This is a genomic window from Bacillus yunxiaonensis (genome assembly GCF_037104695.1).
Taxonomy (GTDB): Bacteria; Bacillota; Bacilli; order Bacillales; family Bacillaceae_G; genus Bacillus_A; species Bacillus_A yunxiaonensis.
Genome location: NZ_JBAWSV010000005.1, coordinates 403,701 through 514,788, shown reverse-complemented (window position 1 = coordinate 514,788; position 111,088 = coordinate 403,701). Strand labels below are relative to the sequence as shown.

The 111,088-nt window shown below is 36.6% G+C and carries 108 protein-coding genes, 1 pseudogene and 3 other annotated features (1 of these 112 running past the window's edge); of the genes and pseudogenes, 87 read left to right on the top strand and 22 right to left on the bottom strand.

The features are described from left to right. Window positions 1–48: 48 nt before the first annotated feature. The 3 genes from WAX78_RS17260 to WAX78_RS17250 form a co-directional block, all read right to left on the bottom strand. Window positions 49–1,443 carry an MBOAT family O-acyltransferase gene (locus WAX78_RS17260; protein ID WP_336483244.1) on the bottom strand — a complete coding sequence of 465 codons (1,395 nt, stop codon included), beginning with the start codon at window positions 1,441–1,443 and terminating at the stop codon, window positions 49–51. Between the two features lie 322 nt (window positions 1,444–1,765). Then, window positions 1,766–2,983, bottom strand: coding sequence for a DHHW family protein (locus tag WAX78_RS17255; protein WP_336483243.1), 1,218 nt, complete (start codon window positions 2,981–2,983; stop codon window positions 1,766–1,768). Between the two features lie 13 nt (window positions 2,984–2,996). After that, window positions 2,997–4,391 (bottom strand): MBOAT family O-acyltransferase, encoded by a 1,395-nt coding sequence (locus tag WAX78_RS17250; RefSeq protein ID WP_336483242.1) that lies wholly within the window; start codon window positions 4,389–4,391, stop codon window positions 2,997–2,999. Window positions 4,392–4,766: 375 nt separating this feature from the next. On the opposite strand from WAX78_RS17250, the gene WAX78_RS17245 reads away from it, so the two are divergent. Further along, complete coding sequence (locus WAX78_RS17245) at window positions 4,767–5,003, top strand: hypothetical protein (RefSeq protein ID WP_336483241.1); 237 nt, start codon at window positions 4,767–4,769, stop codon at window positions 5,001–5,003. On the opposite strand, the gene WAX78_RS17240 is transcribed toward WAX78_RS17245, so the two are convergent. Beyond that, entirely contained in the window at window positions 5,000–5,392 is a 393-nt protein-coding gene (locus tag WAX78_RS17240; protein ID WP_336483240.1) for a DUF1885 family protein, read from the bottom strand. The genes WAX78_RS17245 and WAX78_RS17240 overlap by 4 nt on opposite strands. 136 nt (window positions 5,393–5,528) lie before the next feature. Here WAX78_RS17240 and WAX78_RS17235 point away from each other — a divergent pair, with 136 nt between their 5' ends. Both WAX78_RS17235 and WAX78_RS17230 read left to right on the top strand, forming a co-directional pair. Beyond that, a complete protein-coding gene (locus WAX78_RS17235) occupies window positions 5,529–5,825 on the top strand; it encodes a DUF3055 domain-containing protein (RefSeq protein ID WP_336483239.1) in 297 nt (98 codons plus the stop codon). A gap of 200 nt (window positions 5,826–6,025) precedes the next feature. Next, the gene (locus WAX78_RS17230; RefSeq protein ID WP_336483238.1) at window positions 6,026–6,157 is read left to right on the top strand and encodes a GapA-binding peptide SR1P; all 132 of its coding nucleotides are present in this window, start codon (window positions 6,026–6,028) and stop codon (window positions 6,155–6,157) included. Between the two features lie 31 nt (window positions 6,158–6,188). Here the strand turns inward: WAX78_RS17230 and WAX78_RS17225 are convergent, their stop codons facing one another. Together WAX78_RS17225 and WAX78_RS17220 are read right to left on the bottom strand one after the other, a co-directional pair. Beyond that, window positions 6,189–7,019 carry a protein-glutamine gamma-glutamyltransferase gene (locus tag WAX78_RS17225; RefSeq protein WP_336483237.1) on the bottom strand — a complete coding sequence of 277 codons (831 nt, stop codon included), beginning with the start codon at window positions 7,017–7,019 and terminating at the stop codon, window positions 6,189–6,191. 286 nt (window positions 7,020–7,305) lie between these two features. Beyond that, on the bottom strand, window positions 7,306–8,781 hold the full coding sequence (locus WAX78_RS17220; RefSeq protein ID WP_413789203.1) for an aminotransferase class I/II-fold pyridoxal phosphate-dependent enzyme: 1,476 nt from the start codon (window positions 8,779–8,781) through the stop codon (window positions 7,306–7,308). Between the two features lie 576 nt (window positions 8,782–9,357). On the opposite strand from WAX78_RS17220, the gene WAX78_RS17215 reads away from it, so the two are divergent. Next, on the top strand, window positions 9,358–9,627 hold the full coding sequence (locus WAX78_RS17215) for a UPF0223 family protein (RefSeq protein WP_336483235.1): 270 nt from the start codon (window positions 9,358–9,360) through the stop codon (window positions 9,625–9,627). 82 nt (window positions 9,628–9,709) lie between these two features. Here the strand turns inward: WAX78_RS17215 and WAX78_RS17210 are convergent, their stop codons facing one another. Beyond that, a complete protein-coding gene (locus WAX78_RS17210; RefSeq protein ID WP_336483234.1) occupies window positions 9,710–10,336 on the bottom strand; it encodes a YktB family protein in 627 nt (208 codons plus the stop codon). A gap of 206 nt (window positions 10,337–10,542) precedes the next feature. On the opposite strand from WAX78_RS17210, the gene WAX78_RS17205 reads away from it, so the two are divergent. Beyond that, window positions 10,543–10,731: a hypothetical protein gene (locus WAX78_RS17205; RefSeq protein ID WP_035429204.1), complete on the top strand. Its 189-nt coding sequence runs from the start codon at window positions 10,543–10,545 to the stop codon at window positions 10,729–10,731. 88 nt (window positions 10,732–10,819) lie between these two features. Continuing rightward, window positions 10,820–11,608 carry an inositol monophosphatase family protein gene (locus WAX78_RS17200; RefSeq protein ID WP_336483233.1) on the top strand — a complete coding sequence of 263 codons (789 nt, stop codon included), beginning with the start codon at window positions 10,820–10,822 and terminating at the stop codon, window positions 11,606–11,608. Window positions 11,609–11,675: 67 nt separating this feature from the next. Here WAX78_RS17200 and WAX78_RS17195 read toward each other — a convergent pair whose 3' ends face one another. Beyond that, the gene (locus WAX78_RS17195; protein ID WP_336483232.1) at window positions 11,676–11,855 is read right to left on the bottom strand and encodes a DUF5325 family protein; all 180 of its coding nucleotides are present in this window, start codon (window positions 11,853–11,855) and stop codon (window positions 11,676–11,678) included. A gap of 141 nt (window positions 11,856–11,996) precedes the next feature. On the opposite strand from WAX78_RS17195, the gene typA reads away from it, so the two are divergent. From typA to WAX78_RS17180, 3 genes are all read left to right on the top strand, one after another. Then, window positions 11,997–13,841, top strand: coding sequence for a translational GTPase TypA (gene typA / locus WAX78_RS17190; protein WP_336483231.1), 1,845 nt, complete (start codon window positions 11,997–11,999; stop codon window positions 13,839–13,841). A gap of 184 nt (window positions 13,842–14,025) precedes the next feature. Then, window positions 14,026–14,328 carry a YlaH-like family protein gene (locus tag WAX78_RS17185; protein ID WP_336483251.1) on the top strand — a complete coding sequence of 101 codons (303 nt, stop codon included), beginning with the start codon at window positions 14,026–14,028 and terminating at the stop codon, window positions 14,326–14,328. A 13-nt stretch (window positions 14,329–14,341) separates the two neighbouring features. Beyond that, window positions 14,342–14,617 carry a hypothetical protein gene (locus WAX78_RS17180; RefSeq protein WP_336483230.1) on the top strand — a complete coding sequence of 92 codons (276 nt, stop codon included), beginning with the start codon at window positions 14,342–14,344 and terminating at the stop codon, window positions 14,615–14,617. Window positions 14,618–14,995: 378 nt separating this feature from the next. Here WAX78_RS17180 and WAX78_RS17175 read toward each other — a convergent pair whose 3' ends face one another. Then, window positions 14,996–15,196: a YlaI family protein gene (locus WAX78_RS17175; RefSeq protein ID WP_336483229.1), complete on the bottom strand. Its 201-nt coding sequence runs from the start codon at window positions 15,194–15,196 to the stop codon at window positions 14,996–14,998. Window positions 15,197–15,453: 257 nt separating this feature from the next. On the opposite strand from WAX78_RS17175, the gene WAX78_RS17170 reads away from it, so the two are divergent. Next, on the top strand, window positions 15,454–15,909 hold the full coding sequence (locus tag WAX78_RS17170) for a pyridoxamine 5'-phosphate oxidase family protein (protein ID WP_336483228.1): 456 nt from the start codon (window positions 15,454–15,456) through the stop codon (window positions 15,907–15,909). A 313-nt stretch (window positions 15,910–16,222) separates the two neighbouring features. After that, window positions 16,223–17,551 carry a PhoH family protein gene (locus WAX78_RS17165; RefSeq protein ID WP_336483227.1) on the top strand — a complete coding sequence of 443 codons (1,329 nt, stop codon included), beginning with the start codon at window positions 16,223–16,225 and terminating at the stop codon, window positions 17,549–17,551. 115 nt (window positions 17,552–17,666) lie between these two features. Here WAX78_RS17165 and WAX78_RS17160 read toward each other — a convergent pair whose 3' ends face one another. Further along, window positions 17,667–18,164, bottom strand: coding sequence for a molybdopterin-binding protein (locus WAX78_RS17160; RefSeq protein ID WP_336483226.1), 498 nt, complete (start codon window positions 18,162–18,164; stop codon window positions 17,667–17,669). Between the two features lie 153 nt (window positions 18,165–18,317). Here WAX78_RS17160 and WAX78_RS17155 point away from each other — a divergent pair, with 153 nt between their 5' ends. From WAX78_RS17155 to pyc, 3 genes are all read left to right on the top strand, one after another. Continuing rightward, window positions 18,318–18,602 carry an Fpa/YlaN family protein gene (locus WAX78_RS17155; protein ID WP_336483225.1) on the top strand — a complete coding sequence of 95 codons (285 nt, stop codon included), beginning with the start codon at window positions 18,318–18,320 and terminating at the stop codon, window positions 18,600–18,602. Between the two features lie 139 nt (window positions 18,603–18,741). Continuing rightward, window positions 18,742–19,935, top strand: coding sequence for an FtsW/RodA/SpoVE family cell cycle protein (locus tag WAX78_RS17150; protein WP_336483224.1), 1,194 nt, complete (start codon window positions 18,742–18,744; stop codon window positions 19,933–19,935). Between the two features lie 332 nt (window positions 19,936–20,267). Continuing rightward, window positions 20,268–23,714: a pyruvate carboxylase gene (pyc, locus tag WAX78_RS17145; RefSeq protein WP_336483223.1), complete on the top strand. Its 3,447-nt coding sequence runs from the start codon at window positions 20,268–20,270 to the stop codon at window positions 23,712–23,714. Between the two features lie 181 nt (window positions 23,715–23,895). Here the strand turns inward: pyc and WAX78_RS17140 are convergent, their stop codons facing one another. Next, window positions 23,896–24,843: a COX15/CtaA family protein gene (locus tag WAX78_RS17140; protein ID WP_336483222.1), complete on the bottom strand. Its 948-nt coding sequence runs from the start codon at window positions 24,841–24,843 to the stop codon at window positions 23,896–23,898. A gap of 515 nt (window positions 24,844–25,358) precedes the next feature. On the opposite strand from WAX78_RS17140, the gene cyoE reads away from it, so the two are divergent. The 6 genes from cyoE to ctaG all read left to right on the top strand — a co-directional run bounded on the left by cyoE (window position 25,359) and on the right by ctaG (window position 31,256). Continuing rightward, window positions 25,359–26,282, top strand: coding sequence for a heme o synthase (gene cyoE / locus WAX78_RS17135; RefSeq protein WP_336483221.1), 924 nt, complete (start codon window positions 25,359–25,361; stop codon window positions 26,280–26,282). A 92-nt stretch (window positions 26,283–26,374) separates the two neighbouring features. Beyond that, a complete protein-coding gene (coxB, locus tag WAX78_RS17130; RefSeq protein ID WP_336483220.1) occupies window positions 26,375–27,424 on the top strand; it encodes a cytochrome c oxidase subunit II in 1,050 nt (349 codons plus the stop codon). Window positions 27,425–27,457: 33 nt separating this feature from the next. Further along, entirely contained in the window at window positions 27,458–29,320 is a 1,863-nt protein-coding gene (gene ctaD, locus WAX78_RS17125; protein ID WP_336483219.1) for a cytochrome c oxidase subunit I, read from the top strand. Next, window positions 29,320–29,943: a cytochrome (ubi)quinol oxidase subunit III gene (locus WAX78_RS17120; RefSeq protein ID WP_336483218.1), complete on the top strand. Its 624-nt coding sequence runs from the start codon at window positions 29,320–29,322 to the stop codon at window positions 29,941–29,943. Before ctaD ends, WAX78_RS17120 begins: the two co-directional genes overlap by 1 nt. Before the next feature lie 3 nt (window positions 29,944–29,946). After that, complete coding sequence (gene ctaF / locus WAX78_RS17115; protein WP_336483217.1) at window positions 29,947–30,285, top strand: cytochrome c oxidase subunit IVB; 339 nt, start codon at window positions 29,947–29,949, stop codon at window positions 30,283–30,285. 65 nt (window positions 30,286–30,350) lie between these two features. Next, entirely contained in the window at window positions 30,351–31,256 is a 906-nt protein-coding gene (gene ctaG, locus WAX78_RS17110) for a cytochrome c oxidase assembly factor CtaG (protein WP_336483216.1), read from the top strand. 203 nt (window positions 31,257–31,459) lie between these two features. On the opposite strand, the gene WAX78_RS17105 is transcribed toward ctaG, so the two are convergent. After that, window positions 31,460–31,825: a YugN family protein gene (locus WAX78_RS17105; RefSeq protein ID WP_336483215.1), complete on the bottom strand. Its 366-nt coding sequence runs from the start codon at window positions 31,823–31,825 to the stop codon at window positions 31,460–31,462. Window positions 31,826–32,039: 214 nt separating this feature from the next. On the opposite strand from WAX78_RS17105, the gene WAX78_RS17100 reads away from it, so the two are divergent. The 6 genes from WAX78_RS17100 to WAX78_RS17075 all read left to right on the top strand — a co-directional run bounded on the left by WAX78_RS17100 (window position 32,040) and on the right by WAX78_RS17075 (window position 35,443). Then, complete coding sequence (locus WAX78_RS17100) at window positions 32,040–33,071, top strand: CAP domain-containing protein (RefSeq protein ID WP_336483214.1); 1,032 nt, start codon at window positions 32,040–32,042, stop codon at window positions 33,069–33,071. An 87-nt stretch (window positions 33,072–33,158) separates the two neighbouring features. Next, window positions 33,159–33,572, top strand: a complete 414-nt coding sequence (locus WAX78_RS17095) for a YlbD family protein (RefSeq protein ID WP_336483213.1) — start codon at window positions 33,159–33,161, stop codon at window positions 33,570–33,572. Window positions 33,573–33,583: 11 nt separating this feature from the next. Beyond that, window positions 33,584–33,829, top strand: coding sequence for a YlbE-like family protein (locus tag WAX78_RS17090; protein ID WP_336483212.1), 246 nt, complete (start codon window positions 33,584–33,586; stop codon window positions 33,827–33,829). Between the two features lie 76 nt (window positions 33,830–33,905). After that, complete coding sequence (locus WAX78_RS17085; RefSeq protein ID WP_336483211.1) at window positions 33,906–34,478, top strand: histidine phosphatase family protein; 573 nt, start codon at window positions 33,906–33,908, stop codon at window positions 34,476–34,478. A gap of 76 nt (window positions 34,479–34,554) precedes the next feature. After that, window positions 34,555–35,007, top strand: coding sequence for a YlbF/YmcA family competence regulator (locus tag WAX78_RS17080; RefSeq protein ID WP_336483210.1), 453 nt, complete (start codon window positions 34,555–34,557; stop codon window positions 35,005–35,007). Window positions 35,008–35,167: 160 nt separating this feature from the next. Further along, window positions 35,168–35,443 (top strand): YlbG family protein, encoded by a 276-nt coding sequence (locus tag WAX78_RS17075; RefSeq protein WP_154710709.1) that lies wholly within the window; start codon window positions 35,168–35,170, stop codon window positions 35,441–35,443. Between the two features lie 205 nt (window positions 35,444–35,648). On the opposite strand, the gene WAX78_RS17070 is transcribed toward WAX78_RS17075, so the two are convergent. Then, window positions 35,649–36,038 (bottom strand): DUF7147 family protein, encoded by a 390-nt coding sequence (locus tag WAX78_RS17070; RefSeq protein ID WP_336483209.1) that lies wholly within the window; start codon window positions 36,036–36,038, stop codon window positions 35,649–35,651. A 438-nt stretch (window positions 36,039–36,476) separates the two neighbouring features. On the opposite strand from WAX78_RS17070, the gene rsmD reads away from it, so the two are divergent. Both rsmD and coaD read left to right on the top strand, forming a co-directional pair. Further along, the gene (rsmD, locus tag WAX78_RS17065; RefSeq protein WP_336483208.1) at window positions 36,477–37,052 is read left to right on the top strand and encodes a 16S rRNA (guanine(966)-N(2))-methyltransferase RsmD; all 576 of its coding nucleotides are present in this window, start codon (window positions 36,477–36,479) and stop codon (window positions 37,050–37,052) included. After that, window positions 37,040–37,528 carry a pantetheine-phosphate adenylyltransferase gene (gene coaD, locus WAX78_RS17060; protein WP_336483207.1) on the top strand — a complete coding sequence of 163 codons (489 nt, stop codon included), beginning with the start codon at window positions 37,040–37,042 and terminating at the stop codon, window positions 37,526–37,528. The genes rsmD and coaD overlap by 13 nt, the downstream gene beginning before the upstream one ends. Here the strand turns inward: coaD and ylbJ are convergent. Beyond that, window positions 37,523–38,755, bottom strand: coding sequence for a sporulation integral membrane protein YlbJ (gene ylbJ, locus WAX78_RS17055; protein ID WP_336483206.1), 1,233 nt, complete (start codon window positions 38,753–38,755; stop codon window positions 37,523–37,525). The genes coaD and ylbJ overlap by 6 nt on opposite strands. A gap of 107 nt (window positions 38,756–38,862) precedes the next feature. On the opposite strand from ylbJ, the gene WAX78_RS17050 reads away from it, so the two are divergent. Next, window positions 38,863–39,654: a patatin-like phospholipase family protein gene (locus WAX78_RS17050; protein WP_336483205.1), complete on the top strand. Its 792-nt coding sequence runs from the start codon at window positions 38,863–38,865 to the stop codon at window positions 39,652–39,654. Beyond that, a complete protein-coding gene (locus tag WAX78_RS17045; RefSeq protein ID WP_336483204.1) occupies window positions 39,647–40,672 on the top strand; it encodes a SepM family pheromone-processing serine protease in 1,026 nt (341 codons plus the stop codon). Before WAX78_RS17050 ends, WAX78_RS17045 begins: the two co-directional genes overlap by 8 nt. Before the next feature lie 75 nt (window positions 40,673–40,747). Here WAX78_RS17045 and WAX78_RS17040 read toward each other — a convergent pair whose 3' ends face one another. Next, window positions 40,748–41,989, bottom strand: coding sequence for a nucleotidyltransferase (locus WAX78_RS17040; RefSeq protein ID WP_336483250.1), 1,242 nt, complete (start codon window positions 41,987–41,989; stop codon window positions 40,748–40,750). 153 nt (window positions 41,990–42,142) lie between these two features. On the opposite strand from WAX78_RS17040, the gene WAX78_RS17035 reads away from it, so the two are divergent. The 3 genes from WAX78_RS17035 to WAX78_RS17025 all read left to right on the top strand — a co-directional run bounded on the left by WAX78_RS17035 (window position 42,143) and on the right by WAX78_RS17025 (window position 43,529). Then, window positions 42,143–42,643 carry a YceD family protein gene (locus WAX78_RS17035; RefSeq protein ID WP_336483203.1) on the top strand — a complete coding sequence of 167 codons (501 nt, stop codon included), beginning with the start codon at window positions 42,143–42,145 and terminating at the stop codon, window positions 42,641–42,643. A 61-nt stretch (window positions 42,644–42,704) separates the two neighbouring features. Next, the gene (gene rpmF, locus WAX78_RS17030; protein WP_001984764.1) at window positions 42,705–42,878 is read left to right on the top strand and encodes a 50S ribosomal protein L32; all 174 of its coding nucleotides are present in this window, start codon (window positions 42,705–42,707) and stop codon (window positions 42,876–42,878) included. 129 nt (window positions 42,879–43,007) lie between these two features. Then, on the top strand, window positions 43,008–43,529 hold the full coding sequence (locus WAX78_RS17025) for an RsfA family transcriptional regulator (protein ID WP_336483202.1): 522 nt from the start codon (window positions 43,008–43,010) through the stop codon (window positions 43,527–43,529). Between the two features lie 29 nt (window positions 43,530–43,558). Here WAX78_RS17025 and WAX78_RS17020 read toward each other — a convergent pair whose 3' ends face one another. Further along, complete coding sequence (locus tag WAX78_RS17020) at window positions 43,559–44,029, bottom strand: N-acetyltransferase (protein ID WP_336483201.1); 471 nt, start codon at window positions 44,027–44,029, stop codon at window positions 43,559–43,561. A gap of 319 nt (window positions 44,030–44,348) precedes the next feature. Here WAX78_RS17020 and WAX78_RS17015 point away from each other — a divergent pair, with 319 nt between their 5' ends. The 40 genes and pseudogenes from WAX78_RS17015 (at window position 44,349) to pyrE (ending at window position 88,170) form a co-directional block, all read left to right on the top strand. Continuing rightward, entirely contained in the window at window positions 44,349–45,230 is an 882-nt protein-coding gene (locus WAX78_RS17015; RefSeq protein ID WP_336483200.1) for a 2-dehydropantoate 2-reductase, read from the top strand. Window positions 45,231–45,308: 78 nt separating this feature from the next. Beyond that, on the top strand, window positions 45,309–46,925 hold the full coding sequence (bshC, locus tag WAX78_RS17010; protein ID WP_336483199.1) for a bacillithiol biosynthesis cysteine-adding enzyme BshC: 1,617 nt from the start codon (window positions 45,309–45,311) through the stop codon (window positions 46,923–46,925). Window positions 46,926–47,316: 391 nt separating this feature from the next. Beyond that, window positions 47,317–48,249, top strand: a complete 933-nt coding sequence (gene rsmH, locus WAX78_RS17005) for a 16S rRNA (cytosine(1402)-N(4))-methyltransferase RsmH (RefSeq protein ID WP_336483249.1) — start codon at window positions 47,317–47,319, stop codon at window positions 48,247–48,249. 15 nt (window positions 48,250–48,264) lie between these two features. Next, window positions 48,265–48,621, top strand: coding sequence for a cell division protein FtsL (gene ftsL / locus WAX78_RS17000; protein ID WP_336483198.1), 357 nt, complete (start codon window positions 48,265–48,267; stop codon window positions 48,619–48,621). 21 nt (window positions 48,622–48,642) lie between these two features. Then, a complete protein-coding gene (locus tag WAX78_RS16995; RefSeq protein ID WP_336483197.1) occupies window positions 48,643–50,805 on the top strand; it encodes a penicillin-binding protein in 2,163 nt (720 codons plus the stop codon). A gap of 90 nt (window positions 50,806–50,895) precedes the next feature. Further along, a complete protein-coding gene (locus WAX78_RS16990; protein ID WP_336483196.1) occupies window positions 50,896–52,809 on the top strand; it encodes a stage V sporulation protein D in 1,914 nt (637 codons plus the stop codon). A gap of 162 nt (window positions 52,810–52,971) precedes the next feature. Beyond that, on the top strand, window positions 52,972–54,447 hold the full coding sequence (locus tag WAX78_RS16985; protein WP_336483195.1) for a UDP-N-acetylmuramoyl-L-alanyl-D-glutamate--2,6-diaminopimelate ligase: 1,476 nt from the start codon (window positions 52,972–52,974) through the stop codon (window positions 54,445–54,447). A gap of 22 nt (window positions 54,448–54,469) precedes the next feature. Then, window positions 54,470–55,441 (top strand): phospho-N-acetylmuramoyl-pentapeptide-transferase, encoded by a 972-nt coding sequence (gene mraY, locus WAX78_RS16980; RefSeq protein WP_336483194.1) that lies wholly within the window; start codon window positions 54,470–54,472, stop codon window positions 55,439–55,441. Beyond that, window positions 55,442–56,794 carry a UDP-N-acetylmuramoyl-L-alanine--D-glutamate ligase gene (gene murD, locus WAX78_RS16975; RefSeq protein ID WP_336483193.1) on the top strand — a complete coding sequence of 451 codons (1,353 nt, stop codon included), beginning with the start codon at window positions 55,442–55,444 and terminating at the stop codon, window positions 56,792–56,794. Between the two features lie 271 nt (window positions 56,795–57,065). Continuing rightward, a complete protein-coding gene (gene spoVE, locus WAX78_RS16970) occupies window positions 57,066–58,163 on the top strand; it encodes a stage V sporulation protein E (RefSeq protein WP_336483192.1) in 1,098 nt (365 codons plus the stop codon). 171 nt (window positions 58,164–58,334) lie between these two features. After that, on the top strand, window positions 58,335–59,438 hold the full coding sequence (gene murG / locus WAX78_RS16965; protein WP_336483191.1) for an undecaprenyldiphospho-muramoylpentapeptide beta-N-acetylglucosaminyltransferase: 1,104 nt from the start codon (window positions 58,335–58,337) through the stop codon (window positions 59,436–59,438). A gap of 50 nt (window positions 59,439–59,488) precedes the next feature. Beyond that, a complete protein-coding gene (gene murB, locus WAX78_RS16960) occupies window positions 59,489–60,394 on the top strand; it encodes a UDP-N-acetylmuramate dehydrogenase (RefSeq protein ID WP_336483190.1) in 906 nt (301 codons plus the stop codon). A 98-nt stretch (window positions 60,395–60,492) separates the two neighbouring features. After that, window positions 60,493–61,239, top strand: a complete 747-nt coding sequence (locus WAX78_RS16955; protein ID WP_336483189.1) for a cell division protein FtsQ/DivIB — start codon at window positions 60,493–60,495, stop codon at window positions 61,237–61,239. Window positions 61,240–61,333: 94 nt separating this feature from the next. Next, window positions 61,334–61,494, top strand: a pseudogene (locus WAX78_RS16950) (DUF1290 domain-containing protein); the annotation flags it as partial. 150 nt (window positions 61,495–61,644) lie between these two features. Continuing rightward, window positions 61,645–62,961 (top strand): cell division protein FtsA, encoded by a 1,317-nt coding sequence (ftsA, locus tag WAX78_RS16945; RefSeq protein ID WP_336483188.1) that lies wholly within the window; start codon window positions 61,645–61,647, stop codon window positions 62,959–62,961. A gap of 39 nt (window positions 62,962–63,000) precedes the next feature. After that, window positions 63,001–64,149, top strand: coding sequence for a cell division protein FtsZ (gene ftsZ, locus WAX78_RS16940; RefSeq protein WP_336483187.1), 1,149 nt, complete (start codon window positions 63,001–63,003; stop codon window positions 64,147–64,149). A gap of 261 nt (window positions 64,150–64,410) precedes the next feature. Next, window positions 64,411–65,328: a sigma-E processing peptidase SpoIIGA gene (spoIIGA, locus tag WAX78_RS16935; protein WP_336483186.1), complete on the top strand. Its 918-nt coding sequence runs from the start codon at window positions 64,411–64,413 to the stop codon at window positions 65,326–65,328. A 19-nt stretch (window positions 65,329–65,347) separates the two neighbouring features. Continuing rightward, on the top strand, window positions 65,348–66,067 hold the full coding sequence (gene sigE, locus WAX78_RS16930; RefSeq protein ID WP_098305552.1) for an RNA polymerase sporulation sigma factor SigE: 720 nt from the start codon (window positions 65,348–65,350) through the stop codon (window positions 66,065–66,067). A gap of 196 nt (window positions 66,068–66,263) precedes the next feature. Further along, a complete protein-coding gene (gene sigG, locus WAX78_RS16925) occupies window positions 66,264–67,043 on the top strand; it encodes an RNA polymerase sporulation sigma factor SigG (protein WP_090914402.1) in 780 nt (259 codons plus the stop codon). 191 nt (window positions 67,044–67,234) lie between these two features. Further along, window positions 67,235–67,513 carry a YlmC/YmxH family sporulation protein gene (locus WAX78_RS16920; protein ID WP_336483185.1) on the top strand — a complete coding sequence of 93 codons (279 nt, stop codon included), beginning with the start codon at window positions 67,235–67,237 and terminating at the stop codon, window positions 67,511–67,513. 116 nt (window positions 67,514–67,629) lie between these two features. Beyond that, window positions 67,630–68,439 (top strand): peptidoglycan editing factor PgeF, encoded by an 810-nt coding sequence (gene pgeF / locus WAX78_RS16915; protein WP_336483184.1) that lies wholly within the window; start codon window positions 67,630–67,632, stop codon window positions 68,437–68,439. Window positions 68,440–68,444: 5 nt separating this feature from the next. Further along, on the top strand, window positions 68,445–69,119 hold the full coding sequence (locus tag WAX78_RS16910; RefSeq protein WP_336483183.1) for a YggS family pyridoxal phosphate-dependent enzyme: 675 nt from the start codon (window positions 68,445–68,447) through the stop codon (window positions 69,117–69,119). Between the two features lie 19 nt (window positions 69,120–69,138). After that, window positions 69,139–69,600, top strand: a complete 462-nt coding sequence (locus tag WAX78_RS16905; RefSeq protein ID WP_336483182.1) for a cell division protein SepF — start codon at window positions 69,139–69,141, stop codon at window positions 69,598–69,600. 6 nt (window positions 69,601–69,606) lie between these two features. After that, window positions 69,607–69,873, top strand: a complete 267-nt coding sequence (locus tag WAX78_RS16900; RefSeq protein WP_336483181.1) for a YggT family protein — start codon at window positions 69,607–69,609, stop codon at window positions 69,871–69,873. A gap of 12 nt (window positions 69,874–69,885) precedes the next feature. Beyond that, window positions 69,886–70,659 carry a YlmH family RNA-binding protein gene (locus WAX78_RS16895; protein ID WP_336483180.1) on the top strand — a complete coding sequence of 258 codons (774 nt, stop codon included), beginning with the start codon at window positions 69,886–69,888 and terminating at the stop codon, window positions 70,657–70,659. 91 nt (window positions 70,660–70,750) lie between these two features. Beyond that, the gene (gene divIVA / locus WAX78_RS16890; RefSeq protein WP_336483179.1) at window positions 70,751–71,257 is read left to right on the top strand and encodes a septum site-determining protein DivIVA; all 507 of its coding nucleotides are present in this window, start codon (window positions 70,751–70,753) and stop codon (window positions 71,255–71,257) included. Window positions 71,258–71,308: 51 nt separating this feature from the next. Then, window positions 71,309–71,528: a binding site (T-box leader), on the top strand. 80 nt (window positions 71,529–71,608) lie between these two features. Beyond that, window positions 71,609–74,374, top strand: a complete 2,766-nt coding sequence (gene ileS / locus WAX78_RS16885) for an isoleucine--tRNA ligase (RefSeq protein WP_336483178.1) — start codon at window positions 71,609–71,611, stop codon at window positions 74,372–74,374. Window positions 74,375–74,503: 129 nt separating this feature from the next. Continuing rightward, window positions 74,504–74,836 carry a TraR/DksA C4-type zinc finger protein gene (locus tag WAX78_RS16880; RefSeq protein ID WP_336483177.1) on the top strand — a complete coding sequence of 111 codons (333 nt, stop codon included), beginning with the start codon at window positions 74,504–74,506 and terminating at the stop codon, window positions 74,834–74,836. 121 nt (window positions 74,837–74,957) lie between these two features. After that, entirely contained in the window at window positions 74,958–75,416 is a 459-nt protein-coding gene (lspA, locus tag WAX78_RS16875; protein ID WP_336483176.1) for a signal peptidase II, read from the top strand. 3 nt (window positions 75,417–75,419) lie between these two features. Continuing rightward, the gene (locus tag WAX78_RS16870; protein WP_336483175.1) at window positions 75,420–76,328 is read left to right on the top strand and encodes an RluA family pseudouridine synthase; all 909 of its coding nucleotides are present in this window, start codon (window positions 75,420–75,422) and stop codon (window positions 76,326–76,328) included. A 199-nt stretch (window positions 76,329–76,527) separates the two neighbouring features. Beyond that, on the top strand, window positions 76,528–77,070 hold the full coding sequence (pyrR, locus tag WAX78_RS16865; RefSeq protein WP_336483174.1) for a bifunctional pyrimidine operon transcriptional regulator/uracil phosphoribosyltransferase: 543 nt from the start codon (window positions 76,528–76,530) through the stop codon (window positions 77,068–77,070). A 148-nt stretch (window positions 77,071–77,218) separates the two neighbouring features. Further along, complete coding sequence (locus WAX78_RS16860) at window positions 77,219–78,508, top strand: solute carrier family 23 protein (protein ID WP_336483173.1); 1,290 nt, start codon at window positions 77,219–77,221, stop codon at window positions 78,506–78,508. Window positions 78,509–78,656: 148 nt separating this feature from the next. Further along, window positions 78,657–79,571 carry an aspartate carbamoyltransferase gene (pyrB, locus tag WAX78_RS16855; RefSeq protein WP_336483172.1) on the top strand — a complete coding sequence of 305 codons (915 nt, stop codon included), beginning with the start codon at window positions 78,657–78,659 and terminating at the stop codon, window positions 79,569–79,571. Beyond that, window positions 79,555–80,841, top strand: coding sequence for a dihydroorotase (gene pyrC, locus WAX78_RS16850; RefSeq protein ID WP_336483171.1), 1,287 nt, complete (start codon window positions 79,555–79,557; stop codon window positions 80,839–80,841). Before pyrB ends, pyrC begins: the two co-directional genes overlap by 17 nt. Then, the gene (locus WAX78_RS16845) at window positions 80,838–81,935 is read left to right on the top strand and encodes a carbamoyl phosphate synthase small subunit (RefSeq protein ID WP_098305518.1); all 1,098 of its coding nucleotides are present in this window, start codon (window positions 80,838–80,840) and stop codon (window positions 81,933–81,935) included. Before pyrC ends, WAX78_RS16845 begins: the two co-directional genes overlap by 4 nt. Then, on the top strand, window positions 81,920–85,138 hold the full coding sequence (gene carB / locus WAX78_RS16840; RefSeq protein ID WP_336483170.1) for a carbamoyl-phosphate synthase large subunit: 3,219 nt from the start codon (window positions 81,920–81,922) through the stop codon (window positions 85,136–85,138). The genes WAX78_RS16845 and carB overlap by 16 nt, the downstream gene beginning before the upstream one ends. Next, complete coding sequence (gene pyrK, locus WAX78_RS16835; RefSeq protein ID WP_336483169.1) at window positions 85,135–85,914, top strand: dihydroorotate oxidase B electron transfer subunit; 780 nt, start codon at window positions 85,135–85,137, stop codon at window positions 85,912–85,914. The genes carB and pyrK overlap by 4 nt, the downstream gene beginning before the upstream one ends. Continuing rightward, on the top strand, window positions 85,911–86,822 hold the full coding sequence (gene pyrD / locus WAX78_RS16830; protein WP_154710753.1) for a dihydroorotate oxidase B catalytic subunit: 912 nt from the start codon (window positions 85,911–85,913) through the stop codon (window positions 86,820–86,822). The genes pyrK and pyrD overlap by 4 nt, the downstream gene beginning before the upstream one ends. Window positions 86,823–86,824: 2 nt before the next feature. Next, window positions 86,825–87,541 carry an orotidine-5'-phosphate decarboxylase gene (pyrF, locus tag WAX78_RS16825; protein ID WP_336483168.1) on the top strand — a complete coding sequence of 239 codons (717 nt, stop codon included), beginning with the start codon at window positions 86,825–86,827 and terminating at the stop codon, window positions 87,539–87,541. Next, window positions 87,538–88,170, top strand: coding sequence for an orotate phosphoribosyltransferase (gene pyrE / locus WAX78_RS16820; protein WP_336483167.1), 633 nt, complete (start codon window positions 87,538–87,540; stop codon window positions 88,168–88,170). Before pyrF ends, pyrE begins: the two co-directional genes overlap by 4 nt. Before the next feature lie 60 nt (window positions 88,171–88,230). Here pyrE and WAX78_RS16815 read toward each other — a convergent pair whose 3' ends face one another. Beyond that, entirely contained in the window at window positions 88,231–88,485 is a 255-nt protein-coding gene (locus WAX78_RS16815) for a YbeF family protein (RefSeq protein ID WP_336483166.1), read from the bottom strand. 27 nt (window positions 88,486–88,512) lie between these two features. Next, window positions 88,513–89,187 carry an MOSC domain-containing protein gene (locus WAX78_RS16810; RefSeq protein WP_336483165.1) on the bottom strand — a complete coding sequence of 225 codons (675 nt, stop codon included), beginning with the start codon at window positions 89,185–89,187 and terminating at the stop codon, window positions 88,513–88,515. A gap of 261 nt (window positions 89,188–89,448) precedes the next feature. Further along, window positions 89,449–89,673 (top strand) — a binding site (T-box leader). Between the two features lie 47 nt (window positions 89,674–89,720). Next, window positions 89,721–89,945: a binding site (T-box leader), on the top strand. 249 nt (window positions 89,946–90,194) lie between these two features. Here WAX78_RS16810 and WAX78_RS16805 point away from each other — a divergent pair. Next, window positions 90,195–91,559: an amino acid permease gene (locus WAX78_RS16805; RefSeq protein WP_336483164.1), complete on the top strand. Its 1,365-nt coding sequence runs from the start codon at window positions 90,195–90,197 to the stop codon at window positions 91,557–91,559. Between the two features lie 345 nt (window positions 91,560–91,904). Here the strand turns inward: WAX78_RS16805 and WAX78_RS16800 are convergent, their stop codons facing one another. Continuing rightward, entirely contained in the window at window positions 91,905–92,435 is a 531-nt protein-coding gene (locus WAX78_RS16800; protein ID WP_336483163.1) for a DinB family protein, read from the bottom strand. Between the two features lie 289 nt (window positions 92,436–92,724). Then, window positions 92,725–93,390: a TetR/AcrR family transcriptional regulator gene (locus tag WAX78_RS16795; protein WP_336483162.1), complete on the bottom strand. Its 666-nt coding sequence runs from the start codon at window positions 93,388–93,390 to the stop codon at window positions 92,725–92,727. 150 nt (window positions 93,391–93,540) lie between these two features. On the opposite strand from WAX78_RS16795, the gene WAX78_RS16790 reads away from it, so the two are divergent. Next, window positions 93,541–94,509, top strand: a complete 969-nt coding sequence (locus tag WAX78_RS16790) for an aldo/keto reductase (protein WP_336483161.1) — start codon at window positions 93,541–93,543, stop codon at window positions 94,507–94,509. A 50-nt stretch (window positions 94,510–94,559) separates the two neighbouring features. Then, entirely contained in the window at window positions 94,560–95,072 is a 513-nt protein-coding gene (locus WAX78_RS16785) for a DinB family protein (RefSeq protein WP_336483160.1), read from the top strand. Between the two features lie 250 nt (window positions 95,073–95,322). Here the strand turns inward: WAX78_RS16785 and WAX78_RS16780 are convergent, their stop codons facing one another. Then, window positions 95,323–96,390, bottom strand: a complete 1,068-nt coding sequence (locus tag WAX78_RS16780; protein WP_336483159.1) for a M24 family metallopeptidase — start codon at window positions 96,388–96,390, stop codon at window positions 95,323–95,325. Window positions 96,391–96,640: 250 nt separating this feature from the next. Further along, window positions 96,641–98,350, bottom strand: a complete 1,710-nt coding sequence (locus WAX78_RS16775; protein ID WP_336483158.1) for an Rqc2 family fibronectin-binding protein — start codon at window positions 98,348–98,350, stop codon at window positions 96,641–96,643. A gap of 104 nt (window positions 98,351–98,454) precedes the next feature. Here WAX78_RS16775 and WAX78_RS16770 point away from each other — a divergent pair, with 104 nt between their 5' ends. The 11 genes from WAX78_RS16770 to rlmN form a co-directional block, all read left to right on the top strand. Beyond that, the gene (locus WAX78_RS16770; protein ID WP_336483157.1) at window positions 98,455–101,175 is read left to right on the top strand and encodes a calcium-translocating P-type ATPase, SERCA-type; all 2,721 of its coding nucleotides are present in this window, start codon (window positions 98,455–98,457) and stop codon (window positions 101,173–101,175) included. Window positions 101,176–101,272: 97 nt separating this feature from the next. Beyond that, window positions 101,273–102,148, top strand: coding sequence for a YicC/YloC family endoribonuclease (locus WAX78_RS16765; RefSeq protein WP_336483156.1), 876 nt, complete (start codon window positions 101,273–101,275; stop codon window positions 102,146–102,148). Between the two features lie 66 nt (window positions 102,149–102,214). Continuing rightward, on the top strand, window positions 102,215–102,478 hold the full coding sequence (gene remA / locus WAX78_RS16760) for an extracellular matrix/biofilm regulator RemA (RefSeq protein ID WP_336483155.1): 264 nt from the start codon (window positions 102,215–102,217) through the stop codon (window positions 102,476–102,478). Window positions 102,479–102,491: 13 nt separating this feature from the next. Beyond that, complete coding sequence (gene gmk / locus WAX78_RS16755) at window positions 102,492–103,109, top strand: guanylate kinase (protein ID WP_336483154.1); 618 nt, start codon at window positions 102,492–102,494, stop codon at window positions 103,107–103,109. Between the two features lies 1 nt (window position 103,110). After that, a complete protein-coding gene (rpoZ, locus tag WAX78_RS16750) occupies window positions 103,111–103,323 on the top strand; it encodes a DNA-directed RNA polymerase subunit omega (RefSeq protein WP_336483153.1) in 213 nt (70 codons plus the stop codon). 426 nt (window positions 103,324–103,749) lie between these two features. Continuing rightward, on the top strand, window positions 103,750–104,955 hold the full coding sequence (gene coaBC / locus WAX78_RS16745; protein WP_336483152.1) for a bifunctional phosphopantothenoylcysteine decarboxylase/phosphopantothenate--cysteine ligase CoaBC: 1,206 nt from the start codon (window positions 103,750–103,752) through the stop codon (window positions 104,953–104,955). Beyond that, a complete protein-coding gene (gene priA, locus WAX78_RS16740) occupies window positions 104,952–107,357 on the top strand; it encodes a primosomal protein N' (RefSeq protein ID WP_336483151.1) in 2,406 nt (801 codons plus the stop codon). The genes coaBC and priA overlap by 4 nt, the downstream gene beginning before the upstream one ends. Window positions 107,358–107,530: 173 nt before the next feature. Next, window positions 107,531–108,007, top strand: a complete 477-nt coding sequence (def, locus tag WAX78_RS16735) for a peptide deformylase (protein WP_336483150.1) — start codon at window positions 107,531–107,533, stop codon at window positions 108,005–108,007. 16 nt (window positions 108,008–108,023) lie between these two features. Then, window positions 108,024–108,968, top strand: a complete 945-nt coding sequence (gene fmt, locus WAX78_RS16730; RefSeq protein ID WP_336483149.1) for a methionyl-tRNA formyltransferase — start codon at window positions 108,024–108,026, stop codon at window positions 108,966–108,968. Beyond that, on the top strand, window positions 108,965–110,299 hold the full coding sequence (gene rsmB, locus WAX78_RS16725) for a 16S rRNA (cytosine(967)-C(5))-methyltransferase RsmB (RefSeq protein WP_336483148.1): 1,335 nt from the start codon (window positions 108,965–108,967) through the stop codon (window positions 110,297–110,299). The genes fmt and rsmB overlap by 4 nt, the downstream gene beginning before the upstream one ends. A gap of 4 nt (window positions 110,300–110,303) precedes the next feature. Next, window positions 110,304–111,088, top strand: the 5' portion of a protein-coding gene (gene rlmN, locus WAX78_RS16720) for a dual-specificity RNA methyltransferase RlmN (protein WP_336483147.1). The gene runs 304 nt beyond the window's last position; only the first 785 of its 1,089 coding nucleotides appear in the window; its start codon is at window positions 110,304–110,306; its stop codon lies off the right edge, out of view.

The following is a 111,088-nucleotide window of genomic DNA, read 5'->3' as shown; positions in this document are numbered from 1 at the left end:
CCGGTAATTAACATATAATTGTTGCATTTTTTCATAGCTATCCCTCCTTTAAAAACGGAAGTAAATAAATGGATTATAAGTTGCGTTTGTTAAATACATCATGACAATAATTAGTACACTAACATAATAAAGTGGGGATAGAATAGCCACTTTTTTTGTTGCAAGCATATTCTTCAGTACAAGGAAGATTGGGGCAGATGTAACAATTGCCAGTAAAAAGACTCCCCAGTAGTTCATGACATAGAAATAACTATCAATATCGGTAAGCGGTCCGTTTAGTCCAAACATAGTCTGTAAAAATTCGAAGCAATAGCTAAAATTATCAGCTCGGAAGAAGACCCATCCGATAATGACTAAAAACATGACATATAGGTGTTGAACAGGACGCCAAGTGTTTTGTAATATTTTTTCAAAACCAGCTTTTTCTAAAGCGATGAGACACCCATAATAAATTCCCCATATCATAAAGGTCCAGCTAGCACCGTGCCAAAAACCTGTTAAGGCCCAGACGATGAAGAGATTACGATACACTTTCCAAGTAGATACACGGTTTCCTCCAAGTGGAATGTAAACATAGTCACGGAACCAAGATCCAAGTGAAATGTGCCAACGACGCCAAAACTCAGAAATAGATTTTGAGATATATGGATAATTGAAGTTCTCTAAGAAATCAAATCCAAACATCTTTCCTAATCCAATTGCCATATCACTATACCCGGAAAAATCAAAATAAATTTGCAGTGTATAAGCAATAGCGCCGATCCATGCGGTAGAAACACTCATTGTTGTTGGATCCATCGCAAAGATTTCATCAGCAATAACTCCTAATTGATTGGCGATTAATACTTTTTTTCCTAATCCGATAATAAAACGACGAATTCCTTCGGAGAATTTATCGGCATCAACAGTTCGTGCATGTAATTGATGAGAAATTGTATTATAACGAACAATCGGCCCAGCAACTAATTGTGGAAAGACAGTAAAATATAATGCAAGATCAAATATATTACGCTGAGCAGCTACTTTCTTCTTATATATGTCGATAATATAACTCATTGCATGGAAAGTGAAAAAAGAAATACCAATTGGCAATGGAATTTTTTCTAATACAATATTTGTGTGAAAGATTGTATTTATATTATCAACTAAAAAATTAGCATACTTAAAATATCCTAAAATAGCTGTATTCATAATAATAGCTAGCGTTAGGATTGTTTTTCTGTTTACGATAGTTGTTTGTTCTTTTCCAAGCCAAATTCCAAACCAATAATTCATGAAAATAGAAAAGAGCATAAGAAACACATATATAGGTTCTCCCCAAGCATAAAATAATAAGCTGAAGAGTAGGAGAACAATATTTTGTAGTTCTTTCCGTACTATATGGTAGGCCAAAAGAACCGCAGGTAAAAATAAGCATAAAAAAAACAAATTGCTAAAAACCATTTGAGAGATTCCTTTCTATATTTTTTCATAAACAACTTGTAAATTGTAACATTACTTTATTTTTTACTCAATAAATTATATTAAAAAAACTAGATAAATTGGATAAGGATATAGAAGTAAAAAATTATAATATAAAAAATAAGAGGTGACTTAGAGTCCCTCTTATTTTTTATATTATATCTTTTATTAATGGTAGTAAGTTCCCATCTCAAGATTCAGAGAGAAGCGAGGAAGATAGGTCGAAGATAACGGCTGGTATGCGGCCGATTGGTTTAACTAACCGTCAGTGGGGATTGAATCCCCCACTGATGAAAATTTTATTTTATTGCCCATTGTTGAATTGGTACATTTCTGCACCTGTACTAGAGTCGTTATACAGGAATAGGACAATATCAGCATCTAGTTCTTCTAAGCGCTTGGTGATATTTCCACTAGCTGCAAATCGCGGATCAATAAATGTTGTTTGTTCAAAATTCTGAGCAAATAAAGGATAGGTTGCATCGGCATAAGAATCTTTAATAATTACAGCATGTAATTTGTTTTTTGCTTTAGGATTTAAGATGTTTACCTGAGAATAATCTGTTTGATAGGCAGATGCATAAGTTGGTGAAGGCTGATGCTTATCTTTAGCAAAGAATTCCTTCATCGTGATTTTAGTTGATTGTTCAGATACAGGCCCAATGTAAACCGTATAATCATCCCAAACATTCGCATTTTGCTTGGATTGTACATACGGGATTTGTTCAGGAGTTTTTATTAGACCGTATAGTTGTTTATTCCAACTTCCAATAAAATCCCCATTAGGTTTTTCAATCGTGATTTTATAATCATTTCGATTTACCGTATCATTTTTATATATTTTTGAGTGATCCGATATATAATTCATTGTATATTCATATGCATAAAATGCACCTTTCATATTCCAATGATGATCTGTTTTAAAATATAAACTTTCTAGTTCTTCATGATTAAATTCTTTCTGGAAAAATGGAAGAATATCAATAATAGGAAAGTTGATATTCTTTAAAGATTGAACAAAGTAATCATGATTTTTTTGTTCATACCCACGATTTACATACGGTGGATATTTATATGAGAATGTTGTTAATTTACTTGGTGCTAACATAAAGTAAAATTCAGTTTTTGGAAAATGATTTCGTAGTTCATCGAGTTCTTTTACAGATTGATCAAGTTGTTTTTGATTATTCGTTTTTGTTGGTTCAGCCAAAATAAATTTATCATCTGCAATATATTTTTGATTTACAAATGTTCGGTTAGATAACATTTGAAATTCTGTATATGTTTTAATAAACCAGTCTCTAGCTGCGATATGATCTGTAAAGTGTAATTCAGTTTCTTTAAAATATTTACCTGATTTTAAACCATCCAAAGTCATAACAGGATCGATTGCTAAATTTCTATTTTCGAAACTAGAAAAGGTTTTTTTATCTAAATACATAACTTTTCCAGTCCATAGGCACATTCCGAAAATAACAAGTAAAAACCCGGTAATTAACATATAATTGTTGCATTTTTTCATAGCTATCCCTCCTTTAAAAACGGAAGTAAATAAATGGATTATAAGTTGCGTTTGTTAAATACATCATGACAATAATTAGTACACTAACATAATAAAGTGGGGATAGAATAGCCACTTTTTTTGTTGCAAGCATATTCTTCAGTACAAGGAAGATTGGGGCAGATGTAACAATTGCCAGTAAAAAGACTCCCCAGTAGTTCATGACATAGAAATAACTATCAATATCGGTAAGCGGTCCGTTTAGTCCAAACATAGTCTGTAAAAATTCGAAGCAATAGCTAAAATTATCAGCTCGGAAGAAGACCCATCCGATAATGACTAAAAACATGACATATAGGTGTTGAACAGGACGCCAAGTGTTTTGTAATATTTTTTCAAAACCAGCTTTTTCTAAAGCGATGAGACACCCATAATAAATTCCCCATATCATAAAGGTCCAGCTAGCACCGTGCCAAAAACCTGTTAAGGCCCAGACGATGAAGAGATTACGATACACTTTCCAAGTAGATACACGGTTTCCTCCAAGTGGAATGTAAACATAGTCACGGAACCAAGATCCAAGTGAAATGTGCCAACGACGCCAAAACTCAGAAATAGATTTTGAGATATATGGATAATTGAAGTTCTCTAAGAAATCAAATCCAAACATCTTTCCTAATCCAATTGCCATATCACTATACCCGGAAAAATCAAAATAAATTTGCAGTGTATAAGCAATAGCGCCGATCCATGCGGTAGAAACACTCATTGTTGTTGGATCCATCGCAAAGATTTCATCAGCAATAACTCCTAATTGATTGGCGATTAATACTTTTTTTCCTAATCCGATAATAAAACGACGAATTCCTTCGGAGAATTTATCGGCATCAACAGTTCGTGCATGTAATTGATGAGAAATTGTATTATAACGAACAATCGGCCCAGCAACTAATTGTGGAAAGACAGTAAAATATAATGCAAGATCAAATATATTACGCTGAGCAGCTACTTTCTTCTTATATATGTCGATAATATAACTCATTGCATGGAAAGTGAAAAAAGAAATACCAATTGGCAATGGAATTTTTTCTAATACAATATTTGTGTGAAAGATTGTATTTATATTATCAACTAAAAAATTAGCATACTTAAAATATCCTAAAATAGCTGTATTCATAATAATAGCTAGCGTTAGGATTGTTTTTCTGTTTACGATAGTTGTTTGTTCTTTTCCAAGCCAAATTCCAAACCAATAATTCATGAAAATAGAAAAGAGCATAAGAAACACATATATAGGTTCTCCCCAAGCATAAAATAATAAGCTGAAGAGTAGCAGAACAATATTTTGTAGTTCTTTCCGTACTACATGGTAGGCCAAAAGAACCGCAGGTAAAAATAAGCATAAGAATAGGAGATTACTAAATACCATTAATATTATTTCCTTTCTGTAAGTTTATAGACATTCAATAAAATATTATATCACAATTAAAAGGAGGGAGAAATTTTTGTTATACTTATTTCTCTCGTATGAATGAATAGTAGTACAGTTGGATGTTGGCATGTATCCAATTTGCAGAGTTATTCATCAGCGGGGGATGGGGTATCACCACTGATGGAAGTTTCACCTTATTTCAATTCTGTATATACTGTTAGTTACATATGATAGTTAGATTAAAAAAGTAAAAAACACCTTACTTGTCCTTATTTTTAGGATAGTTAAGGTGTGTTTCTTTATATTATGTAATGATTTCTTATGGTGCCCATATATTGTAATACAATAGGACGTGCAAAAGGAGGCAATACCATGAGAATAACAGTGGTTTCATTCCTCCATTTCATTATATGGAGCGGATTTTCAATTGTGTTATTATTATCGGACCGTGATAAGCTGCATTACAAAGTGTTGCTCTTTTTTGTATTTTTTTATTTAGCCTATGTTATTGCTCATATTATATTGCACTCTAGAAAAAAGGCGTTTTTTTTCACTATTGCAAATAGCATGCTTTTTTTTATAAGTAAGCTATTCTTTTTTACTAGTTAACGTTTATAAAAGTACATTGTTCTTCCATTAAAAAGTTGTAATTCCCCTTCTAATTTTTTTGCTAGAAATCTAGAAAATTCATTAGCTTTTCCTTTATCCCCAAATGTTGCAGAAGGCGGCAATGTAATTTGCACAAAAGATTGTTCGTTTTCTATACCTATTCCTACATAAATAGAATGATAGCGTTCATGATTAGCCTTTAAATAGAGAGTTGTCTCAGATGTATCAACTATTTCGTATGGAAAGGCAGTACTTGAGTATGTAAAACCTATTTGTTGGCCTGTTTGAGCTGTAATCGTTTTATAATAATGAAAGAGTTGTTTTACATCCTCTAATGAGATAGATTGTTGTTTTGACTTTGGGACAAGTTTAATGAATGCGTCTTGCATAATAAGCCTCCTAATGACATAATATATCACTATTTTAACATTGTTATGAATTTTTTTACAATTGAAAAGGGATATCCCCTTTTTTGTTTAATATATACAATATGGAAAGACCAAGAAGAAAGGAGAGCGAGAGACGGTGTTTGAGAAATTATATGATGAACATGAAAAAGCAAAAGTCCGCTTTCTTGGTTTCATGACAAATGAGACTCGGTATGATTTTGGTGTAGTGTATACAACTATGTTTTTTGGTAAACCACTTGTTGTTTGTATGCAAACTGGTCGGGCAACTCTCCTTGGGCAGGATGATATTGAGGATGTGCAACATTTACAATCCGTCTTTAAATTAAAGACGAGTCAAGAAGCAACGGATCTTGCGGAGTTTTTTAAGTTTCTGCTGCCACCTACATCCGTGCATGCTGAATATGAGGAATAATTGTTAAAAAGCAGTCGTAATTATAAAATATACGGCTGCTTTTTAATTGTAAATGTTTCATACTAATAAAATTAAAAAATAATTAATGTGTCATACTTAAAAACTATTGACGAAAAAAGTATAACATATTAAAATAAAGACAGAAAGTTAAGCGGTTACAAAAAGGTCTTGGGGATTACAATAATAGGGGGAAATTTAAAATGGGAACTATCGTATGTCAAGTTTGTGAGAGCACAATTGCACATTTTGAGGATGAAAAAGTAACGGTATTATACGGAAAATGTAGCCCTAAATGCGATTGTGAGCATAAAGAGCATACTAAAGCCCAATAAATAAGAAAGCGCCTGCATATGCAGGCGTTTTTTAGTGAATTGAAGTTGTATGACCAACTGTTGCAATAATGGCATCATCTCGAATTGGAATGAGTTCAAGTTGTGTTTGTATTTTCTTCGCAGAAGCAAATTGACTCATCATACGGCTATCTATACGTGTTAGAAAGTCTGTTAAGTATGCTGATAAAAAAGCGAAAGGCATACGTCGTTGATTAAGCAAATCAATAATTTGATTTTCTGTTTTTACACCGACACCATGCCCATAAAAAAAGAAATTTCCTAAGTAAATTGCATTCTCTCCTTGCCATTCAATTGTTGCCGGGTTTACTTGTGGGTTTTTAAAATAAACAAGGTCACCGGGAACGATTTCTCCTCCGGTTTTTGTAATTAGTTTCAAATCCTTATCATAGTCCCACGTATATAAAAGCAAATTTGCAAATAAGCGATTAAACGTTTCTTCATCGTATAGTGCTAATAGTGACTTATAGAAGATAATAATCATCGCAGTTGCACATTCTGTTCCGTATTTTTTACCATTTACAAAAATATCACGAATTGCGAAAGAGGGTAACACATTAGGGCGAAGTTGAAATCCTCCTAAATGAGTGCGTTCCCAAAATTCAGGATTACAGTAAGATTGCCCAAATGTACGGAATTGGAGCCCGCTTTGAAATAACTCTAGAGCAGAAGTGATGATATAAACACGAATGTTTATATCAAAATTTAACTCGTCTAATGTTTGAAAGTTATATACTTCTTGATTTCCTGTCATTATCTCTAAAATTTTTTGTTTTTCCGAAAAGAATGGTTCGGTTTCATTTTTTATATATGGATGTACAATGGAACGCCCAATTACAATCATAAGATCCCACCTATACGTTTACGTTCTTTTTCTTTTGTACTCACATACAGTAAAGACTCCCACCTCAAAATTTTAATGTGATAAAGAAGTTAGGTGGGAGAGACATTGCATGTAAGAGTCCCATTGGTAGGGCTAACCATCATAAAAAAAGAAAACTGATGGAAGTTTCACCTTATATCGTATGAATAGGCGGGTAAAGGGTGCATAAGAAAAATACTGTGAAAACAAAGAGGTATATGATTGTAAAGAAAAAATCCCACTTCAAAAATATGAAGTGGGATGGGTGTTATTCGCTAATTGGCTTATATTCTTTAATAACACGTAATGTTTGTAATGTCATATCTTCAGGGCCTTGTACTGGTAATCCTGCTTCTAAATTTTTTTGAATATAGTCTAAGTTTTCTTGTGTAATAATTTCACCAGGAGTAAAAATTGGGATGCCTGGTGGATAGACCATAACGAAATCTGCTATAATGCGGCCAGCAGCTTCTGCAAAAGGAACAACTTCTGTTTCAGAATAAAAGGCATCACGCGGAGATAACGCAAGAACAGGAATTGCTGGAATTTCGACTTGTACTTGTACGCCTTTTTCTGCACTATCTTTAAATGTAGTTGACAAATCACGCAGAGCGTGAACCAATAGATTTGTTTCTTCTGCTGTATCTCCAAGTGTAACAAGGCACAAGATATTATATAAATCAGAAAGCTCTACCTCTATATTATAGTGCTCTCTTAACCATAGCTCGACATCGTGACCTGTAATTCCTAATTCTTTTACAGAGATGATGAGTTTTGTTGGATCATAATTAAAAGTGGCATCTGTTCCTAGTAGTTCTTTACCAGGACAATATAGATGTTCAATCTCATTTACTTGTTTTCGAACTTGTTCTGCTAATTGAATTGTTTTCGTAATAATCTCTCGTCCTTCTGTTGCAAGACGCTTTCTTGCAACATCCAGCGAAGCTAGTAAAATGTAAGACGTTGAAGTTGTTGTAAGCATACTAATAATAGATTGAACATGCTTTACATTTACAAGCCCTTCTTTTACATTCAAAATAGAGCTTTGTGTTAATGAACCGCCTAATTTATGAACACTTGTTGCTGCCATATCGGCACCAGCTTGCATTGCTGACATCGGTAGTTCATCATGAAAATGAATATGAACACCATGAGCTTCGTCCACTAAAACAGGTATATTATAGGAATGAGTTAACTCGACAATTTGTTGCAAGTCGGCTGCAAAACCAAAATATGTTGGATTAATGACAAGTAATCCTTTTGCATCAGGATGTTCTTCAAGAGCTTTTTTTACAGAAGGAATTGTAATTCCATGTGAAATTCCTAATGTTGGATCAATTTCTGGATGAATAAAAATCGGTTTTGCACCTGAAAAAATAATCGCTGACATAACAGATTTATGAACGTTACGTGGTACAAGAATTTTATCGCCAGGACCACAAACACTCATAACCATTGTCATAATTGCTCCGCTTGTTCCTTGTACGGAAAAAAATGTATGATCAGCGCCAAATGCCTTTGCTGCTAAATCTTGCGCTTGTTTAATCATACCTTTTGGGTGATGTAAATCATCGAGCGGTGCAATATTAATTAAATCAATTGATAATGCATTATGCCCAATAAATTCGCGGAATTCAGGATCCATTCCTTGTCCTTTTTTATGGCCTGGGATATGGAATTGGATTGGATTGCGCTTGCTGTGCTCTATTAAAGCAGTAAACAATGGTGTTTCGTATTGGGACAACTTATACACCCCTTCTTCTTAATTATTATTAATATTTATTAGTTTTGTTTTATGTTTATCCTGTTTCGCTAAACAATAGTAGAGAGAAGATCTACGCTACTAATTGAAGGATCACTTTATGTTCTACAAAACAAAAGCATTATATCACCTATATTGGAAGATGTATAGAAAAATAATAATGGTAATTATCCTTTTTTACATAGGAAGATCAATGCGTGGCAAAACAGGAAATAGTGTATAATGCAAAGAGGAGTTGCTATGAAAAGGAATTTAGGTGTATCAACTTGGATGATGCAGAAGAGTTGAATGGCTTGGAGTACTAAAGAATAGAACGTGATGATCTTGTATGGGCTAGATCAGTGATGGGGAGAATGAAAGATATCCCAACTGGGCAAGAATTTATCCTGCTATTCGCCAATAGTAATACCAAAAATCAAAAGGTTTTGAGAAAATAAAGAGGGGCTGTGTGAGCTATTGCCCGTAAAAGCTCGAACCAAAGTTTCACTTTATATCACCTATGATTATGAAGAGGAACAAATACAAATTAAGGCGAAATGGAATAAATGAGGTGTTATCATGGAATATCAATATCCAATTGATTATGATTGGTCAACGGAAGAAATGGTTGCAGTAATTAAATTTTATGAAGCAATTGAACAAGCTTATGAGAAAGGATTGAAGAGAGAAAATCTTATGAGCTTGTATCGCAATTTTAAAGAGATTGTACCAGGGAAAGCAGAAGAAAAGAAAATCGACAAAGAATTTCAAGAAGTGAGTGGTTATTCCATCTATCGAACAATTCAAAAGGCGAAAAATTTAGAAGAAGAAGATATTGTGAAAATGTAAAAAAATTTTGAAAAATAAATTATGAAGTGTTATAATGTGATAACAACTAAAAACGGACAATACATGTATTGTCCGTTTTGCTTTATCGATTACAAATTTTATATAAAGGAAGGAGTGAGTGCAGCGTCGTTTCGATTTTTTTAATAAATTGTTCATCAGTAAGACTTGTAAACTCTTCTGGAGACATATGAATTCCTACTAATAACTCTGCTTTTTTTACGGTAGATAACCGCTCGATCATTTCCTGTAACTCTTCTAATTGAAGGGTATCATGCAATTTTACATCAGGCTTAGTATGGTCAATGGACCAAACGAAATCATTTGGTATATTCGCTTTTAAATCATTTAAATGTTTTAAAAAGGCATGAGCCGCTTCCATTTTTTGTGGGCACTCATAAATTAATCCAAAGTATATAAAAACATGTGTACCCCATAATCCAATTTGAAAATGTGGCAACATTTTATATCCGCGTTTATTTGTTGAAAATGCAACCCAAGTATCGTTTGGTGGATTGACTTTACGACGTGCGTGTTTTGCTACATGATAGAAAAAGGATTCACCAGTTTTTTTCGTTAAGAAATGAGCAAATTGTTCGCCGAGCGCTTCTAACTTCGGATGAATGTTCATTTTAATTGCAGCCATTCTTTCTTCTAGACCATCCACAGAGAACACTGTAAAATCTTTTTCTTTGAAAGTTTTTGATGTCATGGTTGTTCCTCCAACTCCTAGTTTGTTTCTATTCTAGCATAGCTTGTACAATTCATAAAAAAGAAGCTTATAAAAAATTTTCAGATAAAAATATAAATTAGTTGCATAGATGATTTATCCCACATAATATAGTATAAAACAAAAAATCAGAAAATTAAGTAAATTTTGATTGAGGGCAAACGAATATTGGGAGGGGGCAAACGAATATGAGACAGGTAATTAATGCATTAAAAAGAACAGATGCGGAGAAGAGAATCCCGGTGCTGCGTTTAGAACTAGATTATGAATTAGCAACTCTATATGATGCAATGATGGAAAATGATGATATGAAAAAAGAAGAATGTATGAAAAAATTAGAAGTGTTAAGACTTGAAATGATTCGGTTAGAGGCGTAATAATAGTGTATGTATAAAAATTTAGTTGGTGCGAACCTTATAAAGGGTTCGTTTTTTCTGTGAACTGTACAGATCGGAGTGTTTAAATATGCAAGAGGTGTGGAAAGAAATTGATGTATACGCAAAACAATGGATAAAAGAAGCTGGACAGCACCTTGTTTCATCGTTGAAGCAATCTCTTATTATCGAAACGAAGTCAAATGCCTCAGACTTAGTAACGAATATGGATCGGGAAATTGAACAGTTCTTTATCGAGAAAATTAAAGATACCTTTCCAGAACATTATATTCTTGGAGAAGAAGGATATGGAGATGAGTTAGCTTCATCAGATGGGGTTGTGTGGTTAATTGATCCTATTGATGGCACGATGAATTTTGTTCATCAAAAGCGAAATTTTGCAATTTCAATCGGCGTATATGAGAACGGTATCGGAAAAATTGGTCTCGTATATGATCCAGTTCATGATGAGTTATATCATGCGCAGCAAGGTGCAGGAGCATTTTGTAATGATATAGAAATTCCATTGTTGCAGCCAAGTCAAGTGTCTTTAGGGGTTGTTGCTGTAAATGCAACGTGGCTTACTGATAATCCTCGTCTTGATATGAGAAAGATGGCACAGCTTGTAAAAAGGGCAAGAGGAACACGTTCGTATGGTTGTGCAGCACTTGAAATGGTATATGTAGCGACAGGGAGATTGGATGCGTATGTGACGCCTCGGTTATCTCCATGGGATTTCGGCGGAGGAATGATTATTGTAGAAGAGGTTGGAGGCAAAGTAACGACCTTTAATGGCGATCCACTTCGAATTATTGAGAAGAGCAGCGTTCTCGTTGCAAGACCAGGTGTATATGAAGAGGTATTGCAATATGTACAATAAGAGTATAAAATCCATAGAAAAAACAAAAAAGTAAGAGGCATAGAAAATCGCTTCTTACTTTTTGTTGTTATCGTAGCTTACGCATTTTTCGTTTTGTTATAAATCCGTATCCGATTGTAAAAATCGTACCAATAATGCAAATAATAGCACCGATTGGGCTGTTCTCAGCAATCATAATTCCTATACCAATCATAAAAATAACGCCAATGATAGCTGTGAATAAAAAGCGATATTGAATCTGTTCCATATATTTCACCCTCCAATTTCATTGTACTTTCACAAAAGTGAGAATACAACTATATTTTCATTCTTGATTTTATTTTGATTGCCATTGTATCCCCTTCGCTCTTATAATAGAGAAGGATTAAAAAGACACTAGGAGTTGGACATGTTGAAAAAACGAGAAGATTTACGAAATATAGCAATCATCGCCCACGTTGACCATGGTAAAACAACACTTGTTGACCAATTATTACGTCAAGCGGGGACGTTCCGTGCAAATGAGCACGTTGAAGAACGTGCAATGGATTCAAATGATCTAGAAAGAGAACGCGGTATTACTATTTTAGCGAAAAATACAGCGATTCATTATGAAGATAAAAAAATTAACATTTTAGATACACCTGGACACGCTGACTTCGGTGGTGAAGTAGAACGTATCATGAAAATGGTAGACGGTGTTTTACTTGTTGTTGATGCATATGAAGGTTGTATGCCACAAACACGATTTGTTTTAAAGAAAGCTCTTGAGCAAAACTTAACGCCAATCGTTGTTGTAAACAAAATTGACCGTGACTTCGCTCGCCCTGATGAAGTAGTTGATGAAGTAGTCGACTTATTCATCGAACTTGGTGCAAACGAAGATCAATTAGAATTCCCTGTTGTATTTGCATCAGCAATGAACGGAACAGCAAGCTTAGATTCAAATCCAGCAAATCAAGAAGAGAATATGAAATCATTGTTTGACACAATCATTGAACATATTCCAGCACCAGTTGATAACAGCGAAGAGCCACTTCAATTCCAAGTAGCACTTCTTGATTACAATGACTATGTTGGTCGTATCGGGGTTGGACGCGTATTCCGCGGTACAATGAAAGTAGGACAACAAGTTGCATTAATGAAGGTTGACGGAAGTGTAAAACAATTCCGTGTAACTAAATTATTTGGTTACATTGGATTAAAACGTCAAGAAATTGAAGAAGCAAAAGCTGGGGATTTAGTAGCTGTTTCAGGTATGGAAGACATTAACGTAGGTGAAACGGTATGTCCGGTTGAGCATCAAGAGGCATTGCCGTTACTACGTATTGATGAGCCGACACTACAAATGACATTCCTTGTAAATAACAGCCCATTTGCAGGTCGTGAAGGTAAATATATTACATCTCGTAAAATTGAAGAGCGTCTTCGTTCACAATTAGAAACAGATGTAAGTTTACGTGTAGATAATACAGATTCTCCTGATGCATGGATCGTATCTGGACGTGGGGAATTACATTTATCTATCTTAATTGAAAATATGCGTCGTGAAGGTTATGAACTACAAGTATCTAAGCCTGAAGTAATTATTAAAGATGTTGATGGCGTAAGATGTGAGCCTGTAGAGCGCGTACAAATCGATGTCCCTGAAGAATACACTGGTTCTATTATGGAATCAATGGGTGCACGTAAAGGTGAGATGTTAGATATGGTGAATAACGGAAACGGTCAAGTTCGCCTTACTTTCATGGTTCCAGCACGTGGTTTAATTGGTTACACAACAGAATTCCTAACATTAACTCGTGGTTACGGTATTTTAAACCACACATTTGATTCCTACCAACCAGTACATGCTGGACAAGTTGGTGGACGTCGTCAAGGTGTTCTAGTTTCACTTGAAACAGGAAAAGCATCACAATACGGTATTATGCAAGTTGAAGATCGCGGTGTAATCTTCGTTGAACCAGGTACAGAAGTATATGCTGGTATGATCGTTGGAGAACATACACGTGAGAATGATTTAACAGTTAACGTTGTAAAAATGAAACAACAAACTAACATTCGTTCTGCGACGAAAGATCAAACTTCAACAATGAAAAAACCACGCTTAATGACTTTAGAAGAGTCATTAGAGTACTTAAACGATGATGAGTTCTGTGAAGTAACTCCAGAATCAATTCGTCTTCGTAAAAAGATTCTTGATAAGAGTGAGCGCGAAAGAGCTGCTAAGAAAAAGAAATCTGTAGAAGCTTAAGTAATGTAGAGCTGCCTTTTGATAAAAGGCAGCTCTTTTATTGTGATTATTTTTTGAAAATTCGATTTTTGTTGTGGACAGTACTTTTTTTGCAGGGTACTCTTATAGTAGGAAATGATAAAAAATACCACTTTAATGAGAGCGAATAAAGGAGAGAAGTGAAGTGTCAGAAAAAGTGTCAGAAGTGCTAGAAAGAATGTCATTTTTTGCGAAATTATATAATGTAGATAAAAATCCTGAAGTAGGAATGTGGCTTCTTTACGGTACCGTTATTATATTCAGCATTATTGTTTATAATTTAGGGTTTGCTAGAAAATTATCACTATTAAAGAATGTAGTAATTTATACCGTATTAATACTTGGTTGCACTGTTTTAACGTTTTTTGCTATCTTTCTACCAGTAGGAGAAGGACTTGTTGTAGCGATTATTATACTTGGTATATATAAATTGCGTTTACGTCAAGCGAAACATCAAAAAGCAAGCTAAAGGGGTAATGAAGATGAGTTCTGTGCAAGATGCATTATATAATTGGTTAACGATTAAAATTGTTGCAGAAGCTCGTCCGTATGATGAGGCTGCGCAAGAAACATATATGTTTTTTCATAATATGTTACTTGAAGATTATCAGTTGAAACATGTTACGGTAGAAAAAAAAGAAGATATGTATTTTGTTACATATGAAAAAGAAGGTGAAAAGAAATCAACTCGGTTTCCGCTTGAACTAATCGATTGTTTTTTAGATCAGATGAACCGTGAGCCAGAAAAATATAAATAAGCTCTTATCATATTTGATAAGAGCTTATTTATATGGTGCACATAGTTATCGCATCATATAGTAAATGGCCATCAGTCTACTATAGAGTGATGTTTGTTTTATATCGCTATTTTCGGATAGCGAGGGCCTGAGTGGTCCAACTAACCATTAGTGGGGGATGAAAAAACTACTGATGGAAGTTTCATTTTATTATTACCATTGTTCAAGAGGAATAGAGAAAGATGGTAAAGAGGAAAGCTATCTAGGAAAACGAATGGCCCTAACGATAGGAAGAAAGTCTACAATAAAGACATGTATTATATGATATGCACAATTATTTTTAGAAAAATTTCTATAGTTATTCTACTTGTAATTTCAGCATATACTCCTTTTAGTAGATTACCATTCATCTTCTATTGTTTTATCGCGATACAATCTAAAGTGTCCTGTTGCTTTTCGTTCTAAAGTACGTTCTGTAATACGATCTGTACATTGTTTGCACATATATGTATGAATAGGACGGTTACGAAGCCGTTTCGCTACTGGATTTTCGTCATTTAAATCTTCTTTTTTATCGCAAAGAATACATTTGACTCTCATTTCGTCACCTCAGCACAAGTTCTATCGTACTTTAGTATATCATGGGTGTTAGATATTTTTGAACTATAGAAGAAAAAATAAATATTTTCGCAATTCGAAAAATAGGTTATTATATAAAGTGAAACAACTATTAGCAAGGAGCTTGAATTCTTGCTGATGGTTAGTTGAACCGTATAGGTATAGTCCCACCTTCTTGTAGTGGGAGTCTTATTGCCTGTTAGAGTGGAATCAGTATAGATGATTATGGAGGTGGAAATATGGCAAACATAGTAGAACCAACATTAACAGCTATCTTAATGCAAGCGTTGCGTGAAGAACGTATTGTAACAATTGCAACGACTGATTTTGAAAAAGGTGTTCCAAATGTAAATGCAATTTCATGGGTATATGCAATGGATGAAAAATCTATCCGTTTTGCAGTGGATCAACGCTCGCGTATTGTAGAGAATTTACGTCATCATGCAGGACTTGTTCTTACCGTTATGGCGAATGAATCTGTATATTCTATTAGTGGTGAAGCGATTATAAAAGTAGAGCGGATGGAGGGCGTTCCGCTTAAATTAACATTAATTGAAGTTTCTGTGCAAGAGGTGCGTGATGTAATGTTTTACGGTGCGAAACTTGCTATTGAACCAAAATATGAAAAAACATACGATCTTCGCGCTGCAGCAAAATTAGATAACCAAGTTTTATCAGCGATGAAAGATGTGTGAAAAAAGGGTGGGCAGCAAAGAAAGTTGTTCATCCTTTTTCTTTATCCCATTATTCGCGGACAGTAAGTCTCTTGCTTTAAGGTTTTGAGAAAACGAAGAAGGTAGGTGAGGTACCTGCTAGCATACATCCGATTTGTTCAACTCACTATAAGTGGAGGGTGGAAAATCCATTTATGGAAGTTTCGCTTTATATTTCAAGTGATTTCTATTCTATCTCGTTTGTACCGTACATATAATTATAACAATGGTTCGTCCATAATATGGATGAAACCCTTGTTCTACAAATTTTATGGTGGAGTCAGGGGGGGAAAGGTTGAATAAAATTTATGTGTTAGATACAAATGTGCTTTTGCAGGATCCGTTATCTATTTTTTCTTTTGAAAATAATGATGTAGTCATCCCAGCGGTTGTGCTAGAAGAAGTAGATTCAAAGAAACGTTATATGGATGAAGTGGGAAGAAATGCACGCTACGTATCAAAACTAATAGATAAATTTCGCGAACTTGGAAAACTGCATGAAAGTATTCCTCTCGAAAACGGGGGGACGTTTCGGATTGAGCTGAATCATCGTTCATTTGTTCAATTACAAGATATTTTCGTAGAGAAAACAAATGATAATCGTATTTTAGCTGTTGCCAAAAATTTATCATTAGAAGAGCAAGAAAAAGAAGATGGAAAATCTGTCATCCTTGTAAGTAAAGATGTACTTGTAAGAGTGAAAGCTGATGCGCTAGGTTTACAAGCTGAAGATTACTTGAGTGATCGCGTTACTGAAGTAGAAAATATATATACGGGTTTCTTAGAGTATTACATACAAAAAGAGATTTTAAATCGTTTTTATGAAAAAGGAGAACTGCCTCTTTCTGAAATTGCAAATCACCCTTTTTATCCAAATCAATTCATTGTGATGAAGGATGCTTTAGGGGGATCTAGTTCAGCTCTTGGCATTGTTGATCATTCGGGGAAAAAAATGAAAAAGCTTATTTTTCCGAATGAGCAAATTTGGGGGATTCGTCCTCGAAATGTACAGCAAATTATGGGGATGGAGTTATTACTACGTGAAGATATTCCCCTTGTTACATTGACTGGAAAAGCAGGAACTGGGAAGACATTATTAGCATTAGCTGCGGGGCTTATGCAAACAGAAGATTTGGGGATGTATAAAAAGCTACTTGTAGCAAGACCAATTGTTCCAGTTGGAAAGGATATTGGATATTTACCAGGAGAGAAAGAAGAGAAGTTAAGGCCTTGGATGCAACCTATTCATGATAATTTAGAGTATTTATTTAATACGAAAAAACCTGGAGAATTAGATGCAATTTTAGCGGGGATGGGTTCTATTGAAGTGGAAGCTTTAACATATATTCGCGGACGGAGTATTCCAGAGCAGTTTATTATTATAGATGAAGCTCAAAATTTAACAAAACATGAAGTAAAGACAATCCTAACGCGTGTCGGAGAGAAAAGTAAAATTGTTTTAATGGGAGATCCGCAACAAATTGACCATCCATACTTAGACGAATATAATAACGGCTTAACATATGTGGTAGAAAAGTTTAAAGAACAAAAAATTAGTGGACATGTGAAATTTGTGAAAGGTGAGCGTTCTAACTTAGCACAACTAGCAGCGGATTTATTGTAGGGGAGAGTGGTGAAAAGCCACTCTTTTTTGTTTATCTTACTGCCCATAAAAGCCCGATTGGTTCAACTAACCATCAGTGGGAAATAAAAAAACCTCCACTGGTGGAAGTTTTACTTTACACAATGGTAAACTTTCGGATATATCGAATTGGATCATTGACATTAGAGTTATCTCCAAAATAAAGATGAACAGGACCATCTTCTTTTAGCGGTTTTCCGTTTTTAGAAAAGCCGAGAATAGCATCCTTTGCTTTTTGTAATGGAATAGTTGTAATGCCGGTTTCTGTATGAATTTCTACATGAGTTGCATCGCTGGAAATTTCAGCATTTTGTAAAAAAGGTAAGAATGGTATACCGAATGTCCCTGTAATAATTTTTTCTTTTTCAAATCTTGCAATGCTTTTATTAACAGGTGGGAAAATAGCTCCTTCTCTAATTTCACGATCCCAATGTTTAGATGCTTGCTCAGTATAATGTGCTAATTCATTTGTAGTTTCTTTTGGATTTGTAAAGTATGTTGTTAAGTCAACTTTTCGATCATCAAAAATCCAGACACTTGGATCAATTGTAATTGGAAAGCGTACATTTCCGTTAATAAATAAAATTTCACTCATTATTGTTCCCCCATTTGTCTTATACTCCCACTTTTCAGTATAATAGGACTAAGGACAATTGTCACAGGAAATGTTTCTATTGCAATTTATGAAAACTATCGCTAATATTAGTAGATAGGATAGGAGAGTAGGACGGAAACGGAGGGAATCAATTTGACGTCTGAGACAGTAACAAATCATCAGGAAAAGGCACTTGCCCTTCTACAAGCTGATGCAGAGAAAATTCTAAGACTTATTAAGGTGCAAATGGATCACCTTACGATGCCGCAGTGTCCATTATACGAAGAAGTGCTCGATACACAAATGTTTGGCTTATCCCGTGAAGTTGATTTTGCGGTTCGTCTTGGTCTCATTGTGGAAGAGCAAGGTAAAGAAATATTAGGAGAATTAGAACGAGAGCTATCGGCACTGCATGAAGCTTTTACAAACAAACAATAATAGCTGGTTCAAATAAGGAGCTCAAACTGAATCAGTTTGAGCTTTTTTGTGCAAAAAAATGATTTTTCTGAAAAGAAGGAAGAATACAAATACATATGGAATACAACTGTTAAAAAAGAAAAGAGAAAGAGGATTTTGAATGAAAAGAGTCTGGAAGTCCATAGATTATTCTTTAGTGCTTCCTCTTGTTATCGTATGCGTGCTCGGAGTCATTATGGTGTATAGTGCCAGTTCTATCGTTGCGATTACAAAATATTATCCGAAATATGGATGGACGAGCGATCACTTTTTTCGATCGCAATTAAAAGCAATGTTAGTTGGGACAATTGGGTTGCTTATTATCATGTTTATTCCTTTTCAAGTATGGAGAAAGCGCATGGTTACTGTTTTAATCGTTCTTGGTAGCATCGGGATGCTGCTAATAGTATTAAAATGGGGAACGGTTGTGAACAATGCAAAATCATGGGTATTTGGGATGCAGCCTACAGAGTTTATTAAAGTAGGAATTATCGTTGTATTAGCACGTTTTTATGCAAAAAAGCAAATGACAGATGGACCGATTTGGCACGGTGCTGGTCGAGTAGTTGCTTTTTTATTAATTACAATTTATTTAATTTTGAAGCAGCCTGACTTAGGAACAACATTATTAATTCTTTCAACGATTGGAATCATGACATTCTGTTCGGGCATACCATTTCAAGTTTGGATAAAACGAATTGCCCTTACGTCTATTATATGGATTCCCCTGGGGTATTTTATAGGAAAAAGTGTTTTATCAGATGTTCAAATCGCACGTTTTACTACATTCTGGAATCCGTTTGGGGATCCACAGGGAAAAGGATTTCAATTAATTAATTCGTTTGTTGGAATTGCTTCTGGTGGTATAAGTGGTAGAGGGCTAGGAAATAGTATCCAAAAGTACGGGTATTTACCAGAGCCGCATACAGACTTTATTATGGCAATTGTATCTGAGGAATTAGGTTTTGTTGGAGTAGCGATTATTTTAATGTGTTTATTAGTCATCGTTGTCCGTGCTTTTCGAGTTGCGCAAAAATGTCAAGATCCTTTTGGAAGTCTACTTGCAATAGGAATAGGTAGTATGATTGGTGTGCAAGCAATTGTAAACTTAGGTGGAGTTACCGGATTTATGCCGCTTACTGGCGTACCTTTACCATTTGTTAGTTACGGTGGTACTTCTTTAGTAGCAAACTTACTAGCTATGGGGATTTTATTAAATGTAGCTAGCTCTGTAAAACAGAGAGAAAAAAGAGAACAGCAAGGGCGGGAGCAACAACAGCCTAAACAAGAGAGACATCTCGTTGTTGTAAAATAAAGAAGCTTTGTATAAGTGTACAAAGCTTCTTTTTTTGCATAATCCCAGAAAAAGATGAACCTATTTAGATAGTTTTAGATAAAAAAGTATGTCACATTTAATGAAATGTGCTTACAAAAAGCTTGGTTGCTTATTGGAATTTATGCTATACTAATTTTGTGAGACAAATTGAACAGAAAGCTTATCATTTGTCAAAAAATAAGGTATGATGAATAAAAATAAGGTGAAGCTTTTGGATGGTGAATATCACTGCTAGAAGTGAAGTACTTATTTCTGCTAAGCAGGGCAAATCTATGCTGCTATGAATGGTAGGAAAATAGAGGGGGAAAATCATGAAAAAGCTGCAACGTATTCAGAAAGTATTAGTAGCTAACCGCGGTGAAATTGCGATTCGTGTGTTTCGTGCTTGTACAGAATTAGGACTACGCACAGTTGCGATTTACTCGAAAGAAGATAGCGGTTCATATCATCGATATAAAGCAGATGAAGCGTATTTGGTAGGGGAAGGTAAAAAACCAATCGATGCATATCTTGATATTGAAGGTATTATTGAAATCGCAAAACGCAATCATGTTGATGCGATTCACCCAGGATATGGTTTTTTGTCAGAAAATATTGAATTTGCAAAACGTTGTGAAGAAGAAGGCATTATCTTTATTGGTCCAAAGAGTAAGCATTTAGATATGTTTGGGGATAAAGTAAAGGCGAGAACACAAGCGCAACTAGCAAATATTCCTGTCATTCCTGGTAGCGATGGTCCAATAAGTGCAATTGAAGAAGTAGAAAGCTTTGCTAAAACATATGATTACCCGATTATTATTAAAGCAGCTCTTGGTGGCGGCGGTCGTGGAATGCGTGTCGTACGCAGCGAAGATGAATTAAAAGAAGCATATAACCGTGCGAAATCCGAGGCGAAAGCAGCGTTTGGTAATGATGAAGTATATGTTGAAAAGTTTGTTGAAAATCCAAAGCATATTGAAGTGCAAATATTGGCAGATGAACAAGGTAATGTCGTTCATTTATATGAGAGAGATTGCTCGGTGCAGCGCCGTCATCAAAAAGTTGTAGAAGTAGCACCAAGTGTGTCTCTTTCAGAAGAACTTCGCAATCGTATTTGTGAAGCTGCAGTTCAATTAACGAAAAATGTTGATTATGTGAACGCAGGGACAGTTGAGTTTCTTGTAAAAGAAAACAATTTCTATTTTATTGAAGTAAATCCACGTGTCCAAGTTGAACATACGATTACAGAAATGATTACAGGCATTGATATCGTTCAATCACAAATTTTGATTGCTGATGGCTATGCTTTACATAGCGAAAAAGTAAGTATTCCAAAACAAGAAGCTATAATTACACACGGATTTGCGATTCAATCTCGTGTGACAACAGAAGATCCGCTTAATAACTTCATGCCAGATACAGGGAAAATTATGGCATATCGTTCCGGTGGTGGTTTTGGTGTACGTTTAGATACAGGGAACAGCTTCCAAGGTGCAGTTATTACGCCGTATTATGACTCATTACTTGTAAAAGTAACAACTTGGGCGTTAACGTTTGAACAAGCAGCAGCTAAAATGGAACGTAATTTAAAGGAATTCCGTATTCGTGGTATTAAAACAAATATTCCGTTTCTAGAAAACGTTGTAAAACATAAGAACTTTTTAACAGGAGAATATGATACATCGTTTATCGATTCTTCACCGGAATTATTTGTATTTCCGAAACGAAAAGACCGCGGTACAAAAATGCTATCATACATTGGCACAGTAACAGTCAACGGATTTCCTGGAGTAGGAAAACAAGAAAAACCGATTTTTGCAGAAGCGCGCGTTCCAAATGTGAAATATACTGAACCGATTCCAACTGGTACGAAGCAAATTTTAGATGAGCGCGGAGCTGATGGATTAGTAAAATGGGTTCAAGAACAAAAGCAAGTTTTATTAACGGATACTACATTCCGTGATGCGCATCAGTCATTATTAGCAACACGTATCCGTACACAAGAGTTAGAAAAAATTGCTGAACCAACAGCGAGAATGCTACCGAATTTATTTTCTGCAGAAATGTGGGGCGGAGCAACATTTGATGTCGCGTATCGTTTCTTAAAAGAAGATCCATGGGAACGTTTATTAGAATTACGTGAGAGCATGCCAAATGTATTATTCCAAATGCTTCTTCGTGCATCAAATGCAGTAGGATATAAAAACTATCCAGATAACTTAATTCAAAAGTTTGTAGAGTGTTCTGCGCAGGCTGGCATTGATGTATTCCGTATTTTTGATAGTCTAAACTGGGTAGAAGGTATGCGCGTTGCGATTGATGCTGTGCGTCAAAGTGGTAAGATTGCAGAGGCAACAATGTGTTATACAGGTGATATCCATGATCCGATGCGCAGTAAATATGATTTGAATTATTATAAAAACTTAGCAAAAGAGCTAGAGGCATCAGGTGCGCATATTTTAGGGATTAAAGATATGGCAGGATTATTAAAACCAAATGCAGCATATGATTTAGTTTCTGCATTAAAAGAGACGGTATCGATTCCGGTTCATCTTCATACGCATGATACGAGCGGAAACGGTGTATTAACATATGCGAAAGCAATTGAAGCTGGAGTTGATATTGTAGACGTTGCGGTAAGCTCTATGGCAGGATTAACATCTCAGCCGAGCGCTAATACGTTGTACTATGCATTAGAAGGAAATGAAAGACAACCGAATGTAGATGTGAAATCTTTAGAGAAGCTCTCTCATTATTGGGAAGATGTTCGTAAATATTATTCTTCATTTGAAAGTGGAATGAATGCACCGCATACAGAGGTGTATATGCATGAAATGCCAGGTGGTCAATATAGTAATCTACAGCAACAAGCAAAAGCTGTCGGTTTAGGAGATCGTTTTGATGAAGTGAAAGTGATGTATCGCCGCGTCAATGATATGTTTGGTGATATTGTTAAAGTAACTCCATCGTCAAAAGTAGTGGGTGATATGGCTCTATTTATGGTACAAAATCATTTAACGGAGAAAGATATTTATGAGCGTGGTCACGCATTAGACTTCCCAGGATCAGTTGTAGAAATGTTCTCTGGTGATCTTGGACAACCGTACGGTGGTTTCCCGAAAGAGTTACAAGAAATTATTTTAAAAGGAAAAGAACCTTTAACAGTAAGACCAGGTGAACTGTTAGAACCAATTGACTTTGAAGGGGTAAAAGAAGAGTTATTCCATAAGCTTGGTCGTGAAGTAACGATGTTTGATATTGTAGCGTATGCGTTATATCCGAAAGTATTTATGGATTATCAAAAAGTTGCAGAGCAATATGGAAATATCTCTGTTCTTGATACACCAACATTCTTCTATGGTATGAGGCTTGGTGAGGAGATTGGTGTGGAAATTGAACGTGGTAAAACATTAATTGTGAAATTAGTTTCGATTGGAGAACCACAATTAGATGGTACACGTGTTGTCTATTTTGAATTTAACGGACAGCCTCGTGAAATTGTTATAAAAGATGAAAGTGTCAAAGCGACAGTTTCCCAACGAGTGAAAGGGAATCGCGAAAATCCAAATCATATTAATGCAACAATGCCGGGAACTGTAATTAAAGTAGTAGTAAATGAAGGAGATACAGTGAAAAAAGGTGATTCCATGGCAATTACAGAAGCGATGAAAATGGAAACAACTGTACAAGCTCCATTTACTGGTACGGTGAAAAAAGTGTATGTGAAAGATGGAGAGGCAATTCAAACAGGTGATTTGCTAATTGAATTGGAACAATAATATAAAGTGAAACTTCCGTCAGTTGGATTCTTGCTGTCCGCGAATAGCGGGATAGAACAGCTGTTAGTAAGATTCTTTACACATCTTCCCCATTCGGAATTATTTCAAAAAACAAAAAGAGCTGCATGAAAGCAGCTCTTTTTGTTTTTTGAAATAATAGCTTGTCGTAATAAGAAAGTTATTACAATAGTTTCTTTTGCTGTGTAGTATGATTCATTTCTGTTTTTTGTATGTTTGTGTTACTACGTGTTACTAGCATAACTAAATAGCATAATACAGCAAATAAGCATGATATAAAGAGTGAATGCAGAAGTGACATTACTAAGCTTGCCCCTGTGAATACAACTAACATACCAGAGATTGCTTGACACATCACAAGGATAAATGCAGTGATCCACCCATAATATAGAACAGCTTGTTGTTTATATTGCCGGATAGCTATAATCATTGCGTATAAAATCCAAACAAAAATTAATGTAGCGGCAAATCGATGTCCCATTTGTATCCATTCATGAAATTGTGTTGGAAATGGACTGTTTTTGCTGCATAATGGAAAAGTTGGACATGCTAAGCTTGCATGTTCATGACGTACCAATGCCCCTGTATAGACAACAATGTAACTGTAAATTGTTACACCGTAAATATGAAATTTCATCTTCTTATCAATATTAAGTGAGTGGACATCAAACTTTTTATTAATTTCAAAGATGAGGAGTGTCAATAAAATAACAGCAGCAAACGAAATAAGAGAGATACCGAAATGAATTGCTAATACAGCTGGAACTTGTCCCCATACAACTGCAGCTGCTCCCATGAGTGCTTGGGCTACTAAAAATACGAAAGACAGAATGGCAAGGGTTTTTGTTTCACGAACGTGTCCGTAGTATTTCCAAGCTAAGACACATAGTAGTGTAACAAGAATCCCTGCAGAGCCTGAAGTAAGGCGATGACTCAGCTCAATAATTGTGTGCATTGATAGATGCGAGGAAATCAATTCCCCGTTACATAACGGCCAAGATTTACCACAGCCTTGTCCTGAACCAGTCTTAGTAACCAATGCTCCGCCAAGGAGAACACATAATAAATCAAAACTCGTAATGACTGCTAACCACTTTATAAAACGTTGCAATCCTGTTCACCAGCTTTCTATTCCAAAGTTATTGTGCAATATTTTAATGAAATACATATTATAGAAACAGAAATGCACTACAGTCCTATGATATATAAAATCTTATAAAATAGCAAAGGGAGACAGGAAAGGGGAAGATAAGATAAAAAAACACTAACATTCAGAAAATAAATTACTAATTTTAACAAAAACAGGGGATTTTATAAATAAATAAACGGAAATACATGCGGAATTTGACAAAATGGTTTATTATAAAAGGTAATTACGTGCTATTATGGAGAGAGTAGGGAAAAACTTTTTTAATGACAGACACAAAAAGTTCATGTTTTCTTCACAAATTTTTCATGAAATATGTTTTAATATATTCGAGTGAGAAGTGTATATTAATAGCAGAACCAAAAAACAACATTTCTACTGTAATAATATTGCTATATAGAAGCTAAAGAGCGTTTTATTTCAAAGAGAATGCTCATTGCAGAGTAATTATGATGAAAGTTTTAGAGGGGGTTGAAACGATGAGCCATGCAACAAGTCAATTGCATGAGGAATCAACCGTAACGGATGTGCCGGAAACAAGTCGTGTACAAGATTTATTAGCACTTGTAAAAATGGGAATTGTAAATTCAAATACATTAACGGTATTTACTGGTTTTTGGTTGGCTCTACATTTTAATGGATTAAACTTTGTGGATCAGCTGGATAAAATGTTTTTCACAATTGTTGGTTCTGCACTTATTATGGCAGGATCATGTAGTTTGAATAACTACATTGATCGTGATATTGATCATTTAATGGAACGAACAAAAAATCGTCCGACAGTAACTGGGAAAATGAAACCGAGTTTTGTATTAACATTTGGTATTGTATTATTACTATTAGGTTTCGTATTCTTGCTTCTTACAACGCCGATGGCTGCATTTATTGGTTTTATTGGAGCATTCACATATGTTGTTCTTTATTCATTATGGACAAAGAGAGCATATACGCTTAATACAGTAGTAGGTAGTGTATCAGGAGCGGTTCCACCTTTAATTGGTTGGGCAGCTATTGATCCAAGTTTGGATCATCCTATTGCTTGGATGTTATTCTTAATTATGTTTATATGGCAAATTCCACACTTTCTCGCTCTTGCGATGAAACGTGTTGAAGAATATCGCAATGCAGGTATTCCAATGCTTCCTGTTGTATATGGATTTGATATTACAAAACGTCAAATTATGATTTGGACAGTCTGCTTATTGCCACTTCCATTTTATATGAGTGCACTTGGAGTAACATTTATGGTAATTGCAACAGTGCTTAACATCGGTTGGATCGCGTTAGGGTTTTATGGCTTCCGTAAGAAAGACGACATCAAATGGTCCGTGCAAATGTTTGTATACTCCTTAAATTACTTAACAATCTTATTTATTTCAATGATTGTTGTAACATTCTTCTAAGACAACGACATCAGGGGATTTCTTTACGTTGAGATTTACTTTACTTACTATAAAGTACAATCTAATTAACAAAGAAAGTGGGGGTTGTTTGCATGAAGAAACAGTGGCGATTGCTTTCGCTCGTTTCACTAGTGGCTTTACTGTTAGGGGGATGCGGTAAAGCCTTTCAATCTACTTTGATTCCACAAGGCGAAGTAGCAAAAATGCAATATGATTTATTGTTGTTAGCCAGTGCAATCATGATTGGTGTCGTTCTTGTTGTTACGATTATTTTCTTGTATGTAATTGTGCGTTTCCGTCAAAGAAAGGGACAGGAAAACTATATTCCGAAGCAAGTAGAAGGAAATCACAAGCTAGAAATTATATGGACAGTCATTCCAATTTTACTTCTATTGGTATTGGCTGTCCCTACTGTTACATATACGTTTAAACTTGCTGACGTTAGTGCAATTGAGAAAAAGAATATTGATAAAGATACAATCGTTGTTGATGTAACAGCGAATCTTTATTGGTGGGAATTTTCTTACAATAATGAAAAATTAGTAACTTCGCAAGATTTAGTCATCCCTACAGGTAAAAAGGTATATTTAAATTTAAAGGGTTCTGATATTAAACATTCATTTTGGGTTCCGTCTTTAGCTGGAAAAATGGATACAAATCCAGATAATACAAACAAAATGTGGATTAAAGCGGACAAATCGGGCACATATAATGGTTTTTGTGCAGAATTTTGTGGACCCTCTCACGCTTTAATGCAGTTTAAAGTTAAAGCTGTTGATGAAAGCGAGTACAAAAAATGGGTTGCTAGTATGAAAGACTTAGATGGTAAGAAAGCTGTTGCTTCTACGCAAGAGCAGGAAGGTAAACAAATTTTTGAAAAGAGTTGTATCGGTTGTCATGCTACTGGATCAAACGATAACAGACCGCCTTCTGCACGTATTGCACCAAATTTAGCCAACTTCGCAGATCGTGATATGGTTGCAGGTATTGCTGAAAATAATGAAGAAAATGTGAAGAAATGGTTAAAAGACCCTGAAAGCATGAAACCAGGCAACAAAATGACTGGAAAATACGGTAATCTTACTGACGATCAAGTAGATGCATTAAATGCATATTTACAAACATTAAAAGTTGAAAAGTAAAGAGAAACTATTTGCGAAGGGGAGGTTGAAAACGTGAGTTCTGTAGCAAAAAAACAGGGAGTGGGCTCTGTAATTTGGGATTATTTAACGACAGTGGACCATAAGAAAATTGCCATTCTCTATTTAATTGCAGGTGGGTTATTTTTTATCATCGGAGGAATAGAAGCATTATTTATTCGATTGCAGTTAGCGATTCCAAACAATGATTTTCTCGTTGGAGATATGTACAACCAAGTGTTAACAATGCACGGAACAACAATGATTTTCTTAGCGGCAATGCCACTTGTATTTGCAATGATGAATGCAGCGGTACCACTTCAAATTGGTGCACGAGACGTTGCGTTTCCATTTATTAATGCTCTTGGATTTTGGTTGTTTTTCTTTGGAGGCGTATTTTTAAACTTAAGTTGGTTTTTAGGCGGGGCGCCTGATGCAGGTTGGACATCATATGCATCGTTATCACTCGCATCCAAAGGACACGGTATCGATTTCTATGTTCTCGGTCTGCAAATTGCAGGTATTGGAACATTAATAGGTGGAATTAACTTCCTTGTTACCATTATTAATATGCGGGCACCTGGAATGACATATATGAGGATGCCGATGTTTACATGGACTACTTTTGTAACATCTTCACTTATTTTATTTGCATTCCCACCGCTTACAGTAGGTCTAGCTTTGTTAATGTTGGATCGTTTATTTGGCACAAGCTTCTTTAACCCAGCTCTAGGAGGAAATACGATTATATGGGAGCATTTATTCTGGATCTTCGGTCATCCAGAGGTATACATTCTTATACTCCCTGTTTTCGGAATATTCTCAGAAATCTTCGCTACATTCTCTAAAAAACGTTTATTCGGATATTCATCTATGGTCTTTGCAACGGTATTAATTGGATTTTTAGGATTCATGGTTTGGGCACATCATATGTTCACAGTAGGTCTTGGACCAGTAGCGAATGCAATTTTTTCTGTAGCTACAATGGCAATTGCTGTTCCAACAGGTATTAAAATTTTTAACTGGCTCTTTACGATGTGGGGTGGAAGTATTCGCTTTACAACACCGATGATGTGGGCTGTTGGTTTTATTCCATCATTTGTTATGGGTGGTGTAACAGGCGTTATGCTTGCATCAGCTCCTGCTGATTATCAATTTCATGATAATTATTTCGTTGTAGCTCACTTCCATTACGTTATTGTTGGCGGTGTTGTGTTTGGGTTATTTGCAGGTGCTCATTATTATTGGCCGCTTATGTTTAATAAAGTTTTAAATGAGACACTTGGTAAAATTACATTTTGGTTGTTCTTTATTGGTTTCCATTTAACGTTCTTTATTCAGCACTTCCTTGGCTTAATGGGTATGCCGCGTCGCTATTTTACGTATTTACCAGGGCAAGGATTAGAAGTTGGTAACTTAATTAGTTCAGTAGGGGCAGTATTTATGGCTCTCGGAACAATCGTACTGTTAGTTAATGTTGTAAAAACATCTTTTTCTAAAAAACAAGCTGGTCGTGATCCTTGGGATGGCCGTACGTTAGAATGGGCAATTCCAGCGCCGACACCTGAATATAATTTTAAGCAATTACCGTTTGTACGTGGATTAGATCCATTATGGATTGAAAAACGTGAAGGGAAAAATGAAATGACGCCAGCAGAACCGGTTGGTGATATTCACATGCCAAACTCATCTTTCCTGCCATTTGTCATCTCTTTAGGGCTATTTATTGCAGCATTTGGAGCGATGTATATGCACGCGGGGAAAGAGAAAATGTGGCTAGTAGTAGCGATTATTGGTCTTATTATTACCTTTGGATCATTGTTCTTACGATCTGTAATTGATGATCATGGATACCATATTCATAAAGAAGATTTAGAAGATAAAGGGGGCAAGGCGTAATGCATGCAGAGGAAAAATTAACAAATGAAACCTTTCCAGCAGAGCCTGAAAAAGCAACCCTTGAAGGAAAGAATAAATTTATTGGATTTTGGTTGTTTCTAGGAGGCGAGACAGTGCTATTTGCGTCCTTGTTTGGAACATATTTAGCACTGAAGAACTCAACAAATGGTGGAGCCTCATCACAAGAAATGTTTCAAATGCCGCTTGTGTTCATTATGACAATGCTTCTGTTAACAAGTAGTTTAACTAGTGTATATGCAATGTATCATATGAAGAATTTTAATTTTAAGCAAATGCAGCTTTGGCTTATTATCACTGTATTGCTTGGGATTGGATTTTTAAGTTTTGAGATTTATGAATTTAATCATTACGTTCATGAGTTTAAACATACGATGAGAAGTAGTGCATTCGGTTCTGCATTTTATGCGTTAGTTGGTACGCATGGGTTGCACGTACTATTTGGATTACTTTGGATTCTAACTTTAGTAACCCGTAATGCGAAGCGTGGTTTAAATTTATACAATGCTCCAAAGTTTTACGTCGCATCAATTTACTGGCACTTTATCGATGTAGTTTGGGTGTTTATTTTCACTGTAGTATATTTAATGGGAATGGTGGGATAAACAATGGCAATAAAACAAACAAATATAAATAATCCTAAAGTTGATCTTGTTTATCGTAGAAAAAAAAGTACGGAAGAAATGAAGCATCAAGTCGTTACTTTCGGATTAATGATTTTTTTAACAGTTATTGCATTTGCAGCAGTCGCATATCCTAAAACATTTAGTCCGCTTTTTTCCGTACCATTTATTTTATTGTTAGCTGCTGTACAAGTTATTTTTCAATTGTATTATTTTATGCATATGAGTCATAAAGGGCATGAAGCCCCATCGATGTTTTTGTATGCAGGTTTACTAGTTGGATTAATAACGATTTTAACTTTTATGACAATTGTTTGGCTTTAAAAAGAATGGGGGATTGAATGTTTTATCAATCCCCCTTTTACTTATGAAAGGGAGGGTGTAATAAAGTGAGCAACTTATGGATATTTGGTTTTGAAGCACTGTGGAGCCCATTCTTTTTTCTTTTTATGTTAGCTGTTGTGATTGGTTATCTTTTAATTATTGGAAAGTATCGACATCGCTTTCCAAATGGAGAAAAAGTAAGTAAACGAAAAATTTTTTATTTTATAAGTGGTATGTTCCTTTTGTATTTTGTTAAGGGCGGGCCAATTGATTTACTTGGACATATTACGTTTAGCGCACATATGTTAGAAATGGCAGTCATGTGTATCGTTGTACCTCCACTATTATTACTTGGGTTACCGGATTGGTTGTTTCAATACATAATATCATTTCGATTTATTCGTATGATGTTACATATATGGGCAAATCCTATTGTAGCTTTATTTGTTTTTAATGGGCTATTTTCTATGTATCATTTGCCTGTTGTATTTGATGCAGTAAAGCAAAGCCAAATTGGGCATCCAGTTGTTCTTGGCATATTGTTTTTTATGGCTATGATGCTATGGTGGCCCATATTTAATCCATTACCAGAATATCAAACATTAAGTGATATTCAAAAAATTGGTTATATGTTTGCTAATGGTATGTTATTAACGCCATCTTGTGCACTTATTATTTTTGCCACTGAGCCATTGTTTGCTACCTATACAGATCCAAGTGCATGGATGAAGGCAATGGAACTTTGTGTACCAGCTGGAACGTTATCTAACTTAAATATTACAGGTCCTGATTTCTTACATTGGCTTCCTGCTTTAGAGGATCAAGAAACAGGAGGTATTGTAATGAAGATTATACAAGAAATTGTGAACGGCACAGTGATTGGATATGTTTTTTTCTCGTGGGCACGTAAAGAACGAAAAAAGGATGCAGAACAGCTTCATGCGTTACCCCCGTATTTGCAGACAAAATAAAATGAAGTTTCCATCAGTGGGAGGTTTTCATCCTCCGCAGATAGAAACTTCTCACCTATTGAGCTCATGTCAGGGGTTACCTCTGACATATTTTCTGTGTTTTTCCTAAGTGTTGAGTTGGGAGCTTATTGTCTACGGATAGTGAGGTAATTTTACAAAGCAAAAAGAAGGTATACCATTGTGTACACCTTCTTTTTACTTTATTATTCTATAATCGCTAAATCTTGCAACTCTTTTTCAATGTTTTGAAGTAACTGCTCACTTTTTTGAAGAACATTTTTCGGGAAATTTTCGTCCTCCCCGTACTCTACACCATGTGGATAATAATGTTTACCGAGAAGTGGTGTCAATAATTTAATATGGGCATGTCTGCCTCCGATGTCTCCTTCTATGGCAAAACCTTGTATACGTAAATAATACACATCTTTTAGCATTTCAAATTTATAGTCGTATGTAACTCTCTCGTAATCCCATTGCCCAGCTAGTACAAAATGATGCTTGTCCATTACCTCAGTTAGAAGTGTGAAGTCAACAACTGTACCTTCAAGTTTCGTATTTGTAAATCGCATGAAATATCCTCCTTATTTTAAACGTAAGATCCCCTCGATTTTATAATAGTACGAATAGTAAGAAAATACAATTCGTATAGAGAGAAAAGGGATAATATCTACTTTTATGCAAGAAATATGATATAGTGAACATAGTGTGGTACACACAAAATAGAGAAAAAACAGTTTTGTTTGTGTATACCTCAATTTCATGGGTATTCAGGAGGTATATAATTTGAAAAAATTGTTCCGTATCATAGTAATTACTATTCTTATTTTAGCAATTGATTTATACGGGAATTTACTCGTTTCTCAATATATATTACAATCTCCGCATTCAAAATCAGAGCATAAAATCGTAAAAATGAAAAAAGAAAATAAAGGTGTGCCAGAAGCAATTCCGCAGCTACTTGGTAGTGACCCTGAAAATTTGTTAGTGAAGTGGGGCGAACCGGCGCGAATTGAACCATCTGCATATGGTTATGAATGGTGGATATATAATCAAGATTTATCACAATATGTGCAATTTGGAATTTTGGATCATAAAATTGTTACGATTTATGTTGGTGGAGAGAAAGTGAATATTTCTCCATTTCATATTGGTGAAAGATATGAAGATGTTTATAAAAGGAATCCGTTTTCATATGAAATTTCACTTAAAATGGGGAAAAACAGTTATCAATTTGAATTGTCTGATGTTGAAGTAGCAGAACAACCACTTGTTTCTATGGAAGAAGGGTGGGCGCAATTATATTTTGATCATTTTACACATAAGCTTGTCGGTGTTCGTTATATGGATGATGAAACGTTAATAAAGCAAAGGCCATATCAACTTGTATCTTCTGGGGAATTAACGAATCCACAACCATTATCACCAGAGCAAATGAAGCAAGTTGAACAAGGAAATGCACAACAAATTTTAGATTTGACAAATGTAATTCGTAGTAGTTACCACCTTCCATTATTAGTATGGGATCAACAAGCGGCGGTAGTGGCATATGAACATAGTAAAGATATGAGAGATAACAATTATTTTTCGCATGACTCACCTTCATTTGGCACGTTAGGGGATCGCTTGCAAAAAGGAAATGTATCATTCCAACTAGCGGGAGAAAACATCGCAGCCCAGCATGGTGATGGGATTGCGGCAGTGCAAGGATGGTTAAATAGTGAGGGGCATCGAAAGAATTTACTAAACGAACAATTCACTGATTTAGGAATTGGAGTGTATGATAAATTTTATACGCAAAATTTTATTCAAAAGTAAGGTGTATGAATTGCCTAAAAATGGGCGAACCATGCGCCTTTTTTTTCTTACAATATAGTAGAAGATACATCTGGTGAGGTGATTGTAATGACAGCGGTGAAAGGAGATTTACATCCTTCTATTCAACAATTCAAAGAGTTTGTACGCCAGCATCCAAAGATGGTTCATGACGTTCGAAATGGAAAGAAATCGTGGCAACAATTTTATGAAGAGTGGTATTTACTTGGAGAACAAGATGATGTATGGAATCATTACAAAGTGAACGGAGAGACGATTCCTCCTTCTGTACAAGAAGATCGCGGAGAAAAATCTGAGGACTTTATGGGGCAAATGGTATCGTTTTTTAAAAAGTTAGATGTGGACCAGGTGCAGCAGCATTTAGCAAATATGACCACTGCACTTGGAAGCGTGCAGCAAGTTATTCAACAGTTTCAAGGGAACCGAGCACCAAAACAGCAACGTAATTCGGAAAATAATCCGTTTTTCTTTCAAAAAGATTAGGAGGAAAAGTGATGAGAAAAGAACTCATCGAATTTGTGAGATCGAATGAAGATTTACAGAAATATATTCGGGAGCAGCCGTATTGGTATCGGAAACTTTCTAGAAATCCAAGTGAAAAGGAATCATTTGAACTGGCAGCTATGCAATATTTTAAAAAGACAATTCCAGACAAGGTAGCTAAGTTTCAAAACCAGTTATCGGTTGCTTCTCTAATGATAGATATGTTTCAATATATGAAACAGCAAAACGTTGATTAACTGGAAGTAAAAACTGTGTCCGTCATGCGAAACTTTTGTTACAATAAAAAGGAATTCTGGAAAAAGGAGTTACAGCATGACGGAAATTTGTTTAGTACGACATGGACAAACTGATTGGAATTTTCAAGAGATTATTCAAGGGAGAGAAGACATTCCTTTAAATGAAATTGGAAAACAACAAGCAGCGCAGAGTGCAGAAGCATTACGCTCTGGAACATGGGATGTAATCATTAGCAGTCCTTTAGTGAGAGCGCACGAAACGGCACAAGCAATTGCTGATGCGATTGGGATAAATACAATTCATCTTGATGAACGTTTTATAGAACGCAATTTTGGTGCAGTATCAGGGAAACCAGTTGATGAAGTAAGGCAGCTCATTGCTGATGGGAATGTCGAGGGCATGGAAACAGAGGAAGCAATTGTAGAGCGTTGTTTTTCTGCATTAAAAGATGTTGCTTGTCAGTATGATGGGAAACGAATTATTATTGTTGCGCACTCTCATGCTATTAAAGCGATTCTTCATGCGATTGTTCCAGGTGAAATTACGTTTAAAACGTCTTTGAAAAATGCATGTATGAGCTATGTGAAACAATCAAAAGGGAAATGGACCGTATTAAGATATAATATTGCAGAACATATCTCTTTATAAGTTATTTTTAAGTGGGAACGCAAAGTTAGTAGTTCCGTTATAAATGTGATATGATTAGTATTCGGAGGTGTCTCTTATGATACTAGCGACGCTAGAGAGCGTAATGATTCTAGATGAAGCCGAACAATTAGCGAAAGTAATTGTTTGTTCAGATATAGCTGAGCGTTATCGCGAATGCCATCATGCATTGCAGCAAAATCAAGAAGCACAAACGTTAATTAAACAGTTTACAGATCTGAAGGAACGATATGAAGAAGTACAGCGTTTTGGGAAATATCATCCGGATTTCACTTCAGTTTCTGCACAAATGCGAGAATTGAAGCGGGCGGTAGATTTGCATGAAGTGATAGCTGCTTTTAAAAAAGCAGAAAATGAATTGCAAAAGCTATTAGATGAAGTCAGTACAGTAATTGGGATGGAAATCTCGACTTCTATTAAAGTTCCAACAGGGAACCCATTCTTTGATGCAGGTGGATGTGGAGGAGGTTGTGGTTCTGGTGGTAGCTGTGGGTGCAAAAAAACGGGGTGATTTGCCCCGTTTTTTAGGATATAGAAGAAAATAGATACAAAAAACATCCACTAGTATCCTTTGGTGTTGGAAGAACTGATCAGGACTTGTATGTAAAGTTATAAATTTCTGTGTGTGTTTGTAAAATAGAAAGAATGAAATTATATAAAAGGAGAAAATTATGTTTGGGCAACGACAAAGTATGATTGTCTATCTACATTCCTTAAAACACGCTAAAATTTTAAGGAAATACGGAAACATTCATTACATATCGAAGCGGTTTAAATATGCCGTAGTGTATTGTGATATGGAGCAATTGGAACATATGATGCAAAAATTAAATAAGCTTCCGTTTGTAAAAAAGGTAGAGCCATCTTATCGCCCATTTTTAAAAACGGAGTTCGAAAATTCTAGACCAGATCGTGCAAAAGAATATGATTATAATAAGATTGATTAAAAACCCACCAAAATTTTGGTGGGTTTTTCTTGTATTATTTGCATGTAGAACTAGTAAGATTTTCTTAGTGGGAATTTCACTTTCCCCCCGCATTAACAATCGGTAAGTTAATTTTTCCTAGAGCGTTACTTCATATCGACTGTAAGACCCCGATTGGTAAAAGTTTTCCATCAGTGAAAAACCGTTCCCAGAAGGAAGTTTCACTTTATTGCATTGGCGGGATGAAATGGTTCATTCGCAATATACCAATGAGATGGTTGAAATATAATTCTTTCTCTGGAAACATTGTCGATGGTTTGACTGTGAAAGAAACGACTTGTTTACCAATTTCTGAAGCGGTATTTTCAAACAAGGCAATGCGTTTGCTTTGTTTATCTTTTTCCACAGGAATTCCTTCTAGACATATGTATAATGGCTGAAAATTGCCTACTGCTGTTGGATGTAGAACAACAGCAAGAGAACAAACTGATTTATTATCTTTTAATGTGTGAAATTGTAACATATGAGATACACGGTGTTGGTTTGCCTTTGCGATTTCTAGTAATTCATATAAATCAGAGTAACCTTCACCTAGCTGAATAAAACGTTGAATCATGATTTTCCCTCCTTCTTCTTTTACTGTATCATTTCATTTTTAAAATGAAAAGAAGGCAAAGAAAAAACCCTGCCGAAGCAGGGCCCTTCTTACACTAGTATGACTAGCAAGAAGGCAAAGGGAGAGGAGAAACCGGAGGAAGAACTTATGGGGAAACGTAAGTCTTCTCCGCGGTTGGCAACAACATCGAAGGTGATGTTGTTATCCTTATTTATGTCCAAACTATATAAAGATATACATTGTAAAATTAAAATTTCTCTTTTGCTTTTTATTTTTCTTTCATATGTTTTATGATAGGATAAAAAAGATGAATATACATAAAGTGAAGTTTCCATTAATGGAAGTCTTACTGTTCGCAAGTAGTGGGTAACATTGAGCTTGCGCAAGAATGATTTATATGAACAATCTGTTAGAAAGAGATAAAGGTAGTGACAAATTATGAGAGTAGTTTCAGGAAAGTGTAAAGGTCATCCTTTAAAAGCTGTACCAGGTAACACAACGCGCCCGACAACAGACAAGGTGAAAGAAGCCATTTTTAATATTATCGGTCCTTATTTTGAAGGTGGTTTAGCTCTTGATTTGTTTGGAGGAAGCGGTGGTCTTGGTATTGAGGCTCTTAGTAGAGGGATAGATAAAGCTGTTTTTGTTGATCGCGATGGAAAGGCTATGAAGGTTATCCATCAAAATTTAGAAAGTTGCAGGTTAGAAGCACAAGCTGAAGTATATAGAAATGATGCAGAACGTGCTGTAAAGGCGCTTATGAAACGTGAGATAGCGTTCGATCTTGTACTATTAGATCCGCCGTATAAAGATCAAAAGATTGTCTCTTTAATTAGTATAATGGATCAACATGGTCTATTGAAAGAAAACGGAATTGTTATGTCAGAACATGGGGTAGATGTAGAATTACCTGAAACAATTGGAAGACTTGTGAAGGTGAGAGCTGAAAACTATGGTATTACAGCGATTTCGATTTATAAGTATGAAGGTGAGGGGACCGAATGGCAAGCATAGCAATTTCTTCGGGAAGTTTTGATCCGATTACGCTTGGACATTTAGACATTATTAAGAGGGGGGCAAAAGTCTTTGAAGAAGTATATGTTGTTGTTTTAAACAATTCATCAAAGACACCACTTTTTACGGTAGAAGAGCGTTTAGAATTAATTCGCGAGGCAACAAAAGATATTCCGAATGTAAAAGTTGATTCACACAGTGGTTTATTAGTAGAGTATGCGAGGATGCGTAATGCAAATGCGATTTTACGTGGTTTGCGCGCCGTATCTGATTTTGAATATGAAATGCAAATTACATCCATGAATCGTAAATTAGAAGAGAATGTAGAAACATTTTTTATTATGACAAATAATCAATATTCCTTTTTAAGCTCAAGTATTGTAAAAGAAGTAGCGCGTTATGGTGGTAATGTCGCTGGACTCGTTCCGCCAATTGTAGAACGTGCTTTAAAAGAGAAGTTTCAAACCCCGTTATGATGAACGGGGTTTTTTGCTATTGATAAAACGCATGAATAGTAACATAACGTATAAATATAAACAAAACAGTGTAAAGATTGGACCATATGTAACTAGTAAGGCCCATCCTTTTGTTAGCAGGGTAGATTGTTGAGATAAAAAGACTGGTATATCATATTGGGTAGGTGAAAAAGAATGTAATCTTTCATAAAGTGGTCCCCAAAATATATATGTATAGATTGGAGCAAGGATACTTTGAATAATTCGTGCGATAAAATATGGTTTAAAACGAATGTCTGTTTCTGCTAAAATACTGGCAACTTGAGCTTGAATGGAAAGACCGCTAAATGCTAAAACGAAACTTGTCATCATGGCTTGTTGTAAAATAGAAGTGTGCTCTGTTTGACTAATCATTTGGCTCCCGAGTGTCATTTCAAAAAGACCAGACAAGATAGGGAAACTAAAGTAAGGCGAAAGTTGAAATACAATTAATATTTGTTTCATAATAAGAGCAAGGAAAGTTGTAATATGAAAAACTGTTAGCATTTTATTGAAAACAGAGAATAAAATAATAAACCCGCCAATCATAAGTAATGTTTGAATTGAAGAAGTGATAGCGTCACCGATTAATTTGCCAATGGGGCGTTTTTCTTGTAATCGAGTTTTATGAAGAACGGAAAAGGCGTGCCGCAATGGAATGGACGTTGAATGTTTCTTTGTTTTTGTTTGTGTGTGTCTATCTTGGTAAAAGCGCATGAGTAGTCCAACTGTGAAGTTACTGACATAATGGGCAGCTGCTAAAATGAGTCCTAGTTTTGGATTGTCAAAGAAACCAATCGCTACAGCACCAAAAATAAATAATGGATTAGAAGAGTTTGTGAAAGACACAAGGCGCTCTGCTTCAATTTGTGTAAGTTGATTTTCCTGGCGTAACCGAGCGCTTAATTTTGCACCTGCAGGAAAGCCAGAGGCCATCCCCATTGCCCATACAAATCCTCCGATACCAGGTACACGAAAGAGTGGACGCATAAGGGGTTCTAATAACACACCAATGAATTTTACAATCCCTAGTCCAATTAGAAGTTCTGCAATAATAAAAAAAGGTAGCAATGAAGGAAAGACAACCTCCCACCATATATTTAACCCTCGAATAGATGCTTGCAGTGCTGCTTGGGGGTGGAGTACGAGAGAAACTGTAAAAAAAGTGACCGATATGGTGAGAAAGCCGGTTTTCCATTTTTCGTACATTTTGTATCCCCCTTTGTCCCAAATGTTCATTTCAGTATACGAGGATACATGGTGAAATTAGACCATAAGTATAAAAAGAGAGTGAAAAAATTTTGAGGGTGAAGAAGATGAGAGAACCGAAAATTGGGTTAGCACTTGGGTCAGGAGGCGCAAAAGGATTTGCGCATGTAGGTGTTATTAAAGTGTTAAGAGAGGCGGGAATACCTATTCATATGATTGCTGGGAGCAGTATGGGAGCGCTAATAGGTACATTTTATGCAGCAGGATGTAACGTTGACCGTTTGTATCGTTTAGCAACAGTATTTAAGCGGAAATACTATTTGGACTTTACTGTACCTAAAATGGGATTTATTGCTGGAAAACGTGTTAAGGATATGATTAAAATGTTTACATATAATAAAAAATTAGAAGAACTGGATATCCCGACAGCGGTCGTAGCAACTGATATTCTAAATGGTGAAAAAGTTGTTTTTACACAAGGTTCTATTGCAGATGCTGTCAGGGCAAGTATTTCTGTACCCGGCATATTTGTTCCGGAGAAAATAAACGGAAGGCTACTAGTTGATGGGGGAGTGATTGATCGTATTCCAGTATCAGTAGTGAAAAAATTAGGGGCTGATATTGTCATTGCCGTCGATGTATCCCCTATTAAGGTCAATGGTGAAGTTACATCTATTTATGATGTCATTATGCAAAGTATTGAAATTATGCAGCATGAACTTGTAGTAAATAGACAAATTGCATCAGATCTTATGATGCATCCTGCTGTAGAACAATTTAGTTCACGGGCCTTTACGAATATAGAAGATATCATTCGTGTTGGAGAAGAAGAAGCGCAGCGGCATATTCAAACGATTTATACTTTGATTGAACAGTGGAAGGAGAAAAAGGATGTTTAAAAAGTTTCGGTATTTATATGCATTACTCATTGGAGTTATAGTTGCAATGTTAATTGTGTTTGTTCCTCTGCCATACTATATTACAAAGCCAGGTATGGCAGAGAAGTTAGAGCCGTACGTACAAGTTGAGGGAGGGAGTAAAGAGAAGGGTGATTTTATGCTCGTTACGGTTTCAATGGGACGAGCGAATGTTGTTAATTTTCTTTCTGCTAAATTTAACAAGTATGCTGAAATTTTAAAAACAGAAGAAATTTTACAAAAAGGTGAAAGTGATGAAGAGTATCAATTTCGCCAAGTGTATGCAATGAAAGATTCGCAAGATGCTGCAATTTATAATGCATATAAACGAGCAAACTATCCTGTTAAGTTTGAAAATCAAGGGGTACTCGTAGTAGGACTTGCAGATGGTATGCCGGCTACTGAGAAGTTAAAGCTTGGCGATCGTATTGTTGCTGTGGATGGACAACCATTTCAAACAGCAGAGCAGTTTATTGCGTACATGAAAACAAAAAAACAAAATGATGAAGTAAGTATTAAGTATGTACGTGAAAAGAATGAGAAAGAAGATAAATTTGTACTAAAGCCAATTCCGGAAGATAAAAGTCGTGCCGGCATTGGGATTTCTATTATTACGGATAAGAAACTTACAGTAAGTCCTAACGTGAAAATTGATGCGCATAAAATTGGAGGACCTTCTGCTGGGCTTATGTTTACATTAGAGATTTATAATCAGCTTGTAAAAGAAGATATAACAAAAGGCCACGAAATAGCTGGGACTGGAACAATAAATGAAAAAGGAGAAATCGGTCCAATTGGAGGTATTTCTCAGAAAGTAGTTGCCGCTAATAACGCGGGTGCAGAAGTATTCTTTGCTCCAAATGAGAAGGGAGCAAAGAATTCAAATTATAAAGAAGCAGTAAAAACAGCTAAAGATATAAATACAAAAATGAAGATTATACCTGTGGATACGTTAGATGATGCAATAGCATATTTGGACAAAATGTCAGAAAAAAAGTAAATCCTCTCGTTTAAGAGAGGATTTTTTTATTACGCTACTTGCAGGTAGTAAGACCTACCGGATGAAAGTTTTACTTTATAAAAACACACGTTGCGTTTCGTCATACCGAATCGGATGCTGCGTTATATCACGCTTTATCATTTCACCGCAAAGGGGCTCTTGTAAGATAGAGTAATAAACAGCGCTTGCTTTTCGATCTATATCTAGAAGGGGATGCTGTAACGTTTTTGTATGAGAAAGCAAAGGAAGAGTTATTTGTTTTTTTATACTGGATATATATGTTTGTCCTTTCTGGGACATGCCGAGTAAACGGATATATTGTGCGTGCTGTTCTATGTGAGCTTTTTGCATCTCTTCTTTCGTTGTGTTTGTTAAAATATGAGTACAAATACGCTGCAGTCGTGTCCATGTATAACGTTTTGTTTTTAATGCTTCCATAAATATCGTGAATGAAGTTGCTTCCCGAATAGAAGACAAAATCCGATGCTCCAATCCTTCCTCTACTTCATATATACGTTGTAATTGAGAGGGGGACATTGTCAAGAGTTTATATTTTAGTAAGTGAAAATAATGTTCCCAGTTATGTAGTAGGTGATAGGAATGTTTATATTGCTCTAAAAGTAGCTTTGTTATGTTTGGAACAAATGGAGCAATTGCTGAAAAAGTTTTCTGTTCATGAAATAATTGTTTACGGATGCTCGTTGCACTGGCAATTCGTTCATCTTGAAATGTTTCATCATGATAATGCGAAGCAAAACGCTTAATTGTACTTGCTTTCATTGAACTTTTTTGCTCAATAATTGCTTTTGTGTAATGGAGTCCTAAAATATTATTTGGCTCTGAGACATCAATAGTAGCTACGTTTTTTTGTAAGGATGAAAATGCCTCAGAAGTGGCTTTTGCGTAACTCATTCCAGTTTTTATGTATTGTTGTACAAGGTGATTAAATAAATCCTGCTCAGACTGGTGTATCGTAATTGTATTGTGGAAATGTTCGATATTACCACTTTCGCTTCCAAAGCAAATTTCAGAGACGTGAAGAGCATCTAATATTGAAATAGCACCGTTTGCAAATGTTTCAGCTTTTTGTGTTGCAAAGGCATAAGGAAGTTCAACGACAATATCTATTCCGTTTGCTAATGCCATTTGTGTTCGCGCCCATTTTGAAACTAGGGCTGGCTCTCCTCGCTGTAAAAAGGATCCGCTCATAACAGCAATAATTATATCGGCATTTGTTAACTTTTTGGTTTGTTGCACATGATAAGCATGACCGTTGTGAAACGGATTATATTCAACAATAATGCCGCTAGCTTTTATAATAATCTCTCCTTTCAGTGTAGCATCTTTTCCTAAAACATGATAATCTATATATTACTTCCTATAATGATTCCATTATAGTGTAAAGAAAAAATATTGACAAATATACAATGGCTAGCTATAATTTTGTTTGTTGCCTTGAGGTGATATGATATGAAATGGTCCATCCATCAATTGAACAAATATCGACATAAAGGACTAACGTTGGATGAGATGGTAGATGTAAGTGAGCTAAAAAATGTTGAGAAAGATGTTCGAGACGTTACTCCTGTTCATGTGACAGGTAGAGTTGATTTTGGCTCCAACAAATTTACGTTCCATCTACATATAACAGGAAGTATGGTATTACCATGCTCTAGAACGTTAGTAGATGTAACATTACCATTTGACATTGAAACAACTGAGGTGTTCTTAGTTTCGAAAGAAGATTACGAAACCGAAGCAGATTTTCATTACTTAGAAGGAGAAGTACTTGACTTACTCCCTGTAATTAAGGAAAATATACTATTGGAGATTCCAATGCAAATTTTCAGTGAGGATGTTTCTGAAGGAACACCGATGCAAGGTCGAGACTGGCAAGTGATTTCGGAAAAAAGCGAAGAAAAGCCTGTTGATCCAAGATTAGCAGGACTTGCGAAGTTTTTTGACAAATAATCAGAAGACCGGTTCAGGCCTTCATATGAAAATAACTCTCTCTTTTAAGGAGGTGGGAAGAATGGCTGTACCTTTTAGAAGAACTTCTAAAACAGTAAAAAGAAAGCGTCGTACGCATTTCAAATTATCAGTACCTGGTATGGTAGAGTGCCCAAGCTGTGGGGAAGCGAAATTAGCTCACCGTGTATGTAAAGCATGCGGTACTTACAAAGGTAAAGAAGTAATCAGCAAGTAATTGCGAAAATAAACGCAGAAGGGAAACCTTCTGCGTTTATTTTTTTAACTTTTTCTTTACATGTTATTCTTCTATCTTTTCTAGTAACTGCATATGTTTAATAAAAAATGCATAAGGAGGACTAGAGAGATGGCAACAACAAGACAAGATGCATGGACTGATGACGAAGATTTACTTCTGGCAGAAGTAGTGCTCCGGCATATTCGTGAAGGGGGAACGCAACTTTCTGCCTTCAAAGAAGTAGGAAGACATTTATCACGTACACCTGCTGCTTGTGGATTTCGCTGGAATTCTTACGTGCGTAAACAATATAAAGAACGTATTGAAGAAGCAAAGCGAATGAGGAAAACTGAAAATAATGAAGCGCAAGAACAGAAGAAAGAGAGAATAAATTCTCTTTCATTAACATTAGAAGATGTAATTGTTTTTTTACAAAGATATAAAGAAGAAGAAGAAAAGACGGATTTATATAAAAAGATTGAAGTGTTGCAAAAGGAAAAAGAAGGGCTTTTGCAGCAGTTGTCGTTGTATGAAGAAGAGTATCGCACTTTATTTGATTATATTGACAGAAAAAGAAGTGCGATGGTATTAGAGCCTTCCGAAAAAGAGAGAAAACGGGAAAAAGGAATACTTGAAAAAACATCAAAATAAAAACAGCTGAATTACAGCTGTTTTTATTTTTAAGCAGATTCACTGTTTGTAACCGCATTCAAATTTGCGTTTGGATGCCAGATGTAAAAATCTCCATCATCAATGGTTACTTTTTCGAAGTGTAATTTTTCCCAAAAATCGGCAGATTGTACGCGAGCAATTGTTTTGATAGGAAGGTGCAATTGTTTTGCGTAATTGACCAGCATCTTACCAAATCCTTGTTTTTGGAATGTTGGTAACACTTCAAGTTTAAAAAGTTCTACATAAGGTCCAGTAAACAAATTATTAACGGACTGTTGTTTCGTATACAAGCTCATGCGTGCTATAAGAGAGCCGCCGTAATAAATTCCATAAAAAGGAGATTCGCTATCATTTTCGATGATATTTGCTTGTAAATCTTCCAACATAGATAATTCTTCAGCACCGCAACCTTTAAACTTTTTAAATTCTTCTAACGTTTTATAATTGATGAGCAAGCGCTCAACTTTGGGAAAGTGCATGTAATCACATCCTTTTCTAGGTGTAAAAAAATAAAGAAAAGTATAAATATTTATAATAGTATTATAACGCATTTTTTCATTTTTATGAAGAAAAGAGATAATTCTTTCAGTATTTTTTTGAAAAGTCTGCTAAAATTATTCTATAAACTATAAAGTAAAACTTTCATGAGTGGAGTTTCTTTCCTACTGATGAAAATCTTTCGACAATTGGGCTTTTACGGACAGTTATCCTCAGTATATCGCCTTCGCTTCTTCTGAACCTTAAGATGTGGGGTATAACTATCCGTGAATAGCGGGATAAAAATGGGGGCCTTTGTAGATGGAGATTGGTATAGTTGGACCGGGAGCAATCGGGCTCCTTTTTGCATTTTATTTAGAAAAAAATCAGCAGGCTGTTACACTATATACCCGAACAATAGAACAAGCTGAGCGATTGAACGAATATGGGATTACGTGTGTGCACAACGGTGCAAGAGAAACTGTATATCCGTTTGTAAGTCCTTTAGAGACTATAAATAACAAAACACATGATTATACATTTGTCGCTGTGAAGCAATATCATTTGGAAGGAATATGGCCATATTTGCAAGCGGAAAACCGGCTTATTTTCTTGCAGAATGGAATGGGACATCTTCATGTATTACAGCAGATTCAAAGTGCCAGTGTTGCGGTAGGGATTGTAGAGCACGGGGCGAAAAAAGAAAATGTTAATACCGTCCATCATACTGGAATAGGCAGTACGAAATTTGGGCTTATACATGGAAAAGAGGAACAATTTGAATCTCTATTTACTGTATTCTCTTCCAGTCAATTTCCGTTAGTGATTGAAAAAGATTGGAAACAAACAATGCTTTATAAACTTGTCGTCAATGCATGCATTAATCCCTTAACTGCGTTGTTTGGTGTCCAAAATGGTGAGTTATTGACAAATCCATCGTTTTACAAAGTGATGAAGCAAGTGTTTTCGGAAGTGATGGAAATTGTAGGTGATTCAAAATGTGATGAGTATTGGGAACGTGTATGTACAGTATGTGAAAATACGGCTCATAATACTTCATCTATGTTAACGGATGTACAGAATAATAGAAAAACAGAAATTGATGCAATTATTGGTTATTTAATTCGGGAGGCAGAACAGTATCAAAAATCAGTTCCAACGCTCTCCTTTTTGTATCATTCTATAAAAGGATTAGAAAGATAAGAGATATTCTTTGCTTTTATAACGAACATTGACTACAATTTGGTTGGTGAGAGATCAGGATATGAAAGGAAGAAGTATATGGAGATAAAAGAAATCTCTGTCCCGCTTCAAGGAGTTGTTGGGGACTATTTGAAACATAAAAAAGAGATTCAAGAATGCTTTGATTATCCGATAACGGAAGAGGGCTTTGTAAGACGTATACATGATTTGCGAAATAGACAGTATCCAAGGCAAGAGCTAGTATCACATTTATTACAATATAACCAAGAGTTGAATGCGGGAGAAAAAACACTTCAAAATATCCATGCTTTGTTAGAAGAAGATACATATGTTGTTGTTGGAGGGCAACAAGCAGGGTTATTAACTGGTCCTCTTTATACAATTCATAAAATTATATCTATTTTACAACTTGCAAAGGAAAAGGAAGCATCGCTGGGGGTGCGGGTTGTTCCTGTTTTTTGGATTGCGGGAGAAGATCATGACATTGATGAAATTAACCATGCTTTCGTTACGAAAAATGGAAAAGTGAAAAAGACAATTTTTCACGAGCGTCATCCATATAAAGCGAGTGCTTCTGAAATGGAGATTTCCATTGAGGATTGTAAACGGTGGATAGAAGAAATATTTAAAACATATCCAGAAACAAAATATACAAAGGACGTATTGCATTTTGTAGATGAATGCTTACAGCAATCGCGGACATATGTTGATTTCTTTGCGCATCTTATTACAAAGTTATTTACACAATCAGGTTTAATTCTTGTAGATTCTCATCACTCAATCCTTCGAACTATGGAAGTGCCCTTTTTCAAAGAAATATTAGCACGCTATAAAAATGTGCAAGAAGGACTTAACGATCAGCAACGTGTGTTACGTGAGCAAGGATATAAACCGATTATTGAAACAAAACAGAATGCTGTTCATATTTTTATGAACATCAATGGAGAGCGTCTGCTGTTAGAAGAAGAAGAGGGCCGTTTCATCTGTAAAGAGGGGATGTATTCATTTTCGTATGAGGAGCTCCTAGAAAGGATGGAGAGTCACCCTGAACAATTTAGTAACAATGTTGTAACAAGACCGCTTATGCAAGAATATGTTTTCCCTACGCTCGCATTTATTGGTGGGCCAGGAGAAATTGCGTATTGGAGCGAACTACAACAAGTGTTTCATGCGATGGATTTCCAAATGCCACCGGTTGTGCCGCGTTTGACAATTAGTTATTTAGCGCGCGATATTGAAACTGATTTACAAGATTTGCAGCTGCAGGAAAGTGAAGTGTTCAATAAAGGTATTACTGCACTCCGAGAAAAGTGGCTATCTATGCAAGTTGAAGAGCCGATAGACGATCAATTTACTCATGCAGCGGAGCAAATTGGAGCGATTCATACATCTTTACAACAATTTGTACAAAAAGTAAATCCAGGTCTGCGAGATTTTGCAAAGAAAAATGAGTTAAAAATTATGCAACAACTTGAATTGTTAGAGCGAACACTTCAGGCGGATTTTGAGAGAAAACATGAAGTGCAGCTTAATAAATTTCGTCGAATTGAAAATTCTTTACAACCTCTATATGCACCGCAAGAACGAGTATGGAATATTTGTTATTACTTAAATGTTTATGGACTTGATTTTGTGGAACGAGTTATGAAGCAAACTTTTAGTTGGACTGGAAAACAGCATATTATAAAATTATAAAATCTTGCTCTTAAGAGCAGGATTTTTTTTTATTTCGTGGAATTCTCTGTAAAACAATTTTATTTACTATGCAAACCTTAACGTGTAAAAGCTGAGAGTGCTCTTTTTTTTGAAGAACAGTACTTTTTTTGACAAAATGAAACAAAACGAAAGTAGATTATTATCTTTTTCGACATGTTTTTATGTATTTTCCCGCAAAAGATGATAAAATTTAGTATATAATAAGGTGACATTACCATTAGTAGGGAGTTGTGTTCCTGCTAATTGTCAGCCATACCAATCAGACTCTTAGGGGCAGTTATCTCAATTTCTCATAATTTTGTGGATTGACTGTTAAAGCGGGATAAAAAGATGCGTCAAGAGGATTATTTTGCAAAAAGTAGGTGCAACAATGTTTAAACACGTAACAGTGCTTTTAAAAGAAACAGTAGATGGCTTAGAAATTAAACCAAACGGTACATATGTAGATTGTACGCTAGGAGGTGGAGGTCATAGTGCTTATTTACTATCTCAACTTTCCGAAGAAGGAAGACTAATTGCATTTGATCAAGATGAGATTGCAATTCAAAATGCAAAAGAAAAATTCTCTTCTTACAACGGCCAATTTATAACTGTAAAAAGTAACTTTCGCTATTTGAAGGAAAGATTATATGAATTAGGAATTACAGAAGTAGACGGTATTTTATTTGATTTAGGTGTTTCTTCCCCCCAATTAGATACACCAGAACGTGGATTTAGTTATCATCACGATGCTCCACTTGACATGCGCATGGATCAAGATGCCCCGTTAACAGCATATGACGTTGTAAATAGTTGGTCATATGAACAACTTGTAAGAATCTTTTTTCAATATGGTGAAGAAAAATTTTCGAAGCAAATTGCAAGAAAAATTGAAGCGTACCGCGAGACAAAGCCAATTGAAACAACTGGAGAGTTAGTGGAATTGATTAAAGAAGGGATTCCAGCTCCGGCACGTCGGACTGGTGGACATCCTGCAAAGCGAGTATTCCAGGCAATTCGTATTGCAGTTAATGATGAATTAAAAGTATTTGAGGAAGCGTTGGAAGCAGCGATTGATATAACAAAAACAGGTGGGCGAATTAGTGTTATCACATTCCATTCATTAGAAGATCGCATTTGTAAAGTGACATTTAAAAAACATAGTACAACACCTCAGCTTCCACCAGGATTACCAATTATTCCTGATGAATATAAACCGAAATTGAAGCTAATTACAAGAAAGCCAATTTTACCTTCTGATGTGGAATTAGAAGAAAATAATCGAGCGCGTTCTTCAAAACTACGAATTGCTGAAAAATTATAAAAGGGAGAGAGAGGTATGACAAATTTAGCCGTTAAGTATAAAAAGCAGCAAGTAGAAGTACAATCTCAAGCTCCGCAGCAAGTAACACAGCCAGGTGTGAAAACAAAAATTACAAGAATTGAAAAATTATTGTATGTTGCATTTATTGGCTTTTTATTATATGCATGTGTAGCATTTATTGGTAATAAAGCGGCGTTATATGAAGCAGATGCTAAAGTAACCGAAATGGAAAGCACAATTACAAAACAACAAAAAACAAATCAAGAATTACAGGCTGAAACTGAAAAGCTAACACGTTATGATCGCATTGCAGAAATTGCAAAAAAACATGGACTTGAAATTAATGCGAATAATGTAAAAGGCTTAAATTAATACAATAGGTGTGAAGAAGAGATGAATACACGTAAATTTCATACCAACAAAGGAGCAGGGTTCTTCATCAAGGTTTTTCTCCTGCTCTTTTTTCTGTTGTTAGCCCGCTTTCTTTATATTGAAGCAACAAAAACAGTGCATGGAGTAGATTTAGAGACAATTGCGCAGCAAAAACATAATAAAGATGGGGTGCTCGAAGCAAATCGAGGAACCATATATGATCAAAATGGTTATGTACTTGCTCAAGATGCAAATTCATATAAGATGGTCGCTGCTTTAAAAGGACAAGATCATATAAAAGACAAAGAAGATGCTGCAGAGAAAATATCGAAAGTACTTGATGTAAGTAAAGAAGAAATTTTGAAGTACTTAAATAAAGACCTGACACAAGTAGAGTTCGGATCAATCGGAAAAAATTTAACGAAAGAACAGATGGAACAAATTAAAAGTTTAGGTATAAAAGGAATTTCTTTTGTTACAGAAAAAGCAAGGGTATATCCGAACGGAGATTTTGCTTCTTACGTACTTGGATATGCTAAGCCGAATGATCAAGGAATTGGAGTAGGGCAGTTCGGTCTTGAACAAAGTTTAGATAAATATTTACGTGCTTCTAACGGAAGTATGACGTATACAGGTGATACGAAAGGTGTCTCACTAGATGATAAAAAAAATGATGTGAAGCCTCCTAAAAATGGAGATAATGTATATTTAACAATTGACCAACGCATTCAAAGTTTTCTAGAAGATGCGATGGCAGAAGCAGAAAAACATTATGATCCATCAATGTTAATTGGAGTTGTAGCGGATCCAAAAACAGGGAAAATTTTAGCGATGTCTAGTAGACCAAGTTTTGACCCAAATAAACCAGAAATTAAAAACTATCTAAATGATCCTATTGCTAATGCGTATGAACCGGGTTCGACAATGAAAATCTTTACGTTAGCGGCTGCGATTAATGAAGGTGTATATAACGGTCAAGAGTATTATCAATCTGGTACGTATAAAGTAGGGAATTCGGTAATTAAAGATCATAATAACGGTGCAGGATGGGGTTCGATTACGTTTGATGAAGGTGTTGAGCGCTCATCAAACGTTGCTTTCGCTATTCTAGGAAATGAAAAATTGGGACCCGATCGCTTCCATCAATATATTCAAAAGTTTCACTTAGATCAAAAGACAGGAATTGATTTGCCTAAAGAAGGCGGAAATACAATTTTATTTGATAAGCAAATTCAGCAAGTAACAACGGCATTTGGACAAGGTTCTACTGTAACTCCAATTCAACTTGTACAAGCAGCTACCGCAATTGCTAACGACGGAAAAATGATGAAACCTTATGTGGTTGATCGAATTGAAGATCAATTGAATAATAAAGTTGTCATGCAACATAAACCGGAAGAGGTAGGAGAACCAGTTACAAAGGAGACTGCAGCACAAGTAAGGCAATTGCTAGAACGAGTCGTAACATCACCGAAAGGGACAGGAACAGCGTATAAACTTGATGGCTATTCTGTTGGTGGTAAAACCGGAACAGCACAAATTCCGGATGGAAACGGCGGTTATATGACAGGACGAGAAAATTATATTTTCTCATTCCTTGGTATGGCACCAATAGATGATCCGCAGCTTGTCGTATATTTAGCAGTGAAGCAGCCTAAATTAAAAGACACTGAAAATGGTGCACAACCGTTAGCTGAAATGTTTAAATCTGTAACGAAAAATAGCTTGGAGTATTTAAAGATTAAACCGAATGAAATAAAAGATGTGCAAAAACAAGTAAAACAGCAGCAAGCCGCTGTTCCAGATGTAACAGGTAAAACGATGGAAGAAGCAAAGGGAATAGTAGAAAAGGCGAAGTTCCGACCTGTTATATTGGGAGAGGGGGCAGTCAAACAACAAGTGCCAAAAGCGAGTGAAAAAACATTAACAGGTGATCGAGTATTCCTAGTAGGAGATCAACCGAAAATGCCGAATATTAATGGTTGGGCACTTCGTGATGTGATGAATTTAGCGAAAACATTAAATCTAGATTTGAAACTTTCAGGCACAGGATATGTAACCGAGCAAAGTATTGCTGAAGGTACCCCATTAAAAGAGCGAACTCCGCTAGAAGTAAAACTTGTTCCGCCTCTTGAACCGCAGCAAGAAGCGGAGAAGGAGCCGAGCAAAAAGAACGGCACTTAATACTTAATATAGGAGAAGTGGTCGTGTTCTAATTAAATAAGTACAAGCATATATTGGAACAAGTTAAGCGTAAAGGAGGCTTGTTCCAATATGCGTGTATCGAATGTAACAGTAAGAAAACGACTTATTTTTGTGCTTATATCTGGTATACTGATTTTTACAATTATCGATATTCGTCTTGGATATGTGCAGTTTTTTCTTGGAAATATGTTAACAAATCGTGCGAAAGATTCATGGAGCCGTAATATTACATTTGAACCTGAGCGAGGAAAAATTGTAGATCGAAATGGTGTAGAGCTCGCAACAAATAAAAGTGCACCAACTGTCTTTGTGGTACCAAGACAAATTGAAAAACCAGCAGAGACTGCAGAGAAATTAGCTGCAGTTTTAGGTGTGTCGAAAGAAGAAATTTATCAGCGTCTTACGAAAAAAGAGTCCATAGTCAGATTAGACAAAGGTGGACGGAAAATTTCTCATGACAAGGCAAAAGAAGTTAGGGCTTTAAGTTTAAAAGGAGTATACATTGCTGAAGATTCAATTCGATATTATCCGTTTGGAAAATATCTATCACATGTACTTGGATTTGCTGGGAGTGATAACCAAGGTCTTATGGGACTGGAGTCATATTATGACAAAGAATTAAATGGTGACAAAGGATATGTACGTTTTTTTGCAGATGCGAAAGGACAACGTATGCCGAACATTGGTGATGATTATAAAGAACCTGGAGATGGCTTGGATTTAAAGTTAACAATCGATTCACGTATTCAGACGATTATGGAGAGAGAATTAAATATTGCGGATTCGACGTATCATCCAGACGGAATGATAGCAATTGCTATGAATCCAAATAATGGTGAGATTTTAGGTATGTCTAGCCGCCCGAGTTTTGATCCAGCAGATTTCAAAAGTGTTTCACCGGAAGTATTTAACCGAAATCTCCCTGTATGGAGTACATATGAACCAGGATCCACATTTAAAATTATTACACTTGCAGCTGCTTTAAATGAAAAATTAGTAGACTTGGAGAAAGATACGTTTTATGATGATGGAGCAGCAGAAGTTGGCGGTGCAAGATTACGTTGCTGGAAAGCAGGGGGGCACGGTAGCCAAACATTTTTAGAGGTTGTTCAAAACTCTTGTAACCCAGGTTTTATAGAGCTTGGAAACCGTTTAGGAAAAGAAAAGCTGTTTCAATATATTCGTGATTTTGGATTTGGCGAAAAAACGGGCATTGATTTACAAGGAGAAGGTAAAGGGATTTTATTTGATCTAAAAAAAGTAGGGCCTGTTGAGCAAGCGACGACAGCATTTGGGCAAGGGGTGTCTGTTACCCCTATTCAACAAGTTGCTGCAGTAGCTGCTGCTGTAAATGGAGGCACGTTATATAAGCCGTACATTGCGAAAGAGTTTATAGATCCAACTACGAATAAAGTGATTAGTAAAACAACGCCTGTTGCGAAGAGACAAGTTATTTCCAAGGAAACATCAGAACAAGTGCGTTATGCACTTGAAAATGTTGTGGCAAAAGGTTCAGGTAAAGGTGCTTATATTGATGGTTATCCTGTCGGAGGAAAGACTGGTACAGCCCAAAAAGTAAAAGATGGGAAATATTTGGATAACAACTATATCGTGTCATTCGTTGGATTTGCACCAGCAGATGATCCGCAAATTGTTGTGTATGTCGCTGTAGACAATCCAAAAGGGGTTACACAATTTGGCGGGGTTGTAGCTGCACCAATCGTTGGGAATATCCTTCGTGATGTTTTGCCGGTTATGGGAGTAAAGCCTAGAAAAGAGCAAATTGAAAAGAAATTAACTTGGGATGAGACGCCTTTAATAGAAGTTCCTAATGTAGTAGGCATGGATCGAAAGGAATTACAAAATCAACTTGTTGATTTACAATTGGATGCTAGCGGCGAAGGAGACAAAGTGGTCGAACAATCTCCAAAGCCCGGCACGAAAGTAAAAGCAGGATCAAAGGTTCGCATATACTTTCATTAAATATGAAGTGCTTATTTACGATATAATAACATTCAACTAACTCGCAGTGAGACACTTGTTTCTCACTGCCTGTTAATTAATAAATTATGCTCTTATGTATGGAGTTCCTTGAAACTATCCATTTATAAGGGATAAATAAAAGAGTAGAGAGGGTTTAAAGAAATGAAGTTGCATACACTCGTATCAAGTTTGCATGATTTTCCGGTTGTTCCAAAAGAAAATCCGGAAATTACATCTATTGAAGCGGATTCGCGTAAAGTGACAAATGGAAGTTTATTTGTATGTATAAAAGGTTTCACGGTTGACAGTCATGAATTTGCTAAGCAAGCAGCCGCGCAAGGTGCGGCTGCTATTGTTGCGGAAAGACCAATTGATGTTGACGTTCCAGTTGTACTTGTTAAAGATACAGTACGTTCTTTAGCGGTGTTAGCTGATTATTTTTATGGACAGCCAACGCAAAAGTTACATTTAATTGGAATTACAGGTACAAATGGAAAGACAACAACATCGCATATAATGAACGAAATTATGCGTGCGCATGGACATAAAACAGGATTAATTGGAACAATTAATATGAAAATAGGTGACGAAACGTTTGAAGTGAAAAACACAACACCAGATGCATTAACATTACAAAAGACGTTCCATAAAATGATTGAACAAAATGTAAATAGTGCTGTTATGGAAGTATCTTCACACGCATTGCACCTTGGTAGAGTACATGGATGTGATTATGATGTAGCAGTGTTTACGAATTTAACGCAAGATCATTTAGATTATCATAAAACGATGGAAGAGTACAAACATGCAAAGGGCTTATTATTTGCACAACTTGGTAATAGCTACAATCATAATCGTGTAAAATATGCTGTATTAAACAATGACGATGCTGCAGCAACAGATTATATGAAAAGTACGGCAGCGACAGTGATTACGTATGGTATTGATACGAAAAGTGATGTAATGGCGAAAAATATTGAGATGACAAGTGCTGGCACGGCTTTTACGCTTGTAACTCCTAATGAAAGCATCAAGATTACGATGAAGTTAATTGGAAAATTTAATGTCTATAATGTATTAGCTGCAACTGCAGCATGTCTCGTTTCTGGTGTAGCATTGCAAACGATTATTGATGTTTTGCGAGAATTGAAAGGTGTACCTGGGCGTTTTGAAGTTGTTGACAGAGGTCAAGATTTTACAGTCATCGTTGATTATGCACATACACCGGATAGTTTAGAAAATGTATTGATGACAACGAAACAATTTGCAAAAGGGAATGTGTATTGCCTCGTTGGTTGCGGTGGGGATCGAGACCGTACGAAACGGCCAATTATGGCGAGGGTCGCATCTAAGTATGCAACGCATGCAATTTATACATCAGATAATCCACGCAGCGAACAGCCTCAAGCCATTCTTGATGATATGATAGAAGGTGTAAAAGGAAATAATTATGAAGTGATTGTTGATCGTAAAGAAGCAATTTTTCATGCCGTTGCCGAGGCGAAAGCTGGCGATATTATTGTAATTGCGGGTAAAGGTCATGAAACGTATCAAATTATTGGTACAGAAGTACATCATTTTGACGATCGTGAAGTTGCCGGGGAGGCAATTGCACAACGTTTAAGCATGAAAGAATAGCAACAAGAGAGGGGGACTAAATATGCTTGAACAAGGATTATTAATTACAGTTGGGGTGGCCTTTTTAATTTCAGTTGCGTTGTCACCAATTTTCATTCCATTTTTACGCCGTTTAAAGTTTGGACAGAGTATTCGTGATGAAGGTCCGAAGTCACATCAAAAGAAATCAGGAACACCAACCATGGGCGGAATTGTTATTTTTATTTCAGTTATGATTACGTCTATTATTATGATGTTTAAGTTTCAAAAGAGCGCTGAGACATATTTATTGCTTCTTGTTACATTTGGTTATGGTTTAATCGGATTTCTTGATGATTACATTAAAGTTGTTAAAAAAAGAAATCTTGGTTTGACATCAAAACAAAAATTGATAGGACAATTTATTATTGCAGTAGCTTTCTTTATTATTGCAAAGGGACAAGGATTTGACACACATTTAAATATTCCAGGAACGGAAATTAAGTTTGATTTACACTGGGCGTACTTTGTTCTTGTTCTCTTTATGTTAATAGGGGCTTCAAACGCAGTTAACTTAACAGATGGTTTAGATGGATTATTAGCAGGAACAGCCGCGATTGCATTTGGTGCGTATAGCATTATTGCTTTTGCTCACGAGCAGTACACAATTGCTATTTTTTGTATGGCAGTTGTTGGAGCGGTGTTAGGATTTTTAGTATTTAATGCTCATCCAGCAAAAGTATTTATGGGAGATACAGGATCTTTAGCACTTGGTGGTGCTTTAGCTGCTGTTTCAATTTTAACGAAAACAGAATTATTATTAGTCATCATTGGTGGAATGTTTGTTATTGAAACACTTTCTGTTATTATTCAAGTTGTTTCGTTTAAAACAAGGGGAAAGCGTGTATTCAAAATGAGTCCGCTTCATCACCATTATGAATTATGCGGTTGGTCAGAATGGCGAGTGGTTGTAACATTCTGGTCAGTAGGGCTTTTATTTGCAGTGTTAGGAATTTATATCGGGGTGTGGATGTAATTGAAAACGATAACTGACTATCAAAATAAAAATATTCTTGTATTAGGTATGGCAAAAAGCGGTTATGCTGCAGCCGTTTTATTAAAGAAACTTGGAGCAAATGTAATTGTAAATGATAGCAAGCCGCTAGCTGAAAATCCGTTAGCGACAGAGTTGCAAGGTCAAGGAATGGAAGTTGTATGTGGCGGTCATCCCTTAGAATTATTAGAAAAAAATATTTCTCTTGTTGTAAAAAATCCTGGGATTCCGTATTCTAACCCGTTACTTGTAGCGGCAAAAGAAAAAAATATTCCGATTGTAACAGAAGTAGAATTAGCATATCGTATTTCGGAAGCACCGTTTATTGGAATTACAGGATCTAACGGAAAAACAACGACAACAACGTTAACATTTGAAATGTTAAAAGAAGGGGAAAAACATCCTGTTATTGCTGGGAATATCGGTACGGTAGCATGTGAAGTTGCACAAGATGTAACTGAGCAGCAAGTGGTTGTAACAGAACTGTCTTCTTTTCAATTAATGGGTATTGAAACGTTTCAACCGAAGATTGCGGTGCTTTTAAACTTATTTGAAGCACACTTAGATTATCATGGGACAAAGAAAGAATATGGTTTAGCAAAAGCGAATATCTTTAGAAATCAAACTGAAAATGATTACAGTATTATTAATGCTGATGATGAAGATGTAATGATGCTGATTGAGCAAAGTAAAGGACAAAAAGTGTACTTTTCTACGACAAAAATGATTGAAGACGGCGCTTGTGTAAAAGATGGTGCTCTTTACTTTAAAGGTGAAAAAGTTATTGATATTCAAGATATCGTATTACCGGGTAAACATAATTTAGAAAATATACTAGCTGCTATGAGCATTGCAAAGCTTATGGGTGTTGCTAATGAAGCGATTATAGCAGTCTTAAAACGTTTTACAGGTGTAAAGCATCGTTTAGAGTATGTAACAACAATTGGAAATCGTAAGTTTTATAATGATTCAAAAGCAACAAATATGCTGGCGACAGAAAAGGCATTGTCTGCATTTACACAGCCAGTAATTTTATTAGCTGGTGGGTTAGATCGTGGTAATGAATTTGATGATTTAATCCCATACTTCGGGCATGTGAAGGCGCTACTTACATTTGGACAAACTGCACCTAAGCTTGTTAAAGCTGCAGAAAAGGCTGGAATGAAAGTGATTAAACGTGTCGATAATGTGGAACAAGCGGTACAAGAAGCATATGCTCTTTCAGAAGAGGGAGACGTGATTCTTTTATCTCCTGCATGTGCAAGCTGGGACCAATTTAAAACATTTGAAGAAAGAGGAGACATGTTTATACAAGCTGTGCATAAGCTAGTATAAAGTGAAAGAATCATCAGTGGATTGTTCCTACTGATGATTCTTTTATAGGTAGATAAAGTGAAACTTCTATTAGAGGGTTTTTTCTTCGTCGCCTACTGATGAAAAGCTTTCATCAATCGGGTTCTTACAGGTAGTTATCTCACACCTATCTTCTTTGATTTCCTGCAATCTTGAGGTGGGAGTCATATTGTCTGCAAGTAGCTAGATAATGCTGCTTCATTTGTGAAAAGGTACGGCTAACGAAAAGCTGCTTTCAAAGAGGTGATGCTCATTGCCAACAAAGAAGACTCCTGATTTTATTCTTATTATTGTGACATTGTTACTTTTGACAGTAGGAATGGTGATGGTATACAGTGCTAGTGCTGTATGGGCTTCGTATAAAATGGGAGATTCATTCTTTTTTGCAAAACGGCAATTGTTATTTGCTGGGGTCGGTGTCGTTGCTATGTTTTTTATTATGAAGATTGATTATTGGGTGTGGCGTACATACTCCAAAGTGATTTTGCTTATTTGTTTCGTTCTCCTTATTTTAGTTTTAATTCCTGGAATTGGACTAGTACGAGGCGGGGCTCGAAGCTGGATTGGTGTAGGTGCATTCTCTATTCAGCCTTCAGAGTTTATGAAGTTTGCGATGATTATTTTTTTAGCGAAATTTTTATCGGAAAAACAAAAAATGATTACGTCTTTCAAACGAGGATTACTTCCTGCGCTTAGTTTCGTGTTTGTTGCATTTGGTATGATTATGTTACAACCCGATTTGGGAACAGGAACCGTAATGGTTGGAACTTGTGTTGTTATGATTTTTGTTTCAGGAGCACGTATTTTTCATTTTGCAATGTTAGGGTTAATTGGAGTCGGAGGATTTGTTGGGCTTATTGCATCAGCACCGTATCGAATAAAGCGTATTACATCATATTTAGATCCATGGTCGGATCCGCTTGGTAGTGGATTTCAGATTATTCAATCGTTACTTGCAATCGGACCAGGGGGGTTATTTGGACTCGGTCTTGGGCAAAGTAGACAAAAATTCTTTTACTTACCAGAGCCGCAAACAGACTTTATTTTTGCGATTCTATCCGAAGAATTAGGTTTTATTGGTGGTTCGTTTGTGTTATTATTATTTAGTCTGTTGTTATGGCGCGGGATTCGCGTAGCGTTAGGAGCGCCAGACTTATACGGTACTTTTTTAGCAGTCGGGATTGTGGCGATGATTGCGATTCAAGTGATGATTAACATTGGCGTTGTAACTGGATTAATGCCAGTTACAGGAATTACCTTGCCATTTTTAAGTTATGGTGGGTCTAGCTTGACCCTTATGTTAATGGCGATTGGAGTATTACTAAATATAAGTCGTCATTCTCGCTACTAAACCCTGTTTTTATGACAGGGTTTTTCATATGTGAAAACGGAAACAAAGCGATTGGTATATGAATGGCATACATAAAGTGAAACTTCTATCAGTAAGGTTTAGTTGAATCAATCAGACTTTTACTGCCCGTGAGCAGCGGGATAATAGAAAAAAGAAGCGGAGGAACAGGCAGTGCGAGTATTAGTCAGCGGTGGCGGAACAGGTGGGCATATTTATCCAGCTCTTGCGTTAATTCGAGAAATCAAAAAAATTCATCCTGAAGCGAGATTTTTATATATTGGTACGGAAAATGGTTTGGAAAGTAAAATCGTTCGCAAAGCCGGCATTCCATTTCAATCCATTGTTATTAGCGGATTTAAACGGAAATTATCAGTTGATAATGTGAAAACGGTGATGCGTTTTGTAAAAGGTGTACAAGATAGTAAACGTTATATTCGCCGTTTTAATCCAGATGTTGTAATTGGAACAGGTGGTTATGTATGTGGTCCAGTTGTATATGCAGCTGCCAAACTTGGTATTCCAGCAGTTGTGCATGAACAAAATAGTGTACCTGGTGTAACAAATAAATTTTTGAGTCGCTACGTGAATAAAGTAGCAGTTTGTTTTGATGCGGCAACAGAACATTTCCCACAAAATAAAGTTGTGATGACAGGAAATCCTCGTGCTTCGGAAGTAATGAACCAAAATGGTATGAAGGGCAAGCGTTCGGTAGGGTTATCTCTTTCAAAAAAATCAGTGTTAATTTTTGGAGGAAGCCGAGGTGCTAGACCGATTAATGATGCATTTTTAGGAGCAATTGAACAATTTGGTAATAAAAATTATGACGTATTGTACGTTACAGGTGAAGTACATTATGATAAAGTAATGGAAGCTGTGAAACAAAAAGGAAATCCACAGAATGTTATTATTAAGCCGTTTATTGATAATATGCCAGAAGTACTTACTGGGGTAGATCTTGTTGTTTCGCGTGCGGGTGCTACAACATTAGCTGAGCTAACAGCTTTAGGGAAACCAAGTATCTTAATTCCGAGTCCGTATGTAACAAATAATCACCAAGAGAAAAATGCTCTTTCTGTTGTTGATAAAGGGGCAGCAAAAATGCTTCTTGAAAAAGATTTAACAGGTGAAACGCTTATTGGTAATATTGATGAAATTTTACTAGATGTACAAAAACTACAAAATATGAAACTAGCTGCAAAGCAATTAGGAATTCCAGATGCAGCAAACAAGCTGTTTGAAGTTATGAAAAAACTTGTAGAAAATAACGTTAGGTGAATGCCCTGCATACTACTGTAATAAGGAGACTTAATATGGGGGAGAGCATCATGAAACAATTAGCAAAAGAACTTATGGAAGCACAGGTAGGCAAAGTATTGGAAAATGAATCGCTGGCTCGCTATACAACTATGAAAATAGGTGGTCCGGCGGATATTTTAGTGGTTCCAAGTAGCGTTGAAGGTGTGGAAAAGTCGATAAAGCTTGTGAAAAAGCATGGAGCAAAATGGACTGCAATTGGTCGTGGTTCCAATCTTCTCGTATCGGATAAAGGCATTGAAGGAGTTGTGATTCGATTAGGAGAAGGACTAGATCATTTAGAAGTAGATGGTGTTACTGTACGAGTAGGTGGAGGGTATTCTCTCGTTAAGCTGTCAACTTTATTAAGCCGCCAAGGATTAGCTGGATTAGAGTTTGCTAGTGGTATTCCTGGAAGCGTAGGCGGAGCAGTTTATATGAATGCAGGTGCTCATAAATCGGATATATCTGAAATTTTAACGAGAGCTCGTGTTATGTTTGAAGATGGAACGATTGAATGGCTAACGAAAGAAGAGCTAGAATTTTCTTATCGCACATCTGTTTTACAAAAGAAGCGTCCTGGTATTGTATTAGAGGCGGAGTTACAATTAAAAGCAGGTAATCGTGAAGACATCATCGCGATTATGCAAAAGAATAAAGATTATCGCCGTGATACACAACCTTGGAATCACCCATGTGCAGGCAGTATTTTTAGAAATCCACTACCAAACTATGCTGGTAATTTAGTTGAAAAGGCTGGATTACGTGGTTATCAAATTGGTGGTGCAAAAATTTCTGAAATGCATGGGAACTTTATTGTTAATACAGGTACTGCTTCTGCGCAAGATGTTCTTGATTTAATTGCTTTTGTGAAGAAAACCATTAAAGAACAATTTGCTGTTGATATGCATACAGAAGTAGAGATTATTGGAAGATAATAGTTGTTTGTCCCGTGCATTGTCATTTATGATATAATAGAAAGAGAAGAACGGCATGCATAACATGCCGTTCTTTATGTTACATAGGGGGATCGTACATGAAGAATAGTAAAGTTATTAAACTACAAGATCGTGTACCAAAATTAAAAAATCAAAAGAAGAAGAAACAGGTAAATAAACGATTAATTTTATATGTATCGATTTTATTTTTATTGGTGCTTTTTTTAATCTATTTTCGATCTCCGCTTAGCAATATAAAGAAAATTACGGTTCACGGCAATCACTATATGACAGATGAACAAATAATGGAGCAAGCAGGCATTACATATAAAACAAGCTATTTTCGTGTAATGACACAGCAAGCAGAAACAAATTTAAAGAAGCAAAAAGAGATTAAAGAGGTTCATGTAAAGAAACAATTTCCAAATCAAATTGTTATTGATGTTGAGGAGTATGTGACAATTGGCTACATAAATAAAGAAGGAAAACTGTATCCGCTTTTAGAAAATGGAAAGTCACTAGATGCTCTTCCGAATGGGAAATTGCCAATTGCTGCACCGATTTTCGTTCCATTTGAAGAAAAGAAAATGAAAGAATTGATTGCTGAATTAGAAAAATTAACACCAACTGTTCTTCGATCTATTTCTGAAATTCATTATAAGCCAACAGATTTGTATGCAGATCATCTTACATTATATATGAATGAGGGATATGAAGTAAGTACAGTTATTCAAGATTTTGCAAAACGAATGGAAGCTTATCCTCTTATTATTAAAAACTTATCACCAGATAAAAAGGCAATTATTCACTTAGAAGTAGGAGCATATACGGAATATGTGAATTAATCAATAAAGGTGTAATAAAGCGGATATTTGAACTGTAAAATAGTTGTTTCTAGGAAAGATAGAAACTTACTCTTAGAAATTATGTAATTAAGTCATATTTTTCTCTATTTTCTTTTTTAATATAATCTTAGCTGCAAGTTTAGCTTTTCTAGGAGTACATCTTGGTGTAGACTTATATTTGGCAGCAATCTTTGTAGTCGGATAAGATTGTTTCAAATTATAGCAGTGATTTGCATCTTACTGTTAGAAAAATGAATGAGTGCCAAATAAAAATAAGAAAAATGTAGCGTTAAAAAAGGGAAACACATAAATACGTTGAATATTTTTCTTATAACATAGTAAAACAACGATTGTTGTTCCATATATTGAATTTTGTGGTATAAATAAAGAAGGAGGTGCCAAAGAATGAACAGCAATGAAATATACGTTAGTCTTGACATCGGTACATCCAATGTTAAAGTCATCATTGGCGAGATGGTCAATGACGCTTTAAACATTATTGGTGTTGGAAATGTAAAGTCAAATGGTTTGAAAAAAGGCTCCATTGTTGACATAGATGAGACTGTGCAATCGATTAAAAAGGCGATTGAACAAGCTGAACGCATGGTAGGGATACACATTGAACGTGTTGTTGTAGGTGTAAACGCAAATCAAGTACAGCTTCTTCCTTGTCATGGAGTAGTCGCTGTTTCAAATGAAGATCGTGAAATTGGAAACGAAGATGTGCTTCGTGTACTTGATGCAGCGCAAGTTGTGTCAATTGCGCCAGAGCGTGAGTTTATTGATGTGGTACCTCGACAATTTATCGTAGACGGTCTCGATGAAATTAATGATCCGCGCGGAATGATTGGTGTACGTTTAGAAATGGAAGGCACATTAATTACAGGCTCGAGAACATTGTTACATAATTTGCTTCGATGTGTAGAAAAAGCGGGTCTTGAAATAATTGATATTTGTCTTCAACCATTAGCGGCATCAACAGTTGCTTTGTCAAGTGATGAAAAAAACCGAGGTGTTGCTCTCATTGACATCGGTGGAGGTTCAACAACGCTATCAATTTTCCAAGATGGAGAATTACAAACAGCAAGCATATTACCAATTGGCGGAGATCATATTACAAAAGATATAGCTATTGGATTGAAAACATCAACGGAAAATGCCGATCAAATTAAACTAAAATATGGACATGCTTTTTATGATACAGCATCTGAGGAAGAGTTATTTACTGTTTCAATTATGGGCAGTGATCAAACAGAGCAATATTCTCAAGTAGAGCTATCAGATATCATTGAAGCTCGTGTAGAGGAAATTCTTATGTTTGTACAAGATGAGGTACAAAAGCTTGGTGTGAAACATTTGCCGGCTGGTTATGTACTTACTGGCGGTGTTGTTTCTATGTCAGGTATTCTTGATCTTGCCTACGATATTCTCCATCAAAATGTTCGTATTGCGACGCCGGATTATATCGGTGTACGCGAACCGCAATATACAATTGGTGTTGGACTTATTAAAAATGCTTATCAAAAAGCTAAGTTACGAGGAAAAAGTGTTCAGGAGAAGCAAGAAAGCTATGAATTACAACATGCACCAGTACCTGCTGCAGTGCAACAACCTGTAAAGCAAAAGCCACGTAATGACAATAACAATAACAAAAACAATAGTAATAATAATGAACGAATGATGTCAAAAGTGAAGCGTGTATTCCGATATTTATGGGAATAGATTTGAGCGCGAAAAATGAGGTTCTAGGGGGATTTCGACATGTTAGAGTTTGATACTACTCAAGATCAAATGGCAAATATAAAAGTTATCGGTGTTGGCGGCGGCGGAAACAATGCTGTCAATCGTATGATTGAGCATGGTGTACAAGGTGTAGACTTTATTGCAGTAAACACAGATGCACAAGCTTTAAATTTATCAAAAGCTGAAACAAGAATGCAAATTGGCGGCAAATTAACGCGCGGGCTTGGTGCTGGTGCAAATCCTGAGGTAGGGAAAAAAGCTGCTGAAGAAAGTAAAGAACAAATCCAAGAAGCACTTCGCGGAGCGGATATGGTTTTCGTAACAGCTGGTATGGGCGGAGGAACTGGGACTGGTGCAGCTCCAGTTATCGCACAAGTTGCAAAGGAGTTAGGAGCACTAACAGTTGGTGTTGTAACACGTCCATTTACATTTGAAGGCCGTAAGCGTGCAACGCAAGCTGCATCTGGTATCGCAGCGTTTAAAGAAAATGTAGATACATTAATCGTAATTCCAAATGACCGTTTGTTAGAAATCGTTGATAAAAATACACCGATGCTTGAAGCATTCCGTGAAGCGGATAACGTATTACGTCAAGGTGTTCAAGGGATTTCTGATTTAATTGCTACACCAGGTTTAATTAACTTAGACTTTGCGGATGTAAAAACAATTATGTCTAACAAAGGTTCTGCATTAATGGGTATTGGTGTGGGAACTGGTGAAAACCGCGCTGCGGAAGCTGCAAAACGTGCAATTTCTAGTCCATTGCTAGAAACATCTATTGATGGTGCACAAGGTGTTATTATGAACATTACAGGTGGCACAAACTTAAGTTTATATGAAGTACAAGAAGCAGCAGATATTGTAGCTTCAGCTTCAGACCAAGAAGTAAATATGATCTTTGGTTCTGTAATTAATGAGAGCTTAAAAGATGAAATCGTTGTAACAGTGATTGCAACAGGTTTTGATGATAGCATTTCAATGCAGCCACCAAAGCCGATTATTCGTCCTACAGCGACTACTAAAAATGTGCAACAGCCAGTACAACCAGTTAAACAACGTGAAATAAAGCGTGAAATGAAGCGCGAAGAGCCGGTTGTAAATGAGCGTAGTGCAGATGTAGATGACATTGACATTCCAGCATTTTTACGTAACCGTCGCAGACGATAATTGAATTGAAATTTTACCGCGACTAATAGTCAGTTAAATATTTTGATTTTAAATAAAAAAGAAGGCCTATTTAGGCCTTCTTTTTTTTATGCCTACAAATCTTTTCCATTGAAACTTTCAGGAATAATTTGTATTTTTTCAACACGACAAATTATTCCTGAAAGCTTCAAAATAACAAAAAATCCCTTCCGCCAATTGACACACTTTTCCATAGGATATGCATTATACTAGTCTAAACTTTATAAAAAAGAGGTGAACCGTTTGGTCGTTTACGCCGATATTATTTGGTTATTAAACGTCTGCATTGATTTCCTTTTACTTTTATTAACGGCAATTGTTTTAAAGCGAAAAGTAAAAAGGTGGAGACTTGCACTTGGCGCATGTATCGGTTCAACAATTGTTATTTTTGCATTCACACCGTTAGCATATGTGATGACACATCCTGTGATGAAATTATTATATTCATTCCTCATTGTTTATACTACATTTGGTTTTATTCGTTTTCGTACATTTTTACAGACCGTTTTAACATTTTATTTTGTAACATTCATGGTAGGAGGCGGCCTTGTTGGAGCACACTTTTTTCTTCAAACAAATGACATGGTCAATGGACTTGTTTCTACAAAATCCATTTCATATGGTGATCCTGTAAGTTGGGTGTTTGTTATGATTGGTTTTCCGATTATGTACTATTTTTCTAAAAAGAGAATTGCAGATGTAGAAGTGACAAAAATCCATTATGAGCAAATTGTGAAAGTAGATATCAAAATTGATATAAATGATATTCAACTAGATGGATTGATTGATAGTGGAAATCAATTGTATGACCCGCTTACAAAAACACCAGTTATGATTATACCTATTTCTTCTTTAGAACATGTGCTTCCAAAGTGGTTAATAGAGCAAGTTCAAATGAAAACAGCAATTCCATATATACCAGATGAAGAATCACAGTGGGCAACGCGTTTGAGGTTGATTCCTTATCGTGCTGTAGGTGTTAATCAACAATTTTTGTGGGCAATTAAACCTGACATTGTACGAGTTTATCATGAGGGCACTACAGTTACCGTAAATAAAGTATTAATTGGTTTGAATACACAGCAACTATCACCAAATGGTGAGTATCAATGTATTTTACATCCAAAAATGTTATTGTCTCAAGAAGTGACAATTGCTTAATACAAAAGGGAGGAATTTTATGTTGAAATTAAAATTTCGTTTAACTTATCTTTGGTATAAATTATTACTAAAACTTGGGATTAAGACCGATGAAATTTATTATATTGGTGGAAGTGAAGCACTGCCGCCTCCATTAACGAAAGAAGAAGAAGAGATATTGCTGCAAAAACTGCCAAAGGGAGATGAAACGGCCCGATCGCTTTTAATTGAACGTAATTTACGTCTTGTTGTATACATTGCTAGGAAATTTGAAAATACAGGAATCAATATTGAGGACCTGATTAGTATTGGAACCATTGGTTTAATTAAAGCGGTTAATACCTTTAACCCAGAAAAGAAAATTAAACTTGCAACATATGCTTCAAGGTGTATTGAAAATGAAATTTTAATGCATTTGCGAAGAAATAATAAAAATCGTTCAGAAGTATCATTTGATGAGCCTCTTAATATTGATTGGGACGGAAATGAATTATTGCTATCAGATGTTCTTGGAACGGATGAAGATATTATTACAAAAGATTTGGAAGCAACTGTTGACCGCCATTTACTGATGAAAGCATTGCATCAATTAAATGATCGAGAGAAGCAAATTATGGAACTTCGTTTTGGATTAGATGGCGGAGAAGAAAAAACGCAAAAGGATGTTGCAGATATGCTAGGTATTTCACAGTCTTATATTTCGCGTTTAGAAAAACGAATTATTAAAAGGCTTCGTAAAGAATTTAACAAAATGGTATGAAGTTGATCATCCTTTAGCGAACACTCTTTTTCACTTGAGGCTCTTAGTTGATTGCTTTTTTTGCAAGTAATTTAAGTTTCATTTTAGAAAAGAGAACGTTGCATTTAGTAATATGTGATAAATGAGTATATGCATAAAATTCCCTCCAAAGGAGATACTTTACACTGTACAGCAACTCCCGATAGGAGGGAACACTTTGACGAGAAACAAAGTAGAAATTTGCGGTGTTGATACATCTAAACTTCCAGTACTAAAAAATGAAGAAATGCGACGGCTATTTCGAGAAATGCAAAGCGGCGATATAAGTGCAAGGGAGAAACTAGTAAACGGAAACTTACGTCTTGTACTGAGCGTCATCCAAAGATTTAACAACAGAGGGGAGTTTGTTGATGATTTATTTCAAGTTGGCTGCATTGGACTTATGAAATCCATTGATAACTTTGACCTAAGCCAAAATGTTAAATTCTCAACGTATGCTGTACCAATGATTATTGGAGAAATTCGAAGATATTTGCGTGATAATAACCCAATACGCGTTTCGCGTTCATTGCGTGATATTGCGTATAAAGCATTGCAAGTACGAGAAAAGCTTATTGCTGAAAATTCAAAAGAGCCAACAGCGATGGATATAGCAAAGGTACTTGATGTAACGCACGAAGAAATTGTGTTTGCACTTGATGCGATTCAAGATCCAGTTTCATTGTTTGAGCCGATATACAATGATGGTGGGGATCCAATTTTTGTGATGGATCAGCTAAGTGATGATAAACAAAGGGACGAGCAATGGGTCGAAGAATTAGCATTAAAAGAGGGAATGAAGCGATTAAATGAGCGAGAAAAGATGATTATTCGCAAGCGTTTCTTTCAAGGGAAAACACAAATGGAAGTGGCGGAGGAAATTGGGATTTCTCAAGCGCAAGTATCACGTCTTGAAAAATCAGCAATTAAACAAATGAATAAAACAATTCAAGGCTAAGGTCTCATCATTTATGATGAGACCTTTTATAGTTTTGAAGGGAGATTCTGCTCATAGGGAGGGTGATGTGTTCATATAATGGCTATATAAAAAGGATTTTGTACGTGAAGGGTAATGTAGTGTCATTTTGTTTATGCTTTGCGGTGGAATTATGATTGTCAGTTAAGTATGGAACAAAGGAGAGGATTGTAATGATACGTATTTCAGAATTTCAAATGAAAGATGTTGTCAATGTGTCAGATGGGAAGAGACTTGGAAATATTGGAGATATCGATATTGATATGAAGACGGGAAGAATTCAAGCAGTTATTATTACAAAACAAGGAAAAATGCTAGGTTTATTTGGAAAAGAAGAAGAGTTTGTAATTCCTTGGAAACAAATTGTGAAAATAGGAGAAGATGTTATCTTAGTTCGAGCAGATCAAGCGAATACAATTACAGAAACAATACAAACACCGACAATTTCTTAAAGAATGTTACAAATTCCTCTTTTTTTTATGTTGTCATTATGGAAAAATAAAAGTATGGTAAAATAGACAGGAAGTACCATACTTTTTATGTTATTTTATTATAAGGAGCCTTTTTTATGAGAGAACCATTTACATATAAGGACGATATGTTACATTTACAAGCATGGGAACAACTGGGGCCCATCATAGCTGGATTTACGACAAAAGAAGGCGGAGTGAGTACCGGATCGTTTCATACAATGAATTTGGGGCTACACGTCCATGACAAAGTGGAAGATGTTCATGAAAATCGGCGTCTTTTAGCAGAAAAGTTACATGTTTCATTAGAAAATTGGATTTGTTCGGAACAGGTTCATGACTATCATGTTGCAAAAGTAGGAAAGCAAGAGAAGGGAAAAGGGGTCTTTTCCTATAAAGATGGTATCCCGAATACAGATGGCATATATACGACAGATACTGACGTGTTATTAACATCTTGTTATGCGGATTGTGTTCCATTATACTTCTATTCCCCATCTTATAAAATGATTGGACTTGCACATGCTGGTTGGAAAGGAACCGTAAAGGGAATTGCAAGTGAAATGATTAGAAAGTGGAAAGACGAAGGTGTATCACTTGATGATATACATGTTGCCATCGGTCCGTCTATTGGTGCGTGTTGTTATGTTGTGGATGAACGTGTGTTATCTGCAGCTAAACAAGTGGTTCATGGTTCCGTTCCATATGAAATGATTTCTGATGGACAATATGCAATTGATTTAAAAGAAATAAATCGTTTGCTTTGTTTACAAGCTGGGATTAAAGAAGAGCATATTATCATGTCATCTCTTTGTACAAGCTGTGAAACGCAATTATTTTTCTCACATCGTCGCGATTATGGAAAGACGGGAAGGATGCTTAGTTTTATCGGCTTTAAGGAGGAGTGAAAGTAGTGACAGTACAAGAAAATTTAATATACGTTCAACAAGAAGTTGAAAAAGCATGTCAACGAGTGAATAGATCTTTAGATGAAATTACACTTGTTGCTGTTACAAAAACAGTAGGTATTGAAAAGACAACAGATGTATTGCAAGCTGGACTTGTACATCTTGGTGAAAATCGTAATGAAGGTTTTTTGCAAAAATATGAGCACTTTGGAAATAAAGCGACATGGCATTTTATCGGTTCGTTGCAAACTAGAAAAGTAAAAGAGATTGTAAATGAAATTGATTATTTACACTCACTTGATCGTCTTTCACTTGCAAAAGAAATTCAAAAACGAGCAACTAAATCAATTCGTTGCTTTGTACAAGTGAAAACTTCAGAGGAAGAGTCCAAACAAGGAATAGCTATAGATGAAACAATAGAGTTCATTCACAACTTACAACAATTGGATAAGATTGAGGTTGTTGGACTTATGACGATGGCACCTTACACGGATGATGAAATGCAAATTCGTAGTTGTTTTCAAATGTTGCGTAAACTGCAAAAGCAAGTACAAGATTTAAAGCTATCGTATGCTCCATGTACGGAATTATCAATGGGAATGTCAAATGATTATACAATTGCAATTGAAGAAGGCGCTACATTTATTCGTTTGGGGACGATTTTAGTAGGAAAAGAATAGAAGGAAGGAGAATCTTATTATGAGTTGGTCAAAAGTAAAGTACTTCTTTTTTGACACACCAGAAGAGCGAGAAGCACACTATGCTTATGAAAAGGAGCAAAAAGAAATGAAAAAAGAGCAGGAACCAGAACAGGATATTCCGCTTACAAAAGTACAACCGAAACAAAACGTGGTAAGTATTGAAACAGCAAAACACCCTTCAAAAGTTGTTTTATTAGAGCCGCGTACGTATTCAGAGGCACAGGGTATTGCTGATCATTTAAAAGGTCGCCGTGCGGTTGTGATTAATTTACAGCGCATGTCTACAGATCAAGCATTACGTATCGTTGATTTTCTAAGCGGCACTGTATATGCAATAGGCGGGGACATTCAAAAATTAGGTCCAAAAACATTTATATGTACACCTGATAATGTAGACATTGTTGGAGCAATTTCTGAATTGTTCGGTGAAGAGGAAGACACAAATATAAAGAGGTGGTAATACGCCATGACAATGATTTTACAAATATTGCTCTATGTAATACAAATTTATTCCTGGGCGCTTATTATCTATATCCTACTATCTTGGGTTCCGGGTGCAAGAGAGTCAACGTTTGGTGATTTCCTTGCCCGTATTTGCGAGCCATATTTAGAACCATTCCGGAGGTTTATCCCACCGATCGGAGTAATCGATATTTCTCCAATCGTAGCAATCATTGTACTACGCTTAGCTAGTTCAGGATTGATCCGTGTATTTGAATTTTTTGTGAGATAAGAGGATATACACATGAGCATCTATGAACATTTTAGACCTGAAGAAACGGTTTTCGTTGATAAAGTGTTAGAATGGAAGCAAGCGGCAGAAGAATATCATCAAGTGAAACTTACTGATTTTCTTGACCCGCGTGAACAACAGATTGTTTCTATGATTGTTGGACATCAAGGAGATGCTATGTTTCAATTTTATGGAGCTACTCCGAATGCAGAAAGAAAACGGGCGTTAATTTATCCAAATTATCTTATGCCGAATGAAGAAGAGTTTCAAGTAGAAGTATTAGAAATTGACTATCCTTCTAAATTTTACACGCTGGAACATCGTCAAATATTAGGGGCATTTATGTCTCTTGGGTTAAAGAGAGAAAAATGCGGAGATATTTGGCTCCAAGAAAATCGTGCCCAAATTGTAGTTGCAAAAGAAGTTGTTTCGTATATAAAAATGAATTTACAATCAATTGGAAGAACAAAAGTGTCTTTAGCACCTGTGTTATCGGAAAACGTATTACATATACAAGAACAGTGGGACGAGAAATCGGGAACTGTTTCGTCGCTTCGATTAGATGTACTGATAGCAGAAATGTTTCATATATCTCGTCAGAAAACACAGCCGTTTATTAAAAATGGTCTTGTGAAAGTGAATTGGAAAGTAGTTGAGCAATCTGCTTATGACTGCTTTCCGGGAGATGTATTTTCTGTCAGAGGTTATGGCAGGAGTAAATTACTCACTGTTGATGGAAAAACAAAACGCGATAAATGGAGAATTTTGTATGGAATCTTAAAATGATTTCTTTTTTAGAAGGAAAATCTCCCATTTTGTCGAAGAAAAGATATAATTAAAAAGGAAATTTTAGATAACCTACTTGGAGGTGGCGTTTGTGCCGTTAACACCGTTAGATATTCATAATAAAGAATTTGGCCGTAGCTTTCGCGGCTACGATGAGGATCAAGTAAATGAATTTCTTGATCAAGTCATTAAAGATTATGAATTAGTGATTCGTGAGAAGAAAGCGTTAGAAGAAAAGGTTGCACAACTAGAAGGGAAATTAGAACATTTCTCCAATATCGAAGATACATTAAATAAATCTATTGTTGTAGCGCAAGAAGCAGCAGAAGAAGTAAAACGTAATGCACAAAAAGAAGCAAAGTTAATTGTTCGTGAAGCAGAGAAAAATGCGGACCGTATCATTAATGAAGCGTTAGTAAAATCAAGAAAAGTGGCATTTGATATTGAAGAATTGAAGAAGCAAGCGAAAGTGTTCCGTACACGTTTCCGTATGCTAATAGAAGCACAGCTTGAAATGCTAAACAATGATGATTGGGACAAGCTAATCGAGTTGGAAGAAGAAGTAGATGAGCTTCTTAAGAAAGAAGAAACAGTGTAAGCTTGACGTTTTTCTTATTATTACATATAATTCTATACAACATAAATTTTTAGAAAAACGAAGATAGGGATAAGTACTTTTTTCATACCTTATATAGCGAACTGAGGACGGTGGAAGCTCAGGATAAGGAGAGAATGGGAATATCACCCTGGAGTTCCTCGCTGAACAACAAAGTAAGCAGAGGCGTGTATTCGCGTTAAGAATATAAAGAGGATTGCTATATGTAGTAGTCTACTAGGGTGGTACCGCGGGAGACCTTCTCGTCCCTTTTTTGGGGATAAGAAGGTCTCTTTTTTGTTCCATTTATTTGGAAAAAATGTCTTTTTTTATATATTCAAGGAGGAATTAAGCATGGATTACAAAGATACTTTATTAATGCCAAAAACAGAATTTCCAATGCGTGGAAATCTACCGAAACGTGAGCCTGTAATGCAAGAAAAATGGGCTGAAATGAACATTTATGAAAAAGTACAAGAACGTACAAAGGGGCGTCCGCTATTCGTACTACATGATGGACCTCCATATGCAAATGGTGACATTCATATGGGACATGCGTTAAATAAAGTGTTAAAAGACTTTATTGTTCGTTACAAATCAATGACTGGATATTGTGCACCATATGTACCAGGTTGGGATACGCATGGATTACCAATCGAGCAAGCTTTAACAAATAAAGGTGTTAAGCGTAAAGAGATGACAGTTGCTGAGTTCCGTAAACTTTGTGAAGAATACGCATATGAGCAAGTAAGCCGTCAGCGTGAGCAATTTAAACGTTTAGGTGTACGTGGTGATTGGGATAACCCATACATTACATTAGAGCCAGCGTACGAAGCACAGCAAATTAAAGTATTTGGTGAAATGGCGAAAAAAGGCTACATCTATAAAGGACAAAAACCTGTTTACTGGTCTCCGACAAGTGAATCTGCATTAGCAGAAGCGGAAATAGAATATAAAGATAAAAAATCTGCATCTATTTACGTAGCATTCCCTGTAAAAGATGGAAAAAATGTTTTAGAAGGTGACGAGAAGTTCATTATTTGGACAACAACACCTTGGACATTGCCAGCTAACTTAGGTATTTCTGTTCATCCAGAACTTGAATACAGCATTGTAAAAGTAGATGATACAAAATATATCATTGCTTCTGAGTTACTCGAAACAGTTTCAAAAACATTAGAGTGGGAAAACACAGAAGTTGTTAAAACAGTAAAAGGTAGCGAGCTTGAGTATACAGTGGCTAAGCATCCATTCTATGACCGTGATTCTCTCGTTATGCTTGGTGAGCATGTTACAACAGATGCTGGTACAGGTTGTGTACATACAGCACCAGGACACGGGGAAGATGACTTCCTTGTTGGGAAACAATATGGATTAGAAGTTCTTTGTCCAGTTGATGATAAAGGTGTATTAACAAGTGAAGCACCTGGATTTGAAGGGTTATTCTACGATAAAGCAAATAAACCAATCACGGAAAAATTAGAAGAGGTTGGTGCATTATTAAAATTAACATTTATTACGCATTCTTATCCACATGACTGGAGAACGAAACAACCAATTATTTTCCGCGCAACTGCACAATGGTTTGCATCTATTGAAGCGTTCCGCAGTGAATTATTACAAGCTGTAGAGGAAACAAAATGGGTACCAGCATGGGGTGAAACACGCCTTCATAATATGGTTCGTGACCGCGGTGACTGGTGTATTTCTCGTCAACGTGCGTGGGGTGTACCAATTCCTGTATTCTATGCAGAAAACGGTGATCCAATCATTACAGATGAAACGATTAATCATGTAGCAGATCTATTCCGTGAGAACGGTTCGAACGTATGGTTTGAACGTGAAGCGAAAGACTTATTACCAGAAGGCTTTACACATCCATCTAGCCCAAATGGCGAATTCCGTAAAGAAACGGACATTATGGATGTATGGTTTGATTCTGGTTCTTCTCATCAAGCTGTATTAGAAGAGCGCGAGGACTTACAACGTCCAGCTGATTTATATTTAGAAGGATCAGACCAATATCGCGGTTGGTTTAACTCTTCATTATCAACAGCAGTTGCGGTAACAGGCAAAGCGCCGTATAAAGGTGTTTTAAGTCATGGATTCGTACTAGACGGTGAAGGTCGTAAAATGAGTAAATCTATCGGGAATATTGTTGTACCGAAGAAAATCATGGATCAATTAGGCGGCGATATTTTACGTCTGTGGGTATCTTCTGTTGATTATCAATCTGATGTACGTATTTCAGATGATATTTTAAAACAAGTAGCAGAAGTATATCGTAAAATCCGTAATACATTCCGTTTCTTATTAGGAAACTTAGCTGACTTTAATCCAAGTCAAGATGCAGTAGCAAAAGCTGAACTTCGTGAAGTAGACCGCTACATGTTAGTGAAATTAAATGACTTAATTACAAAAGTAAAAGAAGCTTATGAAACGTATGAATTTGCAGCTGTATATCATGCGATTCACAACTTCTGTACAATTGATTTAAGTTCATTCTATTTAGATTTTGCAAAAGATATTTTATATATCGAAGCAGAAAATAACCACGATCGCCGTGCAATTCAAACGGTATTGTACGATGTTCTTGTTGCGTTAACAAAACTTGTAACGCCAATTTTACCTCATACAGCGGATGAAGTATGGCCATATGTTCCTGGTGTAGTAGAAGGAAGCGTTCAGTTAACTGATATGCCGGAAGCTGTAGAAGTAGAAGGTGCTGAAGAGTTAAAAGTAAAATGGGATGCATTTATGACACTTCGCGATGATGTATTAAAAGCGTTAGAAGTGGCACGTAATGAGAAAGTAATTGGTAAATCGTTAAATGCGAGCATTACCCTATTCCCAACTGTAGAAATGAAACAAATGTTAGAATCTATTAGCGAAGATTTAAAACAGTTGTTTATTGTTTCTGAGTATAAACTTGGTGGAACGATGGAAGAAGCGCCAGCTGATGCACCGAAATATGAACATACAGCTGTCGTTGTAGCACAAGCAACTGGTGAAACGTGTGAACGTTGCTGGGTTGTGTCTGAAACAGTAGGAAGTAATGCAGACCATCCAACATTATGTGAACGCTGCGGAGAAGTTGTAAAAGAACATTATGTAAAATAATGAAATGAGGAAAATCGACTGCCTTGTATGCAGTCGATTTTTTCTTCCTTGGAAGGAAAAATGTGTGTGCGGTAATCGCGTGCTTTTCGGATAAACTAACGATACATTCCAGCCGGGAGGGACGCGCTTGTGACTGACACATACATGGAGATTCAAGAAGAGCTACAATTGATGCAACGAGAGCTACAGGAGCGATTAGCAAAGGAAGAGACGTATGCGTATGATGTAGAATTTGGACAGGAATTTTTAGGTATAGATCATACTAATGGGAAAAATAAATTATTATTGCATGATATGAGAGAAGATTTAAAAGATGTAGAGCGAGCACTTTTGAAAATGGAAATTGGTATGTATGGGATTTGTGAAGAAACAGGGCAAAGAATGACGCTTAGACAATTAAAGGCTATGCCAACAGCACGTACAGTTTATGAATGTTTTTATGAAAAAGTAAAAACAATTTAAAGATAACAATATTATATTACCTAATTCATTTTATTTTATGCTCCCATGCGATGCTTCATTGTGAAAACATAGCAGCTATGCTAAAATTTTGAGGTACACTGTCATTGTGGGGGAAACGAAAATGATATATTATTTGATAGCATTATTTGTGATTGTCATTGATCAAGTATCAAAATGGATTATCGTAAAGGAAATGGAGTATGGCCAGAGCATTCCGATTATTGATAATGTGCTATACATAACGTCTCACCGTAATACCGGGGCTGCATGGGGCATTTTAGAAAATAGAATGTGGTTCTTTTATGTTATCACAGTCATCTTTGTTATTTTTATTGTGATTTATATGCAAAAATATGCAAAGACAGACAAGCTTCTCGGCATTTCGCTTGGACTTATTCTAGGCGGAGCAATTGGTAATTTTATTGATCGTGTATTCCGAAAAGAAGTTGTTGATTTTATTCATACGTATATTTTCTCATACAACTTCCCGGTATTTAACATTGCAGATTCGGCATTATGTGTTGGTGTTATGTTAATTATTATTCAAACATTACTAGAAGGAAAGAAAACAAAGGAGTAAATAATGAGCGAAGTAGTGCAAGTAACAGTTACAGAAGAGCAAAAAAACGAACGGATTGATAAATTTGTTGCAGGGGTGAACAATGAATGGTCTCGTTCACAAGTGCAACAATGGATTAAAGATGGTGTTGTAACCGTAAACGGAAAGGACATCAAAGGGAACTATAAAGTAAAAACAAATGATGAAATTACAGTTACCATTCCAGAACCAGAATCATTAGATATTCTTCCGGAAGATATGAATTTAGATATTTATTATGAGGATAGTGACGTACTTGTCGTAAACAAGCCGCGTGGTATGGTTGTACACCCTGCGCCAGGGCATACGAGCGGTACGCTAGTAAACGGTTTAATGTATCACTGTAAAGATTTATCGGGTATTAACGGTGTAATGCGTCCAGGAATTGTGCACCGCATTGATAAAGATACGTCTGGATTATTGATGGTGGCAAAAAATGATATGGCACATGAAGCGCTTGTAAATCAGCTTGTGGCAAAAACAGTAACAAGACGCTATCAAGCGATTGTTCATGGTGTTATTCCGCATGATAAAGGAACGATCGATGCGCCGATTGGACGTGATAAACAAGACCGTCAAAGTATGACTGTTGAGGAAAATGGAAAACATGCTGTCACTCATTTCCGTGTATTAGAACGTTTTAATAATTTCACTCATGTGGAATGTCAACTAGAAACAGGTCGTACGCATCAAATTCGTGTACATATGAAATATATTGGGTACCCACTTGCAGGTGACCCGAAGTATGGTCCAAAGAAAACGTTTGATATAAATGGTCAAGCATTACATGCAGGTATTTTAGGTTTCGTTCACCCGCGCACAGGTGAATATTTAGAATTTGAAGCACCAATTCCACAAATTTTTACAGATCTTTTGGATGAAGTGCGAAAATAATGTTGACAATCGTTATAAAAACTGCCATAATAACAGCAGTTGAATAAGTCCTTTAACACAGCCCCGTGAGGTTGAGAAGGTAACGGTTTGAAATACGTAGGGTACGTATACCCTTTTTCAAAAAATCCTCTCGCACACGACGAGAGGATTTTTTTATACCATTCCTCTCACGCAAGAAAAAAGCCTGGAGGTGAAGAACATGAAAGAAAAAGCAGTGGTTCTAGATGATCAAATGATTCGCCGTGCTTTAACACGCATTAGTCACGAAATTGTAGAACGTAATAAGGGTGTTGAAAATTGTGTTCTAGTTGGGATTAAAACACGCGGTATTTTTATTGCACAGCGCTTAGCAGAACGAATTAGTCAAATTGAAGGAAAAGAGATGGCAGTTGGTGAATTAGATATTACATTATATCGTGATGATTTGACGCTGCAATCTAAAGATAAAGAACCGCTTGTAAAAGGTTCAGATATTCCTGTTGACATTACAAATAAAAAAGTAATCCTCGTTGATGACGTATTATATACAGGAAGAACAGTAAGAGCTGCCATGGATGCATTAATGGATATCGGTAGACCATCGCAAATTCAGTTAGCTGTTCTTGTAGATAGAGGTCACCGTGAACTACCAATTCGCGCTGATTATGTAGGAAAAAATATTCCAACATCAAGCGAAGAACGTATTGAAGTAGGACTTCAAGAAACAGACAAACAAGATCGAGTAAGCATATACGAAAAATAAAGCCCTTTTAAATGTAGTCCTGTGAGGCTGCCAAAGGGTCTTGGCTTTCATATGTCTAATTTGACATACGAAAGTATAGGACTCTTTGTGCATAGGGCGCAAAGAGTTTTTTTATTGCAAGTTTTCAACATTGGAGGAGGAGATAATAATGGAACAAAAGCCAGTGTTAGACATTCATGAAGTACCGAAACCAGGAAAATGGTTATTGCTAAGTATACAACATTTATTCGCTATGTTCGGATCGACAGTGCTTGTTCCGTTTTTAACAGGATTAAGCCCGGCAGTTGCCTTAATTTCGAGCGGACTAGGTACGTTAGCATTTCTGCTAATCACGAAAGGGCAAGTCCCAGCTTATCTTGGATCATCATTTGCATTCATTGCGCCGATTATTACGGCGAAAACAGCAGGTGGTCCAGGAGCAGCAATGCTTGGCGGCATGATGGCAGGACTTGTTTATATGTTGATTGCACTTGCGATTAAAAAATCCGGATCAAATTGGATCATGAAGCTTTTACCCCCAATCGTCGTAGGTCCAGTTGTTATGGTAATCGGACTTTCACTTGCGAATGTAGCAGTAGGAATGGCAATGAATAATGCAGATGGGAAATATAGCATCACACACTTTTCAGTTGCACTTGTCACATTAGCAATTACAATCATCTGCTCAATCTTTGGAAGAGGATTCATAGGCATCATACCAGTTTTAATAGGAATCATAGGTGGTTACATCTTTGCTTACTTCCAAGGCTTAGTCGATTTGAAACCAGTAATAGAAGCGAAATGGTTTGATGTACCGGATTTCGTAGTGCCATTTGTCACATATACACCAGAATTTTCGTGGAAAATAGCATTAGTAATGGTACCTGTTGCAATCGTTACAGTTTCAGAGCATATCGGGCATCAAATTGTACTTGGAAATGTTGTGAATAGAGATTTAATTGAAAAGCCAGGTTTGCATCGTTCTATTATGGGAGATGGAATTGCAACATTCATTGCTTCACTCATTGGAGGACCTCCGAATACGACGTACGGTGAAAATATTGGGGTGCTTGCAATTACAAGAGCATACAGTGTATATTTGTTCGTCGGATCAGCGATATTTGCAATCATGTTCGGATTCATTGGTAAAATTTCAGCGCTTATCCACTCGATCCCAACACCAGTTATGGGTGGTGTATCAATCTTACTATTCGGTGTTATCGCATCAAGCGGTTTACGCATGATGGTAGATGAGAAAACAGATTTAGGTGATAAACGGAACTTAATGATTGCGTCAGTTATACTTGTAATCGGCATCGGCGGTGCAGTGCTTCATATCGGTCAATCATTCCAAGTGGAAGGGATGGCTCTTGCAGCAATTGTAGGGGTAATTCTAAACTTAGTACTGCCTGAACTGAAACAAAAACAACAACAACAAGCAAAGAACATTGCTTCATAAAAACAACCTTTTAATTCAGTCCTGTGAGACGGAAAAGGGTGTGTAGTTTGTTACACCCTAGTCTCACACGACTAGGGTATTTTTATGCAGTTATTGTTATATAAATACAAAGGTGTTAAGATAAAAATCAGAAAGATGAGGGATGACAATGAACCATTTGTTAACGATGAGTGAATTATCGGAGCAGGAGATTTCAGAAATCCTAAAAGATGCAGAAGATTTCGCAAGTGGAAAAGGAATAAGAACGACAGAGCAAACGTTTGTTGCAAACTTATTCTTTGAGAACAGTACGAGAACACGTTTTAGCTTTGAAGTAGCAGAGAAACGATTAGGGCTCGATGTTCTGAACTTCTCGGCAGAGTCTTCTAGCGTACAAAAAGGAGAAACATTATACGATACGATAAGAACACTCGAATCAATTGGAACAAAAGCAGTGGTCATCCGCCATCAACAAGATCGCTACTTCGATGAGCTAAAGGATCAAGTAAACATTCCAATCTTGAATGCTGGAGATGGATGTGGAAATCATCCAACGCAATGTCTTCTAGATCTTTTAACAATTAAACAAGAGTTTGGAAGATTTGAAGGATTAAAGATTGCGATTGTTGGAGATATTCGCCATAGCCGAGTAGCTCGTTCTAATGCTGAAACTTTAACAAAACTAGGAGCAACGATTTACTTTGCTAGCCCTGAAGAGTGGAAAGATGAAACGAACACATTTGGAACATACAAAAGTTTAGATGAGCTTGTTCCAGAAGTTGATGTGATGATGTTACTTCGTGTGCAACATGAGCGTCATGATCATTATGAAACAGATATTATGAAAGAGTATCATGAGCAGCACGGATTAACAATTGAACGAGAAAAGCGTATGAAACAAGGAAGCATTATTATGCATCCAGCTCCTGTAAACCGTGATGTAGAAATTGCAAGTGAACTCGTCGAGTGTGAGCGTTCACGCATATTCAAACAGATGGAAAACGGAGTTTACGTAAGAATGGCTGTACTAAAACGCGCATTACCAAATGTATTAGGAGGAATGAAACATGAACTATTTGTTTAAAAATGGACGTTATTTGAATGAAGAAGGAAAAATCGTAGCAACAGATCTTCTCGTACAAGACGGTAAAATTGCGAAAGTAGCAGAAAATATTACGGCAGATAATGCTGAAGTAATCGATGTAAACGGAAAATTAATTGCACCTGGATTAGTAGATGTACACGTTCATCTTCGCGAACCAGGTGGTGAGCATAAAGAAACAATTGAAACAGGTACACTTGCAGCAGCAAAAGGTGGATTTACAACAATTTGCGCAATGCCAAATACACGCCCAGTACCAGACAGCAGAGAACATATGGAAGACTTGCAAAAACGAATTAAAGAAAAAGCACATGTAAATGTATTGCCATATGGAGCGATTACAGTACGCCAGGCAGGTTCTGAAATGACAGACTTTGAAACGTTAAAAGAACTTGGAGCATTCGCGTTTACTGATGATGGAGTAGGCGTACAAGATGCAAGCATGATGCTGGCAGCGATGAAGCGCGCAGCAAAATTAAATATGGCAGTTGTTGCACACTGTGAAGAAAATACGCTTATTAATAAAGGTTGTGTACATGAAGGGAAGTTTTCTGAGAAACACGGCTTAAACGGTATCCCATCAGTATGTGAATCTGTACATATTGCCCGGGACATATTGCTTGCAGAAGCAGCAGGTTGTCACTATCACGTTTGTCACGTAAGTACAAAAGGATCTGTACGTGTGATTCGTGATGCAAAGCGTGCTGGAATTAAAGTAACAGCAGAAGTAACGCCGCATCACTTACTATTATGTGAAGATGATATCCCATCAGCTGATCCTAATTTTAAAATGAATCCACCGCTTCGAGGAAAAGAAGATCATGAAGCGTTAATCGAAGGATTATTAGATGGAACGATCGATATGATCGCAACTGACCACGCACCGCATACTGCGGAAGAGAAAGCACAAGGGATTGAAAGAGCACCGTTCGGAATTACTGGTTTTGAAACGGCATTCCCACTTTTATATACGAACCTTGTGAAAAAAGGAATCATTACATTAGAACAATTAATTCAATTCTTAACAGAAAAGCCAGCTGATACATTCGGTTTAGAAGCAGGGCGCCTGACAGAAGGTAGAGCAGCTGATATTACAATTATCGATTTAGACAATGAAGAAGAGATTGATCCAACAACATTCTTATCAAAAGGAAAAAATACGCCATTTGCAGGCTGGAAATGTCAAGGCTGGCCGGTTATGACATTAGTTAGCGGTAAGATCGCATGGCAAAAGGAGAGTGCATTAGTATGAAAAGACAGCTTATCTTAGAAGATGGAACAGTATTAATTGGAAAAGGTTTCGGAGGAGAAATCGAAAAGTCAGGTGAGGTTGTATTTACAACTGGAATGACTGGATATCAAGAAACATTATCTGATCCATCATATTGCGGTCAAATCGTAACATTTACGTATCCATTGATCGGAAATTACGGTATTAATCGTGATGATTTTGAATCAATTCATCCATCTGTAAATGGTTTAATCGTAAACGAAATTTGTGATCACCCATCTAACTTCCGTAATGAAATTTCGTTAGATGATTATTTAAAAGAAAGAAACATTCCAGGATTAGCGGGAATTGATACAAGAAAATTAACACGAAAAATTCGTCAATATGGAACATTACGCGGACGTCTTTGCAACATGGATGCGGATGTAGAGTACATCGTTAGCCAATTAAAAGCGACAGTCTTTACAGATCATGTGAAACGCGTATCAACTAAAGATCCATATCCAAGTCCAGGTCGTGGCCATCGCGTTGTACTTGTAGACTTCGGTATGAAGCATGGTATTTTACGAGAACTAAATAAACGTGACTGTGATGTAATTGTTGTACCTTACAATACAACGGCTGAAGAGATTTTACGCCTTAGCCCAGATGGAATTATGTTAAGTAATGGACCTGGGGATCCAAAAGATGTACCAGAAGCAATTGAAATGCTAAAAGATATTATTGGAAAAGTACCATTATTCGGGATTTGCCTTGGACATCAATTGTTCGCTCTAGCATCTGGTGCAAATACAAGCAAGTTAAAATTCGGTCACCGTGGTTTAAATCATCCAGTAAAGCATCTTGCAACTGGAAAAGTAGCCATTACTTCTCAAAACCATGGTTACGCAGTAGAAGAAGAATCAGTTAAAAGTACAGATCTTGAAATTACACATGTAGCTTTAAATGATGGAACGGTAGAAGGTCTTCGTCATACGAAGTTCCCAGCATTTACAGTACAATACCATCCAGAAGCTTCAGCAGGGCCAGAAGATGCAAATGATTTATTCGAAGATTTCTTAACAATGATTGAAAACTTCAAGAAAGAAGGGGAAGAGTTATGCCAAAACGCCTAGACATTAACACAATTTTAGTAATCGGATCAGGACCAATTGTAATCGGGCAAGCAGCGGAGTTTGATTACTCAGGAACACAAGCTTGTCAATCTCTTAAAGAGGAAGGTTACAAAGTAATCCTTGTTAACTCTAACCCAGCAACAATTATGACTGACACTGCAACAGCAGATAAAGTATACATTGAGCCATTAACATTAGAATTCGTAAGCCGTATTATTCGTAAAGAACGCCCAGATGCAATCTTGCCAACATTAGGTGGTCAAACAGGTTTAAACATGGCTGTTGAACTTGCAAAATCAGGCGTACTTGACGAGTGCGGAGTTGAAATTTTAGGAACAAAATTATCAGCAATCGAGCAAGCGGAAGATCGTGATTTATTCCGTACATTAATGCAAGAATTAAATGAACCAACACCACCAAGTGAAATCATTCATACGCTTGATGAAGCATATGACTTTGTAAAAGAAATTGGTTATCCAGTAATTGTTCGTCCGGCATTTACACTTGGCGGAACAGGCGGCGGTATTTGCCATAACGAAGAAGAGTTAATTGAAACCGTAACAAGTGGTTTAAAACATAGCCCAGTAACACAATGTTTATTAGAAAAGAGTATTGCTGGTTGTAAGGAAATCGAATATGAAGTAATGCGTGATTCAAATGATAACGCAATCGTAGTATGTAACATGGAAAATATTGATCCAGTTGGAGTTCATACAGGTGATTCTATCGTTGTAGCACCGAGCCAAACGTTAAGTGACCGTGAATATCAAATGTTACGTAACACATCATTAAGAATTATTCGTGCATTAGGAATTGAAGGTGGATGTAACGTTCAACTTGCGCTTGATCCACATAGCTTCCAATACTATGTAATCGAAGTAAACCCACGTGTAAGTCGTTCATCTGCACTAGCATCTAAAGCAACTGGATATCCAATTGCGAAATTAGCAGCGAAAATTGCAGTCGGCTTAACATTAGATGAAATTGTAAACCCAGTTACACAAAAAACATACGCTTGCTTCGAGCCAGCATTAGACTATGTTGTTTCAAAAATTCCACGTTGGCCATTTGACAAGTTTGAATCAGCAAACAGAACGCTTGGAACACAGATGAAGGCAACGGGTGAAGTTATGTCAATCGGACGTAACTTAGAGGAATCATTATTAAAAGCGGTTCGTTCTTTAGAGCTTGGTATTTATCACCTAGAGTTAGATCACTTAAAAGAGCTTGATAAAGAGACGATGAAAAAACGTATTGTGAAAGCAGATGATGAGCGTCTGTTCGTTGTAGCAGAAGCAATTCGTCAAGGTGTAACGAAAGAAGAAATTAATGCATGGTGTGAAATGGACTTCTTCTTCTTACAAAAAGTTGAAAACATCGTAAACATGGAACGCGAAGTAAAAGCGAATGTAGGAAATATGGAAGTATTACAATCTGCGAAAAAAATGGGCTTCAGTGATCACTACATTGCAGCTGCTTGGAATAAAACAGAGCGTGAAATTTACGATATGCGTAAAGAAAATAATATGACACCAGTATTTAAAATGGTAGATACTTGTGCGGCAGAGTTCGAATCTGCAACGCCTTACTACTACAGCACATACGGTGACGAGAACGAATCAATTGTGACAGATCGTAAGAGTGTAGTTGTACTAGGATCTGGTCCAATCCGTATTGGTCAAGGTGTTGAATTTGACTATGCAACAGTTCACTCTGTATGGGCAATTAAAGAAGCTGGATATGAAGCAATTATTATTAACAATAACCCAGAAACAGTTTCAACAGACTTCAGTATTTCTGACAAATTATACTTTGAACCATTAACAATCGAAGATGTAATGCACATCATTGATTTAGAGAAGCCAGAAGGTGTTATCGTTCAGTTCGGTGGACAAACGGCAATTAACTTAGCTGCAAAATTAGAAGAGCATGGTGTGAAAATTTTAGGAACATCACTTGAAGATTTAGACCGTGCAGAAGATCGTGATAAATTCGAAGCAGCATTAACGCAGCTTGGTATCCCGCAGCCAGTTGGTAAAACAGCAACGACTGTAGAACAAGCGGTAGCAATCGCTGAAGAAATTGGTTACCCAGTATTAGTAAGACCATCTTACGTACTTGGCGGACGTGCGATGGAAATTGTATATCGTCAAGAAGAACTACTGCACTATATGAAAAACGCAGTAAAAGTTCATGCAGATCATCCAGTATTAATTGACCGCTACATGGTTGGTAAAGAAATTGAAGTAGATGCAATTTCAGACGGTGAAAATGTATTCATTCCAGGTATTATGGAACATATTGAACGCGCTGGAGTTCACTCTGGTGACTCAATTGGAGTATACCCACCGCAAAGCTTATCTGCAAAACTGAAAGAACAAATTATCGAAAATACAATTGCACTTGGAAGAGGATTAAACATTGTTGGATTACTGAATATCCAGTTTGTAGTATTCAAAGACGAAGTGTATGTAATTGAAGTAAACCCACGTGCGAGCCGTACAGTACCATTCTTAAGTAAAATTACAGGTGTACCGATGGCGAATATCGCAACAAAAGTTATTTTAGGTCAAAATCTTGTAGAACAAGGATATGAAACTGGGTATCGTCCAGAAGAGAATGAAGTGTATGTAAAAGCTCCAGTATTCTCATTTGCGAAACTACGTTCAGTTGATACAACATTAGGGCCTGAAATGAAATCAACAGGGGAAGTAATGGGTAAAGACTTAACGCTTGAAAAAGCACTATATAAAGGACTTGTTGCTTCAGGAATTAACATTCCAACGCACGGATCAGTAATCATTACTGTGGCGGATAAAGATAAAGAAGAAGCGATGGAAATTGCAAAACGCTTCCATGAAATTGGCTATAACTTATTAGCAACAGCAGGAACAGCACAATCATTAACAGAGCAAAACATTCCGGTGCAAGTTGTAAACAAAATTGATTCTGAAGACTACAACTTACTTGATATCATTCGTCAAGGAAAAGCACAGTTTGTTATTAACACACTAACAAAAGGAAAACAACCAGCGCGTGATGGCTTCCGTATTCGTCGTGAGTCTGTAGAAAATGGAGTAGCATGCTTAACATCACTAGATACAACAAGAGCAATCTTACGCGTACTAGAATCTATGACATTCTCAGCTCATGCTATGAAAGAAATTGCGCCAACGCAGCGTCACGAGATGGTACGTGCATGATGCAAAAGCAAAATATGATCGTTGTTAACCAAAAAGAAATCGCAAAAAATATTTATGAACTAGTGCTTCAAGGTGATCTTGTACAGCAAATGAACGAACCAGGGCAGTTTGTACACATTAAAGTAGCAGAAGGCATTACGCCTCTGCTGCGCCGCCCAATTAGTATTTGTAATGTTGATCAAGAAAATAACGAATTTACAATGCTATATCGTGCGGAAGGACAAGGAACAAAAACATTAGCAAAGAAAAAACAAGGTGAACTTGTAGACGTATTAGGACCATTAGGCCATGGATTTCCTGTAGAAGAAGCAGAAGCAGGGCAAACGGCTCTTTTAGTAGGGGGCGGAATTGGTGTGCCACCACTTTATGAGTTATCACAACGCCTTGTTGCAAAAGGAGTACGTGTCATTCACATCTTAGGTTTCCAAACAAAAGATGTTGTCTTCTACGAAGAGAAATTTGCAGAGCTTGGCGATACGTATGTTGCAACAGTCGACGGTACACATGGTACAAAAGGATTTGTAACAGATGTAATTGATAGCTATGGAATTGACTTTGACATTCTATACTCATGTGGACCTTTAGCGATGCTACGGGCACTAGAAGGCCGTTATAAAGAGAAAAAAGCCTACATTTCATTAGAAGAACGTATGGGCTGTGGGATTGGAGCGTGTTTCGCATGTGTATGTCACTTGCAAGAAGATCCAAGTGGACATTCTTACAAGAAGGTGTGCAGCGACGGGCCAGTATTTCCAATCGGGGAGGTTGTACTATGAACAGATTGCAAGTTGAATTACCAGGATTATCATTAAAGAATCCAATTATCCCAGCATCTGGTTGCTTTGGATTTGGTCGTGAGTATGCGCAGTTTTATGATTTAAGTGTACTTGGATCAATCATGATTAAAGCAACAACGGAACAACCTCGTTATGGAAATCCAACGCCTCGTGTTGCCGAAACGCCAGGCGGAATGCTAAATGCAATCGGGCTTCAAAACCCAGGGTTAGAAAAGGTGATGACCTCTGAATTACCATGGCTAGAGCAATTCGATCTTCCGATTATTGCGAATGTTGCGGGCTCACAGGCTGAGGATTATGTAGCAGTAGCAAAGGAAATTTCGAAAGCACCAAATGTTCATGCGCTAGAGTTAAATATTTCTTGTCCAAACGTAAAAACAGGTGGTATTGCTTTTGGTACTGTCCCAGAAATTGCTGCTGATTTGACGAAGCGAGTAAAAGAGGTTTCTGAAGTACCGGTATATGTGAAATTGTCACCGAACGTGGCAAACATTGTGGAGATTGCAAAGGCAATCGAAAATGCAGGTGCGGACGGATTAACCATGATTAATACATTGCTTGGTATGCGTCTAGATTTAAAAACAGCAAAACCAATTTTAGCAAACCGTACAGGTGGACTATCAGGCCCAGCGATTAAGCCAGTGGCGATTCGTATGGTGCACGAGGTGAGTCAAGCTGTTAACATTCCAATTATCGGAATGGGTGGTATTGAATCAGCGGAAGATGTAATTGAGTTCTTTTACGCTGGTGCAAGTGCAGTAGCAGTTGGAACAGCAAACTTCGTTGATCCGTTTGTATGTCCAACAATTATTGAAGAATTACCAGCACTTTTAGATGAATTAGGATTTGAACACATTTCGGAATGTCAAGGAAGGAGCTGGAAGTAAACATGTCACGGTCTTTAATTGTTGCACTGGATTTTCCAGGTAAAGCAGAGGTAGAACAGTTTTTAAGTCACTTTGAAGGGGAACAATTATTTGTCAAAGTTGGTATGGAACTGTTTTACAAAGAGGGACCTGCTATCATTACGTACTTAAAAGAAAAAGGACATCAAATTTTTCTAGATTTGAAGCTTCATGATATTCCGAATACGGTAAAAAGCGCAATGCGCAGCCTAGCTAGTCTAGATGTTGATATGGTAAACGTTCATGCTGCTGGGGGAAGCAGTATGATGAAAGCTGCGCTCGAGGGATTAGAGGAAGGTAAACAAGAAGGAAAAGAGAGACCGATTTGTATTGCAGTTACACAACTAACAAGCACATCGGAAGAAGTAATGAAAAAAGAGATCGGCATCGAGAAAACGTTAGAAGAAGCGGTTGCTCATTATGCGAAATTAACGAAAGAAAGCGGTCTTGACGGCGTTGTTTGCTCAACACTGGAAGTACCGAAATTACGCGAAGTATGCGGAGATGCTTTCGTAACAGTAACACCGGGGATCCGTCTTGCAAGTGATGATGTAAATGACCAAGTGCGCGTAGCAACGCCTAAACGTGCGCGTGAACTAGGCTCTAGTTATATCGTAGTAGGACGTAGCATTACAAAAGCAGAAAATCCGCGCGCGGCGTATCAAGTTGTAAAAGAACAGTGGGAGGGTGTAACAGTATGAAAAAAGAAATCGCATCTCATTTATTAGATATCGGAGCAGTATTTTTACAACCAAATGATCCATTTACATGGTCTTCTGGTATGAAATCACCAATTTATTGTGATAATCGTTTAACGTTATCATATCCAAAAGTACGTCAAGCGATTGCGGCAGGATTAGAGAAGTTAATCGAGGAACACTTCCCAACTGTAGAAGTTATTGCAGGAACAGCAACTGCTGGTATTGCGCATGCTGCGTGGGTAAGCGATCGTATGGACTTACCAATGTGTTACGTGCGTAGTAAAGCAAAAGGTCATGGTAAAGGGAATCAAATCGAAGGTAAAGCAGAAAAAGGCCAAAAAGTTGTTGTAGTAGAAGATTTAATCTCAACTGGTGGCAGTGCAATTACTTGTGTAGAGGCACTTCGCGAAGCAGGCTGTGAAGTATTAGGAATCGTATCAATCTTCACATATGAGCTTGAAGCAGGAAAAGAAAAATTAGCAGCAGCAAACATTGCATCATACTCTTTAAGCGACTACAGTGCACTTACAGAAGTAGCAGCAGAAAAAGGTATGATTGGTGAAGCTGAAACGAAGAAACTGCAAGAATGGCGCAAAAATCCAGCTGATGAGGCTTGGATTACAGCATAATCATAAAGAAAACACGACCGTGGGGGGAAACTCGGTCGTGTTTTTTTAGCAATTACATAGTTATTGCTTTTTTTCTACCTCCTTATTTCCTTTTACAAATAATAACGTCATATAAGAAACAAGAAACGAAAAAATGCTATACATCCCTACCCAAAAGAAAAATGATCGATTAAATAATGTTACTGCTACAATAAGAAAAATCGCAAATGTAATAATAGGCATTATATAATACGTCTTTGTAATTCGTGTACCAATAACAGAAAAAATAAAGACAAGTAATGGACAAATAAATAATGTGAATATAAATTCACTCATGCGCTGTCCTCTTTTCCTATAAGTTTGTTATTTTCCTGTTAAACGTTTTTCTGCACTCGTTTCTTTTCCCTCTAATCGCTTCGTAAATGTATTACGCCAGCTTTCTGATATAGAATCAACTGCTAATATGCTTTGTATTCCTTCTATATTATGTTTATCATGGTGCATCATTTCATTTGCGAAGGCAATTGTTATATGATGTTCATTTTGTTCTATTAGTTTAATTTCATCAGAAGGGGAAACGGTTCCCTCTTCTAATACTTGTACGTAAAAACCAGTGAAGCCTGTGTTTTGAACAAGAAGCGGGAAATCTTTTCTATGATAGCGATAAGCTAGCTTATAACAAGGTTGTCTTGGCTGCGTTACTTGTATGACCGCTTCTCCTATTTTATATATATTGCCAATACATACATCAGATTCTAGTAATCCTGTAATTGTTAAATTTTCTCCAAATGCTCCGTATGAAAGTTGTTGTGATAACTCTTTTTCCCAATACGGATAATGTTCAAATGCATATACACAAACAGCTTTATCTTTACCGCCGTGGTGTTTCAAATCCGCTTGCCCATCCCCTTCAAAGTTGAGTAATGATAAATGTAAAGGTTTATTAACACTTTCTTTAAAAAGACCTGTTTCAATTTCTTTCCCTTGAAACTGTAATTTTTGCGGTGTTCCGATATTGAGGGAAATGATATGTGGCATAAGTATCGCACCCTTCTGTTATATATGGTTTATATTACCATAAACGAGCTTGAGGATTACGGATTTCATGTAACATTCTCAAACATAGCTTTGATGAGAAACTATATTTGAAAATGGAGTATAGGAGAAACATCACTATAATCGTTGTTATAATGAGCCTGATAATAACGGGCAAAAGTAGCTATTGTTAACAGAAAATTACAGGAATAAAAAATATTGATTTTTTGTTACATTTATTATAAGATACTTTATAAGTAAATAAGATAAGCGATGAATGGAATAAAGTAATGTATGTTCTCCCTGTTAAAGAGAGCTGACGGTTGGTGTAAGTCAGTACAAAGAACAGCATGAATTACAATCCAGGAGCATCTTCTTCGAGCGAATTGTAAGGGGAAGACGGTGAAGAGCCGTTATAGAGAATGAAGAGATTGACATATAAAGTTTGTCAATAATTAGGGTGGTACCGCGAATAAAATCGTCCCTACTGATTAATTTCAGTAGGGATTTTTGTATTTTCATAACAACTAAATAATAGATAAGCGATGAATGGAATAAAGTAGTGTATGTTCTCCCTGTTAAAGAGAGCTGACGGCTGGTGTAAGTCAGTACAAAGAACAGCATGAATTACAGTCCAGGAGCATCTTCTTCGAGCGAATTGTAAGGGGAAGACGGTGAAGAGCCGTTATAGAGAATGAAGAGATTGACATATAAAGTTTGTCAATAATTAGGGTGGTACCGCGAATAAAATCGTCCCTACTGATTAATTTCAGTAGGGATTTTTGTATTTGCTTTTAAAAGTAGAAGTATCTAAATGTATGATTGATGATTATGTTTTTAGGAGGCTTATAGGCCTTTATTTTTAGAAATTTGATTTAGATAAAATCAATTCATTCACCAAGTCAAAATAGTGTTGTAAAGGAGGTGAATAGCCATGGAAGATGGCTATTACTATGTAACATTACTTGCAAAACAATTAAAAAAATTAGGAACAGAAAGAGGAAAAAAGAATGAAGAAAGATGGCTTAAAGAAAGAGTTATTACCTAGACATGTTCAATTTTTAGCGTTAGCGGGAATGATTGGTACGGGCATTTTCAAAGGGAGTGGAGATACTCTAGGGATTGCCGGGCCTGGTGTAATTGTTTCGTACTTACTTGGTGGATTATTAATGATGATTGTTATGGTGGCTTTAGCTGAAATGGCTGTTGTTTATCCAAATCATAATGTTCAACATTTAGTTCATAAGGCTTTTGGATTTCATGTATCATTTGTAGTTGGATGGCTATACTGGATTAACTGGACACTTGTTACAATTGTAGAAATATTAGCGGCAGGCTCTTTTTTACAATTTTGGTTTTCAAATGTACCTCTTTGGTTATTAAGTGCTATTTGTGCGCTTTTAGTTGTGGGGATTAACAGCTTTCAGGTAAAATTCTATGGCGAAATGGAATTTTGGTTTGCTAGTATAAAAATTCTAGCACTGGTATTATTCATCCTTTTAGGTGGAGCAGTCTTATTCGGACTAACGAGTTTTGCTCCATCGACACCAACGGAACATTTACTTGGGCATGGGGGATTCTTTCCAAATGGTATTAAAGGAGTATTTAGTGCTTGTTTTATTGTAATGTTCTCATTTGGAGGATCTGAGTTAATAGGGGTAGCAATTTCTGAAACAAAAGACGTTGAAAAGGTTTTACCTAAAGTGATAAAGGGTGTTGTTTGGCGCGTTATCATATTTTATATCTTGCCCATTACAATTATTGCTGGATTAATACCTTGGAATCAAGTTGCAGGAAATGAAAGTCCGTTTATACAAGTAATGAATGCCATTGGTATCCCAGGTGTTGCACATATCATGAATTTTGTTTTATTAACTGCAGTTCTTTCAGCTGCGAATTCAGGAGTTTTTGCTACTTCTAGAACAATGGTTGCGTTAGCTGAAAAAGGAGAAGCTCCAAAAATATTGAAAAAAACTGCGAAATCAGGTGCACCAATTATTGCAATCTCTTTGAATGGCTTATTATTATTGATAGGTGCAGGGCTAGCATTCTTTGCTCCAGATAGTATTATTGGAACAATGATGACAATTCCAGGATTTACAATGTTATTGCTTTGGCTAAGTATTTGCTTTGCGCAACTTAAATTACGTCCTAATTATTCAACAATGCCTAATTTTAAAATGAGTTTTTTTCCAACTACGACTATTATTGGAATCGTGGGATTATGTATTATTTTCATAGGTTCAACGTTTAGTAATGGAATTTCAGTCGGAACAGTGGTTTGTTTTACAACTTTAGCAATTTTAATTGGTTTTGCTTTACTTAAAGGACGGAATAGAAAGAAAGAAGACACACAATTAAAGCATATAAGTTAAATTCATGAGGGCAATAAGTATAGCCTATTTTAAAACTTGATAGGGTAGGGACATTAATCCAATAACCATCAGAGCACGCTTCTATTGAATAGGTGTGCTCTGTCATGTTTGAAGATAAAGAGTGTGAGTTTGGAGCAAAAGAAAGTATATAATTTCATTTACCAAAATAAAAGTGTCTTTTACTTAAATGAAAGAAAGTGAAACTTCCATCAGTGGGACTTCATTCTCCACTGATGGAAAGCTCTCACCAATCGGAATCTTATTGCTAAAAAGTAGCGGGATAAATCAAAGTCATAATAAAAAGATGTACTACTTCACGTATACAGTAATACATCTTTTTGTATATTATTTTACAGAATGGGCTTGTTGCATCTTTTTGATAATTCGAATTTGTCCACGATGACTCAATTCATCTTCAAACACATGAAACCATTTAAAATAATTATTTGCTGGCTTACCTTCCCAAAATGGAGTTGTTTTAAATAACCATTCGTTTGGAAGGGATTGGAATGTGGCGATGGTTTTATTGCGTACTTCTTGTAATGTGTTAATGTAGAAGTCTAATGATTGGTTTTTAATTTGCTGACGTCCAAGATTTCCTAGTTCAACGCCTGGTAACCAGCGTTCTAGTTCTTCCTCTGTTGGTTCTCTGTCTTCGAACGTATGAATTTGATAATAAAATTCGATAGCCGCCATGTGATATAGAAGCATACCAATTGAATTTGCGTTTTCATCATATAAATAGTCTAATTCTTCAATTGTTAAATCTTGAACAGCACGTAGTGTAGAGAAGCGTGCATAGTTCATCATCGAAACAAGTTTAGAAAAATCATCGCTTAATCCGTCAATCTTATCAAGTAAAAATAAATTTTCCATTACAATCCTCCTGTTATGAAATACAACCTTTTAATTTAGTTCTCGAAATAGGAGGAGATTCCTGTTTTTATATAAAATAAAGTGAGACTTCCATCAGTAGGGGCTTCATCCCGAGACTATTTTCTTCCTTTTTCTCTGAATCTTGAGATGGGGAGTCTTACTGCCCGCAAATAGCGAGATAAAACGAAAGCACCTCTATAATTCGTATTTTTAGTATGAATTATAGAGGTGCCTTTTTTCGTGTATTCGTGTTCACTTCAGACGAAATAAGTGTTAGTTGATGTTCGTTCTATATATAATTCGATACTTTTTGCACGATGTATTGTATCGTTGATTTCATTTTTTCATCATCTACATGGCTTCTATGTTCATGGTGAATGACTTGATGTTTTTTTAACATGTAATAATCAAAGAGTGCTTGATATAAAGTCATATTGTTTTGAATTAAGATTGTAGGTTCAAAGAACTTCCGTAGTAGTACATCGTCTTGGATCAGAATGAGTGTTGGATTTATAGCGTTGAACACTTCTTTTTCTATATGCTCCTCATAGAATTTTTTTAATTGATTATTTCGTTCGTTTTGAGCTTGTATGATTTGTTCATATAGTACTGGAGCATTATGTTTTAAATCTGATAGAAAGGCATCAGATATGTAAAAAGAAATGAGTAATGATTGTTCAAATGTTTTTTGAAATCGCTCTCCAAACGGAACTGTTTCTTCAAAAATTGTTTGATCAATACTAGTAATATATTCGGCATATATTTTGACGATGTATTGGATAATCTCTTCTTTTGATGAGAAGTATTTGTACATAGTTGCTTTACTAATATCCATATAACGAGCAATATCATCTGTTCGTAACGGGCTTATTCCTTGTTTTTTTACGATTGGTAATAATTTGAAAATGAGCTTTTTTCTCATTTCTACTTGATTATCAATATTTTTATTTAACATAACAACCCTCCTTGCAATTCATTTATTATAAATAAATTTACGGATTTATACAAATTAAACTAATTGAACTAAAAAAGTAAAAACAGTTTACTTGTTTTGGGTTGTATGTTATTCTCTTTTTACATTATTTTTTCGAAAGAAGGCGAACTTATGAAAAAGAAGAAGTTAGGTTCACAAGGATTAGAAGTATCGGAAATGGGATTAGGTTGTATGGGAATGTCCGAATTTTATGGTCAGACAGATGAGATAGAAGCGACAAAAACAATTCATCGCGCTCTCGAGCTCGGAATTACAATGTTCGATACAGCGGATATTTATGGATATGATGAAGAGGGAATGGGAACAAATGAAAAACTAGTAGGGAAAGCATTACGGGGATTTCGGCATGATGTGAAAATTGCAACGAAGTTTGGAGCACTGCGAAATGCAACAAAAGCGTTAGGATACAACGGTTCACCTCAATATGTGAAGGCAGCATGTGAAGCAAGTTTAAGAAGATTAGGGACAGACTACATCGACTTATATTATTTGCATCGCGTTGATCCAAATACACCAATTGAAGAAACTGTAGGTGCGATGGCAGAGTTAGTGCAAGAAGGAAAAGTACGTTATATCGGACTATCTGAAGTAACAGGTGAGCAATTAAAAACAGCTCATGCAATTCATCCAATTTCAGCTGTTCAAACTGAATATTCTCTTTGGTCTCGCGATCCAGAGAAAGATATTTTACATGTTTGTCGTGAATTAGGCGTTGGATTTGTTCCATATAGTCCACTTGGCCGCGGATTTTTAACGGGGAATTTAACAAGCCGTGATCAATTAACACCTGATGATTGGAGATACTATAATCCACGTTTTTCAGAAGATGCATTTGCTTCTAATATGAAAATTGTTGAAGGAATTAAACAGCTTGCATTAGAGAAAGAATGTACGCCTGCACAATTAGCGCTTGCTTGGGTCGTTGCACAAGGTGAAGGAATCGTACCAATTCCAGGTACAAAGCGAGTGAAGTATTTGGAGCAAAACGTAGCGGCTCTTGAAATAACTTTAACAAAAGAAGAACTAGCATACTTAAATACGATTGCACCTATTGGTGATACGTTTGGTAATCGATATTAAGATTGGTAATCATTTGAAAAATCAATTGAAAAGGTAAAGGATGGGATTATGTGCATACAGAAAGCAATCATTTGATCAATGAATCATTTGCTAGAACGTTAGTAAAATCATTACGAGGAGAACGCGGGCATATTCCAATTAAAAATGCAATTGCAGATATTGATTGGGAACTATCAGGAAAACAAGTAGAAAACATTCCGTATTCCATCTACCAACTAGTGATGCATATGAAGTATTGGCAAGAATTTCTCTTACGTGGTCTACATGGAGAAAAACCACAACTTCCAGCGCACGTGAAGGAGAGTTGGCCAGTTGAAAATATGGCGAAAAATCAAGAAGAATGGGCGGAGATTATAAGACAATTTCTAGCGGGAATCGATACTGCTTGTACAATTGCTCAAACTACAAAACTTGATGAGCCTTTAGCGCAGTATCCAGATGTAACGCGGGCGGATACGTTACGTAATATTGCTTCGCATAATAGTTATCATTTGGGAGAAATTGTATTGCTGTGTCGTTTATTTGAGGCGTGGCCTCCACCTAGTGGCGGTTATCCAATTTAAGAAAACGACTCTTCTCACTAAGTCATGGTGAAAGGAAATGAGTTCTTATTACTTGTTGGTGTAGAACAAAAAATAACAGGCTTCTTCATAATTGAAAGAAGTCTGTTATTTTTTAAAAATTATTTGCCCCGCTAGTAATCCACCATCTCAAGGTTATGTAAAAAACAAAGAAGTTAGGTGAGGGCTAAACTGTGTATAAAAATTCGACTGATTAGATTTAATGAACGGTAGAGATGAAGAAAGTTTCAATTTATCCCAGAACGATAAGTTCTCTATTCGCGTGTGTAATGACTTCATACCCAGTTTTCGTAATAACAATATCATCTTCAATTCTGCAACCGCCCCAATTTGGGATATAAATACCTGGTTCTACGGTTACAACCATTCCTTCTAGTAGTGTGTCTGTACTATCTTTTGATAATCTAAGAGGTTCATGAAGTTCTAATCCAACTCCATGGCCCGTTGAATGACCGAAGTATTTACCGTAGCCATGTTCAGTAATGTAATTTCTTGTAATATCATCGATTGTTTTTGCCGATTCACCTGGGCGAATTGCTTCAGTGCCGCGTTTTAAAGCTTCAAGTACAATGTTGTATATCTTTACAAATTCCTCAGAACAACTACCAATTGCAACAGTGCGCGTTAAATCAGAACAATATCCGTTATAAAGTGCACCAAAATCTAATGTAACAATATCCCCATCTTCAATGATTTTACTTGTAGCTACCCCGTGTGGGAGAGAAGAGCGAGTGCCAGAAGCTACAATAATGTCAAATGATGAAGAGGAAGCACCTTGTTTTCGCATGAAAAATTCTAATTCATCTCTTACATCCCATTCAGATACGCCGGGTTTTAGAAAAGTTGTAATATGTTGAAAGGCTTCATCCGCGATGTGAGCTGCGATTTTAATCATTTCGATTTCGGATTCTTCCTTCACGGTACGAATTGTTTCTATTATTTCATTTACATGAACAAGTTCGATATTTATATAATTTTTTAACGCTGTATATTGTTTCAGCGTCATATTATTTTCTTCTACACCTAATTTGTTTATTTGTAATCTGTTTACTTGCGCTGCAATTTCTTGTTCTATGTTCCCTTTATGCATAATAATTTCTGCTTCGTGCACTTGTGCTTTTGCTTGATCTGAATAACGGAAATCTGTAATAAATACTGCACTTGTAGGAGAGATTAAGACAACTCCAGCTGTACCTGTAAATCCAGTTGCATATCGGCGATTTTCTTTCTTTGTAATCAGTAATCCGTCTATTTCGTATCGATGTAGCTGTTCTTGTATTTTCTTGATTCTTGAAACCATTTTAATTCCTCCCTTTCATCTCCTTATATAAAGCAATAATAGTGCCAATCTTTTTTTATAAGAGAGAAAATCTTTTATTCAGTATGAGTAGGGAGTAAAGCTCTGCGAAGAAAAGCGTTTTTTTATATCTGTGTCAAATAATATAGACACACAAGCTCATTTTGTGTCTATATTATTTGACACTAAAAATGATTGTGTAAAAAATGAAAGACAAAGAGATAATTACGATATTGTAATCATCTCTTTGTCTTTAAGCCTTCAACTTCATCACAGTATCTGCATCTGGTGTAACATATACTGTTTGTTGATTGTCATACGTAACAAACCCAAGTTTTGCTCCACTCGGCTTTTTCACATGACGAATTTTTGTATAATCGACTGGAACAGAGCTTGATTCTTTTGCTTTACTAAAGTAAGCAGCTAGCTTTGCCGCTTCAACTAATGTTTCATCGCTTGGCTCTAATGAACGGATGACCACGTGTGAGCCTGGAATGTCTTTCGTATGAAGCCAAATTTCATCACGGCGTGCGAGTTTATTTGTTAAATAGTCGTTTTGTTTGTTATTTTTCCCGACTAAAATCTCGGTTCCATCACTTGCGATATATTTATCTAATACAGGCTTTGATGGTTTCTTTTTTGCATTTTTCGCCTTGCGATTACGCATATATCCTTCTTCGGCTAGTTCTTCACGAATTTCTTCAATATCTTTAGAAGAAGCAGATTCCATTTGTTGTAGTAAGCTATCAAAGTATCGTATTTCTTCATTTGTTTTTCCAATTTGTTCTTCAACAATTGCTACAGAATTTTTTGCTTTTTGATATTTTTGGAAATAACGCTGTGCATTTTCTGATGGTGTGCGTAATGGATCTAGGGTAATCTTTACAGTTCCATTATTTTCATCATAGTAATTGATAACCTCAACTTCTTTGTCGCCTTTTTTCACTGCATACATATTGGCTGTAAGCAATTCGCCAAATAGTTGATATTTATCTGCTTTACCCGCGTCTTCTAAAGTTTTTTGCAGTTTAATTAATTTTTTTTCGTTTTTTGCTTTTTCATTTTGCATAAAACGTTCTAAATCATGGGCCTGTTGTTTCACTCGGTCGCGTTCTGCTTTACCGAAGAAGAAACGATCTAGTAATTCGCTTACAGATAGGAATGATTTCTCTTCACCTTTTAAGTGTGAAAGTGGGAATAAATAAAAGAATTCTTTCCCATTAGCAACCATCATCGAAGGCGTATACTGATGTTGTAGCAACGGTTTTTGTAATGTGAAAAATGCTTCGGATAATGCAAGTTCATTCGCCATGCCAGCCTTTGCAACCACTTCTTTTGCAAATAATGGAGAGATCCCTGTAAAAGCTCCTACGAGTTGTTTATCCATATTTCCTGCTAAAAAGTCGAGCGGTCGAATAAATTCTTCTTGCGTTTCAATTTGCAATGGATTGATTTTCTGTTGCGTTGGCGGTGCAATATATTCAGCCCCGGCATACACAGTGCGGTGCCGGTTTACCGCTAAGGAAACGTGTTTTAGGCTATCCAAAATTACATTTGTTTTGGAGTCTACTAAAATGATATTGCTATGACGCCCCATGATTTCAATGATTAATGTTTTTAATGATTCATCACCAATTTCATTACGGCTACGAATTGTAATTTGAATAATCCGCTCCAAATCAATTTGTTCAATCTTCTCAACAAATCCACCTTCTAAATGTTTGCGAAGAAGCATGCAAAACATTGGCGGTAATGCAGGAGAATCATAATTTTGTGTTGTAAGATGCATACGCGCGTATGTTGGGTGTGCGGAAAGAAGTAATTTTTGATTTTTTCCGTGTGCCCGAATATGTAACAAAATTTCATATTTTGACGGTTGATATATTTTTGAAATTCTTCCTGTTTGAAGAGAATTTGCAATTTCATGTGTGATCGCTCTTGTAAATAATCCATCGAATGCCACTTTGAACACTCCTTTCTCACTAAAAGTTAATTATAGCATTTTTTCGGACGAGGCTGAATAAGCTTTCATTAGAGCATGTCTGCAATCAGGAGGTAGGTGGCGAGATGAATTGGTATGAACTGCGTGCACATGAAGTTGAAGAGCGAACGAATACAAATGTAAAAACAGGATTGACGGAGCAAGAGGTGGAAATGCGGCTGAAAAAACTTGGCCCAAACGAACTCCAAGAAGCAAAACGGCCTTCTGCACTTGTTGTGTTCTTAGCGCAATTTAAAGATTTTATGGTACTTGTTTTGTTTGGAGCAACAATTATTTCTGCTTTTTTAGGAGAATATGTTGATGCAATTGCTATTGTTGCAATTGTCATTATCAATGGAATCCTCGGTTTCTTTCAAGAGAGAAAAGCAGAAAAATCGTTGGAAGCATTAAAAGAGCTTGCCGCCCCGCAAGTAATTGTACTTCGAAATGGAAAGTGGATGAAAATTCCTTCGAAAGGTCTTGTGCTTGGAGATATTATTAAATTTTCAAGCGGGGATCGTATCGGTGCTGATGTGCGTCTCATTGAAGCTTCGAGTCTATATATTGAAGAGTCAGCATTAACAGGAGAATCCGTGCCGGTACAAAAGAAAATTGATGTTCTGCATGGAGTGGATGTTTCAATTGGTGATCAAACAAATATGGCGTTCATGGGAACGATGATTACAAGGGGATCCGGCATTGGAGTTGTTATTGGAACAGGAATGAATACAGCAATGGGACAAATTGCAAACATGCTGCAAAATGCGGAGCAAAATGAAACGCCGCTGCAGCGAAGACTTGAGCAGCTTGGAAAAATTCTAATTGTCGTTGCATTAATTTTAACGGCACTCGTTGTGTTGGTTGGTGTGTATCAAGGGAATGAAACATATCATATGTTTTTAGCGGGTGTTTCGCTTGCTGTTGCAGCGATTCCTGAAGGATTGCCAGCCATTGTGACAGTAGCACTCTCGCTTGGTGTTCAGCGTATGATTAAGAAAAAAGCAATTGTAAGAAAGCTGCCTGCGGTTGAAACATTAGGATGTGCATCTGTCATTTGTTCAGACAAAACAGGGACGATGACGCAAAATAAAATGATGGTCACACATGTATGGTCGAGTGGTGAGATGTGGAATATAACGGGGCAAGGTTATGAACCAAAAGGTGAATTTCTGAGAGGTGATAAGAAAATAAATCCGACAGCGGCTCGCTCTTTATATCAGCTTCTCACATTTGGATGCTTATGTAACAACGCAAATATTGTAAAAAAGAAAAAAACGTATGTATTAGACGGTGATCCGACAGAAGGTGCACTCGTTGCAGCAGCGATGAAGGCTGGTATTTCAAGAGAAGGGATAAAGGATCAATTTGAGGTCATTCACGAGTTTCCGTTTGATTCAACGCGGAAAATGATGAGTGTAATTGTTCGTGACAAAGCAGGTAAAAAATTTGTGATAACAAAGGGAGCACCCGATGTTTTATTAAAAATGAGTCAAACCATTTTATGGGGAAATAAACAGCAGCCATTCACAGAATTGTATAGAAACGAAGTGCAAACGGCGATTTATCATTTAGGAAGTCAAGCACTTCGTACAATTGCAGTTGCTTTTAAACCATTAAAAACAACTGATCACATTCAAAGTGAACAAGAAGCAGAAAGAGATTTAATGTTCATTGGGCTGCAAGGAATGATTGATCCGCCAAGACCGGAAGTGAAGCAAGCAGTGCAAGAGTGTAAAGATGCAGGTATCAAAACAATTATGATTACAGGAGACCATAAAGTAACAGCGATGGCAATCGCTGAGCAGCTTGGGATTTTACCACCTGGCGGCCGCGTTGTGGAAGGAATTGAACTTGCAAACATGGCGGTTGAGGAATTAGAAAATATTGTAGATGAAACGTATGTCTTTGCACGTGTTTCTCCAGAACATAAATTGAAAATTGTAAAGGCGCTGCAAAATAAAGATCATATTGTGGCGATGACTGGTGATGGTGTAAACGATGCGCCTGCTATAAAAGCAGCTGATATCGGTGTAGCAATGGGGACTACTGGGACAGATGTTGCAAAAGAGGCATCATCTCTTGTGTTATTAGACGATAACTTCGCTACTATAAAAGCAGCAATTAAAGAAGGAAGAAATATTTACGAAAATATTCGGAAGTTTATTCGTTATTTATTAGCATCCAATGTTGGAGAAATTTTAGTTATGTTATTTGCGATGATACTAGCATTACCATTACCGCTCGTACCAATTCAAATATTATGGGTGAATTTAGTAACAGATGGTTTACCGGCAATGGCACTTGGGCTTGATGCACCAGAAGGTGATGTTATGCGTAGGAAACCGCGCCATCCAAAAGAAGGAGTATTCGCGAGAGGACTTGCATGGAAAATTGTTAGCCGTGGTTTTTTAATCGGTGCTATGACACTCTTAGCATTCATTATTGCACACAATCAAAATCCAAATGAATTAAAGTATGCGCAAACAGTTGCGTTTGCAACACTTGTTTTAGCCCAGCTTATCCATGTGTTTGATTGCCGCAGTGAGCATTCTGTATTTCACCGTAATCCATTTGGAAATATGTACTTAGTAGGAGCGGTGCTTATTTCGATTTTACTAATGTTAGTCGTGATTTATTATCCGCCATTGCAACCGATTTTTAGTACCATGCCAATTCAAGCGAGAGATTGGCTCTTGATTGTTGGGCTTTCTTCTATTCCAACATTCTTATTAGTGGGATCTTTACTAACCGGAAAGTCTGAAAAGAAGAAACCAATTGTATATAAAAGAGGCGTAAACTTGAAATAGTAAATGAGATAAAAGTATGATATAATTTCAAAAGGTAGTAGAGTAGAGTCTCTATTACCTTTTTCATTGAGTAAGATCATGGCTTGGATGTGATAAAATGATTTCGAGTATGACAGGGTTTGGACGCGCAAAAGTAGAAAATGATGCGTTTCAAATTACAGTAGAAATGAAGTCGGTCAATCATCGCTTTTTAGAGATGAATATTCGTCTTCCGAAGCAAATGATGGTGTTCGAGGATAAAATCCGCAAATTAATTGCAGAACAAGTTGGCCGCGGACGTATTGAAGTATCGATTATTGTTGAAGGGGAAGGGCTCGTTGAACGGAAATTACGAGTGGACTGGTCCCTTTTAGAGCAATATAAGCTCATTATGGAAGAAGCGAAGGATAAATTTCAATTACAGGATTCGATTACATTGCAGCAGCTTATTGCTATGCCAGAAGTGACAGCAATTGAAGAAGTTGAGAATGTAAATGAAACGTTTGAACATAGTTTGTATGAAGCGGTTCGCTGCGCAGCTAGTATGTTAAAAACGATGCGTGATGGTGAAGGAGAACGACTACATAAAGATTTGGAGCATCGTTTGCAAGAAATTCACACGTGCGTGCATGCCATTGTTCCCTATGCGCCGTCAGTCATTCAAAAATATCGTGAGCGTTTGGAGAACCGTTTGAAAGAATTACATAATCAAGAATTAGAGGAACAACGATTACTTACAGAAATAGCGGTGTTTGCAGACCGCTGTGATATTCATGAAGAGTTAGTTCGTCTGCAAAGTCATTTAGAACAATTTCAAGAGGCGCTGCAAAGTACAGAACCGGTTGGAAGAAAGATGGACTTTATTGTACAAGAGATGCATCGTGAAATAAATACAATTGGTTCGAAAGCAAATGACTTAACAATTTCAAAATATGTTGTTGAAATGAAAAATAATCTTGAAAAAATTCGTGAACAAGTACAAAATATTGAGTAGTTGTCAATTGTATACGAAGTTATACGAGACGGAGAAATCGGATAGACTTACTAGGAGGCGCAAACTATGGCCATGCGGTTTTTAAATATTGGATATGGAAATATCGTATCTGCACATCGAATTATTTCCATTGTAAGTCCGGAATCAGCACCGATTAAAAGATTAGTACAGGAAGCTCGCGAACAAAATGTGCTGCTTGATGCTACTTATGGTCGAAAAACACGAGCGGTTATTGTTATGGATGATGGACATATTGTATTAAGTCCAATACAACCGGAGACAATTGCTCATCGATTAAACAATAAAGATGATTTAAGTGACGAAGGGTAGGTTTAACATATATATGAGAAATAGAAGAGGGTTGCTCATTGTTCTTTCAGGGCCTTCTGGTGTTGGAAAAGGAACGGTTCGAAAGGAATTGTTCAGTCAAGAAGATACAAATTTACAGTACTCTATTTCTGTTACAACGCGTAAACCACGTGAAGGAGAAGTAGATGGTGTTGATTATTTCTTTAAAACGAGAGAAGAATTTGAAGAGATGATTCGTAACAATAAACTGCTTGAATGGGCGGAATTTGTTGGAAACTATTACGGAACACCAATCGATTATGTAGAACAGACATTGCAGCAAGGGAAAGATGTTTTCTTAGAAATCGAAGTGCAAGGTGCGATTCAAGTAAAGAAAGCTTTTCCAGAAGGAGTATTTATCTTTTTAGCTCCTCCAAGTTTATCGGAATTGAAAAACCGTATTGTTGGTCGTGGTACAGAAACAGAAGAAGTAATTCAAAATCGTTTAACAGTAGCAAAAGAAGAAATCGAAATGATGGATGCTTATGACTACGTAGTAGAAAATGATGAAGTGGAACTTGCTTGCGAACGTATTAAGGCAATTGTGATAGGTGAACATTGTCGCCGTGAGCGAGTAGCAAAATATTATAAAGAAATGACGGAGGAAATATAATATGTTAAACCCATCTATTGATTCATTATTACAAAAAATTGATTCTAAATATACGCTAGTAACAGTAGCTGCAAAGCGTGCTCGTGAAATGCAAGAGCATAACGATTGTGGTGTTGAGCAACCAGTATCTCATAAGTGTGTAGGAAAAGCATTAGAAGAGATTGATGCACAGTTATTAAAATACGAACCAAGTGAAGATAATAACCAGAAATAAAGCTTTCTTTTCGACAAATAGAGGCATAGATACTATACTTTTCTATGTAACAGTAACAACCTATTTACAAGTAGGTTGTTATTTTTTTACGATATAGGATGGAGGAGAGCGGCAACTTTTATCCCGCTGTTTTTGGGCAGTAAAACTCCCGCCTCAAGATTGAGAGAATCGTTGTCCAGCTCTAGCGGCTAGAATCTCCGGTCGTTTCACCCCCTCGGACGAGGCAAAAAGCGCCTCTCTGTCGGGAGCTCCAACGTCCTGCGATTCTGAGCGAGCCGCTTCCGCTTTTCTAAAGAAGATAGGTGGGAAATAACTGCTGGCACGCGCCCGATTGATGGAAGTTTTACTTTAATTGTATGCTTGTGATTATGAATGGTTTGAAGTTCGAATAGGACTAAGTTTCATAAAAGAAAGAGGACGAGACCTATGCTAAAAGGGAAAAAAATACTTTTATGTGTTACAGGAGGCATTGCTGTTTTTAAAGCAGCTGCGCTAACAAGTAAATTAACACAGGCAGGTGCGCTTGTGAAAGTAGTAATGAGTGAATCGGCAATGAAGTTTGTTACACCGCTTACATTTCAAGCGCTTTCTCGCCATGATGTATATACAGATACATTTGATGAAAAAGATTCAGCAGTCATTGCTCATATTGATTTAGCAGACTGGGCTGATGTTGTCCTTGTTGCACCAGCGACAGCAAACATTATTGGTAAATTCGCAAATGGTCTTGCAGATGATATGATTTCAACGACGCTTCTTGCAACAACAGCTCCAGTGTGGATTGCACCTGCGATGAATGTTCATATGTACGAAAATCCAGTTGTTCAAAAAAACATGCAAACATTAAAAAAATTAGGTTATACATTTATTGAGCCTGGAGAAGGCTTTTTAGCTTGTGGATATGTTGCGAAAGGTCGATTAGAAGAACCAGAAAACATCGTAGCAATGTTAGAAGTACATTTTTCACAAGGGAAGCCACTTCAAGGAAAACGTATACTAGTGACAGCAGGACCAACGCGTGAGAAGATTGATCCAGTTCGTTTTATGACAAATTTCTCATCTGGAAAAATGGGCTATGCGCTTGCGGAAGTTGCGGCAAGTCTTGGAGCAGAGGTCATTCTTGTTTCTGGTCCAACGGCGTTAACGCCACCTGCGAATGTAACCACAATACAAGTACAATCAGCACAAGATATGCTAGAGGCAGTTTTACATCATTATTCTAGTATGGATGTTGTGATCAAAACAGCAGCCGTTGCAGATTATCGGCCGAAAATCGTTTATGATGAAAAAATGAAAAAGAAAAATGGCGATACGGTTATTGAACTTGAACGCACGATAGATATTCTTAAAACATTAGGTGAACAAAAAGAGCATCAATTACTCATTGGTTTTGCAGCAGAAACAACAAACGTTGAAGAGTATGCAACGAAAAAATTACGTGAGAAAAATGCTGATATGATTGTTGCTAATGATGTAAAAGCAGAAGGTGCAGGATTTGGTACGGATACAAATATTGTGACAATGTATAAACGAAATGGCGCCATGGTTGAATTGCCGCTACTAGCAAAGCAGGAAGTAGCGAGAGAGATTTTACTACAAGTTGAAACAATGTTGGAAGAGGATCATGCATGAAATTTGCAAGTGTAATTGTCGATGTTCCAGCAAGGCAAACGGATAGGCCATTCGATTATATTATTCCTCAGCGTTGGGAAGATCTTGTTCAAACGGGTATGCGAGTTGTTGTTCCATTTGGACCGCGAAAATTACAAGGATTTGTCATCGGGATAAAAGATACAGTAGATGTAGATGTAAATAAGTTGAAAACGTTGCATGAATTATTAGATGTAACACCTGTATTAAATGAGGAATTACTACAGCTTGGAAGTTGGCTTACAGAAGAAACACTTTGCTTCAAAATTTCAGCGTTCCAAGTTATGTTGCCAACAGCAATTAAAGCGACATATAAAAAACAGCTACGTCTTCATCGACCGGAAGACGTAGCGGCCAATGTGAAATTGCTCTTTCAAGGAAAAGAAAGCATCGATTGGAATGTGCTAGATGAACAACCACAGTTGTACCGTGCAGTACAAACAGAAATTGCGAAAGGGACTGTGGAAGTTGTTTATGAAGTAAAGGATAAGGCGCAAAAGAAAAAACAAAAAATGATTCAACCTGTTTTGCCTTACGAAGAATTAGAGGAAACGGCCTTTCATCTAAAGAGTAAAAAGCAGCAAGATGTATTGTATTATTTTATGGAACACTATCGGTCTGTACCGTTAAAAATAGTATTGGAAGAATTACAAATGACGGATGCTCCCATTAAATCTCTTGTGAAAAAAGGTTTGTTAGCTGAAAAATATGTGGAAGTGTATCGAAATCCGTATGATGATGATGCTTTTGAGCGCACAAAACCATTGCCGCTTACAGAAGAGCAACAACAAGTCATTACACCGATATTAACTTCTATTACAAAAGAAAAGCATGAGACGTTTTTACTGTACGGTGTAACAGGGAGCGGAAAAACAGAAGTTTATTTACAGTCAATTGAAGAAGTACTTAGAAAAGGAAAAGAAGCCATTGTACTTGTACCTGAAATTTCATTAACGCCGCAAATGGTGGATCGTTTTAAAGGGCGTTTTGGCTCGCAAGTTGCAGTTCTTCATAGCGCATTGTCTGTTGGGGAAAAATATGATGAATGGCGTAAAATCTTGCGGAAAGAAGTCAAAGTAGTTGTAGGGGCGCGTTCAGCAATTTTTGCACCATTTGAGAATTTAGGAATTATTATTATTGATGAAGAACATGAATCGAGTTACAAACAAGAGGACAATCCACGCTACCACGCACGTACTGTTGCAATTCGGCGGGGAGAATATCACAATTGTCCCGTCGTATTAGGAAGTGCTACACCTACACTAGAATCGTTTGCTCGCGCAAAAAAAGGTGTATATGAGCTGCTTACAATGACAAAGCGTATGAATGAAAGGGATTTGCCGTCAGTTGAGATTATTGATATGAGAGAAGAACTTCGTGCCGGGAATCGTTCTATGTTTTCTCAGCTTCTTCATGAGAAAATGGCGGATCGGTTAGAGAAAAAGGAACAAATGGTACTCTTTTTAAATAGAAGGGGCCATTCAACATTTGTCATGTGTCGTGATTGTGGCTATGTAGTACAATGCCCACACTGTGATATTTCACTTACATATCACAGGATGAATAATCGCTTGAAATGTCATTATTGTAGTTATGAGGAAAATTTACCAAATGCTTGTCCTGCTTGTAATAGTTCCTATATCCGCTTCTTTGGAACAGGAACACAAAAGGTTGAAGAAGAAATTACAAAATTGTTCCCTGAGGCGCGTGTCATTCGAATGGATGTTGATACGACAAGTCGTAAAGGGATGCACGAAAAGCTCCTAAAATCATTTGGTGCAGGAGAGGCAGATATTTTACTTGGAACACAAATGATTGCCAAAGGTCTTGATTTTCCAAATATAACACTTGTAGGTGTATTAACAGCAGATACGATGCTACATTTGCCGGATTTCAGGGCGAGTGAAAAAACATATCAGCTTTTAACGCAAGTGAGCGGTCGGGCTGGACGTCATGAACTTCCAGGTGAAGTCGTTATTCAAACGTATACACCCGAACATTATAGTGTAGAATTAGCGAAACAGCAGCAGTATGATACGTTCTTTGAACGCGAGATGTATATGAGGAAAATTCGGCAATATCCACCATATTATTATGTGGCACTAGTTACAGTATCCCATCCGGAAATATTAAAAGCGGTGCAGGTAACAGAGAAAATTGTTGGTTTTTTACGACAACATTGTGCCCAGCAAACGATGATTTTAGGTCCGGTTGCTTCAGCAATTCCTCGTATAAAAGATAGATATCGCTATCAATGCATGATAAAATACAAACGGGAACCAAACTTAAAGTACGTGCTCAAAATGGTAAATGAACATTATCAGGCAGAAATGCAGAAAGATTTGCAAATCTCAATTGATTTTAATCCAACCATGTTAATGTAGCAGTCAAATTCAGAGGCAAATGGATAAAATAAAGTGAAACTTATACAAGTGGGAGGCTTTATTTCACTACTTGTGGAAAGATCTCACCAACTGAACTCTTATCGCCTTCGAATAGCAGGATAAGAAGATGCACCTTTATTTGAATCTCATTGTATGTTGAGAGGGAGAGAAGTATGGCAACGTTAGAAATTGTAAAACATCCAAATGAAGTATTAGAAACGCCGTGTGAACGTGTTATAAACTTTGATAAAAAGTTAGTGAAACTGTTAAAAGACATGCACGAAACAATGTTGATCGCAGATGGTGTTGGTTTAGCAGCACCGCAAGTTGGTGTAAGTTTGCAGGTTGCTGTTGTAGACATTGATGATGATAACGGGAAAATTGAGTTGATTAATCCTATTATTTTGGAACAACGTGGTGAACAAGTAGGTCCCGAAGGTTGCTTAAGTTTTCCGGGGCTTTTTGGTGATGTAACACGTGCCGAGTATATTAAAGTCCGTGCTCAAAATCGCCGTGGAAAAGTATTTTTACTAGAAGCAGACGGATTTTTAGCTCGTGCAATTCAACATGAAATCGATCATTTACACGGTGTATTATTTACATCTAAAGTAACGCGATATTATGAAGAAAACGAATTAGAAGAGATGTAAAAGGAGAGTTTTGTGAATGGTGAAAGTTGTATTTATGGGAACACCGGACTTTTCAGTGCCGGTGCTTCGTCGTCTTATTGAAGATGGATATGATGTGATTGGTGTTGTGACACAGCCGGATCGTCCAGTAGGTAGAAAAAAGATTATGACACCAACACCTGTTAAAGCTGAAGCAGAAAAACATGGTATTCCGGTGTTACAACCGTTAAAAATTCGTGAAAAAGATGAATATGAAAAGGTGTTGGCGCTAGAGCCGGATTTAATTGTAACAGCTGCGTTCGGACAAATTGTACCAAACGAAATTTTAGAAGCACCGAAGTACGGATGTATTAATGTCCATGCTTCATTACTCCCAGAACTTCGCGGCGGTGCACCTATCCATTATTCCATCATGCAAGGAAAAGAAAAAACAGGTATTACTATTATGTATATGGTTGAAAAATTAGATGCCGGCGATATTTTAACGCAAGTAGAAGTAGAAATTGAAGAACGTGAAACAACTGGTTCATTATTTGATAAATTAAGTGAGGCTGGAGCGCACTTATTATCAACAACTGTTCCGCTGTTAATACAAGGGAAGTTGGAACCAATTAAACAAAATGAAGACGAAGCAACATTTGCTTACAATATTAAACGTGAGCAAGAAAAGATTGATTGGATGAAAACAGGTGAAGAGGTTTACAATCATATTCGTGGTTTAAATCCATGGCCAGTTGCTTATACGACTTTAGCAGGACAAGTTGTAAAAGTATGGTGGGGAGAAAAGGTTTCTGTAAAGGAGCAAGCCGAAGCCGGAACAATTATAGCAGTTGAAGAAGATGGTTTTATTGTGGCAACAGGAAATAAAACGGCAATTAAAATTACCGAGTTGCAACCATCTGGTAAAAAGCGCATGAGCTGTTCACAATTTTTGCGTGGAACAAAGCCTGAAATTGGTACGAAGTTAGGAGTAGACGCATGAAACAAAACGTTCGTGAATTAGCTCTTGACGGCTTATTACAAGTTGAAAAAAGCGGTGCATACAGTAATTTGCTTTTAAACAATCTTATTGAAAAAAGCAATATTGATAAAAAAGATGTTGGATTGTTAACAGAAGTTGTATATGGAACAATTCAAAGACGTGATACACTTGATTACTATTTACAGCCGTTTTTGCGGAAAAAGATTGAACTGTGGGTAAAAGTGCTACTTCGCTTATCTTTGTATCAAATGTTATATTTAGATCGTGTTCCAGAGCGAGCGGCAATTCATGAAGCGGTTGAAATCGCAAAGCGCCGTGGACATAAAGGAATTGCAGGTCTTGTGAACGGGGTACTCCGTTCTATTCAGCGTGAAGGTGTTCCATCGTTAGATGAGATTAAAAGTCCTGAAAAACGCCTTGCAATTGCGACAGGTCATCCAGAATGGCTTGTAAAAGAATGGGTAGAAGCATACGGAATTGAAACGGCACAAAAAATGTGTGAAGTAAACTTACTTCCACCAGTTCCAACCGCTCGAGTGAATGTGGCGAAAGCATCTGTAGAAGAGGCGCTTCAAATGCTAGAAACAGAAGGAATTCAAGCAAAACATGGTGATTTGTCAGAAGATGCAATTCAAATAGAAAAAGGAAATGTAGCTCATACAAAAGCATTTCAAGAAGGATTGTTGTCTATCCAAGATGAAAGTTCCATGCTTGTGGCTCGTGCACTTAATCCGGAAGCGGGAGATATTATTCTTGATAGTTGCGCTGCTCCTGGTGGGAAAACAACGCATATTGCAGAACGCTTACAAGGAACAGGGAGAGTCATCTCTCTTGATCTACATCCACACAAAGTGCGTTTAATTCAGCAACAAGCAAAGCGTCTTCAATTAGAAAATGTAGAAGCGAAAACGCTCGATGCCCGGAAAGTACAAGAACATTTTGAACAAGAGAGTTTTGATAAAGTATTAGTGGATGCTCCGTGCTCTGGATTTGGTGTAATTCGCCGTAAACCAGATATTAAAATTGGAAAACAAAAAGAAGATAGTGAAAGACTTGCAAATATTCAGCTATCTATTTTAGAAAAGGTAGCTCCTTTGTTGAAAAAGGGAGGACGCCTTGTTTATAGTACGTGTACAATTGAAAAAGTAGAAAACGAACAAGTGGTAGAGCTGTTTTTACAATCACATCCTGAATTTGAATGGGATACAACATTGAAAGAACGATTGCCAAAAGACGTGCATCCGTATGTAGTAGAAGGTGGAGTGCAAATTTTACCGCATTACTTTGCGACGGATGGATTTTATATCGCTTGTTTAAGAAAGAAGGTGTAGCATCATGGAAACAACTGTAAAAAAACAAAAAAAAGAATTAGAAACAAAAAAACCGTCTATTTATTCTCTGCAGCTTCATGATATGGAACAATGGTTAAAAGAACAAGGAGAACCTAAATTCCGTGCTGGTCAAATTTTTGATTGGCTATATAAAAAACGTGTAGCAACTTTTGAGGATATGTCAAACCTTTCTAAAGGATTGCGTGAAAAATTGTCGAATTCCTTTGATATTACAACTTTAAAAACATTGGTAAAGCAAACATCTTCAGATGGAACAATTAAATTCTTATTCCAATTGCATGATGGTTATTCTATTGAAACAGTATTAATGCGCCATGATTATGGAAATTCAATTTGTGTAACAACACAAGTTGGTTGCCGAATTGGCTGTACGTTTTGCGCATCAACACTTGGCGGCTTAAAACGCAATTTAGAAGCTGGTGAGATTGTTGCACAAGTTGTCGAAGTACAACGTGAGCTAGATAATACAGATGAGCGTGTAAGCTCTCTTGTTGTTATGGGAATCGGAGAACCGTTTGATAATTATGACAGCTTAATGGCGTTTTTACGTATCGTGAATCATGAAAAAGGGCTTCACATTGGAGCGCGTCATATGACGGTATCAACAAGTGGAATTATCCCGAAAATTTATAAGTTTGCTGAAGAAAATATACAAATTAACTTTGCGGTTTCCTTACATGCTCCAAATACAGAGCTGCGTTCAAAATTAATGCCAATTAACCGGGCATACAAGCTACCGGATTTAATGGAAGCTATCAAATATTACAT

Coding starts and splice junctions, on each gene's coding strand:
- WAX78_RS17260 (WP_336483244.1), bottom strand. CDS start 1,443: ATGGTTTTTAGCAATTTGTTTTTTTTATGCTTATTTTTACCTGCGGTT.
- WAX78_RS17255 (WP_336483243.1), bottom strand. CDS start 2,983: ATGAAAAAATGCAACAATTATATGTTAATTACCGGGTTTTTACTTGTT.
- WAX78_RS17250 (WP_336483242.1), bottom strand. CDS start 4,391: ATGGTATTTAGTAATCTCCTATTCTTATGCTTATTTTTACCTGCGGTT.
- WAX78_RS17245 (WP_336483241.1), top strand. CDS start 4,767: ATGAGAATAACAGTGGTTTCATTCCTCCATTTCATTATATGGAGCGGA.
- WAX78_RS17240 (WP_336483240.1), bottom strand. CDS start 5,392: ATGCAAGACGCATTCATTAAACTTGTCCCAAAGTCAAAACAACAATCT.
- WAX78_RS17230 (WP_336483238.1), top strand. CDS start 6,026: ATGGGAACTATCGTATGTCAAGTTTGTGAGAGCACAATTGCACATTTT.
- WAX78_RS17225 (WP_336483237.1), bottom strand. CDS start 7,019: ATGATTGTAATTGGGCGTTCCATTGTACATCCATATATAAAAAATGAA.
- WAX78_RS17215 (WP_336483235.1), top strand. CDS start 9,358: ATGGAATATCAATATCCAATTGATTATGATTGGTCAACGGAAGAAATG.
- WAX78_RS17210 (WP_336483234.1), bottom strand. CDS start 10,336: ATGACATCAAAAACTTTCAAAGAAAAAGATTTTACAGTGTTCTCTGTG.
- WAX78_RS17205 (WP_035429204.1), top strand. CDS start 10,543: ATGAGACAGGTAATTAATGCATTAAAAAGAACAGATGCGGAGAAGAGA.
- WAX78_RS17200 (WP_336483233.1), top strand. CDS start 10,820: ATGCAAGAGGTGTGGAAAGAAATTGATGTATACGCAAAACAATGGATA.
- WAX78_RS17195 (WP_336483232.1), bottom strand. CDS start 11,855: ATGGAACAGATTCAATATCGCTTTTTATTCACAGCTATCATTGGCGTT.
- typA (WP_336483231.1), top strand. CDS start 11,997: ATGTTGAAAAAACGAGAAGATTTACGAAATATAGCAATCATCGCCCAC.
- WAX78_RS17180 (WP_336483230.1), top strand. CDS start 14,342: ATGAGTTCTGTGCAAGATGCATTATATAATTGGTTAACGATTAAAATT.
- WAX78_RS17175 (WP_336483229.1), bottom strand. CDS start 15,196: ATGAGAGTCAAATGTATTCTTTGCGATAAAAAAGAAGATTTAAATGAC.
- WAX78_RS17170 (WP_336483228.1), top strand. CDS start 15,454: ATGGCAAACATAGTAGAACCAACATTAACAGCTATCTTAATGCAAGCG.
- WAX78_RS17160 (WP_336483226.1), bottom strand. CDS start 18,164: ATGAGTGAAATTTTATTTATTAACGGAAATGTACGCTTTCCAATTACA.
- WAX78_RS17150 (WP_336483224.1), top strand. CDS start 18,742: ATGAAAAGAGTCTGGAAGTCCATAGATTATTCTTTAGTGCTTCCTCTT.
- pyc (WP_336483223.1), top strand. CDS start 20,268: ATGAAAAAGCTGCAACGTATTCAGAAAGTATTAGTAGCTAACCGCGGT.
- cyoE (WP_336483221.1), top strand. CDS start 25,359: ATGAGCCATGCAACAAGTCAATTGCATGAGGAATCAACCGTAACGGAT.
- coxB (WP_336483220.1), top strand. CDS start 26,375: ATGAAGAAACAGTGGCGATTGCTTTCGCTCGTTTCACTAGTGGCTTTA.
- WAX78_RS17120 (WP_336483218.1), top strand. CDS start 29,320: ATGCATGCAGAGGAAAAATTAACAAATGAAACCTTTCCAGCAGAGCCT.
- ctaF (WP_336483217.1), top strand. CDS start 29,947: ATGGCAATAAAACAAACAAATATAAATAATCCTAAAGTTGATCTTGTT.
- WAX78_RS17105 (WP_336483215.1), bottom strand. CDS start 31,825: ATGCGATTTACAAATACGAAACTTGAAGGTACAGTTGTTGACTTCACA.
- WAX78_RS17095 (WP_336483213.1), top strand. CDS start 33,159: ATGACAGCGGTGAAAGGAGATTTACATCCTTCTATTCAACAATTCAAA.
- WAX78_RS17090 (WP_336483212.1), top strand. CDS start 33,584: ATGAGAAAAGAACTCATCGAATTTGTGAGATCGAATGAAGATTTACAG.
- WAX78_RS17085 (WP_336483211.1), top strand. CDS start 33,906: ATGACGGAAATTTGTTTAGTACGACATGGACAAACTGATTGGAATTTT.
- WAX78_RS17080 (WP_336483210.1), top strand. CDS start 34,555: ATGATACTAGCGACGCTAGAGAGCGTAATGATTCTAGATGAAGCCGAA.
- WAX78_RS17075 (WP_154710709.1), top strand. CDS start 35,168: ATGTTTGGGCAACGACAAAGTATGATTGTCTATCTACATTCCTTAAAA.
- WAX78_RS17070 (WP_336483209.1), bottom strand. CDS start 36,038: ATGATTCAACGTTTTATTCAGCTAGGTGAAGGTTACTCTGATTTATAT.
- rsmD (WP_336483208.1), top strand. CDS start 36,477: ATGAGAGTAGTTTCAGGAAAGTGTAAAGGTCATCCTTTAAAAGCTGTA.
- coaD (WP_336483207.1), top strand. CDS start 37,040: ATGGCAAGCATAGCAATTTCTTCGGGAAGTTTTGATCCGATTACGCTT.
- ylbJ (WP_336483206.1), bottom strand. CDS start 38,755: ATGTACGAAAAATGGAAAACCGGCTTTCTCACCATATCGGTCACTTTT.
- WAX78_RS17050 (WP_336483205.1), top strand. CDS start 38,863: ATGAGAGAACCGAAAATTGGGTTAGCACTTGGGTCAGGAGGCGCAAAA.
- WAX78_RS17045 (WP_336483204.1), top strand. CDS start 39,647: ATGTTTAAAAAGTTTCGGTATTTATATGCATTACTCATTGGAGTTATA.
- WAX78_RS17035 (WP_336483203.1), top strand. CDS start 42,143: ATGAAATGGTCCATCCATCAATTGAACAAATATCGACATAAAGGACTA.
- rpmF (WP_001984764.1), top strand. CDS start 42,705: ATGGCTGTACCTTTTAGAAGAACTTCTAAAACAGTAAAAAGAAAGCGT.
- WAX78_RS17025 (WP_336483202.1), top strand. CDS start 43,008: ATGGCAACAACAAGACAAGATGCATGGACTGATGACGAAGATTTACTT.
- WAX78_RS17020 (WP_336483201.1), bottom strand. CDS start 44,029: ATGCACTTTCCCAAAGTTGAGCGCTTGCTCATCAATTATAAAACGTTA.
- WAX78_RS17015 (WP_336483200.1), top strand. CDS start 44,349: ATGGAGATTGGTATAGTTGGACCGGGAGCAATCGGGCTCCTTTTTGCA.
- bshC (WP_336483199.1), top strand. CDS start 45,309: ATGGAGATAAAAGAAATCTCTGTCCCGCTTCAAGGAGTTGTTGGGGAC.
- rsmH (WP_336483249.1), top strand. CDS start 47,317: ATGTTTAAACACGTAACAGTGCTTTTAAAAGAAACAGTAGATGGCTTA.
- ftsL (WP_336483198.1), top strand. CDS start 48,265: ATGACAAATTTAGCCGTTAAGTATAAAAAGCAGCAAGTAGAAGTACAA.
- WAX78_RS16995 (WP_336483197.1), top strand. CDS start 48,643: ATGAATACACGTAAATTTCATACCAACAAAGGAGCAGGGTTCTTCATC.
- WAX78_RS16990 (WP_336483196.1), top strand. CDS start 50,896: ATGCGTGTATCGAATGTAACAGTAAGAAAACGACTTATTTTTGTGCTT.
- WAX78_RS16985 (WP_336483195.1), top strand. CDS start 52,972: ATGAAGTTGCATACACTCGTATCAAGTTTGCATGATTTTCCGGTTGTT.
- mraY (WP_336483194.1), top strand. CDS start 54,470: ATGCTTGAACAAGGATTATTAATTACAGTTGGGGTGGCCTTTTTAATT.
- murB (WP_336483190.1), top strand. CDS start 59,489: ATGAAACAATTAGCAAAAGAACTTATGGAAGCACAGGTAGGCAAAGTA.
- WAX78_RS16955 (WP_336483189.1), top strand. CDS start 60,493: ATGAAGAATAGTAAAGTTATTAAACTACAAGATCGTGTACCAAAATTA.
- ftsA (WP_336483188.1), top strand. CDS start 61,645: ATGAACAGCAATGAAATATACGTTAGTCTTGACATCGGTACATCCAAT.
- ftsZ (WP_336483187.1), top strand. CDS start 63,001: ATGTTAGAGTTTGATACTACTCAAGATCAAATGGCAAATATAAAAGTT.
- sigE (WP_098305552.1), top strand. CDS start 65,348: ATGTTGAAATTAAAATTTCGTTTAACTTATCTTTGGTATAAATTATTA.
- WAX78_RS16920 (WP_336483185.1), top strand. CDS start 67,235: ATGATACGTATTTCAGAATTTCAAATGAAAGATGTTGTCAATGTGTCA.
- pgeF (WP_336483184.1), top strand. CDS start 67,630: ATGAGAGAACCATTTACATATAAGGACGATATGTTACATTTACAAGCA.
- WAX78_RS16905 (WP_336483182.1), top strand. CDS start 69,139: ATGAGTTGGTCAAAAGTAAAGTACTTCTTTTTTGACACACCAGAAGAG.
- WAX78_RS16900 (WP_336483181.1), top strand. CDS start 69,607: ATGACAATGATTTTACAAATATTGCTCTATGTAATACAAATTTATTCC.
- WAX78_RS16895 (WP_336483180.1), top strand. CDS start 69,886: ATGAGCATCTATGAACATTTTAGACCTGAAGAAACGGTTTTCGTTGAT.
- ileS (WP_336483178.1), top strand. CDS start 71,609: ATGGATTACAAAGATACTTTATTAATGCCAAAAACAGAATTTCCAATG.
- lspA (WP_336483176.1), top strand. CDS start 74,958: ATGATATATTATTTGATAGCATTATTTGTGATTGTCATTGATCAAGTA.
- WAX78_RS16870 (WP_336483175.1), top strand. CDS start 75,420: ATGAGCGAAGTAGTGCAAGTAACAGTTACAGAAGAGCAAAAAAACGAA.
- pyrR (WP_336483174.1), top strand. CDS start 76,528: ATGAAAGAAAAAGCAGTGGTTCTAGATGATCAAATGATTCGCCGTGCT.
- WAX78_RS16860 (WP_336483173.1), top strand. CDS start 77,219: ATGGAACAAAAGCCAGTGTTAGACATTCATGAAGTACCGAAACCAGGA.
- pyrB (WP_336483172.1), top strand. CDS start 78,657: ATGAACCATTTGTTAACGATGAGTGAATTATCGGAGCAGGAGATTTCA.
- pyrC (WP_336483171.1), top strand. CDS start 79,555: ATGAACTATTTGTTTAAAAATGGACGTTATTTGAATGAAGAAGGAAAA.
- WAX78_RS16845 (WP_098305518.1), top strand. CDS start 80,838: ATGAAAAGACAGCTTATCTTAGAAGATGGAACAGTATTAATTGGAAAA.
- carB (WP_336483170.1), top strand. CDS start 81,920: ATGCCAAAACGCCTAGACATTAACACAATTTTAGTAATCGGATCAGGA.
- pyrK (WP_336483169.1), top strand. CDS start 85,135: ATGATGCAAAAGCAAAATATGATCGTTGTTAACCAAAAAGAAATCGCA.
- pyrD (WP_154710753.1), top strand. CDS start 85,911: ATGAACAGATTGCAAGTTGAATTACCAGGATTATCATTAAAGAATCCA.
- pyrF (WP_336483168.1), top strand. CDS start 86,825: ATGTCACGGTCTTTAATTGTTGCACTGGATTTTCCAGGTAAAGCAGAG.
- pyrE (WP_336483167.1), top strand. CDS start 87,538: ATGAAAAAAGAAATCGCATCTCATTTATTAGATATCGGAGCAGTATTT.
- WAX78_RS16815 (WP_336483166.1), bottom strand. CDS start 88,485: ATGAGTGAATTTATATTCACATTATTTATTTGTCCATTACTTGTCTTT.
- WAX78_RS16810 (WP_336483165.1), bottom strand. CDS start 89,187: ATGCCACATATCATTTCCCTCAATATCGGAACACCGCAAAAATTACAG.
- WAX78_RS16805 (WP_336483164.1), top strand. CDS start 90,195: ATGAAGAAAGATGGCTTAAAGAAAGAGTTATTACCTAGACATGTTCAA.
- WAX78_RS16800 (WP_336483163.1), bottom strand. CDS start 92,435: ATGGAAAATTTATTTTTACTTGATAAGATTGACGGATTAAGCGATGAT.
- WAX78_RS16795 (WP_336483162.1), bottom strand. CDS start 93,390: ATGTTAAATAAAAATATTGATAATCAAGTAGAAATGAGAAAAAAGCTC.
- WAX78_RS16790 (WP_336483161.1), top strand. CDS start 93,541: ATGAAAAAGAAGAAGTTAGGTTCACAAGGATTAGAAGTATCGGAAATG.
- WAX78_RS16780 (WP_336483159.1), bottom strand. CDS start 96,390: ATGGTTTCAAGAATCAAGAAAATACAAGAACAGCTACATCGATACGAA.
- WAX78_RS16770 (WP_336483157.1), top strand. CDS start 98,455: ATGAATTGGTATGAACTGCGTGCACATGAAGTTGAAGAGCGAACGAAT.
- WAX78_RS16765 (WP_336483156.1), top strand. CDS start 101,273: ATGATTTCGAGTATGACAGGGTTTGGACGCGCAAAAGTAGAAAATGAT.
- remA (WP_336483155.1), top strand. CDS start 102,215: ATGGCCATGCGGTTTTTAAATATTGGATATGGAAATATCGTATCTGCA.
- gmk (WP_336483154.1), top strand. CDS start 102,492: ATGAGAAATAGAAGAGGGTTGCTCATTGTTCTTTCAGGGCCTTCTGGT.
- rpoZ (WP_336483153.1), top strand. CDS start 103,111: ATGTTAAACCCATCTATTGATTCATTATTACAAAAAATTGATTCTAAA.
- coaBC (WP_336483152.1), top strand. CDS start 103,750: ATGCTAAAAGGGAAAAAAATACTTTTATGTGTTACAGGAGGCATTGCT.
- priA (WP_336483151.1), top strand. CDS start 104,952: ATGAAATTTGCAAGTGTAATTGTCGATGTTCCAGCAAGGCAAACGGAT.
- def (WP_336483150.1), top strand. CDS start 107,531: ATGGCAACGTTAGAAATTGTAAAACATCCAAATGAAGTATTAGAAACG.
- fmt (WP_336483149.1), top strand. CDS start 108,024: ATGGTGAAAGTTGTATTTATGGGAACACCGGACTTTTCAGTGCCGGTG.
- rsmB (WP_336483148.1), top strand. CDS start 108,965: ATGAAACAAAACGTTCGTGAATTAGCTCTTGACGGCTTATTACAAGTT.